The sequence below is a fragment of the Paenibacillus sp. Lou8.1 genome, from assembly GCF_024213565.1.
Classification (GTDB): domain Bacteria; phylum Bacillota; class Bacilli; order Paenibacillales; family Paenibacillaceae; genus Paenibacillus; species Paenibacillus polymyxa_B.
In genome coordinates this window covers 1-115,343 of the sequence record NZ_JANAVN010000005.1, presented here as the reverse complement: position 1 = coordinate 115,343, position 115,343 = coordinate 1, and the positions used below count along the sequence as shown (strand labels likewise).

The window sequence follows — 115,343 nt, the reverse complement described above, 5'->3', positions numbered from 1 at the left end:
TCCTCAGCGAAGAGTAAACTGCAAATTCATGTGGATTTATCCACTGGCAAGGTCGTTAGCTTTAAACGGATCACCTCCAGCACCAATTACACACAGGCTGATATTTCTACGGATGAACAAGCACGTAACAGGCTTGTACGTGTGGCTGAGGACGGCATGACGCTCGAAGCCAAGGAGCAGGCGGCCGCAGTATGGGTCAAGCGCTTTGGCTTTAAGCCGTCGGATTTGAAGCTTGCGACCACTGAACAAGAAGGCGGATTAAAGTATACCGTAGACGATAAAAAAATCGGCGCCTCGGTACTTACACTGGCTTTTACTTTTGAAGACGGTGATGTTCGCTCCTTCACCCAAAGCTTTTCGGCCCCGTCGTCCTATACCGATTATATCGAAAAGCAAACATTTTGGGCGAATTTGATGACCTATGCGGGTTATGCCCTATTTAGCTTTGTACTGGGTGTACTTGCTATTGTGTATGCGTCACTCACCCGACGACATACTTCATTTGTACGCGGCATTGTTCTATCCGTTGTATACTTTATTGCTAGTATAGCTGGGACCATGAACATGCTGCCTTTATTGCAAGCAGAAGCAGGCGGTAAGGGCATGCTTATATTTCTTATGGTTTTCCAGATTGGTGTTACCTTTTTCATGGCTGTAGCGCTCTACTTCTCCTTGGTCGGCGGTGACGGGCTTATGCGTCAGGTTGGACTGAATGCATGGCCGCGTGCAAAAGAGCCGGGCTACGGGTTGTATGTGCTTCGCAGTATGTATGTTGGCTACTTGTGGGCCTTTATTTTACTCGGGGTACAATCCATCTTATTCTTTATACTGGAGCGCACATTTAATACATTCTCCACCACAGATGCCACACAATCCCCTTACAATATGGCTTATCCATGGCTACTGCCGATTATGGCGTGGATGGCAGGTATTGGAGAAGAGACTGTCTACCGTCTGTTTGGTATTCCGATGGTCAAAAAAATAGTGAAAAACACTTTTGTTGCTTGTCTGATCACCACGCTGATTTGGGCACTGGGACATACACTTTATCCGATCTATCCGGTGATTTCCAGACCTATTGAGCTGACTTTTCTTGGTTTGCTGTTCAGTTTTGTGTTCCTGCGTTACGGCTTTATTGCCGCCATGTTCAGCCACGTTATTTTTGATAGCATTCTAATGGGACTTAGTGTGATGAGTCTGGGAGACACTGTGAATGTGAGCGCTGGTCTATTCTGGATCTTACTTCCAGCCATCGTGGGTTACATCATTTATTGGTTTAGTCCTAAAAAGCCAAATCGAATTATGTTTGAACCTATAAAAAAAGAGGAGCCGTATTCTACGACTCCTCCTCCCGAAGGGCAGCTATAATCTGACGCGCAAGCTTATCCCCAATAGAGAGAGGCCGGAAGTCTTCGACACTGGCCTCTCTTATTTTTTTGAGCGATCCAAAATGCTTAAGCAGTAACTTACGCCGTTTCTCGCCGATGCCTGGAATAGAGTCCAGCCGGGAAGTTACCATAGATTTGCCGCGTTGCTCGCGGTGGAACGTGATGGCAAAACGGTGAACCTCGTCCTGAATCCGTTGCAGTAGATAAAATTCTTCGCTATTGCGTGCAAGTGTCACGGCCTCAGAGGACTCTCCCACTAATAGTTGGGAAGTTCTATGTTTGGCATCCTTCACCAGTCCACACACAGGAATGAACAAACCCAGCTCATTTTGCAATACATCGGTCGCCGCCTTAATTTGTCCACGTCCACCATCGACAACGATCAAGTCGGGACGTTCCAAATTTTCCTTAAGCACACGTTCATATCTACGTCGGATAACCTCACGCATTGTTTCATAATCATCGGGTCCCTGCACAGAACGGATTTTATATTTTCGATACTCCTTCTTGGCAGGCTTGCCATCAATAAACACGATCATGGCTGAGACTGGATCGGAACCCTGGATGTTGGAGTTATCAAACGCCTCCACCCGGTGCAAGCTATCCAGTCCAATGGCACGTCCGAGATTGCTTGCAGCTTTGGATGTCCGTTCCTCATCCCGCTCGATCAGCTTAAACTTCTCATCCAAAGCAACACGTGCATTTTCCGTCGCCATGCCTGTCATTTGCTTTTTCAGTCCACGCTGCGGTACAAGTACCTTTACATCCAACCATTCAGCCAGAGCGAGAGCCGCCGTACTCGGGTCCTCCAGTCCACCGGATAGTTGGGTTTCTGTTTCCTTTACTCCGGTATCTTGGTCACCAACTTGGTCTTGATTTGTTGCTGCTGCATAAGTTGCCCGTTCTTCAGCCACCAGCAATGAATCAGCAGAAGGCTCTGTCTCCGTTTGTATCGCTTTCTCATCTGTCTGTCCGGTAGCATCGGTTGTAGCTGCACTGTGGAGTACAGTTTCTGCCGCAACCGGTTGATCGACATTGACCTGTTCGGCCTGCATCAGCTTAGGAGAATCTGGCAGCAATATTTCTTGCGGCACTGCCGGGTTGTCACTATAATATTGCGTCACATAGGACATAAAATCACTGTAAGCTTCACCGTAGAAAGGAAAAGTCGACATATGGCGCTCGATCATTTTACCTTTGCGGACATATAGGATCTGTACACACATCCAGCCCTTATCTACTGAAAAACCGAATACATCTCGATCCTTCGCATCCGATGTGGTGATTTTCTGCTTTTCCATCATCGCGTCGATGCTGATAATCTGATCTCGCAGCTCCTTGGCCCGCTCAAAGTACAATTCCTCTGCGGCCTCCTGCATTTTACGCTGAAGATCCTTTTTAATTTCCTCATGTCCCCCGCTCAAAAAGGAACCAATCTCCTGACCAATCTGGTCATACGTTTCCTTCTCGACCTCTTTCACACAAGGCCCCAAACATTGATGCATGTGATAATACAGACACACTTCTTTTGGCATCACACCACACTTGCGTAACGGATACATACGATCCAGCAGCTTCTTCGTCTGATGTGCCGCGTAGGAATTGGGGTACGGTCCAAAATATTTTGCTTTATCTTTCAGAACGCGACGGGTCACCTCCAGCTTGGGGTGTGCCTCGTTCGTAATTTTCAAATACGGAAAAGTTTTATCATCCTTCAATAGCACGTTATAACGCGGCTGGTACTTTTTAATGAGGTTGCACTCCAAAATGAGCGCCTCCATATTACTGCCTGTAACGATATATTCAAAATCACGGATATCGGAAACCAGTCGTTGCGTCTTGCCGTTATGGCTACCTGTAAAATAGGAACGGACCCGGTTTTTCAACACTTTGGCCTTGCCGACATAAATAATGGTGCCTTCGCTATTCTTCATCAGGTAACAGCCTGATGCATCCGGCAGTAACGCTAATTTGTGCCGTATGTTCTCCAGCGCCTTCTCCTGATTCTGCAAGTCCTCCGCATAAGGTTTCATTCGCCCGGTTCCTCCTTCCATTCTTAATGATTACTCAACTAACTACTTAGAATATATAGGAATAATACACAAAAACGCCCCCGGTATTTACAACCGGAGGCATTGACCTTTCATGGCCGCTCCACCAAGCCCCCGCGGGAGCATGGGTCACATGCGATGATTATTGGTGTTTAGTAAGCATGCTTTTCAGCGCTTCTTTAGAGTTCAGACCTACCACTTTATCAACAGGCTGTCCGTCTTTGAAGACGATCAGGGTAGGAATACTCATCACGCCAAAACGGGAAGCAGACTCTGGATTTTCATCCACGTTCACCTTCGCGATTTTGACGCTGTCGCCAACTTCTGTGGACAGATCCTCCAGAATAGGAGCGATCATTTTGCAAGGACCGCACCATGGCGCCCAAAAATCAACCAAAACGGTTCCTGTGCCTTCGACTTCTGCGTTGAAGGATTGATCGGACACGTTAACAATTGCCATTGTATGTTCCTCCTTTATAGAAAAGTCAAGATTATTATAACCTGTAATGTCTGTTTCGACACCTTTTAATTATATCACAATAGTCTTTTAATTGTAAGATATCAAAATAGCAGACGGAAAAACGCTTAGCCCCGCTGATTTTTTCCCTTTACGGTAATGACATCTACAAAAGGACGAATCCGGTCCATCAAGCGTTGTCCTTTGTACATTTCCTCTCCGTCCTTGCTCGTAAAGCTGAGATGCTTCTCCAGCCCTTGCAATGAGTAATTGGAAGTATAAAAGGTCGGTTTGCGATTCATTCGGTAATTCAGTATGGAGCCCATCACATGGTCCCGTACCCACGGGCTTAAATTTTCGGCACCAATATCGTCAAATACGAGCAGATCACAATTTTTGAGCATTTCGGTCGTTTCCTTCAGCTTCTGCCCGTCCTGAATCATGGACTTTAAGTCCTCCACAAAATCAGGCATATACACGATCACACCGTTCAGACCCGACAGGGCCAGCTCGTGCAATAGATAGCCCATCAAAAAAGTTTTACCCGTACCAAATGTACCTTCCAGATACAGTCCTTTTTTGGATAGACCCTGACTTTTCGTCTCTTCAATGTAACGGAATAGCTGTGTGACGGCAGGCATACGTTGTGAATCTTTGCGCGCAATTTCAAGAGCGTTATATCCCTCCAGAAGGGCGCGTTCATCCACATAAAAGCTTTTAATTCGCTGACGCACCCGTTGTTCATGTTGGGAAGCAACCAACTTCGCACATGGGGTCCGAATGTCCACGATTTCGGCTGTTCCATTCGGATATTCCACGCCCAGCTTGCAAAAGTGGCCCTGAAAATCGTTAGGACATCGTTCCAGCCCCGGACAATTGTCGCAATTTCGACGATCCCGGGTATACTGAAAGAGCATGCTCATGTTGAGTCGCAATTGTGTTTCGTCCACATCAGGATGAGCAGCACAAAACTCCTGCACGAGCGGATCATTTAGAACTTGATCGGCTACATTGCGAGTGCGCTGGCGAAACGAAGGGTTCTGCATCTGCTGTAGCAAATCGCCCAGTGATTCCAAGAACGCTCCTCCTTTCTTAAAATGTGCAGAGTTATAGACACCTTAAAATCTATCTACACCTTTTTCTGTTTTCCGGATTGCATTCGTTCGGCCAGACGCAGCAGTTCATCCAATTCTTCCTCAGATACAGACTCCTCGGAAGGGTGATCCTGAACGATTGGAATGGATGGTTTGGCAGGTCCGTTATTTTTGGCATATGCGCGGGATCGGCCGCCGGAAGGAGAAGCAGAGGACTGTTTTCCTTTTACCTTGGCTTGATCCCTTATATATTGAACGGCTTTTTCGTAAGTGTTTACCTGCTTAAGCAGCATATTGGAAGCAACGGCCTCGACAAAGTTGCGGTTAATCCGCTGATCGCTCCCAGATACGAGCAGTGACATTAAATAATGGATCAGCACGTTGATGACTTCACCGGGCAGCTTATAGCTGATATCAATTTTCTCGAATATATCCAGCAGGTTACCGGGAACCGTGCCGGGGAAAAAGGTTTGCAGCAAGCGACGATAAGGCTCGTTGCGCAACATCATATTATATTGGTGAATGTCACATTTGGCTGTGAATTGTGGTGGAACCTCCACATAAAATTCCATTTCCACAGCCTGTTCTGCAGGCGGCTCTTCAGATGTGGAAGTTTCCCTCTGGCGCAAGGCGACCACTTTGGCGGCCTGTACCTGCTGTTCCTCCTGACGCTTCCGATCCTGTCTGGAGTGCTGACTAGCCCGAAGCTGAAGCTCGTCGAGCAACAAATCGCCTGCTTCGGTAAAAATACCATCCTCATCCAGCAAGCGACTAATATCCTGTACAGAAAGATCAAATTTGCGAACAACGTAATTGACCATGCCTAACTGCTCGTGCTCAAACCGAAGACGTTCCACGTGCTTACGATTGGCAGATTCACGCGGAAAACGGAGAATAATATCTGCATAATTCAATGCTTCCTCCGATTCTGACGCTAGTGCTCCAGTCTGACGGCTAGTGGACACCTCGGACAGCGCCTGCTCCAGTTCATAATCTATAACATGGGTATTCAGTTCAAATAACTCGTAGAAAGGAATCGAAATATTCTCTTTATTATAGGAAGATTGCGACCATTCGCTAGATTCCCTGCTCCACAACGATTCTCTCAGAGAAAGCACTGCAAACTTACCGATTTTGTCTCTCAACAAAAGGGTGAGGTGCTGTGTTCTGAAAAATTCAGCAGGTGCAAGCGGCGGCTGCATCTCATATTCGTACATATAGTCGTCCGTTTCGGGTGCATACAGCCTGGACGTCTGTAACAGACCGACGGCCTCCAGCTTGGAGGTCTGTTCAATCAAATACTTGCGTCCCTTCTCACTCGGCTCCAGTCCCAGTGTCAGAAAAAGGCGACGCTGCTGTTCCAACGGCGAATAACCGATTTGTCCAACTGGCACATGCTGGAACAACAGTCGATACAGACTGACCGCAAATGCGCCTACCATCGGCTGATAGACGCTTCCCAGCATCAATTCATCCAGTGCGCTCAAGCCAAATTCCCGATAAACGCAATAGCGGTGGTTCTCAGTATAGTGCAGCAGGTTTTTCATCCGCATTCCAACATTCTTCCTTTCCTGACATAACGGTCTCCAAGATGTTTTTCTATTCTATCATACTTGCCTTCTCGTGGGACCAACAAAATAAGGGCAATTGTTCTCCTTTTTGGCAGCCATATTCGTCTGAGTTCTACTTTTTTCGAGAATACTAACTATTTTATGACTTTGTGACCTGCATCATGGTAAAAATAAAATTCTTCACACTTCTTTCATTGGTGAAAAGCTTTACTTTGAGCTACAATATAATGGTTAAGCATCACGTATTGGATACAGGAAAGATATAAGGAAGTACACATATTTCGGCTAAGCCGATTATCATTTACAGATCGTAAAGGAGTGTAGATCGTGAGTCAACATCAACCACAACAAACCCCAGCAACACCCAACGAAGTAGCCTCCACACTGGAAGGCTGGTATGCGCTTCACGATTTCCGGTCCATCAACTGGACAGCATGGAAGACCGCAGATGATGAAGAGCGCGCCGGAGCACTGGACGAGCTTCAAGAGTTTATGAAGGAATGGAACGTTACCGAGGAAGCGGGTCTGGGCAGCTCAGCTGTCTATACTATAGTCGGACAAAAGGCTGATTTTGTCATGATGCACCTGCGCGAAACGCTGGAAGACCTCAATAAACTGGAAAATGACTTTAACAAAACAACCTTCGCCAAATATACAACCAAAACCTATTCTTATGTGAGTGTGGTGGAACTAAGTAATTATTTGAGCAAAGATGAAGATCCAATGCAAAATCCACAAATCGTCGCACGCTTGAAGCCCGTATTAAACAAGGCCCGTTATATTTGTTTCTATCCAATGAACAAAAAACGTGACTTGGACGACAACTGGTACATGCTTTCGATGGACGAGCGCCGCACCTTGATGCGCAGCCACGGTTTAATTGGACGCAGCTATGCTGGCAAAGTAAAGCAAATCATTTCCGGTTCCGTGGGCTTTGACGATTGGGAATGGGGTGTAACCCTGTTCTCCGATGACGCACTTCAGTTCAAGAAGCTAATCTACGAAATGCGTTTTGATGAAGTCAGTGCCCGTTACGGTGAATTCGGCTCCTTCTATGTCGGCAGCGTGTTGAATGAAGAGACATTTGAAGACATGTTGAAGCTGTAAGACGCAGACATCAACTCTTACTGAATAAAACCGAGGATTTCGTGAACTCCCACTTTCGGGACGACGGAATCCTTTTTTTATACCTCATCACTATAATAAAGAGAAAAGGCCCCCTCACGGGCGCCTGATAAAATGTTTTTTTTGATTACCCAGGTAATAACAAAGGAATGATATCTCCGATTATTGCAGCACAGGCTCGACCACTACGGATGTATCCTCACTTTTCGCCAGCTTTCTTTTCTCCAGAGCAATCAAAATAAAGATAATAAGCAGCAAACCACTTAGTAAGACCAAAAACCCTCCCAACTCGGGAATAAAATATTTTAAGCTCCCACCTTTGAAGCCCATACCTCTCAAAAACTTGAAATGCCAGGTCAATGGGAGAATGTTACTTACATATTGCAGCGATGGAGGCAGCATAGCCACTGGCAATTGAGCGCCGCTCAGTAAAAACGAAGGAAGTATAATTAGCATGAGGCGTGGAGAAGCTTTTCCAGGATTGGCCGCATTCCATCCTAAAGCCATCGCAAACAAACCCAACGTAATCGTGTACAGGAGAAATGGAATACTGAGCTGCCATACATTCGCTTCAAAGCGTAGTCCCCCAATTTGCTTAAGTAAACCAATGGACAGATAAAAGGACACACATCCTACTAACGCATACGGTAACACCCTAAGAATCAAGCTATACGAATGCTGAAGCTCCTCTTTTAATCTTCCTTGCTCCCGCAATCGCGGGACGATTGTCAGTACAGTAGCACCAATCAGTGAAATCATGACCGTATTAATGAATCCCATAACCGAGGTCATCAAAGTAGCATTGGTAGGATTATATAACAGCCGCTGCTGAAGCAGCATATTAGAAGTAAGCCCTGTAACCTGGCTGTCACTCATTCCCATGCCCTTTAATCCACCACCAGCCAGCATCGCATTTTCCGTCGCCATAATCTCTGTGACTGCCGAGCGTAGATTTCCAGTAGCCTGACCTACCGTATTATCCACATAAAAACCGATGTTGCTCTGAACTCCTTTGATCCTATTTTCCTCCAACCCAGCTGGAAGGTAAATCACCGCAAAAAACTTTTCATTATATAAAAGTAAATTCGGATCGGCTTCATTCTCTTGCACATGGCGTACATCAATATACTGCGATGCATCTAATTTATTAATAAGCTGTCGGCTATAACTGCTATGATCTAAATCGACTACAGCTACAGAGGCATCATTAAGCTGATTATTTTTAAAAACAAATCCAAAGGCTACAGCTACTACGATAGGAACGAGCAGCATAACAAAAACCATCTTACCGCTGATCAACAGCTTCCATTCTTCTATAAAAGCCTTCATTTCGTCACAACCTCTACCGTCATTCCAGGTAATAATTCAGATGTGCGTTGAACATCCACCCGTACTTGGAAGGAGCTTATATCCGACAGTCCTTTGTCCCGACTCATTCTCATGTTGGTATACTGAGGAGCAGAAGTGATGTACCTCACCTTGCCTTGGACATCTTTATCTAAAGCTACAACGTGCGAAGTCACATTTCCCCCAGCTTTAAACTGTGACATGGAATCCTCACCCACATAAATATCGTAGTATAGCTGATTGGTTTCGATAACGGCGCCCGTTGCCCCCGTAGAAACGATCTCTCCCATTTTAGGTACAATACGCGACACCTTACCATCTGTGGATGCCTTCAGCACCATACGTCCGCGCTGCAATTCCAAAGTTTTGAGTTGAACACTTAATGCCTGCTTTTGTTGAGCCAGAAGATCCACATTGTATTCGCTATTCTTAACATCTTTTCGTGTTTGCGAGGTTTGAGTCAAGGCTTCCTTCGCTTTTTCTGTTTTGATACGAGCCTGCTGGCGTTCCTCAGCAGTTGCGCCAGCCTCCATTTTATCCAAAGCGGTTTGCTGCTGAGCGATCCCATTTCTAGCAATGTCCGATTGTTTGCTAGCCGCTGTAATCTGGTTATTAGAAATTTCAACCTGATCCTTAGCTGTATCTAACGCGATTTGGGCATTATCCAGTTGGTTTTTGGCGTTATCCAGTTCTGCTTTGGTTCCAGCTCCGGCATCATATAACGCTTTGACACGGTTGTAATTCACTTTAGCCAAGTCCAGAGCCTTTTGTCTGGATGATACTGTTTTTTGCGCGATTTCCGCATTCCTTTTGGCTGTCTCTACTCCTGTCAGAGCTGCGTCCAACGATTGCTGTGCTGCTTCAATAGCCAGCTTTTGTCTTAGAATATCCTCCGCACGTGTTCCTTGATTTAATAAGGACTCTCCTGCTTGCGCGGCTTGAATGTCCAATTGTCCTTGTTTTTCTGAAGTTGAAATTTTCTCCGACTGATTTTGCAGCCCGTCTTTAGCCTGTTTTATTTTCACATCAGCCTGTGCGATATCCGTTTTTAATTTCTCAATTTGTAAATCAAGGTCTACAGGATCAAGGGTCATGATTACGTCCCCTTTTTTCACCTGTTGTTCTTCCTTCACCTCAATCGTGTTTACTCTTCCCCCTACACCCTGAAAAGCAACATTCACGGTATCTGCCGTAAGCAGTGTGTTTTTTTGTTGGGCTGCCATACTCACAGCATCCTTGCCGCTCATTGCCATCAGCGTACCTCCAGTACCTAATGCGACAACAAGTAGCACGTACACAATAATCTTTTTATTCATTGCAACAAACTCTCCTTCATGATGATGATTTAGCCAATGATAGTTAAAAAATAATAGTCAAAAACAAATAAGGGACCTGATAGTACGACGTCTAACTATTTAACGGGAAAATTTGATTATTCCCGTTTTATCCGTTCAAGTCCTAAGGAAAGCTTATTTAATAACGTAGCAAATAGAATATGATCCTCCTGCGTAAATTCATTCATTAAATCCGAAAAAAGCTGGATGAACATCGGAATTTTTTCCGTCATTAACTGTTTTCCTTCATCAGTCAAGGAGATTGCGGTCATACGTCGATCCGTCAGCGTACTTCTTCGGATGATGCCGTCCCGTTCCAGCTTATCAATTACGCTGGTTACTGTTGAACGAGTAACCCCTGAATATTCAGCCAACTCTGATGGAGTCAATGCACGTTCATGTAAAAACAACGGCATTAAAATTTTCAGGTTGCCTACAGATAGTCCATATTCCGAGAGTCTGGAAGACACTCCATTGTACACTTCATGTGCTGCCTGCACGAAAAGTACCCACGTATTCAACGATTGGGAGTCCACATTTGGAAACTTTTCTGCCAATAAATTTATTTTCTTGGAATCAGCATTGATTTTAAAATCAGAATTCAATCCGAAGGCCCCCCTCTATAATTAGTAATCATACTATACGTCGTCAAATAGTTATGAGTCAATACCCTTTTTTGTTCATCTAAATAAAAAAGGCCTCCAAGCTCCTGTATAAGAGTCTTGGAAACCTTTTTCTGCTCGTATTGTTTTTGCATGTTGACTACTCGTCTGAGGTTAGAAAAACCGTCCCTTTTTCAGTACCAGTGGAATTCCGCCAATGATGAACAGATAGCGGAGATCCACAATTTTTTTCAATTGTGCGGCCACCCAGCCTTTTATTTTACGTTTGCCCACCACGGCGACGGCTTCGCCTTTTCCAAGCGAAGCAACCGTCCCTTTGTTAGAAAATACGAACTTGTGCAGCTCCTTTTTGCGAAGAGTAGCGGCCAGATTCTTGGCACAAAGGACCCCTTGCTGCATCGCAATTTGGGCAGTCGGTGGATAAGGACGTCCTTCGGGATTAAACATCAGGGAGCTGTCCCCGATAATAAAAATATCATCGTGGCCGGGTGCACGCAGAAAATCGTCGATTTTCACCCTTCCGCGCATCACTTCGAATCCGGCTTTCTCAATTAATCCGTTCCCACGAATCCCTCCCGTCCACACCACCGTGCAGGCTTCGATTTTCTCACCCTCACCAACGATTACACCATCCTGCAAGCATTCCTTAATCGGAATTCCAATGCGGAAGGTGACCCCTTTACGCTTAAGGACATCCATCGCATACTCCACCAGTTCAGGATCGAACCCTGGCAGTGCCGTAGGAGCTGCCTCGACGTTAATGATTTGAATCCGGTTAAAATCGATATCATACGCTCTAGCGAGCTGTGGCAAACGATCCGCCAACTCCGCTACAAACTCAATCCCGCTGAAACCAGCGCCCCCAACGACAAAATTGAGGCGACCTGGCTTACCGTCATTTTTATACAGGGCCAGTTGGTATTCAATATGCTCACGAATCAGGCGAACCGAGTTAATACTGCGAATCGTCAGCGCGAACTTATCCATCCCCGGAATACCGAATGTTTCTGGCTCCCCGCCTAGTCCGATGACCAAATAATCGTAGGACAGCGAGCCATCCTCCAGCACGATTTTTTTCTCCTTTGGTATGATTTCCTTAACCGTTCCTTTGACTAAATCCACCTTGAACTCATCGATTAGCTGAGCAATCGGAATCCTTGAATGTTCAATCGTATCTGTACCTGCCGCAGGCATATGAAGATGTGTCGTAATATAGTGGTAATCATGACGGTTAATCAGCGTGACATCCGCCTCATTGTGCTTGAGCTCCTTTTGCAATTGCTGAGCCGTCAATATACCGCCATATCCGGCGCCCACAATGACAATTTTGGGAATACTGCTCATGCTTCTACCCCTTCCGATATACATAATCATAATCATTAATTGTTCACAGCTGTTCTCTCAAAACGGTTAATTGATACTCACAGAAAAGTCTTCATCAAATATTAATCGCTTTAACTTTGCAAGCGGAACCCAGCAGTTTATAATGATAAACAGTGAATCATACGTTCGGCGGCTATCTGAACCTCTATGCGGCTGATTCAATATCTACAAATCCCATACTATCCCTTTCGGAGGTGTTTTTAGAGTGACAGCTCAATCCACAGGTGCGGAGATCCGCGATCTGATTATTATCGGAGGCGGTCCAGCCGGTATTTTCGCCGCTTTTTACGGAGGAATGCGTCAGGCATCCGTCACCTTAATTGAAAGTATGCCCCAACTGGGCGGCCAGCTTGCAGCCCTTTATCCTGAAAAATATATTTATGACGTTGCTGGCTTTCCTAAAGTGACTGCACAAGAACTGGTTAACAATTTGGTTCAACAAATGAACCACTTTAATCCAGAGGTGCAGCTAGAAGAGAAAGTCGTATCGTTAGAGAAAAAGGAAGAACGCCACTTCATTGTAAAAACAGACAAAGGTGGCGAGTATCATGGTAAAGCGGTTATTATTACCGCTGGTGTTGGTGCTTTCGAGCCGCGCAGACTGGAGCTTCCAGGTGCCGAGCGTTTTGAAAAAACGAACCTGCATTACTTTGTCAGCGACCTGAGCAAATTTGCAGGCCGAAAAGTGCTTATCAGTGGTGGTGGTGACTCTGCTGTAGACTGGGCACTTATGCTGGAACCGATTGCAGAACAGGTTACATTGATTCACCGCCGTGACAAATTCCGTGCGCATGAACACAGTGTCGAAAACCTCCTCGCTTCCAAAGTAAACGTTATTACACCAACGGAAATTACAGAATTGCATGGAGAAGACACGATTACTAAAGTCACTCTTGCTCATGTAAAAACCAAAGAAACACAGGAAATTGAAGTGGACGATGTGATCGTTAACTTTGGATTTGTATCCACACTTGGCCCGATTGCTGAATGGGGAATTGAAATCGAAAGTAACTCTATCGTGGTCGACTCTCGCCAGGAAACAAATATTCCCGGCATTTTCGCCGCAGGGGACATTACGACCTATCCAGGCAAGCTCAAGCTGATTGCGGTCGGCTTTGGTGAAGCTCCTACGGCAGTCAACAACGCCAAGGTCTATGTAGATCCAGATGCCAAGTTGTCTCCCGGGCACAGCAGTAACATGAAATTGTAGTCTAGTTTAGACTATGACAAAAAAGGGTATTTTACTCCAAATTTGATTCTTTGGAGTGAAATACCCTTTTTTACGGTGTGCCTATTCGTTGCAGTGATTGTCCGTAAAGTCATCCGAACCCTGAATGACTTTACAGTCGCAGTACGAGAGCTTGTCCGGTCTAATGAAGGACTACGGCTGTATTCATCTCTAGATTTCTTTTGTGAATCTCAGCCAGCAACAGTGCAATGAAGTCACATTCAAGTTTAAGCTCGATTGCCATCTGATAGGAATCCAAAAGCATTTCATCCGTCAGCATAGCCATCCTCGACACAACCTTTCCTTTTATTTCAAAATCTATTCTATCAAAATACCAAAATCGGAACAAGCGTTCTGTTATCCACAGTCAATTGTGGAAATCCTGTGTATAAATTGTTGGTAAGTGTCGTTAACCCATATATGTGACAGGGGATAATGTGGACAATATTTATACACAGAATTTTGACGCTCGAACACAAAAAAAATATTTTTATTATTTATACAAATATATTATATTTAGCGTCTTGTTAATAGATTATATTGGAATTTTTTTAAAGAAATCAGAAATTTATTGCGGTCTTGTATTAACCTCTAAAATCCATACCCGTCCACTCTGATCAAGCCCGTAATCAAATCCCAGTTGTCCGATCCCAGGAAATCTTCTTTCCAGTACAGGAATACAGCGTCGTGTAAGTTCAATGATCTCTCGCCGCTTTTGAGTAGCAAGCCGCCGGGGATATATCATCCGAAGCGCCTCTGTTCCCTTCAGCAAAGTTCCCCCTTTGCACAGATTCGTAATGACCAGCCCAGGCCGAGCATGACGTGCAACCACCGCACGGAAAACCCATCTCTGCCCTTCCTTCACAACTTTGACTCGATAGTCGACAGGTCTACCTTGAATACTTGCCAGTTGGATGCCTTGTTGAATGAGATATGGACGTTGGATTCTGAGCTTATTAATTCCGATTACAAGCGCTTTAAAATGACTGAACCGGTGCGTGTGCTCCATACGCGTACAGGTGTATCCCCTACGCTCCTTTGCCACACGCATGACTCCGACTCCTCCGCCTCCTTTCACAGGTTTTATAAATACAAAAGCATGCCGCCGCAGCATCATGCGCAATTGTTCTTCACTATATAGACAGGTTTCCGGTATATAAACGGCGGTATGTGGATGGTGGAGCAGCGCCTTCGTCTTTAGCCATTTGCTTGCAAGTTGTCTCATCTAACCCTCTCCTTTCGCCGTCAGGTATACTTATACATACTCAACAGGAATGTTCTATTCTTGGATGATTGTCCGCGGCATGTGCCTATTTCGACAAGATCATGGCGAACGGTAGCATGCACCGAACATCACTGGTACAATGACAATAATCTACTACCATTTGCACGGAGCAACGGAAATTACCGGCAAATCGTTTTTTCAACAAGGAGGTCAACTCATGAATAGCAAAATTGGCATCATGGACATTGGCTCAAACTCCATACGTCTGGTGATCTATGAAATGACAGAGACAGGAGCCTATCGAATTGTGCAGGAATGCAAAGAAGCTGCCCGACTGAGCGAAAAGGTTGGGGCCAACGGCCGTATGGAACGGGAGGCGATTCGAAGCATCGCTCCATTGTTACGCCAATTTATGGCGGTATGCCATATGCACGGGGTGGTCCGTATGCGTGCAGCAGCAACGGCAGCCATCCGCAATGCCACGAATTCGGACGAAATCGTCCAATGGATCGCGGAGGAGACAAATTTAACACTGGAAATACTGAGCGGGGAGCAAGAAGGCTATGCCGGTTTTCTGGGCGTAGTGAACACTATGAATGTAAGTGACGGAATCATTATTGACATCGGGGGTGGCAGTACCGAAATTACGCTGTTCCGCGATCGAAAGCGACTGCATACGGTGTCATTTCCCTTTGGCGCTGTCAATATGAATTGGCGCTTTGGACGTGAGGTTAAGAATGGCGAATGGTCTCCTCAGCAGATTGAGGAAATGGAGAGCTTTGTCCGTTCTTCACTGCAAAATCATGATTGGATCTTCTCCAATCCGGGTCTGCCATTCATCGGGCTGGGCGGAACCCTGCGTACTTTGGCTAAAATCAATCAGAAGCGGCAGGATTACTCACTTCCTGTGACACACCATTACGAAATGACGATAGAAGATGTCGATTACTTCTATGGCAGTCTGCCCCATCTTCCCTATGAAAAACGCAAAAAAACAGCCGGCCTGTCCAAGGACAGAGCCGACATCATTGTACCGGGTCTTATTATATTGAAAACGATATTTGAAGCTGCTCAAGGCTCCGCGTATTTGGTCAGTGGAGCGGGTCTGCGAGACGGCCTATTTCATGAGCTGGTCAACGCTGAACAGCCCGTGGTAGCTAATCCGCTTATCACATCCATTCGCAATATCCTTTCGTTTGCTGTCCCGGTTAGCGAAGCGCATGTCAAGCGGGTTAACGAGTACGCCGTCCGTCTTTATGACACATTGGCTAACGGAACCTCAGCTGCTATGGACAAGCGCTTGTTACTGACCGCAGCAACTCTTTACAAAACGGGGGCTGCCTTGAATTACTATCATTTCCGCCAGAATTCCGTATTCTGGATTTTACATGCAGGCATTGGCGGTCTGTCCCATAGGGAAACGGTACTAGCCGCGTTGATCGCGGATTACCATCCCAAGAACCGGACTCCCCGTTTGCTACGCACACATGCCGATATTTTGGAGCCTTCCGACGAGGAACGTGTACATCGGCTCGGCTCGCTGCTCCAGCTCGCGATTGGCATGGATCGGAGTGAGTCGGGAATGATTACCAGCATCAATCCCACTACTGGGGATGACGCACTGCATCTTCGTCTGGAAAGCAAGAGTGAACCCATATTAGAACAACGGGAGCTAGAATCGGTTGCCAAGGATTTTCAAAAGGCGTGGAACCTTACATTGTCGTGGTCCATTCTACCTTCTTCCAATTTCTAACCTTCATCGCTTCAGATTGGCTCCTAATGGGAGCCTCTTTGTCGTTTCTGGACACAAATTGATAGCTGCCGTTAGGTAAAAGCTGGCGTGCCTTCACATTATCCCTTAACGATAAATGCAGAATATCTGCCAGCATTTCTTTGATCCCGTCATCATAAATCGGGCACATCAGTTCAATTCGGCGGGTCAAATTGCGCGTCATCCAATCCGCACTGGACAAAAATAACTCGGAGTTCCCTCCATTTTCAAAATAAAACAATCTGGAATGCTCCAGGAAGCGGTCTACAATACTGATGACACGTATGTTCTCGCTGAATCCTTCCACACCGGGACGCAAACAGCAGACCCCTCTAATGATAAGATCAATCTTCACACCTGCCTGGGAAGCCGCATATAGTTCATCGATCATCTCTTGATTGGATAAGGAGTTGATCTTGGCAATAATCCGGGCGGGCTTACCTGCCAATGCTTGCTCTGCTTCCCTACGGATGAGCTCAAACAGCTTGTTCTTCATTCCCGTTGGAGCCACCGTAAAAGCTTGCAAAGTCTTGAGCGCAGAGAATCCCGTAATTTCATTAAACAGTTCGGAGGCATCCTCTCCCAGTACCGGATCCGACGTAAACAATCCGATATCCGTATACACGCGCGCCGTGCTTTCATTATAATTGCCTGTACCTACATGCACATATCGTTTGAGTGCGTTACGCTCATGGCGTATGACAAGAATGATTTTGGCGTGCGTCTTCAAGCCAACCAATCCATACACTACGTGACAGCCTGCTTTTTCAAGCGTACGCGCCCAGGCAATATTACGCTCCTCGTCAAAACGGGCTTTCAGCTCTACCACCACCGTTACCTGCTTGCCCGATTCGGCCGCACGTGCCAATGCCGGAATCAGCTTCGATTCCCCGTTGACACGGTACAGGGTCATTTTGATTGCCATCACATCCGGGTCTTCTGATGCCTCAATGATAAAATCAGTTACCGCATCGAATGATTCATATGGATGGTACACGAGCACGTCCCGTTTGCGAAGTACGTTGAAAATATCCTCTTGTGGGGGCAGTTCTTCCGGATACAGTGGTTTGATTGCCGGAAATTTCAAATGCGAATACCCCTCCAAATGATCGGCAAAAGACGACAAAAACGTCAGATCCAACGGCCCGTCCATCTCAAACACATGATCGAACAGCTTGAATTCGCGTTGAAGCTCCATCAGGGCATAAGGATGAATCCCTTTTTCTACTTCCAGTCTAACCGGCGCCCCCCGGCGTCTTCGACGCAGCTCTTTTTCAATCTCTTCGAGCAAATCTTCGATTTCTTCTTCATTAATGGATAAATCGGAGTTACGCGTAACACGAAAGGCATGAACCGCCTCCGGAACATATCCAGTGAACAGCGTTTGGATGTGATGCTTGATTAGTTCCTCAATTAAAATAAATGATTTCTTCTTGCTGTTCGACCGCAAAGGCACCGTAACAACACGTGGAATATTCGAAGGCACCTGCACAATGGCAAAAAGCGGTTTATCCTCCTCCGTATCCCCGGGACGTCTCAAGACGACCGCTAAATATACGTATTTATTATGAACCAGTGGAAAAGGACGGCTCTGATCGACCGCCATCGGCGTGAGTACCGGAAATATAATTTCATGAAAATATGCATCCAGCGACTTGCGCTGTGTTGTATTTAAGTCTTCATATTCGAGCAATAAAAGACCTTTTTTCGTCAAGAGGCGAGAAATATCACGATAGGTCCGGTATTGTTCTGATACCATCGAGACGGTACGCTTGATCAGCCGTTTGTACAAACCGGAGGGGGTATATCCCGTAAAATCCTTTTGCATAAAACCCGCCTTGATCTTCTCGCGCGTCTCTGCAACACGAACAGCCATAAACTCATCCAAATTGCTAGATACAATCGCCAAAAATTTGGCTCTCTCCAGCAACGGTGTATCTGCATCCTGAGCTTCCTGAAGCACACGGCGATTAAATTCAATCCAGCTTAAATCTCGGTTAAAGTAACGTTCTGACCCGGCTTTATCCTTATTCTGACTCTCTATCAACATATGGCCTCCATCAATTCATGCAGTATAGTATCCCTTTATTGTACTATTAGATGAAACGCACTAGCATCACAGCAGTGTAAACGCAATGTAAAATGTGTGTAAACACAAACTGGATGTTTGAAAAGGTCAATCGGACGCTTTACAAAAATAGCATTAAGCGGTACAGTGTTTACGTCTGTTTCATAGAGTAGATTGACAAACCGTTCCTTTTTCAGTTGTTTATGTTCATTATGATGTGTAGTAACCACTTAGTAGCTACGTTCATTGCTGATTTTCAAATGGCATGATATAGGGAGGATTTACGTTATGGAACCCAAGAAAACGCCACGCGTACTGCAAAAAAACATCGAATTTTTCACCGCAGCGCTGTCACAACACCTCGTTTCGGTCTGGCAAGAGGACCCTACAGGTGTATACTGTGAGATTGGCTGTGGATATATCGAGTTATTCAGTAGCGAGATGATTCGGGTGCGCAATCAAGATGGAACCCCAAGCCATTATGACCGCAATATCACCATGTTTCAGTTAATCACGAAGGATCAGCCGATATAATTATTATATGCTATGCCTGCGCTGTTCTTCCAGATTAGAATTGTTTAATGTTTACAACTACCGATTTTCATATCTGCTGAATCTTGCAGTTTTTCCAAAAAGCGCCTCGGAGCGCTTTTTTTGTCGACTTTTTTTGAACATCGTTTCGAAAAGCAGTATGATAAGGGAGCATATTACCTAAATTTAAAGGGGAATCAACCGATGGAGCATACAACATCAGATGGGCGCATCCTGGTTATGACCGCGGTTGAAGCCGAACGGGAAGCTGTACTGCGGGGCCTGAAAGGCGATACCCGTTTTGTGGTCGAGCTGGCTGGCGTGGGCGCACCGTCCGCAGCGGCTTCAACCACGCTAGCACTGGCGGCGGCCGGTGACTACCGTCTGGTCATCAGCGCCGGAATTGGTGGCGGCTTCGTCGAGGTCGCTGCACTGGAAAGCGTCGTTGTTGCTGACGCGATCATTGCCGCCGACCTGGGAGCAGAAACGGCAGAGGGCTTCAGCAGCGTGGACGAGCTGGGTTTCGGCTCAAGCCGAATTGCCGTGAACGTTGCCACCGCGCAGCGATTCGTTCAGGCGTTGCGTGCCGCTGGACAGACGGCTGTCGCGGGGCCGATCCTGACCGTCTCCACGGCCACTGGTACGGCGGCAACAGCGGAACGGCTGGCCAAGCGCGTTCCCGGAGCTGCTGCCGAAGCGATGGAAGGCTACGGCGTAGCCGTGGCGGCAAATAGACTGGAACTGCCGACGATGGAAATCCGCACGATTTCCAATGCTGTCGGTCCACGTGACCGTGAAGCCTGGCGGATCAAAGAGGCTTTGCAAGCGTTGGAAGCCGCATTTTCTACATTAACGGAGGTTATATAGATGCAAATTGCTTTTTCACCTTGTCCCAACGACACTTTTGTCTTCCATGCCCTGGCGCATGGATTGATTCCGGGCGCACCCGCGCTGGACATTACATTTGCCGATATCGACATCACCAACAATCTGGCGATCACACCAGACGGACTGGATATCATGAAAATTTCGTATGCTGCACTCCCTTGGGTGCTGGATGAATACGCCCTGCTGCCTTGCGGAGGCGCACTGGGCCGGGGGTGTGGTCCGCTCGTGCTGACCAAGGAAGGTTCCACCGTCGAAGGCCCGGAAGCCCTGTCCGGCAAGCGTGTAGCCGTTCCGAGTGAACGTTCCACTGCCTATCTGCTGTTCCGCCTGTGGGCAGCCAAGCATGTGCCTGGGGGTGTCGGCGAGATCGTCGTGATGCCGTTCGACCAAATCATGCCTGCTGTCCGTGACGGGGAGATAGATGCCGGGCTGGTCATTCATGAAGCACGGTTCACGTATCCGTCCTACGGACTTAGTAAGCAAGTCGATCTAGGGAACTGGTGGGAAGAAGATACAGGGCTCCCAATCCCGCTCGGAGCCATTATTGCCCGACGTACGCTGGATTTGGATGCGATCACAAACTGGATACGTGCCTCTGTCGAATACGCTTGGAAGCATCCAGAAGCTTCGCGTGAATATGTATTGTCTCATGCGCAGGAGCTTTCACCCGATGTCGCCCAATCGCATATCGACCTGTATGTTAACGATTTTACCGCCAATCTGGGCGACAGCGGATATGCCGCCATCGAAGCTTTGCTTGGTCGCGCTGCGCAGGAAGGGCTGGTACCTTCGTTTGATTTAGCCCAACTGCGCCCTACTTCCACAACAACACGTTAAAAGGGGCAGACATGCCATGCATGTTTTTCTGCTGAATAGAGTAGTTTAAACATATAAAACCTCCCGAACGAGCACATGGCCTAGCCGTGCGCCCCATTCGGGAGGTTTTATCATTTCATATGGCGAATCCTCATTCGGACTCGCTTGATCCTTATTCTTAGTTCTGTTCCTGCTCCACAACCTCGGTCTTAAATACGTTATCCAGTTTGGTACCCAATCTTTTGACCAGCGGCACCTTGATATCCCGGCTCAGCTCCTTGAAAAAAGCGTCCATGTCACAATTAATCTTATCCAACACGACCTTCACGGTGCCCTCTGCCAAGATCTGCTCATTCAGATCCTCCGGTACGGTAACCGAGATATCATACTTCTTGCTTAACGTTTTAATGTAGCGGGTAAAGATTTCGATAAGCTCCTCATTGTTGAACTTCTCAACTGCAACTTGCCCTTTGTTAGTAAATTTCAAATTCACTCTCACGTTAGCATTTCCCCTTTTCCTTTTGACCATTTATTTTGGATAAACGTTGAACCTTTCAGAGGCTCTTCAAAGAAAGGGCCTTACCGGTCGTTTTAGACTCTTGTCCTTTGATATACTAAGTATAACACATTAAGGCCGTTTTCATTTCCCAACTTGTCGTTTTATGATAAAAAATGATACAATTTGCGCATTTTCAGCATAAATTCTTTCTTTTCATGCCAATCATTAGAAATAGTTTATACACAAATACACAAAAAAACGCCTATCTCGCAAAAGAAAGACGTTTCCGTATAGATGCTTAAGTGGTATGCATTTACAGAGGTTTCGTACATTCCCAACCGTGTGAACGATACTCACGCACAGCGTCTCGTATATCCTCAATATCATCAGAATGCAGCAAAATGGCAGGTAGAATTGCCCAATACTCATTCTCCGCTAGATCAATAAATACGTCCTCGACATCATAATATTGCATATCGCCAAATGCCGTATCCCTGATTTTCTGTCCAACCAAGGGTGTAAACTGGGAATCAAATGTTTTCATCACCTTCGTATATTCCTTCACGCCCGTTGCCGAGATCTGCTGTGAAATAATGACGCTCAATGCTGTTACCTCCCTGACCTAATAATGCTCATTATACCCTTCTCTCAGACCTTCTACAAAACCTTGCGCAAAAAAAATCATAAAAATCAATAGTCCAATGCCAATAGCTACGGAGCTGATTACGATAATGAAGATACCCTGCGTGTTTCTTTGTTCCATTCGTTTCGTTAAAATTCCGAAAACCAAACCTAAGACACCCAACAACCCTCCAAAGACAAAAAAACTAAATATGAACCCCAAACCTGCAAAAATCCAGCCAAAGAAAGCGAGCAACCATCCCTGCTGCTGTGGCTCACTCTGCTTCATCTGCCAGCGTTCCCTCGCTGTAGGTGTATATCTGTCCATTTGTTAGCTCCCCCGCTCATCTTACAATCCTTAAGAAAAATTGCCGATTGAAAAGTTTAAAAGTGCCGCTTACCAAGCGGATAATTCTGAACCATCATTTCCACTAACTCAACAGACTTATAGTCATATTTTACTATGACCTCCTTTGATATTCTAGTATATTTATACTAATCCTTGCTCCTATGTATTTGTACAGGCTTTTGCTTGATTCCAGACAAACTAAACGACCTTCCCCATTAGAATTTCGAGAAAAGGCCGTTACTACAACAATATGAATCTTTTACTGTTTACCGCTACTATAAACCGTGCTTAACTTGGATGTTGCTCTGATGCCATTCGGACCTTCAATAATAGCACGTCCTTGTTCAGTATAACTCGATCCTCCCCAGTCGTTTGACATATCCAAATATTCTAGACCCGATCCATTTCCTTTCCAAGACCACCCGAGATAACCTACACCTTTTTGTTGGGCGTAACTCATAATGGTGGCCTCGTCAACATCACCATTTGTATGCTTGATTCCGAATTCTCCAATGATGACAGCTAGATTTTTGTTTAATACATTGTCAATATTGCTTTTTACTGTTTCGGCATTTCCTCCAGCGTATTCGTACATATGAATGGAGAACATCGTATTTTTAAGCGGATCGGCATCAAACACTTGCGTTCCGTAGTCAAAAATCGACTTCGGATATTGACCCCAACCAGCGGCGTCAACCATAATGGTATTTTTGATGCCAGCATTTCTTAGCTTTGGAATAACTGATTTATACCCCTGTGCCCAGCCGTTTCCATCCCAAGTACCAAACCATTCATTCGCAATGTTGAGAATGACTGTATTTTCTTTTCCAATCAGTGCGCTCTTCATTTCAATCCAGTAATCTGCGATTTTATTCAACACAGCAGCATTATCACTTCCCGTACCATCGTGTACTTCAAGGATAACAACCAATTTGTTTTGTTCTGATAAAGTGATCAGGTTTTGCAACGCTGACAAATCATCTTTCGTCCATTGCTGACCGTCTGACAGCACGATTCTAATCGTGTTCGCTCCTGTTTTGGCAATTGCAGGTATCGCAACCGACTCTTGACCTTTGTACCAAGTGTACGCGTGATTAATTCCTCTCATGACAAAGGGATTTCCCTTGCCATCATAAAGCGTCGTACCTTTAACATAAAATCCTGTATTTTGAGAGGAGTCGGAACTTGTTGTTACTTTTAAGACATTACTTGGTTCCGAAACATTGCCTGCTGCATCTTTCGCTTTTACAGTGAAATTGTAGGATGTGTTCGCAGTGAGCCCCGTCACTGTATAACTTGTTGTGGTGCTCGTGTCTACCAGATCTGTTCCGTTATAAATAACGTAGCCAGTTACACCTACATTGTCTTTTGAGGTCGTCCATGTAAGAGTGACAGATGTGCTCGTCTTGGATGAGCTTTGGAGGTTTGTTGGGGCGGTTGGTGGTGTCGTATCTGCTGTCGTATCCATCTGCGTGAATCTCCACCTTTGCTGAGCGCTACCGTTGTCGGCCCATTGTTGAACGTTTGCACCGTCATGGGTATAACCACCGACAACATCCAATGCTTTACCACTAGATTGCGAGATCAGCTTATAATATCCACCACCAGCGTCAATGATTTTCCACTTCTGCTGAGCGTTCCCGTTGTCGGTCCATTGTTGAACGTTTGCTCCGTCATGGGTATTACCACCGGCTACATCTAATGTTTTACCACTAGATTGCGAGATCAGCTTATAATATCCATCACCAACGTCGACCACTCTCCACTTCTGTTGCTCCTTTCCGTTATCGGTCCATTGTTGAACATTCGCTCCGTCATCCTTTGATCCCCCTTCAACTTCCAAGTTTTTTCCGCTATGCTGTGCCGTAATTTTGTAAACAGCATCTGAAATAATATCCGATTGGGCAGACGATGTTGGATCAAGCGCTAGATTAGTAACTCCATCATTGTTAGCGCTTACAATGATGGTCGGCAATATATACACAAGCATACTCAACGAGAACAAACACGACAATAACTTCTTCATTTTGTAACCTCCAGGTAACCAGCATTACCATTCACCGTTTGCTCGAAGTTTCCAACATTTCTATTTAACCGCATCTCAACATACACCTCTCCCTTAGCTTATATATTCAAATTCCCATCCCTTAGGCACGTACTATGATCTCTCCCTCCCGGCCATAATTCGGAAAAGAAAAAAGAACCAAAAAGAGCTCTATCCTAATATTAGGTAAACGCTTTCAATAGTTCCAAACTAATTATGTGATTGGGAAATGAATTCTTACACATTCTAGTTTACGTTATACGAAATGTCAATTGTTAGCATAACAAAAGTCTGTAAAATACAATGATTATTAAAAAAACAAACATCCTATTTAAATAATAAATTAGTGATATTGAATAACACGATTCTTTTATTATCTCTATTTTTGCTATAAAACAATTATATTCATTCATTTTTTACATAAGGACGAAAAACATAAAAAACACAAAAATCTTTAAAAATATTTTGTTATTCTAATGTTTTTTTATAACATCATATCTTGTTAGCTAATTTTGTACGACAACCTCTACCATAAATTTAAGTTTTTTCAATAATCTTGAATAGCATAGCAAATGAGTTGTTTGAAAATCATAGTCAAAAAAGCACGCTATATTGGTGCTTCCAATATGCGTGTGTGAAAGAAGTTATTGAAGTTCTTCTTGATCCATCACTCCCGTTAATCCTCAAATGTCTCACCGTTCTGATACTTAGTGGGATAACTCTATTCTTTCCTTAATATTTACCAGATACACACTGCCTGCAATCAGCACTAGCCCCCCAACAAACGTCAAAGTAAGTGATTCCTTGAGCATTATCATACTAAAGACCGTGGACAACACCGGAATCATAAACGTATAGGAGCCGACGGTTCCCGCATCTCCGTTGTCGATTAGTTTAAAATAAATCATCCAGCCCATCGCAATCACGAATATCGAAATAAACAATAAAATTGCGATAAAGGAGGTCGTCCAGTGAATGTCACTCCATTTCTCGGTCGTAAATCCAATGCCATTGAGTATAATCCCTCCCAAAACGAGCTGCATCGTCACCGCCCAAATGGAATCCAACTGTTGGCTTTTTTTCTTCATATAAATCGTTCCGAGCGCCCAGCACAGTCCTGAAGCTAGCCCCAACACAATGCCCAGTACCGATAAATGCCCTGCCATTCCACCAGAGCTAATCACAATCACCCCGCCAAAGCCCAGCACCAGTCCAATGACCTTCAGGGGAAACATACGCTCCCCCAACCACATCCAGGAGAATAATCCCAACAGGATCGGCTGAAGGAATACTAAAGTGGAAAACAACCCAGCAGGCAAATAACGCAACCCTACCGTCTGCAAGCCATAGTAGCCTGCAATATTAAATATGGCCAGCACCAGATAAGTCCACCCATTCTGTCTAAAGCGTAAGGTTTCCCGGTGACGCATAGCGAACAACAGCAGAATCACACCACCCAGTAGGGTACGGAGTCCTGAAAAAAATATCGGCGGCGTATCTGGCAAAGCCAGCTTGGTCAACGGCCAGTTGATCCCCCATACCATCACTAATATCAAGACAAGCCACAGCGTAGCTTTAGGTGTTAATTTTTTCATAGATGTCTTCTCTCCCTTAGATTTATCGCATTGCTTTACGTCTACAATCTGAATAGCCGTTTGCAAAGTTTTGCTTTACTAGCGTATACTGTGGTCACTAATAAATAAAATGAATATTTTCAATAAGGGAGATAACTTTTCACTTATGACCATTACTCAAATTATGATCTTCGTTCGCGTAGCTGAAACGCTAAACTTCACCCAAACTGCCCATGAGCTGCATATGACGCAGCCCGCGGTCAGCCATGCCATCGCCAGCATCGAAAACGAACTGGATGTCCAGCTATTGCTACGCGACCGAAAAAAAGGAGTGCTGCTGACCGATATCGGGCACAAAGTACTGCTGGAATTCCGTATGATGCTGCAAAGCATGGAAAAGGTACAGCAGCAGGTGGCTGCTGAAAAAGGTCTAGACGTGGGCACAATCACGATCGGTGCCTTTCCTTCTGCTTCAGCCTATTTTCTGCCCCCGATTATTCATCATATTCGTCAGCATTATCCGAACCTTGTTTTCGATCTACATGAAGGCTCCACGAATGAAGTCAAGGAGTGGGTGCATACCAGAGAAATCGAGGCGGGTATCATCCTGTTGCCAGACCCTCAGGTAGATGTAATCCCATTATGTCAGGATGACATGGTTATTCTCCTGCCAGACGGTCACCCTTTGCAATCGCACAATAAAATCGCCATTCGAGACTTGAATCAGCAGGATATGATCTTTTGTAAAGGTGGACATGAGGTCGCCATTATGGAAGGTTTTGAACGCGAGAAAAGTCAGTTGCAGGCACAGTTCATTACTCATAATATCAGCACCTTGGTCAGCATGGTTCGACAGGGACTAGGGATGGGTATTGTTTCTTCACTTGCCTTATCCACGTTCCCTCATAATCTGACCGTCAAGGAAACCTCGCCTCTGATCACACGTCAAATCGGTATAGCTGTACCGTCCCTGCACAATGCTTCACTTGCTGTACAGTTATTTGTGCGGACCGCGCAGGAGCTGTTTACAGATGTGAAGCAGTAGAAGCACTGATAACGAGATTTTGGCAGGTGTATAATGTTTACTAAATATTACTTGAATCATATTATAAGAGGTGTCTTTTCATATGCAGGAAAATCAATTCATTGGACCGGATAGCTAAGTTCCTAACCTATTCCCGGTGATTTTTCTTGTTTTAATATGGTGTACTTAAAAAATAAAAAGGAGTTTTCCATAAACGGAAAACTCCTTCGCACATTAAGCTATTTACTGCTACAGCTTGTTCAATGTCGGACCACCAATTCTCCGGCTACATCATCCCAGCGCCAAGAAACCTCATGTCCATGGAGATGCAGCCCCCCAAACCACTCATCGATCCCTTGAACTGCAATGCGGTCCGCTGATCCATTCAGTACCTCTTTACCCAACTCTGTCAGAATTACCTTTCGGTTCAAAAAATCCGGAATTTGTCTGAAATTCAAGCCAGCCTCATCCCCGTCAATCATCAGCAAAGGATGTTCGCCTTGCGCCAAAGCACGAATAAATTTCCAGTATTCGAGATCACCCATGCCGAGCACATGCAGGATGTCAGTTACCTGACGAAATAATTCCAATGGCGTATCCACTCCATTATGAACGGTCTGAAGCGTGGTCTGTTCCACAATGCCAAGACCATTCCGCTCCGAGGGCAACCGCTTGAGATGTACTGTGAAGGCTTCATAGGCAAAAGGTAGGCCAGATGCTGCCAATTCTGCCTTCTTGTCTTCCAGCAGATTAGCCATTTGAGTAGGATCAGGAGAAGCATACGCCTGCCAAAGATCGCTTCCGAGCCCCATTTCTTGCCGTTCAATAGTTCGCCAGGTCCCGGATAATGTCTGAAGCTGTGCCGGAGTGAGCTGTCCCAGACCATGAAACCGTTCGATTCCCGGAAACTCCCCAATACAGAGTAGGCTCAGCTTCGTGCGGCCCAGTTTCTGTCTCTTGAACCAGTGGAGCAGATAGGCGAGCATGCTCTGATCAAACAGATCATGCTCAAACCACAATACGACTTCATCATACTTGATAAATTCACGAAGTTTCTGCTCTTGTTCCTCACATGCCGTAATATATTCGCTGGCCGGAATACCCATCGTTTCCTCCAGAACCCGGGCCCGCAGTGCCCGTTCTTCAGCTCCCGCTGGATTTGCAAATATCGGTCCTGCCGGATATACCTCTCTCCATACAAGCACGTCACCTTGTACAACACCCTGCTTCAACATGTCACCTACAACATCACCGTTAACAATATGTAGCATGTTTTGCCCTCCCTCATACAAATGATTGAACACGGAGACGAGGTCGGCCACCGGGAGTGTACCTTTCAATTTTCGGCGGGCATCGTGCAGCCGCTTCTTAAGCGTCGGGACCGGAGTGCCCAAATAATCGGAAATTTCCTGAAGAGAGTAACCGTAAAAATAAAACAGCCGCAGAGGGACGCGCAGCTTGGCAGACAGTGCCTTCACCGATTGTTGCAGAACTTGGCTCTCCTCTCTACGCTCCGCAATTTCTGCCAAACCCGGTACTCCTCCCGATACCTGCACAGCCTCATCCAGAGGAAGCATCGAATGATGCTTGCGCCGCAGCGTCCGCTGGCACTGTCTTACGACAATGGTCTTGAACCAGCCTGGAAAAGCGGACGGGTTCTGTAGCTTCTCCAGATTCTGATAAGCCTCTATGAACGCATCCTGCACGGCATCTTCCGCGAGATGGACATCCTTCAGCATGTCATAGGACACGGCATATGCCATTCCGCGAAAATGCAGCATCAGCTGCCCAAACGCTTCCGCATCCCCTAGCCGCGCCTTTTCAACCCACTCCCTCATACGTCCCTAGCCTCTTTTCTTTCGTGTTCTTAATCTTAAGTGCCGGCTCAGTGGGGGAAGGTTACAAATCATGTTGATGGAAAAATGAAATGATTGATAAAGAGCTTCACTGAACACAGCAACCATATTAACAGATTCCTTCTCAATAGAAGCATAATGTAGTTACAGGCTGTTGGTTTTCAACAGAAATATATCATCTTTTATTTTTCACGAGGTTAAGCTCAATTCCATTATCCCTATCCTTCTGCATTTAAAAGCGCATACTAAAATTATAGAGAAGATAAATTATCACTATAAGAAGTTATGCAATAACAACTGCTGATTAAATGTACAGCCATAAAAAAACACTAAAAGGTGCCCGCCTTTAATTGGCCAAACACTCATTTAGTGAGTCAATTTAAAAACTAATTAATTTACCACGTAAGAGATTGGGCTGTCTTTATGTTGTGTCATTGTCGACTCTTCTGCCAATCCATACATATGATAGAAGCAACCCTGAAGCTCTATTAATTCACAAAATGTCCCTTTCTCTATAATTGCTCCATCAGCGAATACAAATATCATATCATAGCGCTCTAATACTGGTTTTGATAACCGATGAGTAACCATCACGCATGTAGTATTCTCTAAATTCAGAACTGTTTCTTCAACAGCATTTGCTGTTTCCTGATCAAGTGACGAAGTCGGCTCATCCATTAACAATAGGGGAGTGCGGCGTATTAACGTCCTTGCTATGGCTATTCTTTGCTTTTCACCTCCAGACAAAAAACTTCCTTTCTCTCCAACCTGTGTCTCCATTCCATTGGGTAGCTTATTAATTAGCATACTCAGACCAGATTTTTGAATAGCATCTTCAATTTCCTTATCAGAATATATCTGATGTAATACAATATTTTCCTTAATGCTACTATCAAATAAAAAAACATCCTGATGCAGGACAGACTCCAGTCTGCACCAATCCTCCATATTGATTTCCTTTAAATCTACTTCATCAATACTGATCCTGCCTTTGTAGTTCTCATATTGCTTCATTAAAAGCCGTAATACCGTTGATTTTCCTGACCCGCTCGGCCCGACTAAGGCATACTTCTTTCCTAACTCCAAATCCATATTTAATCCATGTACATTATAGCAGTCATCTTTATAACCAAAAGACACTTCTTTTAACGATACTTTATCCTGAATAGTCGGTTTGCGAATGTAAATCTTGTCCTGTCGCTCTGTATGTAAAAGTTGTGTAATCTTTGCCGATATATCACGTAACGACTTGATTTGAGTTATATATTGAATACTCATTTGTATCGGATTAACGATGCTATTAGTTAGTTGAACACAAGCAATCATAGTTCCCAACGTGATAAGCTGCCGTAAAGTAAGGAAACTCCCAATAATAAATACTGAAATAAACATAAATCCACCAAATACTTCACTAATAGAGGCAACCCAAGCACTCAATTTCTGAAATCTATATTTTTGATTTTCCGTCTCCTGATTAATACCATCAAATTGCCCATGTACATGCCCCTCAATACCAAAGCTTTTAATAACTGCAAATCCTGAATACATATCATTCGTATGAATCATAAATTTTTCTAAAGCTTCAACTACTTTTCTCTTACAATTTACAAGTTTCTTTTCAAACATTCGAGGGATAAACATAGATGACAGTGTTAATAAGACAAGGGCTATGACAATTGTAGGACTGAGTAAAAACATCGCTAACAAAGATGCTGAAAAAGATATAAATGTCCCAATTAACGAGAATATATTTTTAAAATAATCATCTTCAATCATCTTTATATCATTACTAAAAATAGAAATATACTTGGCGCTATGATTTGAAGAAAATTGTGTTAGACTTTTATTTAAAATATGCCCAAATACAATTTCTTTTAGATTAAGCATGGTCTTCCTCATATAAGAAGCATGAGATAAATTCGTTAGTAATCGAAGTATTGCACCCAGAATGATTAAAAATACAGCCAAAAAAGCTGATTTAACAAATTCTTGTTCACTTCCGGTTGTAACAGTGTCTACCAATTTCTTAAAGATAAAAGCCATATACATATTCATGAGGCTTGATAAAGTGATGCAAATGATAAGTAATATTAACTGAAATCTATACTTAAACAAAAAAAGCTTCATCACTAACCCCCATTAGAATATATTTTTGTCTAAAATTTAAATTTTCACACATTAATCATCCCTCTATTTTTGGCAGCAACTACAGCTTCTAATCTCGAATGCACCTCAAATTTATTGAAAATATTAGTTAAATAATATTCCACAGTCCTTTGACTAACACAGAAAATGACAGCGAGCTCCTTATTACTTTTCCCCTCTGCGACGCATTCCAAAATAGATCGTTCCTTGTTGTTAAGCACTACATAGTCCATTACTCCTTCACGGTGATGAAGCTGTTTCAGTAAGGTTACGGGTAAAACGGAAATACCGTTTAACACGTTTCTTATAGTCCAAATTAGTTGATCGTGCGAAGGATCATTTTCAATAAATGCTATAACGCCCAGGTTTAAGAGTTTATCCATCATTGTATATGTATGAACCTGTCCAATAAATAGTATGGGTATATCCTGAATTAGATGGATACATTCCAAATCTACAGGAAGCATTTTATTCAAATGATAGATACATAGATTAAAATTATATTTAGTTAAGTTCTCTTTTGCTTCCAAAATAGTTCTGATAAGTGTGACATGTATATATTGATCTTGTTCAATCCACGACTTGGTAACCTCTCCTGATTCAGGATGATCATCAATAAGTAAAATGCTGTACATTTGACTAACCTCCTGCGTATTTTATACTTACTAATATAATTCTCGACAAAGTAGCTAAATAACCGCCTGTCTACTAAAGATAAACAGGCGGTTTCATAATAAAGAAGATTACCAGGAGAAAATAATACAACCATGATAATACCAACAAGTACTGGCAGGTTCAACAGAACTTTGGGCTGCTTTCGGCTCTACAATCCAACGCATATTTCTCACCTCCTTTCAAAACTACAAAAGAGCGAAATAATAGAAAGTTAAAACTTATACTTCAAGTCGGTGATAATTAAATTTAAGCATTTCACCTAAATTGTACTTGTACTCACAACAAACAGGCTGTTTGTCGATACTTTCAAACGCTTGCTGGGCACAACCTCCGCCACATAAGGGCAGCACTGAGCAACTTCGGCATTTTTCAATTTTATACGGGGAATAATTAAGCCACTTCTCCGTACGTTCATTAGAATATATACCATTACTAATATGACCTATCGCATAATTTGAGTTTCCTACCGTATTCCAGCATTTTTGAATCCAGCCATCTGGCTGCACTACAATTGAATTATCTGCAATAGCAGCACAAACAACAGGTACATATTGAGGGTAATAAGAAATATTAAGCCCTTTTTCCAATGCTTTTTCATACAAGCTCAGAATAACTCCAGAGAATTCTTGATTGGCAAAGCAGCTATTACTACTTGAACAACCTCCTGCCACATAATCAGTAGTGGCAGAAAAATAAATATTCACTTTTTCCCTAAAGTCTTGCTGCCCTAAATAATCCATATAATCTTCCATTGAAGCTACGTTGTTCAAATCTACATTTGAGCGTATATTAATGTGAACAAAATCACATGAATCTCTAATATTTTTTATTATTTGATCAAATGTCCCTTGTTGGTTCGCCAAAACCCTTCTTTTATCATGATTCACCTTATTACCATCGATCGTAATTTGAATACTTTTCAAACCCAAATCCCTTAAAATAACGGCACGACTTTTAGTTAGTAAATATCCGTTGCTAACCATGTAGTGCGCTATTTCAATATGTTTTGCGGCTGCCATAGTATTCATTTGATCCATGAGCCGAGTAACCTTTTTAAATTCAAGTAATGGTTCTCCGCCTGTCCAATTGACAGTAATATGTTTCAAATCTGTAGCTTCCATTGCACTTTTTATATAACTCAAAATATCTTGCTGAACTTGATCAGTGAAAGAATGATTACCTGTTTTCTCAGTCAAATTCTCATAGCAATAAGAGCATCTGAAATTACAATTAAACGTAGGTAAAATTGTAAGGTGTAATGTGCTTTTTTGATATCTAGTTGTAGTGAATGACTTCTCCATTATCTCTAATTCATTAACGGGATTCAGATATAAAAATCGTCCTTGTATTAAGTGTTCTAACTCTTCACAATTCGTTAGATAGGAAAAATCTTCATTAACGAGGGCCTCGTATAAGTCCTTCTTTATTTCTCCTAAACCGTTAGTCAGGCTATTATATATTAAGTATTTACCATATCCTTCCTCATCCAGTTTCAAGTACTCGTTGTAAGAAGAAATTTTCATGTGTACCCCTTCTATCATTTAGTATTAAGTACCAGATTGACCTACTTCCACAATGTACCGAACTAAATAACTATTTATTACATCATTTTACATCAGACTAATCAATAACCATTCATTCATCTATTTAATTATATTTTACCATTACCTTTCTTAAAAATCACCGCAAATTAACCGCAAATTATAAATAAAGCAAAGATAAAATCATAGAGTGTAAGACAGACTATTTAACAAAAGTGGCCCCCTAGTTCCTCTATTTCTACCCACTGACAGAAACGAAAACACAAAAACCTCCAAAACGATATAGTATGCGACTATACCGCTGGAGGTCTTAACTTACAACCCTAAAACAAATATTTCCATTTCGTTAATTGTTAGCGTTCATCATTCAGATTTATTTTCATACCACCACTCGAAAAACCTGAATCAACAAGGCTCTTCGTTCGGCTTACCTGCATCTGTAGCCGTACGGAAGCTTGAACCACAGCCGCATGTAGCTACAGCATTCGGATTATGAATCGTGAAGCCGCCTGACATTCCAGACTCTTCAAAGTCGATTTCCAGACCGTCCAGGTAGCGGATGCTTTCCTTCTCCACTACAATCTTCATATCCTGTACGTTCATATATATATCTTGATCCGTCTCGTTGTCGTCAAAGCCCATTGCATACGAAAATCCGGTGCAACCGCCCGGCGTAACACCCAGACGTAAAAACATATTCGGCGTTTCCTGCTGCTCCAGCATATCTTTCAAACGCTCAGCAGCGGAATCGGTGATGTTAATCATAGCTCCATCCTCCTCTTTTACTTCATGTTCTCCTTCAGTATACTCCACTATTTGCACGTGCTCAAGTCATGGAATGTCCTTCCCTTACAGGCTTAAAGACCTGTTTTTCTATTCGTTTGTATTGAACACCGGTGGTGTGAGGTTTATAATAGGTGAAGAGTGTGTAAAAGAAACTGTCGGAAATTTGTCATTTCAAAGGCGATATTTTGAGATATTCATCATTGTAGCCTGGCATTGTAACATTTTTCACATATCGTATATCCGCGCTGCCGGATTCTTACCGACGGAACGGGACATCCTGTGCGCACTTAGCGCTTGTGCCGCTGATTTGGCGGACAGCCTCGCACAGAGCAACTTGAAGGAGGAATAGGCATGTCCACATTAGTTACACCTTTTACAGACCGCAGAATGGCGGAAATTGTAGAAAAGGTACAGAACGGTATTCGTTTGAACCTTGAAGACGGTATATATTTGTATGAAACTGACGATATCCTCACACTGGGTCAATTGGCTAACGAAGCTAATTTACGCAAGAACGGAAAAAAGGTTTATTTTATCGAAAACATGAGCCTGTACTTCACCAATGTATGCGAAGCGCGCTGCGCGTTCTGCAATTTCCGCAAGGATCAGGGGGAGGACGGCTCTTATACGTTGTCCGGGCAGGAAATGATTGATTATGTAGAGCAACACATCCATCCGGGAGTAAGAGAATTCCATATCGTCGGTGGTCATAATAATCATGTGCCTTTCCAATACTATGTAGACTCATTGAAGGCTCTGAATGAAAAATATCCCCACGTTACACTGAAAGCTTACACAGCAGCGGAAATTGACTTTTTCACACGCATAAGCGGCTTGAGTATTAAAGAAGTGCTTCAGGAGCTGCAAAAGGCTGGACTTCAATCCCTGACTGGTGGTGGCGCAGAAATCTTGTCCGACGAATATCGGAAGAAGATGCGTGTTACGAAAGCCAACGTGGATCGCTATCTCGAAGTACATCGCACGGCCCACAATCTCGGCATGAAAACTCATACAACCATGCTGTACGGTTCGGTCGAATCGTATCAGGATCGTATTGAACATATGCTGCAAATTCGTGAATTGCAGGACGAAACGAACGGATTTATGGTATTTATTCCACTGTCCATGCAGCCGAAAAGCAAAAACGCCAACATCATGCGCCGGAACTCCGCTTACGAGGATCTCAAAACCATTGCGATCAGCCGCCTGATGCTGGATAATATCGACCATGTCAAAGCTTACTTCATTAATATTGGCCCGCAATTGACGCAGGTCGCTCTCACCTTTGGCGCATCAGACGTGCATGGCACGATTGTGCGTGAGCAGATCAGCCATGCCGCAGGTGCGTTGACCCCTGCCGGATTGACCCGTAAAGAGCTGATCTGGCTGGTCAAAGGTGCCGGACGCATACCTGTTGAACGGGACACCTTCTATAACGAAATCGAAGTTTTCGAATAAATGTAATATCGGATTCAGATTTCCCGCGAGCATTTCATCCCCATTACTCACACCATGCAGCATCATGCTGCCTCGGAATACGCTGGTCTGCCAGCCAAAGGCAGGCCCGATTCTCGGGTTTTATAACAACAAAAACTTGTGTTAGATCGACGAGACACCAGACCATTTGCCGGGGACACGGTAGCGAAAGGACGGCGGATTTTGATGAAAAATTTCGTTATTCTTGGGGGCGGCTATGGCGGCCTTACCATTGCCAAAGAATTGCTGGATAAACACATTCCCGACGATGTTCAAGTTATTTTAGTGGATCGAATGCCCTTTCAGGGATTGAAAACGGAGTATTATGCCCTAGCGGCAGGTACGGTTTCTGATTTTGATTTGCGGGTGCATTTTCCAGATGAACAACGTCTTATTCGCAAATATGGAGAGGTCACCTCGATGGATCTGGAGAATAAAATAGTCCATTTTCAAGAAGGTGAACCCTTGCCCTATGACCAGCTTGTCATTGCGTTGGGTTGTACCGACCGCTTTCACAATACACCGGGGGCTGAAGAACACAGCTGTACGATCCAGTCGTTTAACCATACCCGCCAAACCTATCTGCGCTTGAACGAAATCAAGCCATATGGACATGTCCATATTGTAGGCGGCGGTCTGAGCGGTGTTGAGATTGCTGCGGAGTTACGTGAAAGCCGTACGGATTTGAATATTACCATTATGGATCGGGGCGAGCGGGTGCTGTCGGCATTCCCGCAACGTTTGTCTGCCTATGTACATGCTTGGTTCAAGGAGCATCAGGTTAATGCCCTGAATCATGTTGCGGTTTCCCGTATTGAGCCGGGGGCTATTTATAACCGTGACGAGCAAATTGTAACGGATGCAGTGGTATGGACAGCGGGGATTCAGCCGGTAAAAATCGTGCAGGATTTAGCCGTCCCTAAAGACCCTCAGGGCCGCATCGTGCTCAACGAATATTATCAAATACCGGACCATCCTGAGGTGTATGTGGTCGGAGACTGTGCGAGCCTTCCCTACTCTCCAAGCGCTCAAGCGGCAGAAGTGCAAGGGGAGCAGATCGCACACATTGTACGCGACCTGTGGAAGGGTCAAACGCCTCATCCGCATCCTTTAAAGCTGCGCGGTACATTAGGCGCACTTGGCAAGAAGGCCGGGTTCGGCTATGGCTTTATGGGTAGTACCTCATTGCGCGGACGAGTACCACGCCTGCTTAAAAGCGGTGTGCTCTGGAAGTCCAAACGCCATTTTGGATAAACGTATGCTAAACAAACAAAGAAGACCCGCTCTCAGAGCAGGTCTCCTTTGTTTAGTGTTTGCATGATGTATATGCTCTACAAAAAGGAGCTAGCTAACAGAGCATTATATTTCAATCCAAATCTAGGTTATCCCATGCTTCAGCTTCCTTAATTTTGTTCATAATCACTTCGTACAGAAGCTCTGCTGAATCCGCGGATACAATCTCACCGTTGACCATCGCATAGGGTTCGGCGTTGCACTGACCGCAATTGCTTAGGCAGCCGTATTCAATCACATCATAATCCGGATTCTGTTCCAGCTTGGACATGATTTCATCGGTACCCCAATGCATATTACTGGTGCAAAACTCAATAATAGGTCTTAACATTTTTTCACCTGCTTTGGATGACGGGCATTTTAATTTGGCCCGCTTTGTAATATAATAATAAAGGTATAGGAAAGGAGTTGAATTCTAATGAGCGAAACACAAAGCGTTCAAATGTATGATGAAGTAGCTGATGTACTGGATAAGCTCCGTCCGTTCCTGCAACGCGATGGTGGCGACGTTGAGCTGGTTGACGTTGAAGACGGCATCGTTAAGCTGAAGCTGGTAGGCGCTTGCGGCAGTTGCCCAAGTTCCACAATCACGCTGAAAGCCGGGATTGAACGTGCTCTTCTCGAAGAAGTCGACGGCGTCCAAGAAGTGGTACAAGTATTCTAATGCTTGATGCATAATGATCATGAGAGTCTTGACTTCGGTAACGAAGCTCAAGACTCTTTTTTGTGTTACAGCGTCTGAGGGAGCACTCAAGCTTATATGGTTGGCCGAATAGGGTCTAATCCTCCCGATACATCCATAATATTACCTGTTATAAAATCCGAATGCTCCTCACACAAATAGGCGATCACTCGCGCAATGTCCTCTCCGCTCCCCGGACGTCCACGCGGTGTCTCTTTATCCTGCATGCCGATGACATCGGCAATTGACATTTCCTTATTTGCTCCTCGAATATCCCCTGGACAGATCATATTGACCGTAATACCATAAGGAGCTTCCTCCACAGCCAGTGATTTCGTAAAAGACACCAGTCCCACCTTGGCGGCTGCGTAGACGGCGCGATGCGGCCAAGCCCTTGCTTCTCCAGCATGACCAAAGCCAAAATGAATAATACGTCCCCATTGCTGGCTACGCATGTGGGGTAATACCAAATGATCCAGCAACATGGTACCGACCAGATTCCCTTGTATCATGGTATGAATCTCAGCCACACTGTAATCCGCAAACAGACGGCGTTCCCGGATGAACGGTCCGGCATTGTTCACCATAATATCGACTCCGCCTAGCCGATCCTGTACTTCACCAATCAGCCTCGTGATATCTTCCTGAACAGAGATATCCCCTTGTAAGGACAGGCAGCGTACTCCCTTAGACTCAATCACCCGCTTAAGCGCTTCGGCTTCTGCTTGGCTATGCACATAATTCAGCGCAATATTACAGCCTTCATCCGCCAGACGCAGAGCGGTCGTTTTACCTAAACCTTTGGCACTGCCCGTTATGAATGCGACTTTATCTCTCAACAATTTTCCTCCTGTTCACAGAGAACGGTCACCCCCAAGTATAAAATATTTAAGCTTCCCCTACAACTCCATTCAAAAAGAAACCCCCAGTCCTCTTGTTCAAGAGAATCTGGGGGTTGCGTGCAATGCGTTCTCGTTCCCTACTTAAAATGCCGGGATAATTGCGCCTTGGTATTTATCTTCGATGAATTTTTTAGTTTCTGGAGATTGCAAAGCTTTAAGCAACTTCTGAATCGCTTCGGAATCTTTATTATCAGGACGTGCTACCAGAACGTTAGCATATGGAGAATCCTTGTCTTCCAGTGCCAGTGCATCCTTCGTAGGGTTCAGCTTCGCTTCCAAAGCGTAATTCGTGTTGATCAACGCAATATCCACTTCAGGCAACTGACGTGGCAGCATAGCCGCCTCCAGCTCCTTGAATTCCAGGTTTTTCTTATTTTCAGTAATATCTTTTACCGTAGCTTCAATGTTGCTTGCGTCTTTCAGCTTGATCAGACCTTGTTTTTCCAACAACAGCAAAGCACGGCCTCCGTTTGTCGCATCGTTCGGAATAGCTACAGTTGCGCCATCTGGGAGTTCATCAAGCTTTTTATATTTTTGGGAGTAGATGCCGAAAGGCTCCAGGTGAACCGCGCCCACAGAAACCAAATCCATTTTGCGCTCTTTGTTCATCACATCCAAGTAAGGTACATGTTGAAAGAAGTTAGCATCCAGCTGCTTGTCAAACAATTGGACGTTCGGCTGTACATAGTCGTTAAACTGAACGACTTGGAGACGAACCCCTTCTTTTTCCAACTGAGGCTTGATCGCTTCCAAAATTTCCGCATGCGGCACAGGAGAAGCTCCAACTTTCAGCTCCACTTCACGTGGTGATCCGCCTGTATTCTCGTTCGCATTGTTTGTATCCGATGTTGTGCTCTTTGTGCCGCAAGCAGCCAGCACCGCAATTAATGTCAAGCTTAATACAGCCAATACCCATTTCTTCATGTTATTACCCCTCCAATAATTTGTAATATTCAGGAGCAGACGTCCTGATCAATAAGGATATCTATATGTTTTCCCTATTTTCGAGTATAATGCCGCACGAGCCGATCTCCCGCCATTTGCAGCAATTGTACCAATACAACCATCAGCACGACCGCAACGATCATGACAGCCGTTTCATAACGATAATAGCCGTAGTTGATAGCCAGTGTACCCAGTCCACCGCCCCCGATCATCCCGGACATTGCCGTGTAGGATACGAGTGTAACGACGGTAATGGTTAATGCGGCGAGCAGACCCGGAAGTGCCTCACGTAACAGCACACGCCGGATAATTTGTCCTGTCGAGGCACCCATCGCTTGTGCGGCTTCAATGACGCCCTTGTCCACTTCACGCAGAGACGTTTCTACAAGACGTGCGAAGAATGGGGCAGCCCCGATAACCAATGGCGGAATGGTTCCCAGCACCCCGGTCGAGGTACCAACCAGCGATCGTGTAAAAGGAATAAGTGCAACGATCAAAATGATAAAAGGTACGGAACGTAAAATGTTAACGATAAATGATAATACAATGTATATCACCTTCATCAGAGTTAACGAGGAGCGACTCGCCAGAAACAATAATATGCCGAGCGGCAAACCAATAACGAGGGTGAACAATGCCGATGCCCCAAGCATCTGAAGGGTTTCCAGCGTAGAATTCCCTAGCTCTTCCCAACTCACTTGTGAAAAATCAAGTTCGCTCATTGTCCAATCACCTCCACATCAAGCCCTTGCCCAGACACTTCGCGCAACGTATGCTCTATATCCTCATGATTTCCTTCAAAACGAACGATTAGCTGTCCATAGGGTACATTTTTAATCGTAGATATAGTTCCCTGCAAGATCGCAAAATCAACACCAGTACTTCGAGCCGTACGCGACAGAATCGCATCATATGTTTTGCTGCCCAAGAAGGAGATACGCACCACCTGCGCTGACTCGCCGCCACCTGCTGCCGCAATCGCTGCTTGTAACTCTTCGGGATGTTCTGACTCCCGTTGGATAAAGTCCTTGGTTACCTGGTGCTGCGGCTTCAAAAATACTTCCGCCACCGGACCTTGCTCAACGATGTCGCCCTGATGAATGACGCCAACTTTATCACAGATGCTTTGAATGACATGCATTTCATGTGTAATCAGTACGATGGTTAAATTAAAGCGCTGATTAATATCCAGCAGCAATTTCAGGATAGACCCCGTCGTCTGCGGATCAAGCGCTGAAGTCGCTTCGTCACACAGCAATACATGAGGATCACTAGCCAGCGCCCGTGCAATTCCTACCCGTTGCTTCTGTCCACCTGAGAGCTGTGACGGATATTTTCCACTGTGTTCTTCGAGACCCACCAATTCCAGCAGTTCACGAACCTTCTTGTCCAGCTTCTGCTTGGGCGTGTTTACCAGCCGCAATGGAAATGCAATATTGTCATACACCGTCGCCGAGGACAACAAATTAAAATGCTGAAAAATCATTCCGATTTTTCGGCGCTGCATTTGTAATTGGGATTGACTCACAGTGGTGAGGTTTACCCCGTCTACCCATACTTCACCTGAAGTAGGGCGTTCCAATAAATTAATACAGCGGATCAATGTACTTTTCCCCGCCCCGGAGTGACCAATCACCCCGAATATTTCTCCACGCTTTATAGAAAGATTCAACCCAGACAGCGCATTAACGCGTCGGTTACCTTTGCCATAATGCTTGGTTAACTGCTTAAGCTCTATCAACGTGCTGCGACCCCCTTCACTTCTTCCTTACCCTTTTAACCAGTTGTCATCTCTCAGGATTGTATAAAATCGCTATTTATTTATACAAAAAAGAGCCCCTTTCACAGAATGAAAAGGGCCCCACCTTGCGAACCTTTTCTCATCTGCCAAAATCGCTATAACTCTAGCGGTTTTGTAGGAATTAGCACCATCATGTTCCCTCCCAGTGTATTACACCGGGAAAGAACGGGTTGCCGGGCTTCATCGGGCCAGTCCCTCCACCTCTCTGGATAAGAAAAATATGTTAAACTCCAGCTTTAGCTGTCCGTTAAGTTTATATAAAAAAATATAATTCAAGCATTTTTCTGAAACTAGGTTTCAGTATAGATAGTTTACATAGCTTTGTCAAAGGATATTTTCTATCATATTTTTGGGCGTACTGCCCGGTTCTCCCATTGTTTCGCAGTATAAGTAAAGGCGTTTGACAGCGACCGACACACCATTTCCAAGCCCTGCTGCAAATCTTCCAAATGGTGATCGAGGTCCTCCAGTTGGATTTTTCCATACAAAGCTCGGTGTCGTTGCCAGAGATCATCCTGCATTTCCGTATTCATATAGTGTATCTCCGTATTCCGACGCTTACGCAGCCGATTGATGGCATCGTTGTATGTGTCCTTGATATCAATTAAATTATCGGTCAATACAGGATGCATTTTGAGATACTTGAGCTGCCGCAACACGGTAAAATACGAATAATGAGCCTTATACTGCCCTGTTTTTAAATCACACAGATCATTCAGCCAGTTACCCAGCTTATCTAAAATGGAGAATACCCTCACAAACCCATCTTTATAAAAGAAAACATATAATGCATAGTCGGATTTTTCATCCTCGCTCATATCTTCAGCATATCCGGCTTTCACTTTCATACGGAAAAAGGCGGCAGCATGATGGCTCTGCTCCAGTTCATCCAGAGATGACATTAGACCGCGTGTCAAAATATCCGCCTTCCGAAAATCATGGGTCGGATCTCCACCAGCCTGAATTTGCCACTCCAGCAGGTTCAACATATCTGACATGCTGTTCATGGCATCTAACAGGATGCCCTTGTTTACACGTGGCGGCTCACCCAGTAGCTTGCGTATCATGCTTACGCCTCCTTATAAATGTAAAATCCGGCTGTAGGTTTCATTAGGGCGTCAAGCGAAATAACTCGTCCATCGTTGATCTACAAGCTTAACAATATCCTCACGCGGTAATACCTCATCCGGATACCCCGGCTTCATACGCGCATCCACTACAATCGGCAGCTTATAGTTCAGATGATGCAAACGAACTTCGCTGTCCGCGTACATATCCGTAGCCGGGTTAAAGCGTGTGAATACCGTCCACAGGAACGAGGCTTGAGAGCGAACAACTTCTTTGGCATCGTCCACAATAAAGACGAGCGGCCACTCTTGCTCACCTGCAGCTAATCGCTCCAAAACACGTGCCGCCAGCTCAGGCTCCTGCTCAAAGGACGCACCCGATACGACGAGGCAACCTCCGCAATAGGGCTTAATTTCACGAATTCCCGGCAGATCGCCTCCCTCATAAGCACGAGGCAATTCACGTACAGGCTCACCTATCCCCATCAGGATCGCCTTACTACCATGATTCAGCTTGCGGCCTGTGTAATCGAGTGTATCGTGTGACGTGTGATTGAAAATAAATAAATCCGTTGCTGGATTAAATCGCTCCAGAATGGTTTCCAGCAGCAGGTTAAAGTCAGATAAATCAATTACTCGATCCGTCAGCATCAGGAACTTGGTCAACGATAATTGACCTTGACCCAAAATAGTAAAACCGGATACAAGCGCTTCACGGGAGTAGCTTTCACGTACGACTGCCGCTGCCAGCGCATGTACGCCCGTTTCCGCATACGCCCACAGGGACTTGACGGAAGGCATCACAAGCGGATATGCAGGCGACAGCAGACGTTGCAAAAACTCACCGAGATAGTAGTCTTCTTGCCGAGGCTTACCTACAATGGTTGCCGGATAAATGGCATCCTTGCGGTGATGCATATGTTTGACATGAAATACAGGGAAATCATGCTGTAATGAATAATATCCAAAATGATCACCAAACGGGCCTTCCGGACGGCGTTCATGAGGCGGCACATAACCGCTGATTGCAAATTCTGCTTCTGCTGGAATCCGGTGACCCCCAAGCGGATCTTCTGTCATGGGCAGCTTGCCTCCCATAATAAGCGAAGCCAGCAGCAGCTCAGGCAAGTTTTCCGGTGCTGGAGCAATGGCAGACGCAATCAGGGCAGGCGGGCCACCAATGATAATCGTCGTAGGCAATGGCTCATTACGCAGCTCCGCTTCATGATAATGGAAACCGCCGCCTTTATGAATTTGCCAGTGAATGCCTGTCGTCTGATCATCATAAATCTGAATGCGGTACATCCCCAGATTATGATCCTTGGACTGACCTGGCTTCTCGGTATACACGAGTGGAAGCGTAATAAACGGCCCTCCATCCTCATGCCAACTGGTCACTTTAGGCAGTGGCGCTAACGGAGCCTCTGTACGGCGAACTCCCAATACAGGGGCCTCGCTGTGAGATACTGTTTTTAGCCCTACTTTTAGCATGTCCTTAATCAGGCCACGTTCATTCCACAATGCTTTGGGTGTAGGTGGAAACAATGTTTTGGTGGCTCCGACAATCGCATCCATCAGTTGCTCAGGTCGCGGGCCAAAAGCCATATCTACACGGCGATTCGTGCCAAACAGATTACTGGCTACAGGAAACGGGGTTCCTTTTACATTCGTGAACAGCAGTGCCGGCCCTTCTTCCTCAATGACTCTTCGATGAATCTCAGCCAGCTCCAAGTAAGGATCGACAGGTGCCTCTATAATTTTAAGATGATTTTCTTTACGCAGCGCTTCAATAAATTGGCGCAAATTCTGGTAGATCAACTGGACGACTCCTCCTAAGCAAATCAAGCCCTCGAGAAACTCGTGGGCCTGGTTTGTTTCTTATATGCTATTATACGTGTTTAAACGCCTCTTGGGCAAAAATCCGCTTCACTATGATCTATGAAATGCTTAGGTACGTTGTGCTTGGGTCGGAACAAGCTTGCGGTCCGGTGACAATTGCCATACACGATAGCTCAGATAAGCCAAAACGGAGAACAACGATGCAATCACCAGCATATGTCCCAGCACGATAAACATGTAGATTTCAGGTCTGTTGACGTACAACAAGATAATTCCAATCACCACTTGAAGCAAAATTAACAAGACCGACACGACACCCAATATACGGATATCTCGGTGATTCGGGTGATAACGGTATGAGTAGTGACCCACAGCCAAGATAATGACGAACAGCAGACCGGCTGAAATCTGATGAAGCAGCAGTGGAGATATGAAGCCCCCAATATTTACAACCTTCTGGATGACCGAGTGACTAAGCAACGCCCCTGAATAGACAGCAATATAGGTATAGATCGTCGATAGCCATATAAAGTTGCGATAGCCCCGACTGACACGCCCAGGAATCAGACGCGGAGTGTGGCGTGAGTCCGCGTGCTCCTGCCAGGCCCCCAGCGTCATCATAGTTGCACTGGCAAAGGCGATAAGCGCAAAGCCAAAATGCAGTCCCATGACTGCAGCCGATTGGGAGAAAATGACAGCCAATGCCCCCATTGCACCTTGTATGATGACAAACAAGAGCGTGAGCAGCGAGAATAGCTGTAAATCCTTCCGATGCTTCATAAACAGCAAAAAGCCAACAAATGAGGCGATAGAAAGAATCCCGGCCATGGCACTGACGGAACGATGAGAGAACTCAATAAGGGATGCGATCGTATGTGCCGGAACCAGCTTACCATTGCAAAGCGGGAATTCTCGGCCACAGCCAAGACCTGAATCCGTCCGTGTCACTACACCTCCACCGAAGGTAGCCAAAAACATGACAATACATGTTACGAGTGCCAGCCATTTTAATATTCTAATTTTGTTATTCAAATTCACCCGTATCCTTCCAAATATAATATTTATTCACTTTATATGTTGTGAAATGATCACTTAAAGTAATTATAACTGATATATCGTTCCTTGACATACGAGCTTTGTTGACAAAATGTGAACGTGTCCGTGAGAAAGCCGCCCCCTTAGAAGGAAGCGGCTTTCTGAATGTCTTGATGTCTAAAATTCACTTTGGAACCTTCATGCATGCACAGCATTCATTATTTTGCCAAGCTCGCATGGACTTCAACAGCCCGATCCAAAAATTGCTCAATCTCCTCGCGGGATTTGCGCAGTCTGTTCACCAGACGTACCAGTTCTCTACCTTCACTGTAAGCGATAAAGCTTGGAATCCCCAATACATTCTGCTCTTGACTGACGCTTTCGGCCTGTTCTACATCAATCTCAATTAATGTAAGCTTATCTGCATATTGTTGTTCCACATCAGGCATGAACGGATCAATGAAATGACAATCCCCACACCAGTCCGCCTTAAATACAGCCACCGTTACGCCGGGAGTAGATATTGCCTTATTAAAGTCTTCATGAGAGACGATTTTTTGCATGGATGATTCCTCCTTAAATTCTTTTATGCTAAAGAGATTGCACTTTCTATTGTAACGCCAAGTGAAGCTTTTGCACACTCCCCCATTCTGCTCACATGCCGATTGGAAGCCCTCTCATTGAGGCATACTAAAGATATACTTAAGAATCCACATAAGCGACGACATCCTAACAGCATACCCAACATACTTGGCAGGATACGGGGATGCTTGCAATTGGAAAGGAGGTTATTTAGTCATGTCTCTTACCGAATGGCTCCATACAGCATCTCGACAGCTTCAAGGAGGGCTAAAGCTACTGGGTTCCGTTCCTCGTGTTGCAGAGGAAGCTTGGGAGGGCAAACGGGCGGCTTGGACCGAATCCCGCAAATTACGCTACCCCTTGCGTGAACTAGCGTGGGATTATCATACAGCACAGGCCGCTATGAATGAAGCTGAAGCGTTAATGCTGGTGAACGGACCCGCTACGCGTCCCTCTTCTCTGAATATGCCCTTATGCGAAACAGACTGTGAGCTACTGGAGCGGATCAAAAATGATACAGCACAGGAGAATCGCAGCAACGTCACCCGCACTGCCGCTTACCTTGAATGCTATCGTGGCTACCCGGAGTTACACTGGGCATTACTGGCCCACCTGGTTTCTCGTAATGGCGGCTATAATATGACCGATCTGAAAGGGGGACTGATTGGCAACCTGTTTGGCGAACAGGAAAAGGAATGGCTGTATCGGCTACTGGAGCGCTGTAATGCCCTTATTTTTCAAGACGCTTATCCGCAGTTGCAACTTTACATGCACAGCCGTCATTTGGGTCGGAGTTGCTTTCATTTGTTGCCTTATTTTCACATTTCGCCATTCATGAAGCCCTTTTGGGAACGCTTCTGGGCTTGGCGGGATAGCTCTCTGTTGACTGTGGCGCTCATCATTAATGAACAAAACTATATTGAAGGACGTGTGGTAAAAGATCCGTATTTTCAAAAATTTGTGACACACAAGCCGGGCTTTTATTTGCATGACTGGCTCCAGCTTAATCAGGTTATATTTCCACTTGGGCTGAACGGTGGACTTGCTGGACTAGTGATGGAGCGTTTCGGCCATTTGGACGAGCGGATCGGCTTTGGCAAAAGTCTCTATGCTATGCTCTTCGGCTATCAGCAGGTGCTGGACCAGGTATCAGCATTCGCTAACAGTGTGCCGCATACGGGTTCACGCAGCGACTATTGGCCCGGATTGTTCACCCCGAATGAACAAAAAGCGCTGCACTCTCCAGATGAAAGTGCAACGCTTTTAGCACATGAATGGCTACCGCCAGGACAACGTCTGTACAGCCCGAAGCTGAACGCCGTCTGGTCCGATACAGCTTATGATCCAATCCCCCGTTACGACTGGTTTCAGGACGGCTCCACACTTGGGCATCTCAGCGAACCAAGGCGACCGCTGTTATTTGCCATGCGCCATGAGCATCGCCACGGCATCCAAAAAACAGCAATGGCCCACGTTGCCCATAACAGCTTGCAACCTTTCCACTGACAGACTGGAGGACTCTTTTAGCCTCGTTGTCCTGTGGACTCACGCTGTAGGCGCATTAACGGACGCAGTACCTTTTGCAACATACGTGGGTAGTTGCCCAGCTCGTCCCTGCGCAATACGCGCAGTACAACCAGCAACACCAAATAGCATACCAGTACAGTCGCACCGGCAATGCAGCACGCGATGAAGAAGGCTACACGCGCAGGCATCAGATGCACCAGCAGGATACTGGCTTCATTTACACCGTATCCGATAGCTCCCGAGACGATGACTGCGGTTAAGAAACCTGCCCAGCGACGGCCCATGATGGAAAAGGAGACGATCCCTTTAAGCACACGCAAATTCAGCAACGTGATCACGAGGAAACATAATCCGGTTGCGGCAATGATCCCGTAAATTCCAAGCCAACCAGCCAGCAGCCAGCTCGCTGCAAACTTAACGACGATACCAACCATGACATTAACCATTGAAATACGCGGCTTGCCCATACCGATCAGTATTGAATTAGAAGTCATCATCGTAATCTGGAATATCGTTCCGAGTGTCAGAACAGCGATGATACCACTGCCTCCAAGCGAGCTAAACAGTAAACCATTAATAGAATAGGCGGTTACACATAAAGCCAGCACAATTGGCATTCCAGTCAAAATAGAGATACGCAGGGCCAGCGTCATCTGATTTTGTAAATGCTGCTCATCCTTACGGGCAAATGCTGCTGAAATGATCGGAATAAGCGATTGGCTGAGCGCAATGGCCAAAATCGGCGGAATTCCCGCCACACTCTGTGCCCGAGAGCCTAGATAACCCAACTGAGTAGTTGCCTGATCCAATCCCACTTGACCAGACAGCAGTCTCACCACAATCGACGTATCAATAAAGTTGACCGCCGGAACCGTCAGAGACGACAATACAATGGGAATGGAAAGCTTGAAAATATCTTTGTAAATGCGCATCATCGGTAGCGCGGAGCTTTCCTCTTGGAATTGATCTTGACGATCCTGGCGATCCTGGCGACGCAATTTCACCGTGTAGTACAACATGACCGCTAGAGCGCCAAGACTTCCCATGACACCCCCAAAGGAGGCCCCGGCCGCAACCTCGCGATCTCCATAACCCAGCTTCAAAATAATAAAAGCGAGTATAATAGCGGTCGCTACCCGTGCAACCTGCTCCACAATTTGTGAAATACCGCCTGCGGTCATATTACCGCGCCCTTGGAAGTATCCACGCATCATAGCAATGGCAGGGAACAGTAGTAATGCTGGTGCCAAAGCCTGAATGGCCAAAGCGGATTGCGGAACCCCTGCTACATGCTCGGCAAAGTAAGGCGCTCCAAAATACAGCAGCGCTGTAATGATAATGCCTGCCGCGGCTGCGAATATCAAAGCCGCACGGTACACACGTCGCGCTTCCGAAGGCCGATCCAGTGCATAACGTTCTGAAACCATTTTGCTCAATGTGCTTGGAATACCGGCCGTAGCCACTGTGAGCAGCATCAAATAAGCGTTGTTCGCAATGGTAAACGAGGCGTTCCCTACGGAACCGAGCAGATGCTCCAATGGAACACGCTGTACCAGACCAAGCACTCTGGCCACCAAGGCGGCAGCGGCTAAAATAAGCGTACCTTTAAGGAATGTTTCTTTATTGGACAAAATGCGTTCCCTTCTTTCTTGCTGTTCACACGCATGCAAAAGCCCCGCACAAACAATCATGGCCTGAGCCATCACCGGTGCGGAGCCGCATGTCGATTCTGTCTCTGCAAATCATAATAAACGAAAACGAATCTCGGGTCATAACACCCAAATCAAGAATACAATAATCATGGCAAGCTGCAAAATCACTTTCATCACGGTGCTGGTAAAAAGGCCTAATACAGAGCCAAAGCCCACTTTAATAGCTCGGTCCAGCGGGGCTTTGCCAATTAGCTCACCCAGCACAGCGCCGATAAATGGTCCCAAAATCAGACCAAATGCCGGAATAACGAAGGGACCAATAATAATCCCGACAGTGCTGAGGATCGCCGACAGACGCGAGCCGCCAAATCGCTTGACTCCCCAGGCATTCACAGCATAATCTGCAACAAAAAGGGCAACAACGATTAATGTTTGTATAATCCAAAACAATGCATTGTATGGAGCAAACGAGAAAAACCAGCCGTATACAAAAAATGCAAAATAGATGGCGAGCGCCCCCGGCAATACGGGATATACCGCCCCAGCCATGCCCACAATGAACAGCACAATGACAACAATCCAGCCTACAACGTCCATGGGCCTCCTCCTTCTCGTTCATTCATCCTGCTTGCTGCATCATTCGTTTCATTACACAAGCACATAATCACGGATCACTTCTACAATGCCGTCGTCATTGTTCGAAGCCACGACCACATCAGCGGCTTCTTTAACCGTATCCTGAGCATTCCCCATTGCTACGCCCAGTCCAACCGCTTGAATCACAGCCAGGTCATTCAGACTGTCGCCAACGGCAACCACCTGCTCCAAGGTAATGCCAAGCAGGTCGCACACTTCAGCGATTCCACTGGCTTTGGATATACCAGCCGGGTTAATTTCCAAATTTGTCATCGAAGAATTGGAAATTTCAAGTCCACCCATGTCCTGAAGCTTAAGCAAAATTTGGTGGCGAATTTCGTCATTTTCCGTATTATAACCGAATTTAAGCCACTCCTGTGTGTCCAATGTATCCGGCCAACGATCCCTGTTATATAATTCCTCTGTTGAGTACGCCCAGAACCAGGAGCCTGTTTCTACAGCAATCTGGTGCATCTTGCGAACGAGCTCCTTATCAAGTAAATAACGGCGCCACAACTCGTGGGGTGATTTCCACACCTCACTGCCGTTTACGGTTACCATTGGCGTCTCCAGGCCGAGTTGCTGACCGTACGGCAGAGCATGCATCGCTGCACGTCCGGTGGACAAGCATACATGAATCCCTTCCTGAATCGCCTTGTTAATCCAGTTAATCGTTTCCAAGGAAATTTCATGATTGTCGTTCAATAAAGTTCCGTCCATGTCGAGCGCAAGCAGTTTGTATTTATATTGGTTTTCTCCCATAGTCTCTCTTCCTCCTGTATGTCCCTTATGTCCAACGACATTTTACCATGAAAAAGAGATGCCCACAAAAGAATTCAAGTCCTTATTTCGCTGCCAGAGGCTTTTTAGGAGTACCATCTAGCCCGTATACTTCGTCATACGCATCAAATATTTTACGTGCAACTGGCCCCGCGCTCGTCGCACCAAAGCCCCCTTCAGGAATGATGACCGCTACCGCCAGCTTCGGATTTTGACGCGGAGCAAAAGCGATGAACACCCCATTATCTTTAACCGTACGCCCCACCACCTGCTGAGAAGTTCCCGTTTTGCGGGCATAATCATAAGGAAATCCGTTAAAGGCTTTAACATCCGTAGCCATACCCCGAATCACTGTATTCCAGTACGTATCTGAAAAGGCGACCTCATTCAGCACCTGCGGCTTAAACTCACGTACGAGATTCCCCTGATCATCTACAATTTTGCTGACCAAATGAGGCTGCATACGCTTGCCCTTTGTTGCCAGCACAGTTGTATACTGGGCTAACTGCATGGCTGTATATTTTCCCTGCTGACCAAAGGATGCCTGCACCAATCGTGTCAGCGCACTTTCATGCTTGCTCGTATACTCAAGTCTCCCCGCCCATTCACCCGGCAGATCTACTTCTGTCGGTACGCCTAATCCAAATTCCTTCATATACTTGTCCCATACGTCAATTCCCTGATGCACCCCTGCATTACTTCCGTATTTGTCATACATTGGCTTGCCGATCATATCTACCATAAACGTATTCGACGAGACCTCAATTGCCCTGCTAGGTGTCAAAGAACCATACACATGTCCGCTAGAATTCCCAACCCGGCTGGAGCGATTTTTGCCGTAGTACGCACTTCCCGTATCCAGATAAGTTTGTCCGGGAGAAAACAGGTTTTCCTTCAACCCGATCAGCACGGTTAGCGGTTTAATGGTTGAACCCAGAAGCACCGAAGATTCTGGATGTGGACCCGCTTTTCCGCTAGGCACGGATTTAATTGTTCCATTTCCCATTTTATGCTGAATTTCATCATATACCGAAGGCGAGGTACTTCCACTTTTCCATACATTAGAGTCATAATCCGGCATACTGGCCATTGCCACGATATTTCCGGTCTCTACCTCCATCGCTACAGCGAAGCCAGTGGTAGCGTCTTGATGAAGCTTCCCCGATACGGCATGAGTATGAAGCCAGCGAAGCTGATCCATAATGGCCTGTTCGGTTTTCTGCTGAATTTCCTTGTTGAGGGTGGAATATAAATGATGTCCTTTTTCAGGAGGAGTAATGGATTCAATGCCCTCCGGCATGCTGCGAGGATTGACCTCTACCGTTTTATATCCGTTTTTTCCTCTCAACTCGTCCTGGTATTGCAGCTCCAGGCCATCATATCCAACCGTTTCACTTTCCAGGTAAACCTGTTCTGGTCTTAGAACCTCCGAATTAGCTTGGTACAGCTCTTTATATTTGGTTCGGTTCGCACGGGCTCCTTTGAACTTGTACATATATCCAATCGTTTGTACCGCCACCCGATCCGGGTCATAATGGCGTACACTTTCTTCTACAACCTCTACACCAGGAAACTCTGTCCGATGCTCCAGAAAATAAGCGATTTCCTCCCGACTCAGGTCGGATTTGACCAAACGTGGGGTAAATCCCCTATATTGATTATAGTCCGGGTCCAGTCTCTTTTTTATTTCCTCTGCATTAAGCTGCTCTCCTTCGGTACGACCCAGTTCGTTTAATTTGGCAGCAAGCTTGGCAGCAAATGCATTGAGCTCAGGGAGCAGCTTTTCCCCCGGCTTGCGATCTTTCTCCGTACGTTTGCTATAATCCTTAGATAAAGTTACATACAAGGACTGTACTGAAGTCGAATACGCCAGCTTAACCGTACCTGTGGAGTCATAAATCGTGCCGCGACTCGGGGCTAACGGGACATTTTTCGTATTTACAGATTGCTGCTGGCCCTTCAGCTCCTCCGATTGTACAAACTGCAATACAGCTAGTCTGGTAATGATCAGGGCAAACAGCACAAAAGCACTAAAAAACAGTAGGTTGGTTCGTAAAACCGTCTGTTTTTTTCGTGACTCTTTATCCTCTTCATGATTTTTCTTTTTGAATGAAAACTTTTTATCCAAACTTCTTCTGTCCATATTAGCTGGTCATTACTCCTTCCAAAGGGTTTCATATTCCTGATCCTACCATATCGAAAGCAATAAACGATGAATTCCCAGATGACAATTTTGTAAGAAAACGTAGAAAAAACATAAAAAAGCTTCCCTCAGCCCAAAGGCTAAGGGAAGCTTTCATGAAATGTCATCGTATAAAAGGATTATGGCTGTTTGATTGCGTTAGAATCAGTTGCTGTTTCAACCTTTTTCTTAGGTACCCCGTCCAGACCGTACACTTCATCGTAAGCATCAAAGATTTTGCGTGCCACAGGCCCAGCACTCCAAGCTCCGAAGCCTCCTTCAGGAATGACAACGGCTACAGCCAGCTTGGGATTCTGGCGTGGTGCAAAGGCGATAAATACCCCGTTATCTTTTAGTTCTCTGCCCACACTTTGCTGCGATGTCCCCGTTTTGCGAGCAAAGTCATAAGGGAAGCCTTTAAATGCGCTGACATCTGTTGCCATCCCGCGTATGACCTCATTCCAGTATGCATCCGGGAATTTCACTTCATTTAGCACCTTCGGCTTAAACGTTTGAACTACATTACCGTTGGTATCTTTAATTTGGCTGACCAAATGTGGCTCCATCCGTTTGCCCTTGGTAGCAATCATCGTTGTGTACTGGGCAAGTTGCATAGGTGTATATTTACCTTGTTGACCAAAGGAAGCATATGCCAGTTTGGAGAGGGCTGATTCGTCTTTTTTCGTATATTCTAAAAGCCCCTTGAACTCACCGGGCAAGTCTACTCCAGTAGAAACACCTAATCCAAACTCCTTCATATAACGATCCCATACGTTAACGCCCTGGTCTTCTGTAGCATTATTTCTGTATTTATTATATAAGCGCTTGCCAACCATATCGACCATGAAAGCATTAGAGGAATGACGTATAGCGGTAGCCGGGTCCATTGAACCGTACACATGACCAGATGAGTTCCGCACCCGTGCAGAGTTGTTACGTCCGAAATAGGCTGCTCCTGTGTCTTGATAATACGTATTTGTTGTAAACAGTCCTTCTTCCAATCCAATAAGAACAGACAGCGGTTTAATAGTTGATCCGAGAAGCACAGTAGAATCTGGGTGCTGTCCAGATTGGCCTGAGCCAACATTCTTAATTGTAGCGTTTTGATACACATGTTTTATTTCTTCATATTTGTCTTTTGAAATCGTACCCGTTTGCCAATAATTCGCATCATAATCCGGCATACTAGCCATCGCCACCACATTTCCTGTATCCACTTCCATAGCCACAGCAAAGCCTGTTTTAGCATAAGGATGAGTCCTGCCAGATACAGCGTGTGTATGAAGCCATCTCAATTGATCCATAATAGCATTTTCAGTCTTCACCTGAATTTCTTTGTTAATCGTGGAATAGACATTATCCCCTTTTTGCGGAGGTGTAACAGAATCTACGCCTTCCGGCATATTCCGTGGATCAATTGGAACTGTTTTATATCCGTTTTTCCCTCGTAACTGTTCCTGATATTGAAATTCCAGTCCATCAAAGCCAACAGATTCGTTATCCATATAAATGAGACCCGGATCATTTTCAGCTGACATGGATTTTTGGATATTCTTATATTTAGTCAACGTTTCACGCGCACTTTTATAGCTTTTAATGTAGCCAACCGTTTGAACAGCTACTGTATCAGGATCGTAATGACGTACCGTTTCTTCAACGACATCTACGCCTGGAAACTCACTTTTATGCTGCATAAAATAGGCAACTTCATCTTTGTTAAGATTCGTTTTAATCAAACGCGGCGTAAAACCGCTAAATCGCTGATAGTTTCGGTCCATAGCATCCATAATTTGTTCTGCCGTCATTTTCGGCTCATCTTTATTACCATATTGAGCAAACCGATTTGCCAGCTTTTGTGTCATCTTTTCCAACTCAGGCAACAGCTTTTTATCTGGATTACGCTTTTCTTCCAGGCTGTCACTATAATTCTTGGAGAGCGTAATATACAGCGATTGTACAGGTGTAGAATACGCCAGTCTGTTCTGCCCGGTGGAATCGTAAATCGTTCCGCGAATCGGCGTAAGCGGTACATTTTTGGTAACATTACTGGCCTCCTGCTGCTTAAGCTGAGGTCCATCTACAAATTGAAGTATCGCCAGTCTTACAATAATGACCGTAAATATAATGAACGAGCTGAAAAAGAACAGATTGATCCGAAAGCTAAATCTTTTCCGATCAGACGTCTCGTTGTCTTTTCCCTGCTCGTTGTCTATCTTTCTCATGTGCCCTTTTCCACTCCTTATTAAATCACTTTATCCTTGATATGTGTTTGGGCAAAACCAGGCGGATTAAACCAGTCCCCACTTTGCGCCCAGGTCGGGTCTAGCGGTACCCACTGATTCTGTCCGCTCAAATATACCTCATTCCAGGCATGGGACCCGTATCCTCCCTGTCCGTTGTATCCAAGGCCTGTTACAACCTTGACCTGTAGCCCCTGCGAACGAGCCATCATCGCATACAGGCGGGCATAATCAATGCACACTCCTTTACGTGTATCAAACGTATCTCTAGGAGTCTGTTCATGCCAGTCACCACGTTGCTCATAGGCTTCCACCTTACTGTAATCATAGCTAATACGGGTGCCTACCCATTCATACAACGCTCTGGCTTTTTGCTCATCACCGCTCATCCCTTGCGTAATCTTGGCTGACGCCTGACCGATATCGTTCGGAATTTCCCGGTCAATCATTTCGTATTTACGCTGCAGGATACCGTTTAATTCCTTGGTAACGGCCTGCGTAAATACGGGCAATTTATCCTTAATCAGTGTACCGGACAACGGCTCAATGACAGATTGCGCTCCCTGCTTATAAATCGGTGAAGCTTGGACGTAGCTGCTAAACCCGCTGTCTGGATACAGACTTACGCCGATGAATAGCAGGGCTATAACCATGATAGCGCGTGCTCCACCAATAAGAGTACCTATTCCAGCCCCTGCCACCCTGCTGAAAAAGCCTGATTTTTTTTCATGCTCATGGAAAGAAGAATCTGACTTGCCACCTACCATCAACACATAAATTGCACGTAGTACAAATTGGGCGATCGCATAACTGAGCATGAACAATACGGCGAACCGCAGCAGCGGAAACCCCTCTAACCCTGCCACCAACGTATAATAAAATTGCTCAATCCCACTTAGTTCTCGCTGAGGCAAATGTTCCATGTAAGCCGCCAGCCATTGTTGTACCTTCGGTGAAAGCCACATGGCAAATCCGAGCGAGCACAAAATACCCGCCACAGTCAGTATGCCATCTACAATAAGACTGAACAGCGCCCCTACAGATCTGGAAGCTCCTCGTCTCCAGCCCTGAATCAACGACAGCAGTACAATGACAATCAAAAACACCGTCACGCCATTCCAATGAAGAATAGGCTCCAGCCAGGATGGTTTCATTGTGTTCCTCCTGTCTCTACGGCGACTGTGGCGACTGTGTTACAGCCGAGCCTTTCGCACCTTCGATATATTTCTTGACGGTATCGCCCATACTCCACTCGCCCAGCGACATCCCCTGAAACCATACCTTGACCTTGTCACCATCAAATGGACCTTTCACTTCCAAGTTGGAGCTGGTTACCGAAAACGTACCATCCGCGTTGGATGTGTATTGGGCATCCCGTCCCTCTTTGATCATCATGTTCAAAGCCTCGCTCTGAACCTTGTTAATCGCATCATCCTTTGCCTGAGTAACGACCTTGCCGACCTGTTCAAAGGAAATGCCACTGTAGATAAGCAAGCCTGCAATGACGACAATGACAATCAGCCATTTTACGAGAGTTCTTACAATCTTCAATATGACTAACAGTAGGACAAGCCCAATTAATATATACATCCAGTTATCCTGAACGATCTGCCAATTATGTTCCAAAAACTCTGTCCAGACGCCCTTATCCATTTCGCTACACTCCCGTTTTCAACTACATCATTTAAATCACAAAATTGTCTCTGTAATTATACATGATTACGTGATGCCCTGTCAGCTTAGCTCTTGTACATACCTTGTTATTCAATTCTTGTCCATACAAAGTGGTCTATGTTCGTCCACTCCAGCGTACAACTTAGGAAGGGCCAATACGTCGTGCCACATGAAAGTTTACATTAGGGAAGGGGGTCATCCCATGAAAACAGCCCTCTGGCTGTATCTCTTTTTATTCATTGCTTTTTTCGATCTGCATGCACAATATCCTATTTTGACACCATTCGCTATCTCCCTGGGTGCGGCACCTACTTTTATTGGCTGGATGATGGGGATTTACTCTCTAACTCATCTGCCTGGTAATTTGATGGCCGGCCCCAAGGTCGACAAACACGGTAGCCGCCGATATATTATGTTCAGCCTAACAGCCGCAGGCATCATTCTTGTCATTCAATCATACATCCACACACCGTGGGAATTACTTTTTCTTCGGGCAATTAGCGGTTTTGTGTTGGCCTTTTTATCTCCGGCCTGTCTAGCCATGTTGGCACAGCTATCCGATCATCCAGTTACGCAGGGCAAATATATGTCGGGACATGGTGTCGTTCATACGTTGGCCTCTGTCCTGTCTCCAGCCGCCGGCGCTTTTATCGTAGCCAGTTTCGGCTTTAGTGAGACGTTTAGTTCCCTTGGCATCATTCTCGTAGTCACGGGGCTTATGGCTTATTTCACCTTGCCCAAAACAGCACCCGCTCCACAGGCCCAATTATCTGATGGTCATGCGACACCTGCTCCGCTATCCGGGGCACAGAAGACGCGCTTACCATTCAATTGGCGTTACCTGCTCCTGCCTTTTGTTTTGGCGTGTGCACAAGGCATTTTATTTTACGAAATTCCATTACGGAATAACGGTTCTGCTTCCATGATGTCCACCGGATTGCTCTTTTCCATCATCAGTTTGGGAGCACTTTGTACGCTCAGCCTGCTGTTTCTGAACAAATATTCACCAATGGTGCGACTACTTTGTGGCATTATTTTGATGTCTCTAAGTTTTTACGCACTCGCCACCACGCCCGAAGCGGCGATTGGTATCATACTTTTTATTTTGGGAACAGCCAAAGGCATCATTTTCCCAGCGCTGGCCTCCCTTTTCATACGAATTGGAGGTGCGCGACTGGGCAAAACCTTTGCACTACAGTCTATTGCAACATCTATCGGCTCCTTTGCCGGACCTGTACTGGCAGGTCAGCTACCCGATCACATTTCTCCTTTTTTTATCGCATTTCTGATTCTGATGGCTGGTCTGCTATTCGTTCCTATTAAGCGATTATCTCCGACGCCGCCACTGTCCGCTTCAGGACCTTATCATTCCTAGCTAGTCTGAGGGCAGTGGTATGCTAATATGCTACCTTTAAAGCCCAAAATGTCGTTTCAGAGGGCAAATGCACAGTACACTATCCCCCTATCCACATAGACTATTTTGACTGAACATTCACTAACAAAGGGAGGTGCAGCCTGTGAGCCACTGTCATCCTGTAAGCCCTTGCCCTGTTTTTGGAACTTCAACTGGCACCATTCTTGTTCTTTATATTTTGCTCGTCATCATTCTCCGTACTTGCTGGATTTAATGTCTGAATTGCCCTAACATGTTGTCCCTTGTACCCATGCCTGCCACTTCTGGCAGGCTGTTTTGTTATTTTTTGCATGAGAACCCTATTTGGAGCTACACTATACACATATTCTTCATTTCCCGGGGAATTTCGAGCATATGTATCATACAAGGGGTGAGCTTAAATGGCGATAACCGTGATTGTTGAAGGGAAAAATGACCGCAGCAAACTTCGCCGATTACTTGACCCGGAGGTCCACATTTTATGCACCTTCGGTACACTCAACTCTATAAAACTGGAATCCCTCCACAAGCGGGCCAAGCACGACGAAATATTTTTATTTATGGACAATGACAGCTCAGGGAAGAAAATAAGAGGTGTGCTTGCAGACTCTTTTCCGGATGCCTGCCATATGTATACCCGCAAAGGATACGCTGGCGTAGAAGGCACTCCAGACGAATATGTGATCGCTCAATTGGAAAAAGCAGGGTTGGAAGAATACATTATATACCCGCCACCTGTTCTTTAGTCTAGAAAATAACAAAAAAGCTGTCCTCAGGCTGCTTTCATGCCTGTTGGACAGCTATATGGTGCACTATAAAATGCCTCTAAAATGACATTAGAACTTATGAACCGTATCGACGATCATCAGCAAGAAGCTGAGTGTCAGATGGTTAATGGAAAAGAAAAATACTTTTTTTGCCCAGGAATCCGTTTCTTCTTCCTTAATCGTAAAACCTTTAAAGGCGTAGAATGCCCACAGCACGGACAGTAACACGGACACGATCATAAAAATCATACCGGCATATCCATAAGCATACATAAGGATGGGTACCGGAATCAGCAATACAATATAAGGAATCATCTGGATCTTGGTCCGATGGATACCTTTTACGACTGGCAACAACGGAAATCCTGCTGCGCGATATTCCTCAACTCTGCGAATAGCAAGTGCCCAAAAGTGAGGCGGCTGCCATAAGAACAGGAGAGCGAATAAGAGCCAAGCGCCCATATCAATACGACCTGAAGCGGCCACATAACCAATCACAGGAGGCATTGCACCAGAAATACCGCCGATGGATGTGCTCCATGTAGACGAACGTTTTAACCAAAGTGTATAAATACCGACATAGACGAACATACCAAGTAATCCCAGTAATCCTGCCTTTACACCAGAGAAGAAGAATAGAACAGCTAACCCGACAACACCCAAAATAATAGCGTATGACAACACCGTTGTAGGGGTCAGACGCCCTGTTGGCAGTGAGCGATTACGTGTACGTTCCATTTTCAAATCCAGCTCACGGTCAAAATAGTTGTTAAAAACACAAGAAGACGCCATAACCAGCATTGTACCTAAAAGTGTAAGAATTAGCTTTATATAATCAACGTCCCATTGCGATGCTAACCAAAAACCACCAAAGGCTGCAACCAGATTGGTACGAAGGATGCCTGGCTTGGTAACTGTAATAAAATCTTTCCAAGTGCCCGCTTTGCCGGGTGGTTTAGATTTTACAGAATAGGTAGCCGCATCCGAAGAAGTCTTATAACTTATATTATCCATTGTGAGTAACTCCCCCTTAGAGATGTATGAATTCGGGAGTAAGTTGAACTCCGATATAAATTTTATCATATACCTACCCCAAAAAGTTTGACAGAAAACGCACAAAACGTTCACAATTCCGATGGCAAATCGCCCCTGCTGATCGTTTACAGTAAATTTGGGTAGTAATAAGTACAGGAAACAATACAAAAGGAGCGACAGATATGGATACAGCCACACACTTTGTCATGGGAATCGGATTGGCCGGGCTGGCCTACACTGATCCTGTCGTCGCCGGAGATCCAAAGTTGGCCGCAGTCGTACTGCTCGCTACAGTCGTAGGGTCACAAGCTCCGGATTTTGACACTTTGCTTCGGTTGAAAAATAATGCAGCCTACATTCGCAATCACCGTGGACTGTCGCATTCAATTCCCTTCTGGTTGATATGGATCTTGTCCATAACAGGACTGATTTGCCTGATCTTCAGAGATGTGCCCCCAGGTCATGTAGCATTATGGGTAACGATTGCTGTCTGCCTGCATGTATTCACTGATTTATTTAATACGTACGGAACACAGGCATTCCGGCCGTTTACAAACAAGTGGATATCTTGGAATATCATCCATATTTTCGATCCCTTTATTTTTGGCACCCATGTTGCTGCGATTATGCTGTGGGTCACCGGATTGATTCCACCCGCTCCCTTGTTTATTACGCTGTACGTTATTATTGGCCTATATTACATTTGGCGAACCTGGAGTCATTTTATAACCAGAAAAGCGGTACGTGATATGGACAATGAGCGTCAGAAGGGTGACATCTATTATATCATTCCCACCGTATCATGGAACCGGTGGCATGTGGTAAAAGCTCATCAGAATGGAAGTTATGACATTGGCGGTTTAAATGGCAAACACTTATTTTGGACGAAACATGCAATTCCATCCACACATCCTGCCGTAGAAGCATCCAAATCCTATCGCGATGTGCAAGCATTTCGCTATTTTTCCTCTTTTGCCGTTGCCGAGGTGGAAGAACTGGAATGGGGCTACATTGTGCGATGGGGAGACGTCAGGTATCGACACCGGAGACAATATCCATTCGTGGCTGTGGTCGCGATGGATAAGCAGTTCGGACTGATCAACAGCTATATTGGATGGCTCAGTGACGAAAAGATGCAAAAACGCCTTTCCCTGCATACGAATTAAAACCTGCCTACAAGCTAACAACAAGCCGTATGAACAACAGACAGCAAGTCTCCCTTCATCTGGAGCTTGCTGTTTTTTTGGCCATACGCGTAATAAATCACATCTCATGAAAGCGCCCTCTTGACGAAGCGGACTTGCGTGATTCACAATGGTGATAAGCCATGCGTAAAAAAATCCGGAGCATGATCGCTCCGGATTTTCTTCATCACAGTTGCTCATAATACAGCTTCCAAGATGGAGTGTTTATGTGTATTACTGCAAACGGCTGCTGCCCGACAAGGATTGTTCTGCTTGTTGGACCAGCTTTTTCGTGATATATCCCCCAAGAGAACCTGTTTCGCGGGAAACAACATTACCGAAGTAACCGTCCTGAGGGATCGTGATGCCAAGTTCTTGAGCTGCCTCATATTTTAATTGTTGTAAAGCGGCGTTGGCCTGCGGTACTTGCAGGTTGTTTGAACGACGTCTGCTCATATTTGAATCTCCTTTCAGTTCTTTGTGAGTGAGGTTCATTGCAAGCTTGCAAGATTATTATGGCTCGCTTACAACTACTTATTCCTGAAATTCAACATTCGAACACTGGAGGTTTTTACCAATGAGCAAAGGTTTATCCCTATGGTTTGCCGTTTCATCCATTGTCCTACTGACCGCGGCCGCAATATCCATCAGTTATTCCGCATGGCTTGCCATTCTACTGGGGCTATTATCTGTCGGCAATATCGGCTGGGGTTTCGTGGTCAAAGCCCGACAACGCCGCTCCTAATCCAATCCTTTAAAAGGCCTAATCCGTTTCGTCTCAATATGCTTTAGCGTACACGTGGCAGAAAGCCCATGCGCTCTTTGACCGCAGACAGCGTGACTTCAGCCGCTTCTTGTGCGCGCTCTGCGGATTGGGCTAAAATACGTCCAATCTCACCGGATTCCCGGATGTCGCGATAGCGTTGCTGAATCGGTTCAAGCATAGCTACAACGGTCTCTGCCAGTTCTTTTTTAAATGTTCCGTACATTTGACCTTCATAGCGATCCTGCACTTCTTGGAGTGACAAACCGGAACACTGGCTGTAGATGCCCATCAGATTACTAATTTCCGGTTTATTGGCCGGATCATATCTAACCTCACTACCGGAATCGGTAGTAGCGCGGCTGATTTTCTTGCGTATGACTTTCGGTTCGTCTAGTAGCGCAATAAAGCTGCCTGCATTCGGATTGCTCTTGCTCATTTTTTTGGATACATCATCCAGGGACATAATTCTCGCCCCTACTTCAGGGATATACGGTTCAGGAACAGTAAAATAATCTCCATAACGGTGATTAAAGCGACCCGCCAAATCGCGTGTCAGCTCCAGATGTTGTTTCTGATCGTCGCCTACCGGGACGAGATCCGCGTTGTAGAGCAAAATGTCAGCTGCCATCAACGATGGATATACGAACAGCCCTGCTCCTACAGAGTCCTTGCCTGCCGCTTTGTCCTTAAACTGAGTCATACGTTCCAACTCGCCCATATTCGTCAGTGTTGTCATCAACCATCCCAACTCAGCGTGCTGAGGAACATGGGATTGTAAAAAGACATTGGATTTCTCCGGGTTAATACCTGCTGCGATAAATAATGCTGCTACCGCCTCCGACTGCTCACGTAATTGAGCCGGTTCCTGCGGTACGGTAATTGCATGAAGGTCTACGACCATAAAGTAACATTGATGATCCTCTTGCAATTTGACAAAGTTTTTCATGGCACCAATGTAATTGCCCAAAGTAAGTTGTCCGCTAGGCTGAATACCTGAAAGTACAGTTTTCATATTCTTCCTCCTCAGTATTTCAAAATTAGAACGCAAAAAGGCCCCGCATCCTCAAGGGACGCGAGACCGTGGTACCACCCTTATTCATTGCCGTCAGCCTATTACTTGTCGGAGCTATGCTCCGTGGCTGCCTGCAATCTTAAAGCTCCGTTAACGGGGAGCAATCGGCCGTCATACTGAGGACAGTAAATTCCTGTTCTGTGCGGCACTCCAAGGTCCATTCAGCAGTGCAGGCTCACCGGTTCCCATCCACCACCGGCTTTCTGAAGAGCTTATGCGAAAGCTTACTTGTCCTCATCATCGCGTTATCCATGTCATTACTTTCTAAACTACATTAATGATAATTCCGCATAATGTTATTGTCAAATGACGATTGTGCCCTACGACCAAAAATCTGTTATCATAATGACACGAAGCTTCAACCGATTATAGTGGACAAAGGAGCATGGATATGAAACAAGTGACCAAAGAACACTGGAACGGTTACGACACGTATGTTTTACATAGTAGTGAACTGGAAGTTACGATGATCCCTCGCCTCGGGAATAATATTATTTCAGTGCGTGATCTGAAGCTCGACCGGGATATCGTACGTCGGCCCGGTGAGGAAGAATTGGCTTTCTATTTACAAAAGCCTTATCATTTTGGCTTGCCCATTTTGATTCCTCCAGGCCGAATTCGCAAGGGACAATTTGAGTTTGACGGTGTTCCTTATCAGTTCGACCGAAATACAGCCAATGACAATCATATACACGGTCTGCATCGTAATCAGTCCTGGCGCTGCAGTGATATTGAAGAGGATGAAGAAGGTTGCAGTGTTACTACCGAGCTTTTAACAGAAAGTGATCCGCACTGGATGGAACAATTCCCCATTCCCTTACGTCTGGAGATGACGTATCGCTTGCAGGGTGCTGTATTAAGTCAAACGCTGCGCGTAACGAATTTGGGCGAAAAAGCAGCCCCATTTGGCTTAGGATATCACACTTGGTTTATGGTGGACGGAGAACCTGAGCGCTGGCGTCTAAAGCTACCTGTGAACGGCGTATATGAGCAGGATGCTGAACAACTACCTACAGGTATCATTACTTCGTTAGATGACTTGGAACAGCTCTCTTCGGGACTTTCTCTGAAAGGAACAAATCTAGACACTCTGCTGCGGGCAACGGAAGGCCCTGCTGAAGCTCTTTTGACTCGTGACGACGGTTATCAAATCCGCTACACAGCAGATGAGCAATATTATAAGTATTGGGTTTTATATACCAAAGGTGAATGCGAACAGTATCTTTGCATTGAGCCTTATACATGTCTGCCTGATGCGCCCAATTCACCTGATCCTGTCGGGGAAGCCGGACTGATCCGTTTGGAGCCTCAGCAATCCATCGATCTCAAAACTCAGATTCATATCATATATCCGTAATTTTCCTCTAGTCACTTTTCTTCCTTCGGCGCATATTTTCATAACTCTGTCGCATACTAACCTCATCACAGCCGAAGGAGGTGACTACACATGAATGAAGCTAATCAAGGCAGAAGCCGTCGCAGTAACAACCTAGTTGTTCCTCAAGCCAACAACGCATTGCAACAATTGAAATATGAAGCTGCACAAGAGCTGGGCATCACCATTCCGGCAGATGGTTACTACGGTGACATGCCATCCCGTGAAGCTGGTTCTCTGGGAGGCTATATCACTAAACGCTTGGTACAGCTGGCCGAACAGCAATTATCAGGTCGTTCAGGTCAATAAGCGTCATTATTCCACATGAGCATTCCGTTCATCGTAATTTACCAAAATGTGTTATAACGGGTATATAACAAAGGCGGTCTTCCCTAGGAAGGCCGCCTTTTCTTTACTTTTTTTAATTGAATTATTCGGAATTAGCCGCTCGGTATGTAGGCTTGTTATAGCGGATCATGAGATTCGCCATGTTGTAGTTGGACTCCAGTGTTGCATCTACCAAAATCGTTCCTTGTCTAATGGCAAAATCGAAAGCAATCTCACTATGAGTCCAGCTACGCTTATGATTTAGCGTTTCTAGAGCCATACGCCGAAAATCCTCCCGATGCTTTGCTGATAACCCCGGTTCTACTGCTGCAAATGTGCCCCCTTTACCTGCAAGTGGGTTATGACGAATCCCAAATTTCCCAACTACATTGTTACGTATTTGTACAAATACGATACCTGACGACAAACCCGCCAGTTCATTATCCAGTTCTTTTAAAACGATATCCATCTGCCTTGCTAACGACAATTGACCTACTTCGTCCATCACAAAAACCCTCCTATATACCTTATCAAGAAATATTTAATAGGTCTTACGGCTCAATTATATGCGAAGATTTTTAACCTTACAATCAAAACCAACATAATTGGGTATTTATAACTATTTTCTAAGTATATCCATCATTTTAAATTTCGCCAACAGGTAATGTTAATTACACTTCGACATTTTGCGACTTTGTTCATCATCTTCTGCAAAAATCACAAAAAAGGCCTCCCTTATGGGAGACCTTTCAAAAGTGTAAATCTGTTATTTTGTCATTTGTAAAAATTGCTCAATATCCTGAACAGTAACTTGCGCAGCATTACGCCAGAAGTCAGCCTGTGTTAAATCGGTACCTAAGTGCTTGGAAGCCAATTCTTCGACTGTCATGCGACCCGTATCACGCAGCAAGGCATCATATTGGTCGGCGAAGCCGTCAGGATTTTCCTTCGCAAAAGCGTAAATTCCTGCACTGAACATATACCCGAATGTGTACGGGAAGTTGTAGAAAGGAGTGTTCGTAATATAGAAATGTAGCTTGGATGCCCAAAAATGAGGATGAGCCTCATCCAGGACACCACTAAACGCTTCACGCTGCGCTTGTTCCATCAGCTCGCTTAATTGTTGTGCTCCCACAACTCCTTTTTTCCGCAGCTCGTAAAAACGGGTTTCAAACAGGAAACGAGCATGAATGTTCATAAAGAAGGCTACACCACGCTGAATTTTATCCTCCAGCAAAGCTACCTTCTCCTGACCTTCGGCAGCTTCCAGCAAAGCATCTGATACAATTAGTTCTGCCAGCGTTGATGCCGTCTCAGCTACGTTCATGGCATAATTTTGATTCAATGGGTGCAATTCATTCATCACATGTTGATGATAACCGTGTCCGAGCTCATGGGCCAGTGTCGAAACGTTGGATGGTGATCCGGCATAGGTCATAAAAATACGGGTCTCTTTGCTCAGACGCAGAGATGTACAGAAACCACCCGGACGTTTGCCTGGACGATCCTCTGCTTCGATCCAGCTTTTCTCAAAAGCCATTTGGGCAAAGTCAGCCATTCTCGAGCTAAATTTACCGAATTGCTCAACAATCGTTACAGCAGCATCGTCGTAAGGGATTTTAGTAGTTGACGTCCCCAGCGGAGCTTCAATGTCATGCCAGGATAGCTTCTCTAAGCCCAGCAGCTTTGCTTTCCGCTCCAAGTATTTGACTACAATAGGCTTTGTTTCATTAATAACCTGCCACATCGTATCTAGCGTTTGTGCAGACATACGGCTGATTTCCAACGGTTCCTTAAGCACATCTGTCCAGCCTCGTTTTTCATATAGCTTCAGACGAAAGCCTGCCAAATGATTCAATGTATCCGCGCAATAGTCCTCTACCTGAGTCCATGCCTCTTCCCAACGTGCAAACACGTCTTTACGTACGCTGCGATCTGCTTCATCCAGCTTATTAGCAGCCTGACCTACAGACAAGTTTACGATCTCGCCATTTTCCGGCACGGGGATCGTCATATTTTTGACAATAGTATCATAAAAGTCGCCCCAGCCATGGTAGCCATCCACTGCGAGATCCAATGCAAGGCTTTCCAGCTCAGGAGCCATTTTTTCACGTGCTTCGTTCCGATATTCAGTCAGGACAAAAGAAATCGGCTGGATAGCTTCGCGCTCCATCCATTTCTGCCAAATGTCTTCACTGGTTTGTGCCAGCAAGTTCTGGAAAGAGACTAAAGCACTTTTCCCTTGGGCATACAGCGTGTTGACACGCGCCCCCAATTGAACAGCCAGCTTGTCGTGCTGGTTTTGAGCAGTTAGACAAGAGACAAAGGAACCCGCCTGCGACGCACCATTAAACAGCTCCTGTATGCTATTCAGTACACTATCCAGACGCTCGGTATCCAATACCGTTTGTGGTACTTTGGCTGCTTTAAGCTGGGATTGCAGCTGTTGAACCTTGCTCTCCATTTCTTCCAAAAATGCATGAAATGAGGCAGAGGAAGATCCTCCGCTAAAAATAGATTCCAGATCCCATGTTTGCTTTAACGGCGTTTTCATAATAGTTCCACCTTTCTTTTTTGGCGAATTCATGTGGTTTCATATACAATAAAGCTACATCGTGATAGTAAATCACTACAATTGGGAGGAAAACAGGATGAGACCCTTACAAATTTCGCCGGAAACGGCTGTGAAATTATCCGAAAAGCTCGGCATTCCGCTGGAACACCTTATGCATACACCCCAGCACATTTTGATGCAAAAGCTGGCCGAACTGGCTAAAGAAGAAACCGCTGACCCGAACGGCGGAGAATCGAACAAATCATGATCCCTTTTCATAAAACCTGGCCTTATGACATCGTCATGGGAGACGTTTATGTACAGTCTTGTCCGTTTTGCGACCATGATAATGTTTTGCTGCCCCTGAAGCCAAAAGAACTTAAGCTCATACACGAAGGTATGAAAAAGTTGCTTGTGTTTCCATGCTGCCATAACAAGGTTACTTTGGTGGATTGTGATGACGATTATTTGCTGTCAGATACCACATTGCGTCATCATTAATTCATGAGGCAGTTGTAAGATAACCCGTTTTACAAACAAGGTGTGAACCATGAGCCTAAATCGGCCATAGTGCACACCTTTATTTCTTCAAGAGGAGCTAGCGTCCTGCATTTCCTCCGGCAGTTGGAAATTTTTAGCCAACATTTGTTCTCGCAGTACAGACCACTGTTCACGGGAAGCCCGGATCATGGCTGCATCCATAATCTTTTTGTCATTAATGACACGCGAAAACCAACGTACCGCTTCGTGAAAGTTGCCTGTACGTCGATGCAGTTCACCAATCAGATAAAGCAGTTTGGCATTATTCGCCCCGACACCCTCCAGCTCATAGACCCGAACATACGAATCCAGACTAAATTTGAGAAAGCGAAGCTCCTGCTCCTCATTTCCCTGGTATCTGTACATCCATGCGATATGCTGTAATAGACTGGCTACTACGCGTTCCTTTTCTCCGATGACCTGGGCACAGAGTAAACCCAGTTTATACGTTTCTAATGCCTCTTCCCAGCTACGATGCCCGCCATATTCGCGAGACTGCCAGCGGTTACCGATTTTATCCTTAAATATCTTGGTTTGCTGATCGCTTAACTGAACGGTAGAGTGCTCTGTCGAGGTAAATCCACAATGAGGACAGACCCTTACGACATAAAAATCCGGATTTTCATTCTTATAATAAGCACAAAAATCTGAATCCGTACGAATGGCCTTCTTTAGGCTTGGTCTGACACGGGATGTCTGAAATTCTTCTTCGCAATGTGGGCAAGCGATTTTGATCTGATATAACGGTTCAAGTTCCAATGTTTTTACAACCCTCTCCAAAATTCGGCAATCCCCGAAAGCTTACGGGGTATTTACAAAATGATGCGCAGGACCAGACAAACGGTTAAGTATGATTGAACGAAGCGGCTCCTCAATGCCCGTATCCGTTAACGCACCTGCCATACAAGACAACCATGCCTCTGCTCGCTCCTCCGTTACGGGAAACTTCATATGTCTGGCACGTAACATCGGATGACCATATGCATCAGAAAAAAGGGACGGTCCTCCAAAAAACTGGCTCAGGAACATAAACTGCTTTTCCTTTACCGGTTCCATGTCTTTAGGAAACAGGGGACTTAACAACGGATCTTTATAAACTCTCGGGTAGAAGGCCTCAATAATAGCACGAACACCTTCCGCACCCCCAAGGTTGTCATAAATGCTCAGGCTAGGATTCACTTTTCCTCCAACTTTCTGTGCTATGGTAATAAATATACACCCGTATTATATCAAAAAACAAAAAATGACGCTAAAAATAAGCGTCATTTTATCAATTTAACATATGAAGAGGGTGTGCTTCATTGCACACAGCTTCGTCATTCTATAAACACAACTAATAACTCCGCCAATCCTCTTCACCGGGATGGACGAGAGAGGCACGAATAACATACACAAAAGCACATACGAACAGACCGGCAACGATACTCATCCTGATCACTCCATCCTTAAGGTTATGGATCGTTGTTCTCCTATTTTAACATACTATTCACAAAAATACAGCAATAAATGTAACCGTTTTCTTTGATTTTTTTGTACTCTTTGTCCATCCCCGACATAGGTATATTAGTACAACTCCAAAGGAGGGGCCTCCATGTCGCTGTACCGCCGTTACTCGCTTCCTCTGCTCATTCTTACACTGCTTTTCCTATTTATGCTTATGGCTGTATACCCGCAATCTTCTCTGAATGCCGGGCTTCGGGGGCTTGCCATCTGGTGGGACGTGCTGTTTCCGTCTTTATTCCCGTTTTTCGTTATTTCCGAGCTTCTCCTCGGTTTCGGAATTGTTCATTTCATAGGTGCGCTGTTGGATCCGCTGATGCAGCCTCTATTCCGTGTACCTGGCTGTGGGGGTTTTGTCGCTGCGGTCAGCTGTGCATCTGGTTACCCGATTGGAGCTAAACTAACAGCCAAGCTGTGGGAGCAAAAATGGATCACACGCATTGAAGGAGAGCGTTTGGTCGCGTTTACCACTTCCTCTGATCCGATATTTTTGATCGGTGCGGTTTCCGTTGGCTTCTTCCATCAACCAGAAATTGCACTCGTACTGGGCGCGGCCCATTATGGTGGCGTGCTCATCATCGGGCTGCTTATGCGCTTCCACGGTTCCCGCTCAGGGGAAACAGATACTCGCAGCGACCGTCCTCAACCTACTCAAAAAGCCTGGTCGAAGTCCACGAATACAAAAGCAGCAGGTCGCAATGGACAGCCTGGCCCCCTACGCCAAGCATTATATGCCATGCATACAGCTCGTTTGGAAGATGGTCGCCCATTGGGTGAGTTACTTCGTCAGGCGATTACTTCCTCCCTGCGCCTTATTATTGTCGTAGGAGGGCTTGTTGTATTCTTCTGCGTCATTTTAGAAGCTTTGACGAACTCCGGTTTAATGAGCGGGCTTCATCTACTTACGGCAAGCCTATTGACTGCATGTGGTCTTCCTCCTACGTTAACGGAGTCCATTGTGGGTGGTATTTTCGAAGTCACTTTAGGAGCGCAAGCCGCAGGGGAAGCCACGGCAGCGGCGTTACCATTCAAGGTAGCCGCAGCCGCCTTTGTTCTCTCCTGGGGCGGGCTGTCGGTTCATGCGCAGGTTGCAAGTATTTTAAATATGACGGATCTTCGTTATTTGCCATTTTTGTTGGCCCGGGCTGCGCATGGCTTCATCTCGGCATTGCTCGCTCTCGTGTTATGGCGGCCTCTGATGGGCCAGGGAAGCTCTCCCGTCTTTTCTCCAATATACGACATCGTATGGTCTCCTGGCTTCTCGTCCGCCATGCTGTTGCAAAGTCTGCTAGTTCTTGCCTTTATACTGGCTGGAATGCTTAGTCTCTCATGGTTGAGTGTGGGTACAAGTCGCTTATACGTACGTTTGAGAAGAACACACAGGCAATGAACGATTGTGTTCTTGCTCATAATTGATTATGATCGATATATACCCATGACAAAGGAGCTTTTCATCTTGAGATATTATGTTCTGGATCGCGGGGATCAGCACTCCATGGACTTGAGTCAGCAATTTCACCGTCTTGCCCAAGAAAAGAATTTCAAGCTGGATGCCGAATCGCCGGAAATCGTCGTGTCTATTGGAGGCGATGGTACGATGCTTCATGCGTTTCATACCTTCATCGACCGCATTCCGGATATTGCCTTTGTTGGTGTACATACCGGTCATCTGGGCTTTTATGCTGATTGGCGTGCGGACGAGCTGGAGGAGCTAATCCACCTGATGAGCCAAAGCGGATCTGAGGGACCGCTTAACCCGAGAATCGTTAAGTATCCACTGATTGAGTTGGAAATTCACAAGAAGTCAGGCAATGCTTCTTTTATTGCCTTGAATGAGTTTACGTTAAAAGGGGTAGATGGCACTGTCGTTGCCCAAGTAGATATTAACGATATCACCTTTGAGATGTTTCGCGGTGACGGTATATGTGTTTCTACCCCCTCAGGAACGACCGCCTATAATAAAGCACTTGGCGGAGCTATGGTTCACCCCACCATTGAAGCATTGCAATTGACTGAGATCGCTTCCATTAATAACCGCGTCTATCGGACACTGGGATCGCCATTGCTACTGCCCAAACACCATCATTGTGATATTTTTTCACGGAAAGATCAGCGTCTTTTATTGACAGTAGATCACCTGAACTTTCCTGTCGATGACTTAATCTCTGTTCGATGTCAGGTCGCAAGTCAGAAGATCAGCTTCGCTCGTTACCGTCCTTTCCCATTTTGGGATCGAGTACGCAACGCTTTTCTTAATTAGAACCTATAAAAGAGCCGACTCTGGCTCTTTTTTTACAAACAAAACGGTTCCTGAAAATTCAGGAACCGTTTTGTTGTGGAGCTGTAAATGTTTTATTCTTTTTACTACCCTCAGCTCTTTCGGCTTTAGCAGCTGGCTGGGTCTGACGCTGGCCCTCAGGCTCACGAGAGACACGAACTTGCCGTCCCTCCCGATTTTCCTTTGATTGGCGCTCATAGCGTGGTCCACGCGATTCCTTTTTATCGAAACTTCCCTGCTGATTGCGCTGTCTACGTGGTTCACGGGTTTGCTGCCCTTCACCCGGATTCCGTCCATCTTTTGCTTCACGTCTTTCTCTGGATGGACGACTTTCGCGAGCTTCACGTGGCTGTCGTTCACGTACTTCCTGGGCATCCTTCGGTTCCCGACGTTGCAACTCACGTGGTTCTCGGGATTCTCGAGGCTGCTCCACTCGCGATTCCTCTGTAGCTGAGGAGTCCTGCTGTGGTTGCGGCCACTCCTGTTCTCCAGCTGTATGTTGCAATACTTCTTGCTGCTCTTCGGGTTCTAACGTTCCCGCTTGTTCCCTTTGAGCATCTACCAACTGCTGAATATCTGGAGCAATGATTTCATCATTGACGCCGTTTTTATTAACCACTTCACGGCTTTTTTGCAACACAAAATAGGCACAGCCAAAATTGCAGTATTCATTAATGTAATCGTCCAGTACCACTATAGATGTATCCTTATTTGCTTTGGGATGACCGTCTCGATAAAAGCCCTTCAGACGTAGCTGATTGTAACCCCAATCACCAATAATGTAATCATAGCGATCCAGCACTTCACTATACCGATCACGAAACGCTTCGGGATTCCACCCGTTCTTGTGATCCTGCAACAATTCATAGTTTTTACCACCGATTTGAAACAAGCTATTCTGACCGCCTTTCCCGGATCAAGCCTGCGAAAGGGCGCCTTCTTCCTTATGCTGAGCGGCTGACTTCACCTGCTCATGCGCTTGGTAGGAGCTGCGGACCAACGGTCCAGATTCAACGTGGCTGAATCCCCGCTGTAATCCCTCTTCCTTTAACTTCGCAAAATCTTCCGGTGGATAATATTTTTGCACATATAAATGTTTCTCGGACGGCTGCAAATATTGACCAATTGTCAGAATGTCACAATCGACTTTACGCAGATCATCCATGGCTTGTAAGATCTCGTCCCACTCTTCTCCGACACCTAGCATGATGCTTGATTTCGTTGGAATAGCCGGATTTAATTGCTTCGCATGTTGAAGCAGCTCCAGAGAGCGACGGTATTTCGCTTTAGCCCGAACCTTGTCGGACATACGCTCCACCGTTTCAATATTATGATTCAGAATATCTGGTTTGGCATCCATGACGATTCGCAGCGATTCAATATCGCCCATAAAATCGGGAATCAATACTTCTACACTGCAAAGAGGTAATCGGCGGCGAATCGCACGAACCGTTTCTGCAAATATAGTAGCGCCCCCATCTTTCAAATCGTCGCGAGCCACACTGGTAACGACACAGTGCTTCAAATTCATGTTTTCAGCCGCTTCCGCGACGCGTTCAGGCTCCTGCAAGTCCAGTTCCGTAGGCATTCCCGTATTTACTGCGCAAAAACGACACGCACGCGTACAAATATCACCCAAAATCATAAATGTAGCTGTCCTATTGGCCCAGCATTCATATATATTAGGGCATCGTGCCTCCTCACATACGGTATGTAATGTCTTGGAACGCATCATGCTCTTGATTTCCTGATAGTTATCGCCTGTTGTAAGTTTAATACGAATCCAGTCGGGCTTAGCTTCCTTTACTTTTCTAGACAATGGCATAGACCTTCTTTCTGATAAGCTTAAGCTGTCATTGCCATACATTATAACATGAAAGCCATGGAAAAACCTCCATTCATTGTTCCCTTTTTGATATGACATTGATGCCGGAAAAAGTAAACTCTTTACATGGATAAAAGCGGCGGATATGGCTCAATCTAAACAAAAGCGCCCTATTCACGCTATTGTATACGGGCCTAGAATTTATTGGGCGATCAAGCCCTTCTATAGGAGGTCGGTTCACGTGCCTTACCCTACGCGGACAGCCCGAGCTGTTCGTTTGTTATCGCTGCTGTTATGTGCTACTACACTGACAACGGCCTGTCCGCTTCCTGCCCATGCCTTTGCCAATCACTTACAGTCCTCGTCCGCCAGAAGCAGCCTGACCGCAAATGTAGATGCTTCACATGCTCAGTCTTCGTCGTATACGTCCAGACTGGCTTTATATCATTCCATCGAAGCCCTGACTGGAGTTCCTTGGTACAGACTGGCCGCCATCGACCAGTATGAACGCACACTTACGGTGGCCCATCCCAAGGATCGGAAGCATGCGGAACGAATCATAGGTATTTTCATCACGGGACCAGTCTGGTCCGGCATGATGAACCCTGATTCGGAGGATCAAAATCCGCGTTCCATTGAACTATTTTCCGGGCTGGGACAAGACGGTTCGGGTGATGGAATCGCTGACCGTAATAATGACAAGGATCTGCTGTTCAGCATCGCATCTTATCTCGGAAAGTATGGAAACAACGAGGATGAATTTGGTATTGCCGTTTGGGAATATTACCATAACAGCCGCGCAGTTCAAAGAGTTCAGCAGTTTGCTAAGCTGTATCGAACGTATGGCAAGCTGGATCTGGTCAGTCAAGCTTTCCCCCTTCCTTTAGGCAGCATTTATAGCTACCGCAGCACATGGGGAAGCCGTCGCAGCTGGGGCGGCTACCGGATACATGAAGGAACTGATCTGTTTGCTGGCTATGGAGTTCCAGTTCGCAGTACCTGCTACGGTGTAGTTGAAATGAAGGGCTGGAATCCCTTCGGCGGATGGCGAATCGGAATCCGAGATCTCAACAACCGCTATCACTACTATGCGCATCTTTCCGGCTTTGACAAAACCGTTCACAACGGAGACATCGTTACACCCGGCCAGACGGTTGGCTGGGTCGGAAGCTCGGGCTATGGAAAACCCGGTACCCAAGGCAAGTTTCCACCGCATCTGCACTATGGTATATATCGGGACAATGGTTGGGCAGATTGGTCCTTTGACCCGTATCCGTTATTAAGACAGTGGGAGCAGTCCGAACGCAAAGCGCTCAAAACAGGAAAAACAAAAGGGACCTCCTCATAGGGGCCCTTTTGTTTTTCCTAGGCAGCTCACGTCAGTCCCCTCCGCTCTATGGCGTTGGGGACTGGCTAGAGGTGTTTTGGTTTTCCTGTGCCTCTGGAACACTTTCTATGCTGGGATCTATAGCGCCGCTACTCTCTATGGAATGGGGAGGCAACGCCAACTGCGGAGCGGCTGCACCATTTTTACCCACTGGTTTACCCTGATTGTCATAGTAGTACATCGGAACGTTGCCTACCACCAGCAAATAAGAAACCGGAATTTCCGTCTCCACAATCTGAGGTTGCATCTCAAACGGTATAACCACGGACACTTCCGTCGTAATCCGAATGTACACTTCCACCAAGATCATGTTTATGCCCGCATCCTGTTGACGGGTATTTAAATCCACTTTGATTGCTCCATGCGGCTCCACCTTTAGGGGGACCGTTGGTCCATAAGCTGCCAACAGTGGACTGCCCAATGCCTGACCAATCGGAACACTCTCATCAAAATGGCTCATGCTGTCCATCGTTGCTTTGACTGCTTTGAGCGTGTCTGACGTAATTCTCATATGCTCCGCATAATTCAGGACAAAACCGGAGGTTCTTCCTTGTGCATCCGTTCTCCATTCGATCAGATTATCAGCCGTCTTCCCCTGCTCTACCTGTGCTGTAATTGCTGAATTAATAGCCTCCGTCGCCATTTGTTTAACCCGCACTTTTGCCAGGTGCATCATGGGCGGCTTCAAATGCTGCTCCACATAAGCAGCCATCTGTATGATCCCTACCAGCAGCGCCAGTGCCACAATAAAAAAAAACCTACGTCTGCCGCGTCGCCTTCTGTTGGGTGCGCTGTGCCATTGCGGTCTTCTCATCATCCGATCCCCCCGCAGCGTTGAACTTACCCTACAAGGATATGCGAGTTGTACACGAAAAAGAAGCCGCCCGTCCGGCAGCTTCTCTAGATGGAACAAATATATAATTGCAAATATAAGGTGCACTCATTATTTGAAAATATGGTCAATCTTTTCGATATCAGCCTGACTCAATTGGACATTTAGCGTTTTCAGATTCGCCAGTACCTGCTCCGGCCCCTTCGCCCCTGGAATGAGGGCATCAATCGAATCACGGGTCAAATACCATGCGAGCACAACATGAGCAACCTCTGCATTCAACGCATTGGCAATCTCCCGTACCTGCTCCACTTTGTCCAAATTACGAGCAAATGCATCACCCTGAAACAATGGATTTTTCGCTCTGATGTCCGAGAAGGTCATGTCTTTCGTATACTTACCCCCCAGCAATCCCGAAGCTAGCGGGAAATAAGGCACAAACGAAATACCATTTCCCTTGGTATAAGGCAGCAGATCCTTCTCAGCTTCCCGTTGAAACAAATTATATTGGGATTGAAGCACATCTACATAACCGTCACTATTCGCATCCTTAAGTTGTTCAATGGAAAAGTTAGATACACCAATGGCCTTGATTTTGCCTTCGTCCTTGAGCTTCTTCAGTTCTCCGACTGCTTCTGCCTTCGGTGTAGCTTCGTCCGGGAAATGGATATAAAACAGATCGATATAATCGGTCTGCAATCTTTTCAGACTGGATTCGACGGATTCACGCAAAAAAGCAGGCGAGTTGTCAAAAACGACCTCTCCGTTTACGAATTTGTGTGCACCCTTCGTGGCAATAACAGCTTTATCACGCTGACCACGCTCTTTCAATACCTCACCAATCAACCGTTCCGAGTGCTCAGGTCCATAAATAAAAGCCGTATCCAGAAAATTGATGCCGTTATCCAAAGCTGTGCGAACGACTTCTTTGCCCGTTTCATCATTCAAATCGGAAAAGAGATTATGTCCTCCCACTTTATTTGCACCCAAACCGATTGGTTTTACATATAAATCTGTTTTACCAAGACGCACTTGCTCTGCCAATTCACGTCATCTCCTTTTCGAAAGTTACTTCCATTTTATTATTAGATTCCAAAAAAAGCAAAGTGCATACCTGGCAGTTGTCCTCATCCTTTAATCCCCGTCAAGGCAATCCCTTCCATAAAATACTTCTGTCCTATGGCAAACAGAATAATAGCAGGCAAGACTACAATTAAAGATGCGGCCATCAAAACGCCCCATTGAGCCGAATATATTCCCTGAAACTGCTGTAGCCCAATCGCCAACGTAAATTTGCTCTCATCATTAAGGTAAACCAGCGGTCCCATAAAATCATTCCATGTGTTCAAAAATGTAAACAATCCAATGACCAAAATCGCTGACCTCGACAAAGGCAAAATAATACGGGTAAAAATCGTAAAATGATTGCCTCCATCCACAAATACAGCTTCATCCAGTTCTCGCGGTAGAGTCATGTAAAATTGTCTTAGCAAAAAAATATTAAAAACGCCGCCACCAAAAAACGAAGGTAATACCAATGGAACGTACGAATTAACCATGCCTAATGCCTGCCAACCAATAAATGACGGAATCAGTGTGACTGCAAACGGCAGCATCATGCTGCTTAATAATAGAGCAAATACCTTATCTCTTCCCTTCCATCTCATTCGCGCAAAGCTATAGGCAGAAATGGTACTCGACAGAAGTACACCCGCCAAAGTACCCGCAACGACGATAAATGTATTCACAAAATAGCGTCCAAACGATAACTCTTCAAACGGCTGTAAAAAATTCTCGAGTACAAAAGGCTCTGGAATCCATTTCGGCGGGATCAAAAAAATCTGACTTAAATCCATCATGGAGCTTCGCACCAGCCAATAAAAAGGAAACATACAAAACAGGGAGCCCACTATGAGAACTGTGTAGAGTAACACCCTGCTCCCACTCCAACCGTGTTTTTTCATCTTCATGCCCCCCCGCCTTCGTAATACACCCATTTTCGGGCTGTCTTGAACAGAAAGGCAGTGAATACCAAAACGACAATAAAGAGCACCCAAGCAATAGCACAGGCATGACCCATATTCGAAAAGGTAAATGCCTCGCGGAACAAATAAAAGGTATAAAACAAGCTGGAGTTATTGGGTCCGCCCTGAGTCATGACGTAAGGCTGAACAAACACTTGAAACCCACCGATGAAGCCCATAATCGTATTAAAAAAAATAGTGGGCGATGTCAATGGAATTGTAATATACATAAGCTTATGAAGAACATTTCCACCGTCAATTTCAATGGCTTCATAATAATGTCTAGGTATATCTTGCAGGCCTGCCAGAAAAATAATCATGGTTCCTCCAACGGTCCACAAACTCATTAAAACCAGAGTAGGAACTACCGACCCTTCGCTATAGATCCACTGACTTTCGGGCAAATGCAGCGCACGCAGCACCACATTTAGCAAGCCAAGATCCGGATCAAACAGCCACATCCAGATCATAGACGATGCTATGAGTGGCACAATGGTAGGGAGATAAAAAACAGTCCTGAAAAAAGCCAGACCTTTTACCTTTTGATTAAGTAATATCGCTAAAAAGAAAGCTACAATAATTTGCAGGGGCACACTTAGAAACACATAATAAAACGTAACCCCGAGTGATTTATAAAAAAATTGATCCGTACCGTCAAATAAGTGGACGTAATTATCCAGACCGATAAAATGGGCTTGTGAAGCAACCTTGTAATCGGTAAGACTGAACCAGAGACTAGCGATCATCGGTCCCAGAACAAAAATGACAAAGCCGAGAATAGCAGGGGCGGCAAAAAGCCACCCCAACCCATTTTCCTTCTTACGAATAGAAGATAATGATTGCATTCTATCCCTCTCTTTCTGTCAAAACACTCACCCTATTCTTTTGGATACGTCCCCTTAAATTCCGCGTTGGCCTTTGCGGAAACCTCCCTAAATGCTTGCTCCACCGTTTTCTTGCCTAGCCATACCTGATCCAGCGCCGGGTTAATGATGGCATTGATTTTTTCCGAGTTTTTCAGATAATAGTCGTAAGAATTAACACCGTTATGCAGCGTTTGGTTCATGACAGCATCACGGTAACCATCGGCATGACCTGGTTTGACATCGGCCCATTTGCTAATCAAGTCTGGTTCGGTGTACCACTTTTTCATGACAGGCATCCACAATCCGCTGGAATGCATGTCAAGTCCGCTTTCAGCATCCAGCAAGAATTTATAAAACATCCATGCTTCTTTAGGATGTTTGGTTTTGGCAGAAATCACTTCCGGTTCGCCAAACAGGATCGTTTTGCTGCTCTTCAGTTTAGGTAACACGCCTACACCAAAATTCACCTTCGATTCTCCAAGATCCAATTGAACCCACTGTCCATCCAGATCCATCGCTACACGTTTACTTTGCAGTGCTACGGCCGGGGAAGGTATATTTTTGGACTGCGTCGGCGACGGTGCCACATGATAAACATTGATCAGATCAGCCATTTTCTGAACAGCTTCAATCACATCAGGGCTCTCAAGATTAAGCGAGTCCCCTTTGTCTGAAATGACACTTGCGTTATTGGAAGGCACAAGCAAATGCCACATCCATGTATCAAACCGAACTCCATACTGTTTAATGTTACTTGCATCGAAATTGGGGCTGAGCGCATTATTTCCCGCTTTATCAATGGTGAGCTTTTGTGCTGTCTCTAAAAACTGCTCCCATGTCCAAGCCTCTTCAGCCTTTACTGGTGGCAAAGCAACACCAGCCTCATCAAACAAATCTTTATTGTAATAGAGGGCGAAAGCTTCCTCAGTTACCTTGACCCCTGCCACTTTGTCCTTATCCCAATAGATGACTGAATTAGGAATAAGACTTTCCTTCGTTAGCTCCTTATCCTCCTTCAAAAATTCATTTAAATTATATAGTTTGCCTTGTTCAGCCCATTGCAGAGCCTGTGCTTTATAAATGGGAAATACATCAGGTGCCTGATTGGCAGCAAACATCGTCGTTAATTTGGTAACGTAATCTCCGGGGATATGCATATAGTTGATTTTGATCCACGGATATTTCTCTGTAAATTTTTTAGCGATTTCCTGCTGAACCTTCTTTTCATTGGTGCTACCCCAACTGGCATAGGTCAGTGTCACTTGCTCGTGACCCTGCAAATCAACTGGTTTGCTGCTGCTCTCATTTGAACTACAGGCTGACATAAGCCCAACGATCAAGCACATGCAGACGATCCATAATTTTCGTTTTAACATGAGTAACGCCCCCAAACCGGATTATTTTTTTATCTTTTCGTTTGTTGCTTCGTCACTAAATTCATTTTAGCAAACGCTTACATTTTTAAAAGTCGTACTCTCATTGGATTGGTGTCATTTGATTAGATCTATGAATTTCCCTGATGCGAATCAGGACGAATGCCCCCTTACCTGCTGGCGAGTGGAGCGTAACGCCATATTCCATTCCATATAATAGCCGTACTCTTCTGTCTACATTTTTAATGCCCGTTGATCTGATTTCTCCAGCTTGAATTCGGCGTATATGATCTTCTTGAATTCCTAATCCGTTATCCTCCACTTTAAAACACACCAATTGCTTCTCAATCCAGGCTGTGATTCTAATCAGACCTCCTGATTCCATTTCCGCGAAGCCGTGAATAATTGAATTCTCCACAAAAGGCTGCAAGAAAAGTTTGGGAACTTCCATCTGAAGCAAAATGGGATCAATATCATATTCCACCTTGAACTTGTCCTCAAAGCGATTCTGCATAATATAAATGTATTTTTCCAGCCAATTCCGATCGGTTTCCAAGCTCCATGTATCGTTTTTGTTTCGAGTAGTAATTTGCAGCATTTCCGCCAGACTAATGATCAATTGGCCCAGCTCCTGCTGTTGATGTTCTAACGCGATCCAATACATGGTCGTTAAGGTGTTATACAAAAAATGGGGGTTAAGCTGTAAATTAAGTGCCATTAACTCCGACTCTTTGGCTCGTAGACGTGACTTGTAATTTTCCTCAATTAAATCTTTAATTTTTTCATTCATTTGATTAAATCGAATCACCAGATCTCCCAATTCATCATAGCCACGTACAGGAATTCGAATATCAAAATGTCCCTTCTCCATTACTTTCATCGCCTGTTTCATATCCGTGATGGGCTTACTGATATAAACAGACAGTAAATAAGCAAGAATAACAGCAACGAGCATCATAAAACCTAAAAAAAACACCGTGTAGGTGCGAATCGTTGACAGATGTCCCAATACATCTTCCATAGGTATGGCTATATAAGATACCCAGCCCGTCGTCTTCATGGCTTCGTAAACCAGTAATATGCTTTGACCTTTAACGTTTACCATTTTCATCCCTTGTTCCGAAGTAATGGCATCCTTAAGCCAATCCGCCACGGGTTCCCCTACTTGTTGCTGTCTATCTGAACTCATGACCATCCCGTTTTTATCATGAATCATGCCATAGGATAGATGTGCAAATCCGCTACGGGCTGCGTAATCTTCAAAACCCCCTTTTAACAAGTCAGGACGAAAATTCAATATAAGTATAGGTTTTTCCTTTCCCTCCGGAAGCGTATGGAAGGTTCCTGCATCATCTAATGCAGTCAAATGGAGCTGCTTTACTACAGCAAATAAAGAACTAAACTCATAAGAGCCTCGTTTTAAATCCTGCTGATGGAATGTATCGGCATACGAATAAGCGGGAATCCATTGGGTAGCCCCCTCTGCTTCCACCGCCGTTGTTGCCAACGGAGAAGAATAGAACGGCTGAACAGGAATATACATCCGATCAGTGCTTCCATATGCATAATTTTGTGTAATAATTTGGGAAGCGTATACTTCCTCCATATTGCCAAAATATCTGTACAAAATTTTTGTAATGCTGCGATCAGCTCGTAACAGTGATGAAGAATCCGAAGTATCCACGTTCGTAATAGTTTGAAGAAGGTCATGATCGATTGGAATCATATCTACGGTTTTTTGAATAGCTGTCAGCTTGTTATCCAGCAACTGGTTATTACTACGCAGAACGCTTGTAACGCTATCTGTTACATTTGTAGTGATATTCCGTGCGCTCGTTTCAAAGTAAACGAAACCTAGGAGCAAAACGATAAAACCAGACAACAAAAAATAGGACAGCATCAATTTCGTACGAAAGCTACTGTCCAAAAATTTTTGATACATATATTTAACTTGGCGCATCGTATCTTCCTTTCACCTAACAATCAGTTGAATTTCCTACGGAATTCTTCCGGTGTGTGCAATACGTTTTTTTTGAACACTTTAAAAAAGTATTTGATATCTTTATAACCAACTTGTCTGCTAATTTCTGCGACCTTGGCGTCTGTATGCAGCAGTAAGTGCTGAGCCTTTTGCATTCTGAGCTTCACCATATATTCCGTGAACGAGAGCCCAAAATAATTTTTGAACAGAATGCTAAAATAGGACGCATTATAGTGGAAGCGCCGGGCCACGATCTCCAGACTAAGGTCTTCATGTAGATGTGCATCTAGAAATTCCTTGCACTTTCTCATAATGGGATCGCCTTTGGAGCCGTTATGAAGCTCAAGAATCAGCTCTTTTAACCATGTTGCAACACCATCCTCAAGATTCCGAAGACAGGTAGCCTCTTCGACAGCTTTGTTCAAACGTTCCGAGAAACGTGAGTAGACTTCCTCACTCCACCCTATATTAATCCGTTGTAAACTAACCAACAGAAGGTGTACCAATTTTGCTTTAAGCGCTTCAGGTGCAGGATACCCTTGCGTCATTTGTCCAATGAAATTCTGCACCCGATCCAATAGCTGATCTGACTCTCCATTAGAGATAGCGCTTTCAATAAATTTAAAAAAGGCCATTTGTTCGTATGCGCTCATTTCTTGTACTGGCTGCTCATCTTCTGAAATGACAAGGTTCAGACATCTGATGTGAGGTGTATAAAAGCGCATGGAGATTAGGCTGACGGCCTTTTCGTGAGATTGGCTTATTTGCATTTCATCAAAATTAAAAGGCTGACCCCAAGCAAACCAGATTGAAATCGCTTGCTGTTGCTCCAAATTTTTCAGCCCAGCTTGAAGTGTTCTTTTGGCCTCCTTGCCTTCAGCCCTATCCTTCCAATTCACCACTGCAACCACATGGTCTTTATGGGTTTCAAGTGGAAACACGATAGAAGACGCCCAAGGCCGCAATATTTCAACAACCGTATTACGGAGCTGAGAATCCCACATATGTATATCCTCCGGGTGGGCTATGGATGCTCCCAACGCGAGAACTTCTCCTACCCCCTGCCATCCAAAGTGACTCTTTAATAGGCTTTTCTCGTTAGGCTGTAATTTATCTGTCACACATCTGCTAAACAAATGCTCCACAAATGCAGGCATACTCTGCTCAATCTGATTCAACGCTGTTTGGTTCCCACTCAGTGTTTCCTGTTCCTCTACAATGATCTTCTCCATATGTTGAATCACTTCAATGAGTTGCTGTGATTGCACCGGTTTCACCAAATAATCATTCGCCCCATACCTTACCGCCTGCTGTGCATAGCTAAATTCCTGGTAGACTGTCACTAAAATAACTTTAGTCTCATGCTGACCGAATGTTCTCAATTGTTGAAGATATTCAAGTCCATTCATGATCGGCATTTGAATATCTGTAAAAACGATTTGGATCGGTTTGGATAACGAAATGGTCAGAGCATCTTTCCCGTTCTTGGCTTCCCATACCTCGTATTCGGGACGTAGATCCCTGACCATGGCAGCCAGACCTCGACGCTGTCTAGTTTCATCATCCACAACAAGTACTCCCAGCGGGATCGAATTCACTGACTCCCCTCCTGTCGTTTTCATACACGCATTTTTTTTCAGTATAACACTTACAGGTGGGAGCCGATCCTATTTTCTTTTTCGCTTCATACTGCGGATGGTCGTTTTTGTGGCCTGATCCACCCGATATGATTCCGTGATTTTTTGCAGTGCTTTGTTGAAGGTAAAATCATCTAATGTATTATGATTTAAATACGCCATGGTTACCTCAGGTAGCTTGATATAACAGATCGATATCGCCCATGCTACCGCCATTTGTACATAATAATCCTCGCGATGGGTCTGATCCAGTAAAGTAAACACCCGCTTCATATACTGTTCCTCAATATAAAAATTAAGAAGCATAACCACACCAAACCGAATTTCATATTCTTTCTTGGAGAATAGATAGGGCTGAATAAACTCCCACACCCGTTCTTTATGATGTTTCGTGATTTTCAATCCGGCACAGAAACTATCACATACGGACCAATTATCAATTTTAGGAACAAACTTGGCGGTATAACTCAAAACTTCCTCTATATCCGTTTTTACAGAACCAATCACCATACCTTGCAGCATTACTTCTTCGAAGTGTTCACTTTCAGCGGTCTCCAGGTAGAGGCGCCAATCCCCTTTGGCAATATCTTGAGCAAGCTTACGCAGCACTGGCAGACGTACACCCAGCACATTATTAATCGTCGGAAGCAATGCAGCCGTAAATTTCTGAAAATCTGCATCCACATATGACAGTATCTGTTCTCTAATTGTTTTCTCCATCATTTCCACTCCCTGATTCTTAACGAAATGAAATACTCCACAAATAAATGGAGGCCACCGAACCATAAGGCGAATAGACTCGGCGGTACTCCTCAAATTGCTGCTTGGTCAAGGTATCTAAATGGTACAGCTTCATCATTCCCCGTCGAATAGCCATATCGCCCCAACTGACGACATCTGGACGCTCCATGCAATTAATCAGCATCATTTCAGCCGTCCAAGGTCCTATTCCTTGCAGCGAGGACAATTTCTGAATCACCTGTGCATCGGAAAGCTCATATAATTCCTGTAAATCCAACAGGCCCTGCTCGATCGTTTGGGCTATATTAAGAATACATGTGGCCTTTTTCATGGTGATGCCACAGCTTTGAATATCTAAAGCCGACTGAACAGCTATATTTTGTGGAGTGATCACGCCTAACTTCTCCTGCATCCTTGCCCATATGGTCTGAACCGCCTTGGCCGATATAAGCTGTCCCACAATCGCATGAACGAGCGCCGCAAACAGATCGGGAATGATCACACGTTCTACCTTGCCCATTTGCGTCATCGCTGCACCAAGTACGGTGTCTACGTTTTTTAGATAATTGATTTCCTTTTCCCCATAGTCAAAGTTTTTGGTCATTACGGTTTGCATTCGTTCTCCCGCTGCCCCCTTATATGGTTCACTCTTGATTCAATGGCATGGACTGCTTTTACATCAAGGTTCGAAACCTTCTTTGCTCACGTAGAGCTGTTCCTTCGGAAAAACATGAAGAAAACGCTCATAAACCGCCTTATAGGCAGCAGGATGATACCATTCTTCCAGCCCCAATGACTCGTACAGCACACCCATTTTCAAGCTACGCGTTCGTCTCCCCCCACTGCCATCTCCCATAAAATAATCATCAATACAGACACGGTTGACCAGAGGCAAAAGCTTGTCTGCAAAATGTTCACTGCTTGGAAGCATCGGAGCAATCGTAGCTTGCGTAGGTACACCTGCCTCCTTTAAGAGATGTAGCGTTTGGAGACGAGCCTGGATGGGAGGAGCCTCCGGGGTAAAATGTTTGCGTATATCTTCTCGGTCTGTTTCTACAGTCATACTCACACGAACACGATCCCCCAATCGGAGCAGTAAATCAGTATCCCGCCGTACCAGTGGACTGCGCGTCTGTAAAAAGAGAAAATCCGGGGGATCCTCCACCATCACCTCCAGCAGAGAACGGGTCACCTCTTCCTTATACTCGGCAGGCTGATAAGGATCTGTGCTTGACGACATGAAAATCGTGACTTTACCTTTGGATTTGGCTCTACGAAGCTCCTTGCGAAGAATATCTGCCGCCTGATTTTTAATATCAACCCATGTCCCCCACGCTTCCTTCCGAAATGTGGAGACTGGCAATTGGCGTACATAGCAATACGAGCAACCAAAGGTACAACCTGTATACGGGTTCAACGAATGTGTATATCCTGACAAGAAGCCGGTCCCTTTATTCAAAAGAGTCTTGGGGGATTTGTAATACTCATTTTTCATACTGAACCGATGCCACACTTTCCTTTTCGAGCTGCAAAAGCTTCACCTTCATGTCCAAACCACCACGATATCCGGTCATAGCTCCATTTTTACCGATGACCCGATGACAAGGGACTGTGACCAAAATCGGATTAGCACCGATGGCAGTCCCCACCGCACGAACAGAGGCTGGCTTTTGAATAGCGTTGGCAATGTCTGAATAGGATAGTGTTTCCCCATACGGAATATCACACAATGCATTCCAAACCGCCATCTGGAACGCAGTCCCATGAAAATCAAAGGGCAATGTAAATTGGGTGCGCTTCCCTTGGAGATATTCAATCAGCTCCTTGGCATAGGGCTGTAAAGCAGCATCCTCTTCAACTAAAGGACTGCCGGGAAATCGTCTTCCCGCCCATGAAAACAATTCCTCTACAGGTTGATTGGGCGAACCTACATAACATAGTCCTTCCGATGTAGCTGCAATATATAAATTCCAATCCTCATGTGTCAACAATGACCAATAGATCGTTTTATTTATTTGCTGTGCCATGCTGTGTACCTCCATTTTGTGTTGCTTTCAATTTGAGTTGGCGATATTGCAATGGGGTGTAGCCTGTATTCTTTTTAAATAACGTAATAAAGTAAGGTGCATTGCACAGACCTACGTTCTCCCCCACTTCCGCAACAGATATATCTGAGCAAATGAGCAGCTTCTTCGCTTGTTCCAACCTGGTCTGCTGTATATATTCCATTGGAGTTATATGCATGATCCGCTTGAAGGTACGATGTAAATGATACGGACTTCCATGGCTTATTTCAGCCAAGATGTGCAATGTTAAGCCCTTCATATAGTTAGAATTCACGTATTCTGTAACCAGTGCGATCCATTCATGATCAGGCAATCGTTGTCCTGTCGGTTTACATCTTTTGCATGGACGGAAATGCTCGACCAATGCCTGCTCTACTGTTTTAAATATACGGATGTTCTCTCTTTTGGGAGGTCGGGATTTGCAGGAGGGGCGACAAAATATTCCCGTTGTCTTCACAGCGTACAAAAATACCCCATCATATGACTTGTCGTTTTCTACAATAGCGCTCCACTCGTCGTCAGTTATGGATAAATCGGATGTACTCATTCAAATCACCTCTCTAATGCAAATGTGGCCTCCCCACATATCCATGGCAGAATTATTCAAAATCCTTCTATCTAAATTATAGACTAAATAGTGAACATATGTACCCTTCTTGGGATGTAAAGGCAAGATAACGAAAAAAAGATGACTCCCCGCGGAGCCACCTTTGATCTTACTTATCTATCTTATTTAGGCTTGAAGCTTGCTCGGTTTGGCGGTGATTGTCAACTCATCTGAAGGAGGCTGATATTCCTTTGACCAGTACTCGGTATTTGAAATACCTGCTTTCTCCGGGTCGAACACCGGATCTAGCCCTTGCTTTCGCTGCCGTTCGTAATCCTTGAGCACGCGGAAAGCAGGTTTGGCCAGCAGAATCATGGCGATTAGATTCACCCAAAGCATAATGCCGACACCCATATCCCCCAGTGTCCACGCCAGATCTGATTCCTTGACGACCGTTCCATAAAACGTCGAACCCAGAATAACCAGCTTTAGGACGAACATAGGCCATTTGGCTTTACGGTCGGCAACCAGGTAGGCCATATTTGTTTCTGCGATGTAATAATAAGAGATAATGGTTGTAAACGCGAAAAAGAACAAGATAATTGCCAGCAGACTGGAGCCGAAGCCCGGAAATACCGACTCAATAGCAGCCTGTGTATACTGGGTCCCCTCTTCAACACCGGGAAGATTGTGCACAATAAAATCGCCACCGGGTCCCTTCACGTTATACATACCTGTGAACAGAACCATAAAAGCCGTGGACGTACAGACCAAAAAGGTATCTACATACACGGAAAATGCCTGGACCAGCCCTTGCTTCGCCGGATGAGATACTTCCGCAGCGGCTGCCGGGTGCGCACCAGAGCCTTGTCCGGCTTCGTTGGAATAAATCCCCCGCTTTACACCCCAAGCAATCGCCGTCCCTGCTATACCGCCGAACACAGAATCCACGCCAAAGGCACTACGAAAGATCAGCGAAAATACATCGGGAAGTGCAGTAATGTTCGTCATCATAATGTAGAAAGAGACGAGGATGTAACCGAGTGCCATGAACGGAATGACAACCTGAGCCACATTGGCAATCCTTTTTACACCACCAAAAATGATAAGCGCCAGCAACACGACTACTAAAATCCCCGAAACCTTCATATCTATGCCAAACGAACTGTGAAAAGCTACAGCAATGGAGTTCGATTGAGTTCCCGGCATTAGTAAACACATCGCGACCAACGCAGTAACTGCAAAAATGACGGCAAACCATTTTAAGCCTGTCCCTTTTTCAATATAAAAGGCTGGACCGCCTCGGTACTGACCATCGCGCTTTACCTTATACACCTGAGCCAGTGTGGATTCTACAAAAGCTGTAGCCGACCCGATAAAGGCCATGACCCACATCCAAAATATCGCCCCAGGTCCACCCATACCAACCGCCAAAGCAATCCCAGCAATATTCCCCGTCCCTACACGCCCCGATAGTGCCATCGTAAAGGCCTGAAAGGAGGATACACCTGCCTCGGAACTTTTCCCTTTAAATACTAGGCGGATCATCTCTTTGAAATGCCTGATTTGCAGGAATCGAGTCATGATCGAAAATAATAGTCCCACACCCAAACAGACATATACCACAGGATTGCTCCAAATGACGCCGTTTACTGCCTCTGCCGACTGCTCTAACATTCCTTGTATTTCCCCCTGATCAATCCATTGATTTTCTAGTCTATGTTTTCAGAAAATTTGCATAATTACAAAAAATTATAGATTAGTTTTTACCCCCATACAAGTTAATTTAATTGACATATTGTCAATTACAAGTGGGCTTACCAGCTACATAAAATAACGACAAAAAAGCTCTGATGATCCGAGAATATGGATCATCAGAGCCTTGTCCTTAAGACATTAGACAATGCTTTCTTTCTCATTCAAAGCACTAGACAGTTTCAACAGTGGGGCCTGCTCCGTTACCTCTCCTTGAGCGATTGGAAGGACTTCAGTATATTCGGAAGAATTCGTAATGATAACTGGCGTAATCGTAGGATAACCCTCTGCCCTGATTTGCTCAACATCAAACTCAAGCAGTAGGTCCCCAGCTTTCACCTGATCGCCTTCTTTGATATGGGACGTAAAATGTTTACCGTCCAGCTTGACCGTATCTACTCCGACGTGAATTAGAACTTCTGCGCCATGATGCGAAACAACTGCAAGCGCATGTTTTTTCTTGAACGCCACGGTGATGGTTCCATCGAACGGGGCCACGACTCTGCCCGTTGTCGGTTGGATGGCGATCCCTTTGCCCATAGCTTCCGAAGCAAATGCAGGATCGGGAACCTCCGACAAAGCGACCACAGTTCCTTCAATTGGGCTGAGTATCTCTTCATTAGAAACAACAACTGTAGAGGTCGATTCTTTAGCCGAATTATTAGTAGTTTCCTCTTCTTCAACTGGATCTTCAAAACCTAAAATATAAGTCAAGATGGCCGACACCAGGAATGAAACGGTAATCCCTAAAATCAATCCCGGGAATCCTTGTCCACCAGGGCCGTAAAAGATCGGCAAGGTCAACAATCCAGGTGCGCCGGAGGCAAATGCTTGCGTTCCCGCTTGACCGATAATGGCACCACCAACGGCGCCGCCGATAATACCTGCAATAAACGGACGTTTCAACGGCAGCGTAACCCCATAGACGGCTGGCTCCGTGATGCCGAATAAAGCGGTAAGTGTAGCGGAACCCGCCAGCGTTTTCAGCTTCTTATTTTTGGTTTTCAGCATAACACCGAACGCAGCACCGGTTTGAGCAAAGATGGAGGCCGCAGCGGAAGGCTTGATTCCGTCTCTGCCATTAACAGCAATATTATTAATGAATACAGGTACAAGACCCCAGTGAACACCGAAAATAACGAGCAACTGCCAGCAAGCACCAAGGATTGCTCCAGCTAGCAATGGACTAAAGCTAAATGCAGCAACGAGTGCAGTAGCGATCGCGTTGCCGACATACACCCCGACTGGACCAAACACGATCAGGGTTAGAGGAAGCATAATTACAAGTAGAATCAAAGGTGTAATAAAGTTTTTGACGCTCTCGTGGATCACTCGATTGCACCATTTTTCCAGCTTACTCATGACGATGACGGCTAAAATGATCGGAATAACGGTAGATGAATAACTCATCATAACAATAGGAATACCGAAAAAGTCCGTAGGTGTAGCTTCCGTTTTTAGCGTGACAATGGTCGGGTAAAGCAACCCTCCGGCAATGGTCAGGGCAACGAAGATATTACCTCCAAATTTCCTTGCCGTTGTAACCGCTAACAAGAGAGGGAGGAAATAAAACAAGCTGTCGGCCGCAGCATACAAAATCATATAGGTAGTGTCTTTCGGTAGCAACCAGCCAAGGTTACTCGCAATCAGCAGCAGACCTTTCAAAATACCGGACCCCGCCATAACTCCGAGCAAAGGTGCAAAAATGCTGGAAATCACGTCGATTACGGCACCAAATCCTTTGTTGCCTTTAGCTGAATGATCTTCTTTTCCAGTTTCATTCAAGATATTGGATACATTGCCGATTGCATTATATACCTCTGGTACTTTGTTGCCGACTACAACCTGGAACTGACCACCGCTCTGCTTCACAGTGATAATTCCGTCGGTTTTTTCCAACTTTCCCTTGTCTGCTTTTGCCTCATCTTTTAGCACAAAACGCAGGCGTGTGGCGCAGTGAACGAGCGATACTACATTTTTTTCGCCACCTACCAGGTGTACAATTTCCTTAGCCAGTTTTTCATAACTCATGATGGACACCTCCATGTTCTAAGGGGCTTTTTACATATTTAGGCACACAAAAAACCTAAGCCTTGAAAAATGGTGGGCACTTTAGTCCCGCGATTTTTCATGACTTAGGTTTTGCCTGCATAACCAGTAACAATCCCAGTTAAAACTTATTAAATTCCTGTTACTCTCATAATATAATCATTCTACCATATTTGTCAACAAAAACTTTTAATCGTCTATTCTTGGTCCTTTTTCGTTGAAAACGTTCGACTTATCTGTTCACCACCCGTTCAATATGCACGGTCAGATACAATTTTTCTTCGTTCGTCAATTCGTGGTTGTATTCTTTTTGCACAAAAGTTCCGATTTTCTCTGTACAAGCAGCCGCTTCCTTATGCTTTTCCTTAATCATGTCATACAAATGATCATAGTTATTTTCGTAGTGATTTCCCTTAAATACGCGCTGGGCGAAAAATTTCAGATGCGTAATAAAACGGAAATAGCTCAGAGAGTCCTCGTCGAACTCCACCTTAAAATGATATTTTGCGATATTGATAATTTGCTGGATAAACTTCGTGATACTCATGGTCGTAATGACTTCCTCGTTCATTTCAGCATTCACGATGTGAATCGCAATATAAGCCGCTTCGTCCACAGGCAGTTCAATACCGAGCCTTTGTTTAATTTGTTCCAACGTTTTCAGACCCATCGCGAATTCTTCTTTGTACAGTTGCTTGACTTCCCACAATAACGCGTTTTTGATTTCCAATCCTTCCCGGTATCTTTCAACAGCGAAATTGATATGATCAGTCAGCGAAACATAAATATTTTCGTTCAGCTTTCTATTCAGATTATGCTTGGCGTCATTAATGACTTCCTCCACAATCACAATCAAATCAAGCGGTACCTCACGCAACAGCATTTTAAAGTTATCGGACGTCTGCTTGTTTTTCAGAGCAAATACCTTCTGAATTCTGGTTTCGTCTACTTTGTCTCCAGGCTTTTTCTTAAAAGCAATCCCCCGACCCATCACCACGAGTTCGGTGCCGTCCGTCTGGTAGACGCTGATTACATTGTTGTTAATGACCTTTGCTATGTTCATCTCGATCCCCCGTTCCATATGCCAGCAAGAGCCACACATGCTCCATCCTCTTTATTGTAAACAGAAAAAAAACCGAAGCACGCCAAATAAACAAGACTGTAACATCCGCTTATTCGTGGCTTAGGTTTTGCCTGCTACGCAGTAACAATCCTAAAAATGATGGAATTGCGTCAAGTATAGCCCGAAGATGAACGATTGTCAACGCTTTCAATGAAGAAACGGTGATCGGAAATCCCCGTGGGCCCGGGACGTCCGATCCTATTTACTTGTGGTACGATTATTCGCCCAGATTTTCGCCGTCGGAATGAATTACATTTTTGTACCAGTGGAAGCTTTTCTTTTTAATACGTTTCAACGAACCGTTGCCTTCGTTGTCACGGTCCACATAAATATAACCATAGCGCTTTTTCATCTCTCCTGAGGAAGCGCTGACAATGTCAATAGGTCCCCAACTTGTGTAACCGATAATTTCGACTCCGTCTTGAAGAGCCTCACCCATTTCGGCAATATGCCACTTGAGATAGTCGATCCGGTAATCGTCGTTAACTTCTCCTTCAGGCGAAACCACATCATTGGCACCAAAACCGTTTTCCACTACGAACAGTGGCTTTTGGTAACGGTCATGCAATTGGTTGGCTGTGATGCGGAAACCTTTGGGATCGATCGTCCAGCCCCATTCGGACTTGTCCAGATATGGATTGGCTACGGAACCAAATACATTACCACTGGTCATGTTCTTGACGATTTCCGGGTCTGTGCTGGTCGTCCGGCTCGAATAATAGCTGAATCCGATATAGTCAACGGTATGATCTTTCAGAATGGCTGCGTCGCCTGATTCCATCTCAATGTTTAATCCATGGTCCTTGAAGAAGCGCTTCGCATAACCAGGATATTCGCCGCGTGACTGTACATCAATAAAGAAGTAGGACTCGCGGTCTTTTTCCATGCCCTGATATACATCTTCGGGATTACATGTATACGGATAGAAGCTGCCGGCAGCAAGCATACAGCCAATCTGGGCATCCGGGATAATCTCGTGACACGCTTTAACAGCCAGCGCACTTGCGACAAGCTGATGATGTGCAGCCTGGTACTGAATTTGTTTAACGTTTTCACCTTCTTGAAAAACAAGACCGGCACCGAGAAACGGCAAATGGAGAAGCATGTTAATCTCGTTGAATGTCATCCAGTATTTCACTTTATCCTTATAGCGGGTGAATACTGTTTTGGCATAGGTTTCAAACAGGCCTACCAGCTTCCGGCTCCGCCAGCTTCCATATTTCTCGACCAGATCTACCGGCACGTCAAAATGAGCGAGGGTAACGACTGGCTGAATGCCATGTTTATGCAACTCGTCGAACAAATCATCGTAGAATTGCAAACCTGCTTCATTGGGAGTAGCGTCTTCTCCCGTTGGAAAAATACGAGCCCAGGCAATGGAAACACGCAGCGCCTTGAAGCCCATTTCTGCAAATAGCGCAATATCCTCGCGATAGTGATGATAGAAATCAATGGCTTCGTGGGAAGGATAGAATTCGCTTTCAAGTGGAGTCAGCGAGGGAACATTTCCTTTCATTATGCTTCTTCTCTTCTCTCCGGTAGGCAGCAGATCCACTAGACTCAATCCTTTACCGTCTTCCAAATAAGCACCCTCGGCCTGATTGGCAGCAAGAGCACCTCCCCATAAAAAGTCTTTAGGAAAAATATAACTGGACATAAACATTCTCCTTCCAAATGTGTGATAAAAGGGGTAGCGAAGGGTGATAGACAATAAAAAAACCCAAACCAGCCTGTATACACTTACAGTGTAAACAAGCCAATTCAGGTTATGCCCTATCGGTAACATCCCATGAAAAGGTTATACGTATTTGATTGAAACTCTAACAAAGATTTGGGAACCTGTCAAATTCATTTGATAAATAACACGCAATTAACCAACCAACAGCATTACTTCAATCGCCTATTGGGTAATGAAAAGAACCATGAAAGAGACCTCAGATAAACGACTTTGCAAAAGATACCTGGCTGTTCGCCTTCGTCTGGAAGGGCACATGTTTTCGGAGATCGGTGATCTACTCAGTCGCTAATTAAAATATTTTGTTGCAAGAAATTTAGAAAATCCCTTTGCATAGAGCCAAGAGGTATAATTTTTTTGATTATCTTGAACCTCCAATGCTGTCCTTTACTGTTAAATGACCATATTGCAGAAGACAGATATATGGAATGATATTTTTGTTCTTGTATATCAGCTACTTCAAATTCAACTTTTTGTACTACTTTAGTGGAAAATAGATTCAGGAAAAGGATAATAATTTTATCATTATTTAGGAGTAATATAGCCCGACTTGTCCAAGCCGAAAGGCTTTGAGGAGTTGAATAGCAGATAAGCATGTTAGGTTCTCTATGCGATTCAGTTAGCTTATTAATAGTTTTTTTGTTAATGAATATCATAATCAAATACCTTTCTATTTGGAATTCAAATGAAATAGCTTTTTAGAATATTTATTCAAAATTCCAATTGTTTATGATAAGAGCAAATATATTATATAAGCGTAGATGTTCCTAATCTCATTTGACAATATAATTAGTCTCAATTGATGTTATAAACCGCACACCTGCACCCGTGTTCTTCTCTTAGTTTCGTTGTCTCATCGCCTCAAATAATAGCACTGTAGAAGCCATCGCTGCGTTTAGCGATTCCGCTTGCCCCTGCATCGGAATGAATACCGACTCATCCACCATGCGAGCGGTAGCAGCAGAAATCCCTTGGCCTTCGTTTCCGATTACAAGCCAAGTGGAAGCGCGCAAATCTATGGTATAGCATGACAAGCTCGCATCCAGCGAGGTGCTGAGCAAGCGGGCACCTTTACTTTTGGCCTGCGGTAAAAGCTCCTCCAGGCTGCCTTCAATCACCGGCAGGTGAAACAACGATCCCATTGTGGAGCGGATCGTTTTGGGATTGTACAGGTCGGCGCAGCCATGACCCAATATTACGCCTGCGGCTCCAGCAGCGTCCGCGCTGCGGATGATGGTGCCTACATTGCCGGGGTCCTGCACCCCGTCCAGCACCATCACCAGTGCATCCGGCTGCTCCAGCAATGCCGGGAATGCACTGCGCTCCTCCTTACGCACGATGGCAAAGACCGACTGCGGCGTCTTCGTATCGGTGCATTTTGCAATGACCGCCGCTGACACGGGAACCCATTCCACCGGCTGGTCGGCTTGATCTAGGCCATTCAGCTCGTCGGGAATGCCCTTGTCCAAATCATAGGCGACGGTTTCGACAGCCACGTCCGAACGCAGCGCTTCCTGCACCAGATGAATACCTTCGACAATATATTTATGCTTCCGCGTGCGATGCTTTTTCTCCAGCAGTTGCGCCCACTCTTTTACACGCGCATTATTCGGTGAAATGATTTCCATTCGTTTAACCTACCGTTTCTTTGGTCCTTTTCTTTAAACATAAATGATGTATCACTTTTGCTTTAACACCAAGCCTCATTAGGCTGCAAAAGCCAGCTCCAGCTTGGTCAGATCATCCTTGTGGCCTACAATGACCAGCACATCACCCGACTCCAGACGATCTTCGGCATAAGGTGAAATGTTCATTTCCTGATTTCTGCGAATCGCCATCACATTACAGCCGAAGCGTGCGCGTATGTCGAGCTCTTTGAGATTTTTTCCAATCATGGAATCGGCGGCTCTCATCTCCAAAATACTGTAGTCCTTGGACAGCTCGATATAATCCAAAATGTTGGGAGATGTCAAATGATGGGCTACCCGCAACCCCATATCCCGTTCAGGATAAACGACTTTATCCGCACCTATTTTTTGCAGCACTTTCCCATGCAGTTCATTTTGTGCCTTGACCACAAGAGCGGGTACGCCCATGTCCTTGAGAATCAATGTCGTCAGAATACTGGCCTGTATATCTTCACCAATCGCAACTACGATTACGTCAAAATTACGGATACCCAGCGCTCGCAGCGCTTCCTCATCCGTCGAGTCGGCAGACACCGCATGCGTCACAATATTCGACATTTCCTGTGTACGCTGCTCGTCCGAGTCAATAGCCAGCACATCAAAACCCATCTCACTCAGCGCACTGGCAACACTGGAACCAAAACGGCCCATACCAATGACCGCATACTGTTTTTTTGCCATTCCTTCTTTACCTCCCGATCACCATACTGTCCGTCATAGTATAGCATATCATGCTACAAACATAAATTTTGACATACTTATTCCAAATGCTTCTTCATGTATACTGGGCAACAGCCCAAGCCATAATACACTCGACCACTACTACAACATACGGGAGGTACACATGCCCATTACAATGGATTTACGACAAGCGATTGTCCACAAAGTTCACGGCAAATCAGAATCTGATCTTACGGATATGATTATTGGGTCAGTGAATGGACCAGAGGCTGCTTTGCCTGGATTAGGTGTCATTCTTGAAATCGCTTGGAAGCATATGAGCCCAAGCCAGCAGCAGGAGTTCGTCCATTTGGCACATGAACAAATCGATAAAATCAAACCCGTACCTTTAACCTAGCTCTAGCTATTTAACATTTGGTTCCGATTTAATTGTGCTCATTATTTTACCCGTATTCGAAAATGAGAATAGTCCACTCGCATTAACATCGAGTGGACTATTCGTTGTATACATTAAATGACCGAGATCAAACTGTTCTGCTTATTCAATCTTATGGAGCCATTTCTAAGAACTTAGCTGTCGGATTTTTCTCCATAGCCGTACGCATGGCATACTCGTTTTCGAACAAGGCGACATAATTGCCCTTCTTATCCTTTACCAGTGTAGAGTTAATACGGAACTTGCTCGGATCAATCTGATCATCCACAATCCAACGTGCAAATTGGAATGGCATACGCTGAAGCTGTACATCAACGCCATATTCACCCTTCATGCGGTACTCAAATACTTCAAATTGCAGTTGGCCGACAACACCCAATAACGTATCGTCAAAGCTTACCGTACGGAACACCTGAATCATACCTTCCTCGGTCAACTGATCAATACCCTTCAGATACTGTTTGTGCTTTAAGGCATTTTTCACCGTTACCTTGGCAAAAATCTCAGGCGAGAAGGTCGGCAATTCATCAAACACAACCTCGCTACCTTGGCTGAGTGAATCACCAATACGGAAAATACCCGGGTCAAATAATCCTATAATATCGCCAGGAAAAGCCTCCTCGACAATATCACGGTCCTGTGCCAGGAACTGCTGTGGCTGAGATAGCTTAATCTCCTTGCCCATCCGTACATGCTTAACACTCATCCCGCGTTGAAACTTACCGGAGACAATACGCAAAAATGCAATACGGTCACGGTGAGCCGGGTTCATGTTCGCTTGGATTTTAAATACATAGCCAGTAAACTTTTCATTTGTTGGCTCAATTTCCCCGGCTGTACTACGGCGCGGCTCCGGTTTAGGAGCAAGCTGAAGGAAGTTTTCCAAAAATGTTTGTACACCAAAATTATTAATCGCACTGCCAAAGAATACAGGTGTTAATTCTCCGCGCTGTACTTTCTCCATGTCAAAAGGGTCACCCGCGACGTCAAGCAACTCCAAGTCTTGGCATAATTGGTCATGCAAATATTCGCCCGCCATCTCACGAATGATCGGATCATTGTAATCTTCCACTTTCTGTACTTTGATCGTGGAATGATCATCTCCCTGAAACAGCTCGACCTGATTTTTGACACGGTCATAGACACCGCACAGCTCGCGTCCTGTACCAATCGGCCAATTCATAGGCACCGAACGGATGCCAAGCACCTGCTCCAGCTCTTCCATCAAATCAAAAGGACTGCGTCCCTCACGATCCAGTTTGTTAATGAAGGTGAAAATCGGAATTCCACGCTTCGCACAAACTTGAAACAGCTTAATCGTTTGCGCTTCCACACCTTTCGCTACGTCAATCAGCATGACTGCACTATCTGCTGCTGTTAATGTACGATACGTGTCTTCACTGAAATCCTGGTGACCTGGGGTGTCCAGAATGTTGATGCGGTGACCATTATAATCAAATTGCATTACTGAGGATGTTACAGAGATCCCCCGCTGTTTTTCAATCTCCATCCAGTCACTCGTAGCGTGTTTGCTTGCTTTACGCGCTTTAACTGAACCCGCAAGACGAATCGCGCCCCCGAACAGCAGCAGCTTTTCCGTCAGTGTCGTTTTACCCGCATCCGGGTGAGAAATAATCGCAAACGTACGCCGTTTGTCGACTTCCTGTTGAAGTATATCTGTTGTTTTACTCATTTCACATATCCCTTCATGATCAAATCCATTGCATTACTGCTCAAACTATTCATAAAAAGGCCATGATGCACGCCTGTTTTCATAAGTTCATCGGCTCTATCGGCTATATTGCCGTTAGCTCCAGTATTCGGCGTACTCCGTTACCATATTCATTATAAATACGATCTATTTACATGTTTTAGCCTGCCTTTAACTTATAATCAGTTGCAAACTGAAAACCTGAGACTAAGCTATTATAGCACACTCCGAACGCAAAGCATCCCCTTACGTCCTGAACAGGACATAGGGGGATGCAGGACAAATCGGGATTACTGAACGCCGCCTACTCGCCAGATGACATTATCTTCATCCTGACCGCTAACCGGCCACCACTTGAAGCCATCCTGCTCCAATAGCTTGTGAGCACCTTCCGGTCCCCATGAACCCGCAGCATAGGTTTCCAGCGTATCCGGGGTCTGCTGCCATGCTTTGGCGATTCGATCGACGAATCCCCATGCCGTGGCAACCTCATCCCAACGTGTGAAGTACGTCGAATCACCCTCAATTGCATCCATCAGCAACCGTTCATAAGCCTCCGGTGAGTTGATACCCACCATACAGCTTTGGCAAAAATCCATAGCCAGTGGCTCAATATCTGATTCCGAACCGGGTTTCTTGGCATTGATTTTAATGTAAATGCCCTCCATTGGATTGACCCGAATCACGAGCAAATTCGGTTCCAGCTTATGCTTTTGACCGAGGTACACGTTCGTTGGCATGCTCTTAAATTCCACAACAATCTCCGTTGTTTTTACAGGGAGACGTTTGCCCGTACGGATATAGAACGGTACGCCAGACCAACGGAAATTATCAACAAACACGCGTGAAGCAAAATAAGTCTCTGTGTTCGACTGTGGATCAACCTTGTCTTCTTGGCGATACCCCGGCAACTGCTGACCGCGATAACTGCCTTCGGTGTATTGACCACGCACCACATTGGTTTTCACATCCTCAGACGTTTCAAAAGGGCGCAGCGAACGCAGCACTTTTACCTTTTCATCACGGATATCCTCAGGCAACAAGCGACTAGGTGGCTCCATCGCAATCATCGTTAGCATTTGCAACATATGGTTCTGTCCCATATCCCGCAAGGCGCCGGAATGATCGTAGTAACCTCCGCGTTCCTCCACCCCTACCGTTTCACTAAGCGTAATTTGCACATTGGCAATATGCTTATTATTCCACAGTGGTTCAAAGAAGGCATTCGCGAAGCGGATCACCTCAATATTTTGTACCATTTCCTTGCCAAGATAGTGATCAATCCGATAAATTTCTTCTTCGGCAAATACTTCTCGTATTTCAACGTTCAATTCTTGTGCAGATACGAGGTTATAACCGAATGGCTTCTCAATCACCAGGCGATTCCAGCCCTTTCCATCCATCATGCCGCCATCTTTCAAACTCTTCGACACGCTTCCGAATAACTCAGGAGCCAAGGCCAAATAAAACAACCGATTTCCCGGTATGTTAAACTTGCTTTCTATAGACTCCGTCTGCTGTCTCAGCTCATGGAACCCTTCGACATTGTTGATATCCAGCGATTTATATTCAAAATGCTCGGCAAATGCCTGCCATTCTTGATCATTTTCTGCTTTGTAGCGACTAAACTCCTGTATGGAAGCATACAGGTCATTACGGAATTCTTCTTCTGTGCGAGGACGCCTTGCTACACCAATAACGGCAAAATCGTCAGCAAGCTTGCCTTCGCGGTACAAGCTGTAAATAGCAGGAAAAAGCTTGCGACGAGCCAAATCGCCCGTAGCGCCAAAAATAAACAGAACTGCGCCTTGCGTCACAACAGATTCTTTAACAGGTATGTCAGCCATGAAGTACCTCATTCTTCCCATGTCAAGATTCCGCAATCCACAATCCCCGAAATCTGCATGTAGTATTGTGTATATTTATACAAGATCATACTTGATTTTCGAAAAACATGGAACTAAAGATTTGTTGATATTTTATCATATCCTACATGGATAAGCTATCCGATGAATCATAAATTTACCTTATAAGTCAGTATTCAATCGTGATAAGCGGGAAACCGAGTGTTATACGTGTATCCTGCTGCTCCCTATCTTCATGTACAGCCATCTGCATCTGGACCTGATGCTCACCGCTTTGAACCATTAACGGCAGCTCTGGAGCTTCATAGGATATAGCCACAGTAGTAGCATCCGTATATCTTTCTTTGGCCTGCATGGAGATGTTCCCTGCTAAGCTCGCCTCTGTCAGTTTCAACAGTTGATCTTTGGATTCCTTTGTATGCAGCAAACGCTGAAGGGCCGTGTTCCACTGTGCTTGAATTCCCATAGACTTTAATTGCTCAGCACAAAGCTTATGAAGCTGAATTAACCGCTCACGTCCTGCATCATTGCTCTCCAGTTGAACAACTACATACCATTGTCCAGTTTGACGTTCCATCACATTTAAGCGGATTCTTAGATCCTCACTATCACGAACAGAACGATAAACCGTGTGTCCATTTTCTACGAGTTTGTTTACTGTGGGTATATTCAGCTGATCAGCTATCTGTGCCGCCACATCTGCTGGCTCTTCATGGTTAGAAATCCAATCGCCTTGCCACTTCACAACCAGCTTATCCAACGTACCCGGGGTCTGATCCGAGATGATTAACAATGAGCGTAAAGCCGTTTCTGCCTCGCGGGAGTCATTTCGGTTTGTCTGAAGGGTTCCGTAACGCCAGCCAGCTAGTACCAGCACCGTTCCTAATACCAAAATTGCAATAATCCCCTTTTTAATCAGCTCTGCTTTTAACATTATCGTTCCCCCCGCTCCACAACCATCCGTTTCCCACACCTACGCTCTGAATACTTTCTTTTTCGGCTGGATTGAAATCTATGAATCTATCAATAGCATTCCCATTGTCAGAGGTTTTATACACACAGCACTACGGCCAAGCCCTTCTAAAATATTCATCTGCCTACTGGGTGTTCGACCATACATCGTAGGCACCGTAAGAATAGACTATGATCACAATGCATCTTACACCAAAAGAGGTGAAATCATGTTTCCGATTTATCCTGTAAATGAAGCCAATGTGGCACCTCATGGTGGACGTCTGGTCTGTGCCGTTATGCGTGATGGTACACGACACATCGGCATCTTAAGTGGGTGTAGCAAAGGCAAGCTGATGTTGAACGGATATCCACCTTCTTTTCCTGGGAGTCTTTATGCCGGGAGCTACAGTAACAAAGGAAAACAAACCCCGAAAAAGATTTCCTCTAAAAAGAAAAAAAAGAATCCTAAAAACAAAGCTCGTACCTCGGCCAAACTAAATGCCTTAATTAAGTCGCCCAACGCACCTCTGAGCCCATCCTTTCCTTATGACGCAGGCGGATTTGCTGGAAATGGCAGAACAGGCTATCGCGGTGGGTACGGCGGATATGGATACGGGGCAGGGCTTGCATTAGATCTGGCTTTAATCGCCTTTTTATTCCTCCTGATCTAAACAACTTGTTATGGAACACAAAAAAACCGGAGGACTATTGTCGTCTCCGGTTCTTTGTATTCGTTTATTCTACTTCTACTCTGCTAATCCGTTCTTATAGGCATAGATCGCCGCCTGTGTACGGTCTTCCACTCCTAATTTAGCGAGAAGGTTCGTGACATGGAATTTTACCGTCTTAATCCCGATAATCAGCTCATCTGCGATATCCTGGTTAGACTTCCCTTGTGCCAACAGGCGAAGCACCTCCATCTCACGATCAGTCAGCTCCGTATGCGCGGGTGCCTCAGCCTGTGGCTGGCGGAATCGATTCATCATCTTGGAGGCCACCTGTGACTCTAGTACGGACTGTCCGCGTGCAGCTGCACGGATCGCATCCGCTATCTCGGAAGCACGAGACGTTTTGAGCAAGTAGCTGAATGCCCCTGCCTCAATGACCGGATACATTTTCTCATCGTCCAAATAACTCGTCAGCACAATCACCTTGGTCTCTGGAAGCAGGCGAGTTACTTGGCGTGTCGTTTCGATGCCATCCATGCCATCCATGACCAGATCCATCAAAATCACATTTGGCTTGTATTCAGAAGCCAACCGTATGCCTTCTTCTCCGCTTCCGGCCTCGCCGACCACTTCAATACCTTCTTCCGTCCCCAGCACCGCCGCAAGACCAATCCGTACCATTTCATGGTCGTCTACCAGCAGTACGCTAATCGGTAATTCCGTTTCCATGATCATCGTTCCTTCCGCTTTCATCATTAATAACTGGCACGGACACCTCGATCCGTGTTCCTTTTCCCGGAGCCGTTATATACTGAATAGCTCCCCCAATCTCACTGACCCGCTCCTGCATTGTGGATAATCCATATGAAGTCTGCTTTTTCTCATCCAGTTCAAAACCAATACCGTTATCCCGAATCGTCAGCCTGATAGAATCCGGGCGTTGCACGATACGAATTTCCATGCGGGTTGCTTTGGCATGGCGCAATGTATTAGACATCGCTTCCTGAACAATGCGAAACAAGTGGTTCTCAATGCCTTTAACCAACTGTACTCCGCTTTCAATTTCAAAATCAATCTCCATCGGTACCTTTGCCTGCAACTCTTGTACCAAATCACGCAAACCCTGCTCAAGCCGTTTCCCTTCCAGATAGACAGGCCGCAGATGAAGTAGTAACGCCCGCATTTCGGATTGTGCCACGGAAGACATTTCTTCAATTAGCGCAACTTGCCGCTGCGCTTTATCAAAATCCTTATCCAGCGTCCTCCCCACAGCCGTCGCCGTCATTGAAATAGCAAATAATTGCTGTGATACGGCGTCATGCAACTCTCTGGCCAGCCGCTGCCGCTCCTCCACAATCGCAGTCATCCGTGCCTGTTCTGCCAGCTGAGCATTATCCGTAGATAAGCGTTGTAAAGACGTAACTTGTTCCTGCCATTTACGCCCAATCCGTTCCAGCTGCTCTCCCAACCTGCCAAGCTCATCATGCCCTAGGGGCGGCAACTCACGTGCTGGCGTTCCCTTTTCCCACATCAGCAACGTCTCTCTCAACATTTCCAGTCTGCTTTTAAAGCGGTAGCTTTCATAAAATCCGTACATTGCCCCTGTACCAATCAACACCAATATAACGGCTCCTGCAACTTTCAATATCATTCCCCAGGTTGGGAACGACTTCACATATCCATATGTATACAACATATAAAAGACAACTACGCCCACAACAACACACAGGAGGATACCTTCACCCATACTGCGGGTTACCATGTTGGACGTTTTTTTATGATTCATCCCGGCTCCTCCTGATTCAATAAAATCGGACGCGGACATCGCCCGCCAAGTACGAAACGACAAACTTCACTTTATACTCACTCTGCTCAAAATGGGGAGACTTCCAAACCAGTCGATTGAGCATCCCCGCCTCATGATCCCGGTCAAACTGAATCTGTCCGAACAATATGAACATCTCCACCTCTACACCGTAATTATCCGGTAGGGTGATGTCAATGTCACCGAAGATCCCCTGCAAAAATATGACGGGCTCACGTTCCTCTGGGAGAGCCAACGTCAGGTCGGCATCCACGTCCCCAACCACATGCCATATGCTTGTGCTGCGCAGGCTCCAAGGCACTTCATCCCATTTATGATTGGATATAAAATTGTGCTTGAATATGGAGCTTTGACCTTTATGCAGCTTCCTTGAACGTGAATAGAATACAGCTAATGATGCTAGTGTAACTACCACAAACAGGAACAAATGATCCAGTACTAACAGTCCAGCACCAATCGCAAGCATCGTGTAGCCCTTTTTGATTTTGGAATTGCGGATCTTATATATTCCGGCCAACATTAGGATCAGTGCAACCACGGAGAGGAACCCAATCCACTGACCGAATAAAATGATAATCCCGATGCCAATCCCTGCCAGTGCCAAGGCTGATTTTCTTCTCTCCATGCTGCACCCCCTTTTTGTTTATACAGGACGGAAAAGCCATAGTGGCGCAACATTCCGCCATATGGCTTTCCTGAACCATACAGATTAGGCACGATCATCGACCAATGTCCATTCCATACAGCATATCATAATGTCTTGTTTCCGAGTAGTCAGTCCTTCTTCATATCGACTGGTTTAGCACCTGTCTGAATTTTGGACTTAAGCTGTTGAAGCTGCTCATCCACTTTAAACTGTTTTTCAGCCTCAGCCGGATTAACATATGCTTCTCCTGGAGCTTGACGGTAAGGAGCACGCAGTACGTCAGCTTCAGCTTCCATTTGCATGATTTTTTCTTCCATACGGTGGAAGCCCAGTGAAGCAGACCCACTTTCAATCGTGTGCAAACTATTGATTTGAGACATTTGCTTTTTGGCTTTCGCCATTTGAGCACGTGATACCAACTCATTGCGCTTGTTGCGCATTTTATAGAATTCATCTTTCATGTCGTGAAGCTGCTGTACCAATTCTTTTGCTTGAAGCTCAGCTTGTGTATGCAAGTCGCGGTATTCGTCCTGCTTCTGCACAAAATAAATCTTCTCTCCCAACAACTTGCGTGCTACTTCTTCCTGACCATTTCGCAATGCGGATTCAGCTTGTTTCTCACGCTCATTGGATACACGTACCGCTTCCTCCAAACGCTGTTTCATACGTCGTTCATTCGCCATTTGCTTGGCAACCGTTACCTCAGCCTCGTGAATTTCCGCCTCCATATCGCGCAGATATTGATTCAACATAATAATCGGATCTTCCACTTTATCCAACACTTCATTCACCGATGCTCTTGTCATATCCTTCATTCTTTTAAAGATCCCCATTATTTACGATCTCCCTTCTCAAATTGCTCTACTTTTTTGCGTAACTCTGCCAATTCTTTTTTCATTGCCTTTTTCTCGATATCTTCCATCATGGAATCCAGGTCACTGTTCTGACCTGTGTTAAATTTAGATGAGTTGCGGGCATCTTGACCAAAAAACGGGTTCGAATTGCCATATGCACCGCCCTGGTTGTAACCAGTTCCCTGCCCATACTGCGATCTTGTATTGTTACTGCCATAATAGCGTGGATCCTGTTGATTGTAGGGACCGCTGTCAGGGCCAAATCCTCCATCGAAAGGAGATCTCGGCTCCTTGGAGATAACTAGGGCCGCAATTACATAAATCATAAATGTGGTTCCTGCTGTAATAAAGAAACTGATCACAACCAGAATACGAATCCATGTTGAGTCCATTCCTGTTGCGTCAGAAAGACCGCCACATACACCTGTTATTACTCTATCCCGGCTTGATCTGTAAATTCGGGTCATTATCAAATTACTCCTTCCCGCTGTTGTTCAGCTTGCTTTTCAGTCTCGCCCACTCTTGTTCGAGCAGCGATCCACCGCCTTGGGCATCCTGTGCATGGTCGCCCTCACCCCGACGTAAATCACGCAGACTCATCGTTTCTGCTTCCATATCGGCTACCCGGTCTTCCAAGCGGTTGAACATTCGGGGAACATTCCGTCCACCGTATGTACCAGCCCGTTCGTTCATTTGCTGCTGGAGTCTCAACGTCTGTACACGTGCCGCATAATACTGACGCTTGCTGTGTACCGTTTGATATTCTGTCTTTAATGTATCTAGCTGTTGTTCTAGCTCACGTAGTGATTCACGGCTCTGCTCCCACAGTTCTCTATACTGCTCTTCTTTTTCTGCATATAGCATTTTCTCCTGAAGGGCCAGCTTCGCGATATGTTCTTCATCAGCCTTCAAAGCAAGTAGCGCCTGTTCCTCCCGTTTGGTCTGCATGGACAATGCATGATCCAACTGCTGCTTCATCTGTCTTGTATGCATCGCATACTGTTGATGGAGTTTTTCCGCTTCGGCAATTTCCTGGCGGGTATTATACAAGAACTGGTCAATCAGTTGCACTGGGTCTTGACTTTGTTCCAAATGCTCATTAAAGGTCGCTACCGTGATATCGCGCATTCTTCGAAAAACACTCATTTGCGTCTGCTCCTTTCACAATTCGTATCCCATAATTCAACAATTCAACACTTCGTTACTGCAATCTTTCTTCATTCGCCAAACTGCTAAAATCAGTAACGTCTTCTGCGGTCACTCAGCAGGGAAACACCAAATATGATTAACCCGATTGCCAGTAGCGGTCCCAGAAGCCAGGACAGTTTGCCAAGCAAAATCAGTACCCCAAGTACAAGTACGATCCAGCCGAAGATCGCATTTCCTTTTTTCACACCGTAGTAGCCTAGCATGACCATAGCTATCGGAATTAAGTAACCAATCAGATGTCCTAAAAAGTGACCGAAAAACGGAGTAAACTTACCGAGCAGCATAATCGAACCCAACACGATCAGTACAATGGCTAACCCATTCCCTTTGTTAACTCTCATCATCTCTCACCGCCTTTCACTGTGTCTTGCTTATGTCCTTATTGTACGCTGAACAAGCGTTTGACAAAACGGACCCCAGACGGTTTTTGAACCTAGACCTAAGTCGGGGATGAGTATAGACCTGCGGCTATCCTCCTCTATGCTGTTCTGCTGCACGGGCTATCGAGTGTTGCTCACCTGCTTGCTTGGAACGTAGTGAAAGGACGAGACAAGCCAGTAACGCTATAGCTGCAACCATATAAGGCAGATTAATATGAACATCGAACAGCAATCCCGCAACAAGCGGTCCAATCACATTACCCAAGCTGGTATAGGACGAGTTCATGCCTGCCACAAAGCCTTGCTCATCTCCAGCCTGCCGCGATAGAGAAGTGCTTACTGCCGGACGAAGGATATCCATAGCCAGAAAAATGATGAAGGTCGTCAGCATAATCATCACGTACTGTTCAGCAAATAGGGTTAGAAAAATGAACAGGCCCCCAATAGCCAAACAGAGGTGAATTACTTTTTTCTCTCCAAAACGATTAATGATCCATCCAAATATAGTCGCTTGGACAACTGCTCCCAAAATGGAGCCTGTCGTTATGATGATGGCAATATCCATCGGTGTAAAACCATATTTATGGTCAACAAACAGTCCAAATACTGTTTCAAAGTTCGCTAACCCAAAAGCAACGACAAATACAATGAGTAAACCCATGAAATATGGAGATTGATATGACTTGGCAAATTGCTGCAAAAGATTTTCTTTTTGACGTGGAAGCTCTCTATTATATTGTTGCTTTTCCTTGCTTAAAGACTCAGGCAGTACTAACAGAGACAAGATAGCTGCTATTCCCGCAGCTCCTGCTGCCGCAAAAAAGGGAATGCGTATTCCATATGTGGCAAGCAATCCGCCAATCCCTGGCCCGATTATGAAGCCTGTGTTGATCGCTGCATTGATCATGCCCATTCCCTTGCCTCTTTCCTCAAACGAGGTCACGTCAGCAACATAGGCCATAATAGAAGGAGTAAGTAACGCAGCCCCTGCTCCACCCATGATTCGTGCTATGAACAGGGTAGGAATGGAATTTGCCAGTCCAAAAACAAGCTCTGATAACATGAAGATGAACATCCCAGAAACAATTAACTTTTTACGTCCATAACGATCAGACAACTTTCCTGACAATGGTGATAACAAAAGCTGTGTCAACGCAAAAGCTGCAACCATCAGTCCCATCGAGGAACCAGTCATCCCTAGCTCACTTATAAACTTAGGTAACACAGGGACAACCAATCCAATCCCCATGAATGCCAAAAAAATGTTAAGCATCAATAACAGCATTGCTCCTCGATTTCTTGTGAGTATAGACATATTTCCACCCTTCCTTTTCCGTATCTCTTTATTCAACATTAGGTAAACTTCATTATTCTTTTTCAAAAACAATTGAAACTAAAATTGTTTTCTTAGTTTTCATATAAAAAAATGGCCTCTTCAAATATGCAGCATATTGATGAGGCTATTTTTTATTTTTCGACCAATCCGAACAACAAAATATCTACAATAGAATAAGTTGCTTCCTCTACCGTCACACTGTTATCCAGAAAGAAACGCTGATCAAGCGTTAAATTTACAGATTCAATAATAAGCTTCATGATCAGAGCCTCATTTTTGTTCACAATAATTCCTTCTCGGATGCCTTCCTGAATTAATGTTCTAATCGGAGACCAGTCATTTAAATCGGCATGTACCCTTTTCCATTGCTCAGGATAATACTTTTTCATCTGGTCCAATATTCTTAAATCGTAAAACTTATAATACAGAGGCATGACCCTAATCGACTGCTTAATCTTGTCTAACAAAGATAACTCATTATTTTCGATAATTTGCTCAGTTTTTCGAATCATATCATCATTTGTACGCTCAATAAGTGTTTCTAAAATAAGCGTCTTAGACGAAAAATTTTCATACAATGTACGCTTACTAATAGCGAGTCTTTTCGCAAGATCATCCATAGTAAATTTCAATCCATTTTCATGAACTTCATCTACAAAAGCCTCCAAAATTCTTTCCTGCATATTCGTCCTCATTTCTCTCGTACTTAATAAACTGAAAATGTTTTTTCAGTACCACCATCTTACTATAAGATCAAAGACCGGGTCAAATTTAAATCTATTGAGAAAACCTAAGCAAAGTTCTTCCCTCAACTAATCTAAATCCAAGTTAGTTTTGTTCCTTAAATCATGAATATGAATAATAAAAAGGATGATAAAATGCTTTTAAGCATTTTATCATCCTTTGTGTATACCGGCGAGAGGACTCGAACCTCCATGGTTTCCCACTCGATACCGAATATAATCTTGATAATACCTTGTTTGATGAAGTGGAAATTTTAGAATACTTGTACAACTTCTTTAATATCATCAATTTCCTCAAGAATTGCGCGCTCAATAGCAACCTTTAACGTAATCGTAGCACTTGGGCAACCATTGCAAGCTCCCAAAAATCTTAATTTTGCTATACCGTTCTCAACCTCGACCAGTTCAGCATCTCCACCGTCCCGCAGTAAGAAAGGGCGTAGTTTGAGAAGAACTTCCGATACTTCATCGAATAAAACTCCATTTTCATCCATTATGTCAACTCCTCCCATTGTTTTACCAACCGTCAATTCAGACCTTTTTTCACCCTAGATCGTCTGAGTGATTCTTTGCTTTTTGCCTAAGAGTGGCCTCTTGATCCGAAAGTTCCCTTATAAGCGTATAAATAGAGTCTAAAGGTATCATCACACCACAACTTGCGCTCAATCCTGACAGCATATAGAAGCAGAACTGAAGTTTTCGTATCTCTCGGGTAATTTGAGCTAGTTCTGAATCGTCCGAATTATTTTTCTTCATTACTAGCACCTCGCACTTCTTTAAAGAATGATAAAGGTTTGATCTATTAAATTAATGAATCAACCGATGCTTCCTTCCATCTCAAATTGAATCAACCGATTCATTTCAACGGCATATTCCATTGGCAATTCTTTGGTAAACGGTTCAATAAAGCCCATTACAATCATTTGTGTAGCATCTTGTTCTGTAAGCCCGCGGCTCATTAAGTAAAACAATTGTTCCTCGGACACTTTGGATACTGTTGCCTCGTGCTCCAAAGTAATCTGATCGTTTTTAATTTCATTGTACGGAATCGTATCTGATGTTGACATGTTGTCCAATATCAACGTATCGCACTTAATATTGGACTTGGACCCTGCGGAATCGCGGCTGAAGCTGGACAACCCTCGGTAGTTTACTTTTCCGCCCTGCTTGCTGATGGATTTGGATATAATCGTAGATGTTGTCTCGGGAGCAAGGTGAATTACCTTCGCGCCAGCATCTTGATGCTGATCTTTACCGGCTACGGCAATAGACAGGATGGACCCCTTGGCTCCCCGTCCTTTCAATAATACTGCCGGATACTTCATTGTTACCTTGGAGCCGATGTTGCCGTCCACCCATTCCATTGTGGCATTTTCTTCTGCCACAGCCCTTTGGGTTACCAAGTTGTAGATATTAGGAGCCCAATTCTGAATGGTCGTGTAACGGACACGGGAATCTTTCCGGCAAATAATTTCAATAACTCCACTATGCAGAGAACTGGTACTATAAATAGGTGCTGTACATCCTTCAACATAATGGACAAAGCTGCCCTCTTCGGCAATAATTAATGTCCGCTCGAATTGACCCATATTTTCAGAATTAATACGGAAATAACCTTGTATAGGAACCTCGCACTGAACACCCTTCGGAATGTATACAAAGCTACCGCCTGACCAAACCGCACTATTAAGCGCCGCAAATTTATTGTCGGCGGGAGGGATGATCGTCCCAAAATGTTGCTTAAACACTTCGGGGTATTGCTTTAATGCACTATCCGTATCAAGGAAAATAACGCCCTGATCCTCCAGTTCTTTCCGCATGCTGTGATAAACTACTTCCGACTCATATTGAGCGGATACGCCCGCCAGGAACTTTTGCTCCGCTTCAGGGATTCCCAGCTTGTCAAAGGTTGCTTTGATCTCGGAAGGAACCTCCTCCCAGGTCTTTCCCTGTTTTTCAGAAGGGCGAACGTAATACTGGATGTCATCAAGATTTAGCCCGGTCAAATCCGCTCCCCATTCAGGCATCGGCATTTTGTAGAATTGATTCAAAGCTTTCAACCGAAAATTGAGCATCCACTCCGGCTCTTCCTTGATCCGGGAAATTTCCCGGACAATCTCTTCCGTCAGACCTTTTCCAGATTGAAAAATAGACTGGTGCTTGTCGCGAAACCCATATTTATATTCGCCCATATCTGGTGCTTTTTTAGCCATTAGTATCACTCCTTTTTAACCTTTCAAGATTCATTTTGATTTGCTATGATCTGCCTAGCTTGCTTTCCACTAAATCTTTTAGGCGACTGCGAACACCTTCCAGCGGGATCTCCGAAATGACAGGAGCGAGAAATCCGAAAATAACAAGATGTTCGGCTTCACTCCGTGATATCCCGCGCGACATCAGATAATAGATTTGCTCTGCATTTACTTGCCCCACGGATGCAGCATGACCCGCGGTTACATCATCCTCATCTATCAGCAGGATCGGATTGGCATCGCCGCGAGCTTTAGGACTTAGCATAAGCACGCGTTCTGTTTGCTGACCATCACAATGGGTTGCGCCTTTTTCAATCTTTGTAATGCCGTTGATAATGGCCGTAGCTTCTTCAAGCATGACTGCACGCGTAATCATCTGGCTTACCGAGCTTCTGCCAAAATGCTGAGCTTGAGTTGTATAGCTCGATTTTTGATTGCCTGTGCCAATAGCAATCACCTTATTGTCGGAGACCGCCCCGTTGCCTTGTAGCAAAGTCTTGGTATCGCTGGCGGTATAACCATTGTTCATCTCACCGATAATCCATTCCACACCCCCATCAGCAAGAACGACCGCCCGTCGCTGGGTGAAATCTGTTGTAGTTGCAGCAAGCTGATGAACCGAAGCTACTTGCACCTTTGAGCCCGCCCCCGCGAAGACCTCCGTCACACCGTTATGCAATACCTTGACATCATCACCACTCGATACACAATTATCCACATAAGTGATCTTGCTGTTGCTCCCTGCCACAATTAAGACGTGAGGAGCAAAACACACACCGCTTGTATCGTTAAGAAAGATCGCTTGAATAGGTGCTTCAACCTCTACACCGTCTGGGACATATAGAAAAACGCCACCACTCCATAAGGCACTGTGTGCAGCAGATAAACGATGTTCTTCTAGCTTTACTGCCTGAAAGAGATAACGTTGAACCAGCTCCTCATGTTCTTTTGCCGCAGTATGCAGATCCGTTAAAATGACTCCCTGGGCGGCTAAGCTCTCGGACAATTTCGTATACACTACATCCGAGTTGAACTGAACGATTAGCCCGCCTTTCACCGGAGAAGCAACCAAACCTCGAACAACCTCCGGCGCTTCCTCCAAACTAGACCACGCATTCTCAGCTTTGTAATCTCCACTTTCGTAGATATCCCATTTTTCAAGATTGATTTTCTCCACTTTAGGCAACTCCAGCGTCCCTGCCAGTTCGAGTGCGTGAACGCGGCGTTCAATCAGCCAACGAGGTTCATCCTTAGCGCTTGACCATGCGCGTAAATCGTCCACATTCATTGAAACTCTAGCTTGTATATCCACGTGCTGTTCCTCCTCTCCGGCTTTTAAGCTTCCCTTACCGTCTCATCCGTAATCCCAAGTTCCTCCTTCACCCAATCGTACCCTTCAGCCTCCAAACGGTGTGCAAGCTCCGGACCGCCAGATTTAACTATCCGGCCTTGCATCATGACATGCACAAAATCCGGGGTAATATAATTCAACAGTCGTTGATAATGGGTGATGATTAAAAAGCCTCTATCCGGGCTGCGCATCTCATTTACGCCATTGGCCACAATACGCAGTGCATCAATATCAAGCCCTGAGTCCACTTCATCCAGGATCACAAACTTGGGTTCAAGTAGCATCATTTGCAAAATCTCATTCCGCTTTTTTTCACCGCCAGAGAATCCCTCATTCAAATAACGATGCACAAATTCCGGGTTCATCTCCAGCCCCTTCATTTTGCTCTCCATTTCACGGATAAAACGGATTAAGGATATCTCATCGCCTTCTTCACGCCGTGCATTGATGGCACTTCTGAGAAAGTCCGAGTTGGTCACGCCAGCAATTTCACTTGGGTATTGCATAGCGAGGAACAAGCCTGCCTGGGCACGCTCATCCACCTCCATCTCCAAAAGGTCTTCATTGTCCAATGTCACCTTACCGCCAGTAACCTCATATTTGGGATGGCCCATTAAAGCTGAAGCCAATGTACTTTTTCCCGTCCCATTAGGCCCCATAATCGCATGAATCTCTCCGCCATGAATCTCCAGTGTGAGCCCTTTTAAAATTTCTTTCCCTTCAATCTTGGATCTTAATTCCTCAATCTTTAATGTCGTCATTTATCGTAAACTTCCCTTCGGAGTATTCTTCGGCACGCGCCACCAAATCACTCATAAATTTTCCAATAGTCTGCAGCTCAACCTCTGAATAGGATTCAATGAATTGGTAAAACCTTTCTTCTTTTTCTTTGTGCAGTTCTTTATGCAAATGATAAACGTGTCTTCCCTTATCCGTTAAACTAAAGTAAATCTCCTTACGATTGCTGTTCAGTTGACTTCTCATAATGAAGCCCATTTCCAGCAGCTTTGCACTAATTTTAGTAATGCTAGCTTTGGACAACCCCATCTTCTCCACAATCCCGGTATGATTTATCGGTTCATAATCACCAATACAATCAATAACGTGTACACTAGTAATATTGTTGGAGAGCATGTCAATCTGGTACTTTCTGGCCTGTTGTCGAAACGAGTTAAATTCTTGTTCAGTATACAGCTCATTCAGATGTAGCATTTTAATATATTGCTCGTAAAGATGACCTTTAAAATGATTTTGAAACTCCAATTTCCCAATCTCCCCTCTCTTGTAGTAGTTGCAGACCAAGTTCAGTGTCACCATTAGATTATTTTTTGTTCACTAGTGAACAAAATCATATTAACACAATTGATATTGATAATCAATATCAATTGTGTTAAATGTGACGCAATTTTGGAGGCGCTTTTCATGGGTTTGTTGTCATTGTCATCGGCCTCATGCTGTGTTTTGACTAGGGCACGTCCCGGAAATGGTTTTGCCTACCTCTGATCAATTCGGCAGCACCCGGATGGATATGGTAACCGAAGCCAAGTCCAATACCGTTGCCTATGAACGTCATGGTACACCTGCCACAGACCGGGGTCGCTACCGTAAAAAGAGGACAAAGGTGGTGCTTGGCTGAGCTGTTTTAAAGCCGTACCGTCGCGTTTGAGTACGCTATCGTGAGCATGTATGGCAATGAATAATCCGTCAGTTACCTGTGTCTGGATATGTTATGGGGCCAAAGAGTATACCAAAAACTGTAGTTTTTGCTGGTGAATCCGAACAGGCGATGCTCCATTCTAGCCAGCACCGATCTGACACTGGAGGCGACCTAGATCATCGAACTTTATACCGCCCGATTCAAAATCAAATGCACCTTCTGGGCGCTAAAGCAATCCATCGGCGGATTCAGCTACCACTTTTGTAGCAAATCCATTCCGAAGCCCAACCGGTATTTGAAAAAGGATCGGGTTCACCCTCTGGAGTTGTTGGAAGAGGAGAAAGCGCAACGGGACATCCGCCTAACTGTAAAGATGAGAATGGTAAACGATAACCAAAATGGATCCCTACGGGGCTTAAGATAAAAGGAACCAAGAAAAGAGCCGAAATCTTGCTTCAGGAAGCCAGGAAGAATTATCATATGGAAGGACAAGCACTCGCGGTTGAAAACGAAGATATGCTGTAAGAGTAAAAGCGGCTACTCCATCCGTTAATAGCAAAAAGCTGTTCGCAGACTTTATGCTTCAATGGTTAGAGATGATGAAAAACAGTATCGGGCTTATCTCCTATATCTCCTATTCCGACACTGTAAAAGGCCGCGTAGATCCTTTTTCCGAGAGAAAGGGATGTATTGCTTGATGATTTAACTACAGAGGATTTTCAGACCTTGTATACCCATGAAATGAATGTGCAAGGTGTCAGCGCCAATACCGTTATTCATTACCACGCGAACATTTGCAGAGCCCTTCAGTATGCCGTGAAAATAAAGCCGATTGTGGCGAATCTCGCTGACTTAGTTGAAAGCCCAAAAAAGAACAATTACGACGTGAACTTCTACAATGCCGAGGAGCTGAATCAACTCCTCGCAGTAATCCGAGGCGAAAGAATTGAGCTTTCCGTTATCCTGGCTGCCTTTTATGGGCTAAGCCGAAGCGAGGTCGTAGGATTAAACTGGTCGGCTATTGATTTATTGAATTGGACTATTAATATTAAACATACCCCCACATCGGGCAATTTGAATGGTAGATATATTGAAATTGAAAAGGACCGAACCAAGAATAAAGCCAGTCGCCGTATACTGCCACTGGTGGACACGTTCTATGAGCTTCTGATTCGTATGAAGGAATAACAGGAATCCTATCGCTTGTCTTCTGACAATTCTTATTGTCTTGAATACCTGGAGTATATTTATGTAGATGTATTAGGGGTAAGCATGAAAAAAGTTCAGGAATGGCTGGGTCACAGTGATTACGCAATAATAGCCAATGTTTATTCGCATTTGGAGTACAACTCGAAAGTATCTTCAGCTCAAACAATGAGTGAGGTACTAAAACTCGAATAAAAAAAGCTCACTAGAGAATGTCTCTAATGAACTCTTTTAGTTAATACCGGCGAGAGGACTCGAACCTCCACGGTTTCCCACTCGATTTTGAGTCGAGCGCGTCTGCCATTCCGCCACGCCGGCGTATTCAATTATGGAGGCGCCACCCAGATTTGAACTGGGGAATAAAGCTTTTGCAGAGCTTTGCCTTACCACTTGGCTATGGCGCCAGAGTGTAACAAAGCGGACGACGGGAATCGAACCCGCGACCCTCGCCTTGGCAAGGCGATGCTCTACCGCTGAGCCACGTCCGCATAAATATGGCTGGGGATATAGGATTTGAACCTATGCATGACGGAGTCAAAGTCCGTTGCCTTACCGCTTGGCTAATCCCCAATAAGTAAAGGGCGGCCGATGGGGCTTGAACCCACGAATGCCGGAGTCACAGTCCGGTGCGTTAACCACTTCGCCACGACCGCCGCAAGTAATGAATGATTGGCAGGGGCAGCAGGAATTGAACCCACACCAACGGTTTTGGAGACCGTTGTTCTACCTTTAAACTATGCCCCTATAAAACTGGTGGAGGATGATGGATTCGAACCACCGAACCCGTAAGGGAGCAGATTTACAGTCTGATGCGTTTGGCCA

The 115,343-nt window shown here is 45.2% G+C and carries 108 protein-coding genes, 6 tRNA genes, 1 pseudogene and 1 riboswitch (1 of these 116 running past the window's edge); of the genes and pseudogenes, 27 read left to right on the top strand and 88 right to left on the bottom strand.

The window, feature by feature from the left end; translation table 11 throughout:
• A protein-coding gene (locus NLX78_RS08695) for a CPBP family intramembrane glutamic endopeptidase (protein WP_061830112.1) crosses the window boundary here: on the top strand, nucleotides 1–1,368 show its 3' portion. 363 nt of this gene lie to the left of the window's left edge; 1,368 of the gene's 1,731 nt are visible here — the last part of the coding sequence; the start codon falls outside the window, past its left edge; it ends in the stop codon at nucleotides 1,366–1,368.
• Here the strand turns inward: NLX78_RS08695 and uvrC are convergent.
• The 4 genes from uvrC to NLX78_RS08675 all read right to left on the bottom strand — a co-directional run bounded on the left by uvrC (nucleotide 1,337) and on the right by NLX78_RS08675 (nucleotide 6,543).
• Entirely contained in the window at nucleotides 1,337–3,421 is a 2,085-nt protein-coding gene (uvrC, locus tag NLX78_RS08690) for an excinuclease ABC subunit UvrC (RefSeq protein WP_254326721.1), read from the bottom strand. The genes NLX78_RS08695 and uvrC overlap by 32 nt on opposite strands.
• A 160-nt stretch (nucleotides 3,422–3,581) precedes the next feature.
• Entirely contained in the window at nucleotides 3,582–3,899 is a 318-nt protein-coding gene (gene trxA / locus NLX78_RS08685) for a thioredoxin (protein ID WP_010347861.1), read from the bottom strand.
• A gap of 125 nt (nucleotides 3,900–4,024) precedes the next feature.
• On the bottom strand, nucleotides 4,025–4,972 hold the full coding sequence (dnaI, locus tag NLX78_RS08680) for a primosomal protein DnaI (protein WP_061830114.1): 948 nt from the start codon (nucleotides 4,970–4,972) through the stop codon (nucleotides 4,025–4,027).
• 53 nt (nucleotides 4,973–5,025) lie between these two features.
• Nucleotides 5,026–6,543: a replication initiation and membrane attachment family protein gene (locus NLX78_RS08675; protein WP_061830115.1), complete on the bottom strand. Its 1,518-nt coding sequence runs from the start codon at nucleotides 6,541–6,543 to the stop codon at nucleotides 5,026–5,028.
• Nucleotides 6,544–6,888: 345 nt separating this feature from the next.
• On the opposite strand from NLX78_RS08675, the gene hemQ reads away from it, so the two are divergent.
• On the top strand, nucleotides 6,889–7,668 hold the full coding sequence (hemQ, locus tag NLX78_RS08670; protein WP_061830116.1) for a hydrogen peroxide-dependent heme synthase: 780 nt from the start codon (nucleotides 6,889–6,891) through the stop codon (nucleotides 7,666–7,668).
• 180 nt (nucleotides 7,669–7,848) lie between these two features.
• Here hemQ and NLX78_RS08665 read toward each other — a convergent pair whose 3' ends face one another.
• From NLX78_RS08665 to NLX78_RS08650, 4 genes are all read right to left on the bottom strand, one after another.
• Entirely contained in the window at nucleotides 7,849–9,015 is a 1,167-nt protein-coding gene (locus NLX78_RS08665; RefSeq protein ID WP_254350163.1) for an ABC transporter permease, read from the bottom strand.
• Nucleotides 9,012–10,349, bottom strand: coding sequence for an HlyD family secretion protein (locus NLX78_RS08660; RefSeq protein ID WP_254350162.1), 1,338 nt, complete (start codon nucleotides 10,347–10,349; stop codon nucleotides 9,012–9,014). Before NLX78_RS08660 ends, NLX78_RS08665 begins: the two co-directional genes overlap by 4 nt.
• A 116-nt stretch (nucleotides 10,350–10,465) precedes the next feature.
• Nucleotides 10,466–10,972, bottom strand: a complete 507-nt coding sequence (locus NLX78_RS08655) for a MarR family winged helix-turn-helix transcriptional regulator (protein ID WP_254350161.1) — start codon at nucleotides 10,970–10,972, stop codon at nucleotides 10,466–10,468.
• Nucleotides 10,973–11,143: 171 nt separating this feature from the next.
• Nucleotides 11,144–12,334 carry an NAD(P)/FAD-dependent oxidoreductase gene (locus NLX78_RS08650; RefSeq protein ID WP_025724040.1) on the bottom strand — a complete coding sequence of 397 codons (1,191 nt, stop codon included), beginning with the start codon at nucleotides 12,332–12,334 and terminating at the stop codon, nucleotides 11,144–11,146.
• A 244-nt stretch (nucleotides 12,335–12,578) separates the two neighbouring features.
• Here NLX78_RS08650 and NLX78_RS08645 point away from each other — a divergent pair, with 244 nt between their 5' ends.
• A complete protein-coding gene (locus tag NLX78_RS08645; RefSeq protein ID WP_023990157.1) occupies nucleotides 12,579–13,583 on the top strand; it encodes an NAD(P)/FAD-dependent oxidoreductase in 1,005 nt (334 codons plus the stop codon).
• A gap of 160 nt (nucleotides 13,584–13,743) precedes the next feature.
• On the opposite strand, the gene sda is transcribed toward NLX78_RS08645, so the two are convergent.
• Both sda and NLX78_RS08635 read right to left on the bottom strand, forming a co-directional pair.
• Complete coding sequence (gene sda, locus NLX78_RS08640; protein ID WP_007431918.1) at nucleotides 13,744–13,887, bottom strand: sporulation histidine kinase inhibitor Sda; 144 nt, start codon at nucleotides 13,885–13,887, stop codon at nucleotides 13,744–13,746.
• Nucleotides 13,888–14,169: 282 nt separating this feature from the next.
• Entirely contained in the window at nucleotides 14,170–14,826 is a 657-nt protein-coding gene (locus NLX78_RS08635) for a YheC/YheD family protein (protein WP_250260487.1), read from the bottom strand.
• Between the two features lie 217 nt (nucleotides 14,827–15,043).
• Between NLX78_RS08635 and NLX78_RS08630 the strand changes: the two genes are divergently transcribed.
• On the top strand, nucleotides 15,044–16,579 hold the full coding sequence (locus NLX78_RS08630) for a Ppx/GppA phosphatase family protein (protein WP_069290324.1): 1,536 nt from the start codon (nucleotides 15,044–15,046) through the stop codon (nucleotides 16,577–16,579).
• Here the strand turns inward: NLX78_RS08630 and ppk1 are convergent.
• Nucleotides 16,539–18,647: a polyphosphate kinase 1 gene (gene ppk1 / locus NLX78_RS08625; RefSeq protein ID WP_025724043.1), complete on the bottom strand. Its 2,109-nt coding sequence runs from the start codon at nucleotides 18,645–18,647 to the stop codon at nucleotides 16,539–16,541. The two genes, NLX78_RS08630 and ppk1, sit on opposite strands and share 41 nt — an antisense overlap.
• A 306-nt stretch (nucleotides 18,648–18,953) precedes the next feature.
• On the opposite strand from ppk1, the gene NLX78_RS08620 reads away from it, so the two are divergent.
• From NLX78_RS08620 to NLX78_RS08610, 3 genes are all read left to right on the top strand, one after another.
• Nucleotides 18,954–19,199, top strand: a complete 246-nt coding sequence (locus tag NLX78_RS08620; protein ID WP_007431922.1) for a hypothetical protein — start codon at nucleotides 18,954–18,956, stop codon at nucleotides 19,197–19,199.
• 201 nt (nucleotides 19,200–19,400) lie between these two features.
• Nucleotides 19,401–20,063, top strand: a complete 663-nt coding sequence (locus tag NLX78_RS08615) for a futalosine hydrolase (RefSeq protein WP_254350160.1) — start codon at nucleotides 19,401–19,403, stop codon at nucleotides 20,061–20,063.
• Nucleotides 20,064–20,921 carry a 1,4-dihydroxy-6-naphtoate synthase gene (locus NLX78_RS08610; RefSeq protein ID WP_254329232.1) on the top strand — a complete coding sequence of 286 codons (858 nt, stop codon included), beginning with the start codon at nucleotides 20,064–20,066 and terminating at the stop codon, nucleotides 20,919–20,921.
• 157 nt (nucleotides 20,922–21,078) lie between these two features.
• Here the strand turns inward: NLX78_RS08610 and NLX78_RS08605 are convergent, their stop codons facing one another.
• From NLX78_RS08605 to NLX78_RS08585, 5 genes are all read right to left on the bottom strand, one after another.
• Nucleotides 21,079–21,399 (bottom strand): hypothetical protein, encoded by a 321-nt coding sequence (locus NLX78_RS08605; RefSeq protein ID WP_014277849.1) that lies wholly within the window; start codon nucleotides 21,397–21,399, stop codon nucleotides 21,079–21,081.
• Nucleotides 21,400–21,712: 313 nt separating this feature from the next.
• Nucleotides 21,713–22,003, bottom strand: coding sequence for a hypothetical protein (locus tag NLX78_RS08600; protein ID WP_254350159.1), 291 nt, complete (start codon nucleotides 22,001–22,003; stop codon nucleotides 21,713–21,715).
• An 18-nt stretch (nucleotides 22,004–22,021) separates the two neighbouring features.
• Nucleotides 22,022–22,348 (bottom strand): hypothetical protein, encoded by a 327-nt coding sequence (locus NLX78_RS08595; protein ID WP_250266612.1) that lies wholly within the window; start codon nucleotides 22,346–22,348, stop codon nucleotides 22,022–22,024.
• 280 nt (nucleotides 22,349–22,628) lie between these two features.
• A complete protein-coding gene (locus tag NLX78_RS08590; RefSeq protein ID WP_254350158.1) occupies nucleotides 22,629–24,395 on the bottom strand; it encodes a cellulase family glycosylhydrolase in 1,767 nt (588 codons plus the stop codon).
• A gap of 725 nt (nucleotides 24,396–25,120) precedes the next feature.
• Nucleotides 25,121–26,008 (bottom strand): DMT family transporter, encoded by an 888-nt coding sequence (locus tag NLX78_RS08585; RefSeq protein ID WP_254350157.1) that lies wholly within the window; start codon nucleotides 26,006–26,008, stop codon nucleotides 25,121–25,123.
• 145 nt (nucleotides 26,009–26,153) lie between these two features.
• Here NLX78_RS08585 and NLX78_RS08580 point away from each other — a divergent pair, with 145 nt between their 5' ends.
• Entirely contained in the window at nucleotides 26,154–27,032 is an 879-nt protein-coding gene (locus NLX78_RS08580; RefSeq protein WP_254350156.1) for a LysR family transcriptional regulator, read from the top strand.
• 239 nt (nucleotides 27,033–27,271) lie between these two features.
• Here the strand turns inward: NLX78_RS08580 and NLX78_RS08575 are convergent, their stop codons facing one another.
• The 5 genes from NLX78_RS08575 to NLX78_RS08555 form a co-directional block, all read right to left on the bottom strand.
• Entirely contained in the window at nucleotides 27,272–28,849 is a 1,578-nt protein-coding gene (locus NLX78_RS08575) for a sigma-70 family RNA polymerase sigma factor (protein WP_254350155.1), read from the bottom strand.
• A gap of 408 nt (nucleotides 28,850–29,257) precedes the next feature.
• The gene (locus tag NLX78_RS08570; RefSeq protein ID WP_254350154.1) at nucleotides 29,258–30,994 is read right to left on the bottom strand and encodes an ABC transporter ATP-binding protein; all 1,737 of its coding nucleotides are present in this window, start codon (nucleotides 30,992–30,994) and stop codon (nucleotides 29,258–29,260) included.
• Nucleotides 30,995–31,038: 44 nt separating this feature from the next.
• Complete coding sequence (locus NLX78_RS08565) at nucleotides 31,039–31,647, bottom strand: response regulator transcription factor (protein ID WP_104497972.1); 609 nt, start codon at nucleotides 31,645–31,647, stop codon at nucleotides 31,039–31,041.
• Between the two features lie 258 nt (nucleotides 31,648–31,905).
• Nucleotides 31,906–33,228, bottom strand: coding sequence for a radical SAM/SPASM domain-containing protein (locus tag NLX78_RS08560; RefSeq protein ID WP_254350153.1), 1,323 nt, complete (start codon nucleotides 33,226–33,228; stop codon nucleotides 31,906–31,908).
• 405 nt (nucleotides 33,229–33,633) lie between these two features.
• Nucleotides 33,634–33,993, bottom strand: coding sequence for a HesB/IscA family protein (locus tag NLX78_RS08555; RefSeq protein ID WP_013311832.1), 360 nt, complete (start codon nucleotides 33,991–33,993; stop codon nucleotides 33,634–33,636).
• A gap of 372 nt (nucleotides 33,994–34,365) precedes the next feature.
• On the opposite strand from NLX78_RS08555, the gene mqnE reads away from it, so the two are divergent.
• The gene (gene mqnE, locus NLX78_RS08550; RefSeq protein WP_023990177.1) at nucleotides 34,366–35,472 is read left to right on the top strand and encodes an aminofutalosine synthase MqnE; all 1,107 of its coding nucleotides are present in this window, start codon (nucleotides 34,366–34,368) and stop codon (nucleotides 35,470–35,472) included.
• A 204-nt stretch (nucleotides 35,473–35,676) separates the two neighbouring features.
• Entirely contained in the window at nucleotides 35,677–36,744 is a 1,068-nt protein-coding gene (locus NLX78_RS08545) for an NAD(P)/FAD-dependent oxidoreductase (protein ID WP_254350152.1), read from the top strand.
• A gap of 112 nt (nucleotides 36,745–36,856) precedes the next feature.
• On the opposite strand, the gene NLX78_RS08540 is transcribed toward NLX78_RS08545, so the two are convergent.
• Nucleotides 36,857–37,114, bottom strand: a complete 258-nt coding sequence (locus tag NLX78_RS08540; RefSeq protein WP_023990179.1) for a YuzB family protein — start codon at nucleotides 37,112–37,114, stop codon at nucleotides 36,857–36,859.
• Nucleotides 37,115–37,201: 87 nt separating this feature from the next.
• Between NLX78_RS08540 and NLX78_RS08535 the strand changes: the two genes are divergently transcribed.
• Nucleotides 37,202–37,447 (top strand): NifU family protein, encoded by a 246-nt coding sequence (locus NLX78_RS08535; protein WP_013311836.1) that lies wholly within the window; start codon nucleotides 37,202–37,204, stop codon nucleotides 37,445–37,447.
• A gap of 92 nt (nucleotides 37,448–37,539) precedes the next feature.
• Here NLX78_RS08535 and NLX78_RS08530 read toward each other — a convergent pair whose 3' ends face one another.
• The 8 genes from NLX78_RS08530 to NLX78_RS08495 all read right to left on the bottom strand — a co-directional run bounded on the left by NLX78_RS08530 (nucleotide 37,540) and on the right by NLX78_RS08495 (nucleotide 45,617).
• Entirely contained in the window at nucleotides 37,540–38,304 is a 765-nt protein-coding gene (locus NLX78_RS08530) for an SDR family oxidoreductase (RefSeq protein WP_220025985.1), read from the bottom strand.
• Between the two features lie 144 nt (nucleotides 38,305–38,448).
• Nucleotides 38,449–39,291 carry a MetQ/NlpA family ABC transporter substrate-binding protein gene (locus tag NLX78_RS08525; protein ID WP_254350151.1) on the bottom strand — a complete coding sequence of 281 codons (843 nt, stop codon included), beginning with the start codon at nucleotides 39,289–39,291 and terminating at the stop codon, nucleotides 38,449–38,451.
• A gap of 74 nt (nucleotides 39,292–39,365) precedes the next feature.
• Nucleotides 39,366–40,034 (bottom strand): methionine ABC transporter permease, encoded by a 669-nt coding sequence (locus tag NLX78_RS08520; protein ID WP_013311839.1) that lies wholly within the window; start codon nucleotides 40,032–40,034, stop codon nucleotides 39,366–39,368.
• Entirely contained in the window at nucleotides 40,031–41,053 is a 1,023-nt protein-coding gene (locus tag NLX78_RS08515; protein ID WP_165148501.1) for a methionine ABC transporter ATP-binding protein, read from the bottom strand. Before NLX78_RS08515 ends, NLX78_RS08520 begins: the two co-directional genes overlap by 4 nt.
• Nucleotides 41,054–41,189: 136 nt before the next feature.
• Nucleotides 41,190–41,329: riboswitch (SAM riboswitch) on the bottom strand.
• Between the two features lie 125 nt (nucleotides 41,330–41,454).
• Entirely contained in the window at nucleotides 41,455–42,180 is a 726-nt protein-coding gene (locus tag NLX78_RS08510; protein ID WP_254350150.1) for a Cthe_2314 family HEPN domain-containing protein, read from the bottom strand.
• Between the two features lie 51 nt (nucleotides 42,181–42,231).
• Nucleotides 42,232–43,998 (bottom strand): UbiD family decarboxylase, encoded by a 1,767-nt coding sequence (locus tag NLX78_RS08505; RefSeq protein ID WP_061829846.1) that lies wholly within the window; start codon nucleotides 43,996–43,998, stop codon nucleotides 42,232–42,234.
• Nucleotides 43,999–44,127: 129 nt separating this feature from the next.
• A complete protein-coding gene (locus NLX78_RS08500) occupies nucleotides 44,128–45,057 on the bottom strand; it encodes a COX15/CtaA family protein (RefSeq protein WP_069290339.1) in 930 nt (309 codons plus the stop codon).
• 215 nt (nucleotides 45,058–45,272) lie between these two features.
• Entirely contained in the window at nucleotides 45,273–45,617 is a 345-nt protein-coding gene (locus NLX78_RS08495; RefSeq protein ID WP_025723593.1) for a thioredoxin family protein, read from the bottom strand.
• Between the two features lie 235 nt (nucleotides 45,618–45,852).
• Between NLX78_RS08495 and NLX78_RS08490 the strand changes: the two genes are divergently transcribed.
• Nucleotides 45,853–47,142: a DUF2515 family protein gene (locus tag NLX78_RS08490; RefSeq protein ID WP_254350149.1), complete on the top strand. Its 1,290-nt coding sequence runs from the start codon at nucleotides 45,853–45,855 to the stop codon at nucleotides 47,140–47,142.
• Nucleotides 47,143–47,159: 17 nt separating this feature from the next.
• On the opposite strand, the gene NLX78_RS08485 is transcribed toward NLX78_RS08490, so the two are convergent.
• From NLX78_RS08485 to NLX78_RS08455, 7 genes are all read right to left on the bottom strand, one after another.
• Complete coding sequence (locus NLX78_RS08485) at nucleotides 47,160–48,794, bottom strand: putative polysaccharide biosynthesis protein (protein ID WP_254350148.1); 1,635 nt, start codon at nucleotides 48,792–48,794, stop codon at nucleotides 47,160–47,162.
• A gap of 138 nt (nucleotides 48,795–48,932) precedes the next feature.
• Entirely contained in the window at nucleotides 48,933–49,412 is a 480-nt protein-coding gene (locus NLX78_RS08480) for a DUF456 domain-containing protein (protein WP_061829850.1), read from the bottom strand.
• A gap of 51 nt (nucleotides 49,413–49,463) precedes the next feature.
• Complete coding sequence (locus tag NLX78_RS08475; protein ID WP_061829851.1) at nucleotides 49,464–50,213, bottom strand: Cof-type HAD-IIB family hydrolase; 750 nt, start codon at nucleotides 50,211–50,213, stop codon at nucleotides 49,464–49,466.
• Nucleotides 50,214–50,295: 82 nt separating this feature from the next.
• A complete protein-coding gene (locus tag NLX78_RS08470) occupies nucleotides 50,296–52,374 on the bottom strand; it encodes a peptidoglycan D,D-transpeptidase FtsI family protein (RefSeq protein ID WP_254350147.1) in 2,079 nt (692 codons plus the stop codon).
• Between the two features lie 179 nt (nucleotides 52,375–52,553).
• A complete protein-coding gene (locus NLX78_RS08465) occupies nucleotides 52,554–54,635 on the bottom strand; it encodes a peptidoglycan D,D-transpeptidase FtsI family protein (RefSeq protein ID WP_254350146.1) in 2,082 nt (693 codons plus the stop codon).
• 20 nt (nucleotides 54,636–54,655) lie between these two features.
• Nucleotides 54,656–55,807, bottom strand: a complete 1,152-nt coding sequence (locus NLX78_RS08460) for a transglutaminase domain-containing protein (RefSeq protein WP_254350145.1) — start codon at nucleotides 55,805–55,807, stop codon at nucleotides 54,656–54,658.
• Between the two features lie 16 nt (nucleotides 55,808–55,823).
• Nucleotides 55,824–56,306 carry a hypothetical protein gene (locus NLX78_RS08455; protein WP_071558288.1) on the bottom strand — a complete coding sequence of 161 codons (483 nt, stop codon included), beginning with the start codon at nucleotides 56,304–56,306 and terminating at the stop codon, nucleotides 55,824–55,826.
• A gap of 223 nt (nucleotides 56,307–56,529) precedes the next feature.
• Here NLX78_RS08455 and NLX78_RS08450 point away from each other — a divergent pair, with 223 nt between their 5' ends.
• The gene (locus NLX78_RS08450; RefSeq protein WP_250260461.1) at nucleotides 56,530–57,702 is read left to right on the top strand and encodes an MFS transporter; all 1,173 of its coding nucleotides are present in this window, start codon (nucleotides 56,530–56,532) and stop codon (nucleotides 57,700–57,702) included.
• Nucleotides 57,703–57,889: 187 nt separating this feature from the next.
• Here the strand turns inward: NLX78_RS08450 and NLX78_RS26875 are convergent, their stop codons facing one another.
• Nucleotides 57,890–58,033, bottom strand: a complete 144-nt coding sequence (locus NLX78_RS26875) for a hypothetical protein (RefSeq protein WP_483311676.1) — start codon at nucleotides 58,031–58,033, stop codon at nucleotides 57,890–57,892.
• Nucleotides 58,034–58,121: 88 nt separating this feature from the next.
• Here NLX78_RS26875 and NLX78_RS08440 point away from each other — a divergent pair, with 88 nt between their 5' ends.
• Nucleotides 58,122–58,466, top strand: a complete 345-nt coding sequence (locus NLX78_RS08440) for a toprim domain-containing protein (RefSeq protein WP_235308411.1) — start codon at nucleotides 58,122–58,124, stop codon at nucleotides 58,464–58,466.
• Nucleotides 58,467–58,556: 90 nt separating this feature from the next.
• On the opposite strand, the gene cyoE is transcribed toward NLX78_RS08440, so the two are convergent.
• The gene (cyoE, locus tag NLX78_RS08435; protein ID WP_013311855.1) at nucleotides 58,557–59,501 is read right to left on the bottom strand and encodes a heme o synthase; all 945 of its coding nucleotides are present in this window, start codon (nucleotides 59,499–59,501) and stop codon (nucleotides 58,557–58,559) included.
• A 203-nt stretch (nucleotides 59,502–59,704) separates the two neighbouring features.
• On the opposite strand from cyoE, the gene NLX78_RS08430 reads away from it, so the two are divergent.
• A complete protein-coding gene (locus tag NLX78_RS08430) occupies nucleotides 59,705–60,688 on the top strand; it encodes a metal-dependent hydrolase (protein ID WP_254350144.1) in 984 nt (327 codons plus the stop codon).
• 252 nt (nucleotides 60,689–60,940) lie between these two features.
• Here NLX78_RS08430 and NLX78_RS08425 read toward each other — a convergent pair whose 3' ends face one another.
• Nucleotides 60,941–61,162, bottom strand: a complete 222-nt coding sequence (locus NLX78_RS08425; protein WP_013311857.1) for an alpha/beta-type small acid-soluble spore protein — start codon at nucleotides 61,160–61,162, stop codon at nucleotides 60,941–60,943.
• A 121-nt stretch (nucleotides 61,163–61,283) separates the two neighbouring features.
• Here NLX78_RS08425 and NLX78_RS08420 point away from each other — a divergent pair, with 121 nt between their 5' ends.
• Complete coding sequence (locus NLX78_RS08420; RefSeq protein WP_007431986.1) at nucleotides 61,284–61,451, top strand: hypothetical protein; 168 nt, start codon at nucleotides 61,284–61,286, stop codon at nucleotides 61,449–61,451.
• Nucleotides 61,452–61,494: 43 nt separating this feature from the next.
• On the opposite strand, the gene trpS is transcribed toward NLX78_RS08420, so the two are convergent.
• Nucleotides 61,495–62,484 carry a tryptophan--tRNA ligase gene (gene trpS, locus NLX78_RS08415; protein ID WP_061829859.1) on the bottom strand — a complete coding sequence of 330 codons (990 nt, stop codon included), beginning with the start codon at nucleotides 62,482–62,484 and terminating at the stop codon, nucleotides 61,495–61,497.
• Nucleotides 62,485–62,935: 451 nt separating this feature from the next.
• Here trpS and NLX78_RS08410 point away from each other — a divergent pair, with 451 nt between their 5' ends.
• Together NLX78_RS08410 and NLX78_RS08405 are read left to right on the top strand one after the other, a co-directional pair.
• Complete coding sequence (locus tag NLX78_RS08410; protein WP_254350143.1) at nucleotides 62,936–63,901, top strand: aldose 1-epimerase; 966 nt, start codon at nucleotides 62,936–62,938, stop codon at nucleotides 63,899–63,901.
• Between the two features lie 90 nt (nucleotides 63,902–63,991).
• Entirely contained in the window at nucleotides 63,992–64,228 is a 237-nt protein-coding gene (locus NLX78_RS08405) for an alpha/beta-type small acid-soluble spore protein (protein WP_013311861.1), read from the top strand.
• A 121-nt stretch (nucleotides 64,229–64,349) separates the two neighbouring features.
• Here the strand turns inward: NLX78_RS08405 and NLX78_RS08400 are convergent, their stop codons facing one another.
• Both NLX78_RS08400 and NLX78_RS08395 read right to left on the bottom strand, forming a co-directional pair.
• Nucleotides 64,350–64,751 carry an O-methyltransferase gene (locus NLX78_RS08400; RefSeq protein WP_254350265.1) on the bottom strand — a complete coding sequence of 134 codons (402 nt, stop codon included), beginning with the start codon at nucleotides 64,749–64,751 and terminating at the stop codon, nucleotides 64,350–64,352.
• A gap of 261 nt (nucleotides 64,752–65,012) precedes the next feature.
• On the bottom strand, nucleotides 65,013–66,800 hold the full coding sequence (locus tag NLX78_RS08395; protein WP_069290342.1) for a M3 family oligoendopeptidase: 1,788 nt from the start codon (nucleotides 66,798–66,800) through the stop codon (nucleotides 65,013–65,015).
• 97 nt (nucleotides 66,801–66,897) lie between these two features.
• Here NLX78_RS08395 and NLX78_RS08390 point away from each other — a divergent pair, with 97 nt between their 5' ends.
• The gene (locus tag NLX78_RS08390; protein ID WP_013311864.1) at nucleotides 66,898–67,068 is read left to right on the top strand and encodes a YycC family protein; all 171 of its coding nucleotides are present in this window, start codon (nucleotides 66,898–66,900) and stop codon (nucleotides 67,066–67,068) included.
• Nucleotides 67,065–67,301 carry a hypothetical protein gene (locus NLX78_RS08385; protein WP_023990206.1) on the top strand — a complete coding sequence of 79 codons (237 nt, stop codon included), beginning with the start codon at nucleotides 67,065–67,067 and terminating at the stop codon, nucleotides 67,299–67,301. The genes NLX78_RS08390 and NLX78_RS08385 overlap by 4 nt, the downstream gene beginning before the upstream one ends.
• An 87-nt stretch (nucleotides 67,302–67,388) precedes the next feature.
• Here the strand turns inward: NLX78_RS08385 and NLX78_RS08380 are convergent, their stop codons facing one another.
• Nucleotides 67,389–68,120 carry a DUF2225 domain-containing protein gene (locus NLX78_RS08380; protein ID WP_061829862.1) on the bottom strand — a complete coding sequence of 244 codons (732 nt, stop codon included), beginning with the start codon at nucleotides 68,118–68,120 and terminating at the stop codon, nucleotides 67,389–67,391.
• A 21-nt stretch (nucleotides 68,121–68,141) separates the two neighbouring features.
• Nucleotides 68,142–68,519, bottom strand: coding sequence for a globin domain-containing protein (locus NLX78_RS08375; protein WP_254350142.1), 378 nt, complete (start codon nucleotides 68,517–68,519; stop codon nucleotides 68,142–68,144).
• A gap of 412 nt (nucleotides 68,520–68,931) precedes the next feature.
• Between NLX78_RS08375 and ylbJ the strand changes: the two genes are divergently transcribed.
• Nucleotides 68,932–70,230 (top strand): sporulation integral membrane protein YlbJ, encoded by a 1,299-nt coding sequence (gene ylbJ / locus NLX78_RS08370; RefSeq protein ID WP_254350141.1) that lies wholly within the window; start codon nucleotides 68,932–68,934, stop codon nucleotides 70,228–70,230.
• Between the two features lie 66 nt (nucleotides 70,231–70,296).
• On the top strand, nucleotides 70,297–71,100 hold the full coding sequence (locus NLX78_RS08365; protein WP_013372943.1) for an NAD kinase: 804 nt from the start codon (nucleotides 70,297–70,299) through the stop codon (nucleotides 71,098–71,100).
• A gap of 58 nt (nucleotides 71,101–71,158) precedes the next feature.
• Here NLX78_RS08365 and NLX78_RS08360 read toward each other — a convergent pair whose 3' ends face one another.
• Nucleotides 71,159–72,010 carry a YutD family protein gene (locus NLX78_RS08360; RefSeq protein WP_069290344.1) on the bottom strand — a complete coding sequence of 284 codons (852 nt, stop codon included), beginning with the start codon at nucleotides 72,008–72,010 and terminating at the stop codon, nucleotides 71,159–71,161.
• 24 nt (nucleotides 72,011–72,034) lie between these two features.
• Nucleotides 72,035–72,937 (bottom strand): lipoyl synthase, encoded by a 903-nt coding sequence (lipA, locus tag NLX78_RS08355; protein WP_069290345.1) that lies wholly within the window; start codon nucleotides 72,935–72,937, stop codon nucleotides 72,035–72,037.
• Nucleotides 72,938–73,184: 247 nt separating this feature from the next.
• On the opposite strand from lipA, the gene NLX78_RS08350 reads away from it, so the two are divergent.
• The gene (locus NLX78_RS08350; protein ID WP_254350140.1) at nucleotides 73,185–74,291 is read left to right on the top strand and encodes a M23 family metallopeptidase; all 1,107 of its coding nucleotides are present in this window, start codon (nucleotides 73,185–73,187) and stop codon (nucleotides 74,289–74,291) included.
• Between the two features lie 46 nt (nucleotides 74,292–74,337).
• Here NLX78_RS08350 and yunB read toward each other — a convergent pair whose 3' ends face one another.
• The 18 genes and pseudogenes from yunB to NLX78_RS08260 form a co-directional block, all read right to left on the bottom strand.
• Nucleotides 74,338–75,144, bottom strand: coding sequence for a sporulation protein YunB (gene yunB, locus NLX78_RS08345; RefSeq protein WP_416145790.1), 807 nt, complete (start codon nucleotides 75,142–75,144; stop codon nucleotides 74,338–74,340).
• 129 nt (nucleotides 75,145–75,273) lie between these two features.
• Complete coding sequence (locus NLX78_RS08340; protein WP_254350138.1) at nucleotides 75,274–76,206, bottom strand: aldo/keto reductase; 933 nt, start codon at nucleotides 76,204–76,206, stop codon at nucleotides 75,274–75,276.
• An 83-nt stretch (nucleotides 76,207–76,289) separates the two neighbouring features.
• Nucleotides 76,290–77,126 carry a carbohydrate ABC transporter permease gene (locus NLX78_RS08335; RefSeq protein ID WP_254329259.1) on the bottom strand — a complete coding sequence of 279 codons (837 nt, stop codon included), beginning with the start codon at nucleotides 77,124–77,126 and terminating at the stop codon, nucleotides 76,290–76,292.
• Between the two features lie 2 nt (nucleotides 77,127–77,128).
• Nucleotides 77,129–78,031, bottom strand: coding sequence for a carbohydrate ABC transporter permease (locus tag NLX78_RS08330; protein WP_254350137.1), 903 nt, complete (start codon nucleotides 78,029–78,031; stop codon nucleotides 77,129–77,131).
• Nucleotides 78,032–78,063: 32 nt separating this feature from the next.
• Nucleotides 78,064–79,428, bottom strand: coding sequence for an ABC transporter substrate-binding protein (locus tag NLX78_RS08325; RefSeq protein WP_061829872.1), 1,365 nt, complete (start codon nucleotides 79,426–79,428; stop codon nucleotides 78,064–78,066).
• A 100-nt stretch (nucleotides 79,429–79,528) separates the two neighbouring features.
• A complete protein-coding gene (locus NLX78_RS08320) occupies nucleotides 79,529–81,385 on the bottom strand; it encodes a histidine kinase (RefSeq protein WP_483311674.1) in 1,857 nt (618 codons plus the stop codon).
• 23 nt (nucleotides 81,386–81,408) lie between these two features.
• Nucleotides 81,409–83,004: a response regulator transcription factor gene (locus NLX78_RS08315; protein ID WP_254350135.1), complete on the bottom strand. Its 1,596-nt coding sequence runs from the start codon at nucleotides 83,002–83,004 to the stop codon at nucleotides 81,409–81,411.
• Nucleotides 83,005–83,073: 69 nt separating this feature from the next.
• Nucleotides 83,074–83,763: a DNA alkylation repair protein gene (locus NLX78_RS08310; RefSeq protein WP_235308404.1), complete on the bottom strand. Its 690-nt coding sequence runs from the start codon at nucleotides 83,761–83,763 to the stop codon at nucleotides 83,074–83,076.
• A 19-nt stretch (nucleotides 83,764–83,782) separates the two neighbouring features.
• Complete coding sequence (locus NLX78_RS08305) at nucleotides 83,783–84,400, bottom strand: DNA-3-methyladenine glycosylase family protein (protein ID WP_069290353.1); 618 nt, start codon at nucleotides 84,398–84,400, stop codon at nucleotides 83,783–83,785.
• A 63-nt stretch (nucleotides 84,401–84,463) separates the two neighbouring features.
• Entirely contained in the window at nucleotides 84,464–85,279 is an 816-nt protein-coding gene (locus NLX78_RS08300) for an SPL family radical SAM protein (RefSeq protein ID WP_250260453.1), read from the bottom strand.
• Entirely contained in the window at nucleotides 85,269–85,811 is a 543-nt protein-coding gene (locus tag NLX78_RS08295; protein WP_254350134.1) for a methylated-DNA--[protein]-cysteine S-methyltransferase, read from the bottom strand. Before NLX78_RS08295 ends, NLX78_RS08300 begins: the two co-directional genes overlap by 11 nt.
• Nucleotides 85,792–86,397: a bifunctional transcriptional activator/DNA repair enzyme AdaA gene (locus tag NLX78_RS08290; RefSeq protein WP_254350133.1), complete on the bottom strand. Its 606-nt coding sequence runs from the start codon at nucleotides 86,395–86,397 to the stop codon at nucleotides 85,792–85,794. Before NLX78_RS08290 ends, NLX78_RS08295 begins: the two co-directional genes overlap by 20 nt.
• A gap of 186 nt (nucleotides 86,398–86,583) precedes the next feature.
• Nucleotides 86,584–88,074: an alanine/glycine:cation symporter family protein gene (locus tag NLX78_RS08285; protein WP_254350132.1), complete on the bottom strand. Its 1,491-nt coding sequence runs from the start codon at nucleotides 88,072–88,074 to the stop codon at nucleotides 86,584–86,586.
• 219 nt (nucleotides 88,075–88,293) lie between these two features.
• Complete coding sequence (locus NLX78_RS08280; protein ID WP_254350131.1) at nucleotides 88,294–90,183, bottom strand: beta-glucoside-specific PTS transporter subunit IIABC; 1,890 nt, start codon at nucleotides 90,181–90,183, stop codon at nucleotides 88,294–88,296.
• Nucleotides 90,184–90,433: 250 nt separating this feature from the next.
• A complete protein-coding gene (gene licT, locus NLX78_RS08275; RefSeq protein ID WP_235308397.1) occupies nucleotides 90,434–91,264 on the bottom strand; it encodes a BglG family transcription antiterminator LicT in 831 nt (276 codons plus the stop codon).
• Nucleotides 91,265–91,541: 277 nt separating this feature from the next.
• Nucleotides 91,542–92,981 (bottom strand): 6-phospho-beta-glucosidase, encoded by a 1,440-nt coding sequence (locus tag NLX78_RS08270; protein ID WP_254350130.1) that lies wholly within the window; start codon nucleotides 92,979–92,981, stop codon nucleotides 91,542–91,544.
• A gap of 917 nt (nucleotides 92,982–93,898) precedes the next feature.
• On the bottom strand, nucleotides 93,899–94,687 hold the full coding sequence (locus NLX78_RS08265) for a TrmH family RNA methyltransferase (protein WP_254350129.1): 789 nt from the start codon (nucleotides 94,685–94,687) through the stop codon (nucleotides 93,899–93,901).
• A 78-nt stretch (nucleotides 94,688–94,765) separates the two neighbouring features.
• A pseudogene (locus NLX78_RS08260) lies at nucleotides 94,766–95,431 on the bottom strand (potassium channel family protein); the annotation flags it as partial.
• Between the two features lie 160 nt (nucleotides 95,432–95,591).
• Here NLX78_RS08260 and NLX78_RS08255 point away from each other — a divergent pair.
• Nucleotides 95,592–95,825 carry a small acid-soluble spore protein SspI gene (locus NLX78_RS08255; RefSeq protein WP_254350128.1) on the top strand — a complete coding sequence of 78 codons (234 nt, stop codon included), beginning with the start codon at nucleotides 95,592–95,594 and terminating at the stop codon, nucleotides 95,823–95,825.
• A gap of 151 nt (nucleotides 95,826–95,976) precedes the next feature.
• Here NLX78_RS08255 and NLX78_RS08250 read toward each other — a convergent pair whose 3' ends face one another.
• From NLX78_RS08250 to NLX78_RS08240, 3 genes are all read right to left on the bottom strand, one after another.
• Nucleotides 95,977–97,557, bottom strand: a complete 1,581-nt coding sequence (locus NLX78_RS08250) for a peptide chain release factor 3 (RefSeq protein ID WP_013311888.1) — start codon at nucleotides 97,555–97,557, stop codon at nucleotides 95,977–95,979.
• Between the two features lie 308 nt (nucleotides 97,558–97,865).
• Nucleotides 97,866–99,422: a glucose-6-phosphate dehydrogenase gene (zwf, locus tag NLX78_RS08245; RefSeq protein WP_254350127.1), complete on the bottom strand. Its 1,557-nt coding sequence runs from the start codon at nucleotides 99,420–99,422 to the stop codon at nucleotides 97,866–97,868.
• Nucleotides 99,423–99,609: 187 nt separating this feature from the next.
• Nucleotides 99,610–100,374, bottom strand: a complete 765-nt coding sequence (locus NLX78_RS08240; protein WP_250260447.1) for a YwmB family TATA-box binding protein — start codon at nucleotides 100,372–100,374, stop codon at nucleotides 99,610–99,612.
• 247 nt (nucleotides 100,375–100,621) lie between these two features.
• On the opposite strand from NLX78_RS08240, the gene NLX78_RS08235 reads away from it, so the two are divergent.
• Nucleotides 100,622–101,065: a hypothetical protein gene (locus NLX78_RS08235; RefSeq protein ID WP_254350126.1), complete on the top strand. Its 444-nt coding sequence runs from the start codon at nucleotides 100,622–100,624 to the stop codon at nucleotides 101,063–101,065.
• A gap of 75 nt (nucleotides 101,066–101,140) precedes the next feature.
• On the opposite strand, the gene NLX78_RS08230 is transcribed toward NLX78_RS08235, so the two are convergent.
• The 14 genes from NLX78_RS08230 to NLX78_RS08165 all read right to left on the bottom strand — a co-directional run bounded on the left by NLX78_RS08230 (nucleotide 101,141) and on the right by NLX78_RS08165 (nucleotide 112,921).
• A complete protein-coding gene (locus tag NLX78_RS08230) occupies nucleotides 101,141–101,791 on the bottom strand; it encodes a response regulator (protein WP_013372995.1) in 651 nt (216 codons plus the stop codon).
• Nucleotides 101,769–102,848: a sensor histidine kinase gene (locus tag NLX78_RS08225; RefSeq protein WP_023990236.1), complete on the bottom strand. Its 1,080-nt coding sequence runs from the start codon at nucleotides 102,846–102,848 to the stop codon at nucleotides 101,769–101,771. The genes NLX78_RS08230 and NLX78_RS08225 overlap by 23 nt, the downstream gene beginning before the upstream one ends.
• A gap of 16 nt (nucleotides 102,849–102,864) precedes the next feature.
• Entirely contained in the window at nucleotides 102,865–103,512 is a 648-nt protein-coding gene (gene liaF / locus NLX78_RS08220) for a cell wall-active antibiotics response protein LiaF (protein ID WP_061829897.1), read from the bottom strand.
• A 149-nt stretch (nucleotides 103,513–103,661) separates the two neighbouring features.
• Nucleotides 103,662–104,366: a PspA/IM30 family protein gene (locus NLX78_RS08215; RefSeq protein ID WP_061829898.1), complete on the bottom strand. Its 705-nt coding sequence runs from the start codon at nucleotides 104,364–104,366 to the stop codon at nucleotides 103,662–103,664.
• The gene (locus tag NLX78_RS08210) at nucleotides 104,366–104,854 is read right to left on the bottom strand and encodes a PspC domain-containing protein (RefSeq protein ID WP_013311896.1); all 489 of its coding nucleotides are present in this window, start codon (nucleotides 104,852–104,854) and stop codon (nucleotides 104,366–104,368) included. The genes NLX78_RS08215 and NLX78_RS08210 overlap by 1 nt, the downstream gene beginning before the upstream one ends.
• A 7-nt stretch (nucleotides 104,855–104,861) precedes the next feature.
• Nucleotides 104,862–105,533: a PspA/IM30 family protein gene (locus tag NLX78_RS08205; RefSeq protein ID WP_013311897.1), complete on the bottom strand. Its 672-nt coding sequence runs from the start codon at nucleotides 105,531–105,533 to the stop codon at nucleotides 104,862–104,864.
• A gap of 92 nt (nucleotides 105,534–105,625) precedes the next feature.
• Nucleotides 105,626–105,937 carry a LiaF transmembrane domain-containing protein gene (locus tag NLX78_RS08200; RefSeq protein WP_254350264.1) on the bottom strand — a complete coding sequence of 104 codons (312 nt, stop codon included), beginning with the start codon at nucleotides 105,935–105,937 and terminating at the stop codon, nucleotides 105,626–105,628.
• 127 nt (nucleotides 105,938–106,064) lie between these two features.
• Nucleotides 106,065–107,291, bottom strand: a complete 1,227-nt coding sequence (locus NLX78_RS08195; RefSeq protein WP_254350125.1) for an MFS transporter — start codon at nucleotides 107,289–107,291, stop codon at nucleotides 106,065–106,067.
• A 152-nt stretch (nucleotides 107,292–107,443) separates the two neighbouring features.
• Entirely contained in the window at nucleotides 107,444–107,995 is a 552-nt protein-coding gene (locus NLX78_RS08190) for a TetR/AcrR family transcriptional regulator (RefSeq protein ID WP_039272741.1), read from the bottom strand.
• A gap of 314 nt (nucleotides 107,996–108,309) precedes the next feature.
• On the bottom strand, nucleotides 108,310–108,549 hold the full coding sequence (locus tag NLX78_RS08185; RefSeq protein WP_013373004.1) for a NifU family protein: 240 nt from the start codon (nucleotides 108,547–108,549) through the stop codon (nucleotides 108,310–108,312).
• Nucleotides 108,550–108,870: 321 nt separating this feature from the next.
• Nucleotides 108,871–110,268, bottom strand: coding sequence for a Fe-S cluster assembly protein SufB (gene sufB, locus NLX78_RS08180; protein ID WP_023990245.1), 1,398 nt, complete (start codon nucleotides 110,266–110,268; stop codon nucleotides 108,871–108,873).
• Nucleotides 110,269–110,311: 43 nt separating this feature from the next.
• Entirely contained in the window at nucleotides 110,312–111,619 is a 1,308-nt protein-coding gene (gene sufD, locus NLX78_RS08175) for a Fe-S cluster assembly protein SufD (RefSeq protein WP_483311673.1), read from the bottom strand.
• A 23-nt stretch (nucleotides 111,620–111,642) separates the two neighbouring features.
• Entirely contained in the window at nucleotides 111,643–112,419 is a 777-nt protein-coding gene (gene sufC / locus NLX78_RS08170; protein ID WP_023990247.1) for a Fe-S cluster assembly ATPase SufC, read from the bottom strand.
• Nucleotides 112,400–112,921 carry a MarR family transcriptional regulator gene (locus NLX78_RS08165; protein ID WP_023990248.1) on the bottom strand — a complete coding sequence of 174 codons (522 nt, stop codon included), beginning with the start codon at nucleotides 112,919–112,921 and terminating at the stop codon, nucleotides 112,400–112,402. Before NLX78_RS08165 ends, sufC begins: the two co-directional genes overlap by 20 nt.
• 220 nt (nucleotides 112,922–113,141) lie before the next feature.
• Between NLX78_RS08165 and NLX78_RS08160 the strand changes: the two genes are divergently transcribed.
• Both NLX78_RS08160 and NLX78_RS08155 read left to right on the top strand, forming a co-directional pair.
• Complete coding sequence (locus NLX78_RS08160; RefSeq protein WP_254350124.1) at nucleotides 113,142–113,294, top strand: hypothetical protein; 153 nt, start codon at nucleotides 113,142–113,144, stop codon at nucleotides 113,292–113,294.
• Between the two features lie 711 nt (nucleotides 113,295–114,005).
• Nucleotides 114,006–114,503, top strand: coding sequence for a tyrosine-type recombinase/integrase (locus NLX78_RS08155; protein WP_254350123.1), 498 nt, complete (start codon nucleotides 114,006–114,008; stop codon nucleotides 114,501–114,503).
• 257 nt (nucleotides 114,504–114,760) lie between these two features.
• Here NLX78_RS08155 and NLX78_RS08150 read toward each other — a convergent pair.
• From NLX78_RS08150 to NLX78_RS08125, 6 genes are all read right to left on the bottom strand, one after another.
• Nucleotides 114,761–114,839, bottom strand: a tRNA-Leu gene (locus NLX78_RS08150).
• An 11-nt stretch (nucleotides 114,840–114,850) separates the two neighbouring features.
• A tRNA-Cys gene (locus tag NLX78_RS08145) sits at nucleotides 114,851–114,925 on the bottom strand.
• Nucleotides 114,926–114,937: 12 nt separating this feature from the next.
• A tRNA-Gly gene (locus tag NLX78_RS08140) sits at nucleotides 114,938–115,009 on the bottom strand.
• Nucleotides 115,010–115,016: 7 nt separating this feature from the next.
• Nucleotides 115,017–115,091, bottom strand: a tRNA-Gln gene (locus NLX78_RS08135).
• Nucleotides 115,092–115,101: 10 nt separating this feature from the next.
• Nucleotides 115,102–115,174 (bottom strand) — tRNA-His (locus NLX78_RS08130).
• 17 nt (nucleotides 115,175–115,191) lie between these two features.
• A tRNA-Trp gene (locus NLX78_RS08125) sits at nucleotides 115,192–115,265 on the bottom strand.
• Between the last annotated feature and the right edge of the window lie 78 nt (nucleotides 115,266–115,343).

What these genes read in the sequence shown, in the direction of transcription:
- uvrC (WP_254326721.1), bottom strand. Translation starts at nt 3,421, where the DNA reads ATGAAACCTTATGCGGAGGACTTGCAGAATCAGGAGAAGGCGCTGGAG.
- trxA (WP_010347861.1), bottom strand. Translation starts at nt 3,899, where the DNA reads ATGGCAATTGTTAACGTGTCCGATCAATCCTTCAACGCAGAAGTCGAA.
- NLX78_RS08675 (WP_061830115.1), bottom strand. Translation starts at nt 6,543, where the DNA reads ATGCGGATGAAAAACCTGCTGCACTATACTGAGAACCACCGCTATTGC.
- NLX78_RS08665 (WP_254350163.1), bottom strand. Translation starts at nt 9,015, where the DNA reads ATGAAGGCTTTTATAGAAGAATGGAAGCTGTTGATCAGCGGTAAGATG.
- NLX78_RS08660 (WP_254350162.1), bottom strand. Translation starts at nt 10,349, where the DNA reads ATGAATAAAAAGATTATTGTGTACGTGCTACTTGTTGTCGCATTAGGT.
- NLX78_RS08650 (WP_025724040.1), bottom strand. Translation starts at nt 12,334, where the DNA reads ATGAGCAGTATTCCCAAAATTGTCATTGTGGGCGCCGGATATGGCGGT.
- sda (WP_007431918.1), bottom strand. Translation starts at nt 13,887, where the DNA reads ATGGCTATGCTGACGGATGAAATGCTTTTGGATTCCTATCAGATGGCA.
- NLX78_RS08635 (WP_250260487.1), bottom strand. Translation starts at nt 14,826, where the DNA reads ATGAGACAACTTGCAAGCAAATGGCTAAAGACGAAGGCGCTGCTCCAC.
- NLX78_RS08630 (WP_069290324.1), top strand. Translation starts at nt 15,044, where the DNA reads ATGAATAGCAAAATTGGCATCATGGACATTGGCTCAAACTCCATACGT.
- ppk1 (WP_025724043.1), bottom strand. Translation starts at nt 18,647, where the DNA reads ATGTTGATAGAGAGTCAGAATAAGGATAAAGCCGGGTCAGAACGTTAC.
- NLX78_RS08620 (WP_007431922.1), top strand. Translation starts at nt 18,954, where the DNA reads ATGGAACCCAAGAAAACGCCACGCGTACTGCAAAAAAACATCGAATTT.
- NLX78_RS08615 (WP_254350160.1), top strand. Translation starts at nt 19,401, where the DNA reads ATGGAGCATACAACATCAGATGGGCGCATCCTGGTTATGACCGCGGTT.
- NLX78_RS08610 (WP_254329232.1), top strand. Translation starts at nt 20,064, where the DNA reads ATGCAAATTGCTTTTTCACCTTGTCCCAACGACACTTTTGTCTTCCAT.
- NLX78_RS08595 (WP_250266612.1), bottom strand. Translation starts at nt 22,348, where the DNA reads ATGGACAGATATACACCTACAGCGAGGGAACGCTGGCAGATGAAGCAG.
- NLX78_RS08590 (WP_254350158.1), bottom strand. Translation starts at nt 24,395, where the DNA reads ATGAAGAAGTTATTGTCGTGTTTGTTCTCGTTGAGTATGCTTGTGTAT.
- NLX78_RS08585 (WP_254350157.1), bottom strand. Translation starts at nt 26,008, where the DNA reads ATGAAAAAATTAACACCTAAAGCTACGCTGTGGCTTGTCTTGATATTA.
- NLX78_RS08580 (WP_254350156.1), top strand. Translation starts at nt 26,154, where the DNA reads ATGACCATTACTCAAATTATGATCTTCGTTCGCGTAGCTGAAACGCTA.
- NLX78_RS08575 (WP_254350155.1), bottom strand. Translation starts at nt 28,849, where the DNA reads ATGAGGGAGTGGGTTGAAAAGGCGCGGCTAGGGGATGCGGAAGCGTTT.
- NLX78_RS08570 (WP_254350154.1), bottom strand. Translation starts at nt 30,994, where the DNA reads ATGAAGCTTTTTTTGTTTAAGTATAGATTTCAGTTAATATTACTTATC.
- NLX78_RS08565 (WP_104497972.1), bottom strand. Translation starts at nt 31,647, where the DNA reads ATGTACAGCATTTTACTTATTGATGATCATCCTGAATCAGGAGAGGTT.
- NLX78_RS08560 (WP_254350153.1), bottom strand. Translation starts at nt 33,228, where the DNA reads ATGATAGAAGGGGTACACATGAAAATTTCTTCTTACAACGAGTACTTG.
- NLX78_RS08555 (WP_013311832.1), bottom strand. Translation starts at nt 33,993, where the DNA reads ATGATTAACATCACCGATTCCGCTGCTGAGCGTTTGAAAGATATGCTG.
- mqnE (WP_023990177.1), top strand. Translation starts at nt 34,366, where the DNA reads ATGTCCACATTAGTTACACCTTTTACAGACCGCAGAATGGCGGAAATT.
- NLX78_RS08545 (WP_254350152.1), top strand. Translation starts at nt 35,677, where the DNA reads ATGAAAAATTTCGTTATTCTTGGGGGCGGCTATGGCGGCCTTACCATT.
- NLX78_RS08540 (WP_023990179.1), bottom strand. Translation starts at nt 37,114, where the DNA reads ATGTTAAGACCTATTATTGAGTTTTGCACCAGTAATATGCATTGGGGT.
- NLX78_RS08535 (WP_013311836.1), top strand. Translation starts at nt 37,202, where the DNA reads ATGAGCGAAACACAAAGCGTTCAAATGTATGATGAAGTAGCTGATGTA.
- NLX78_RS08525 (WP_254350151.1), bottom strand. Translation starts at nt 39,291, where the DNA reads ATGAAGAAATGGGTATTGGCTGTATTAAGCTTGACATTAATTGCGGTG.
- NLX78_RS08520 (WP_013311839.1), bottom strand. Translation starts at nt 40,034, where the DNA reads ATGAGCGAACTTGATTTTTCACAAGTGAGTTGGGAAGAGCTAGGGAAT.
- NLX78_RS08510 (WP_254350150.1), bottom strand. Translation starts at nt 42,180, where the DNA reads ATGATACGCAAGCTACTGGGTGAGCCGCCACGTGTAAACAAGGGCATC.
- NLX78_RS08495 (WP_025723593.1), bottom strand. Translation starts at nt 45,617, where the DNA reads ATGCAAAAAATCGTCTCTCATGAAGACTTTAATAAGGCAATATCTACT.
- NLX78_RS08490 (WP_254350149.1), top strand. Translation starts at nt 45,853, where the DNA reads ATGTCTCTTACCGAATGGCTCCATACAGCATCTCGACAGCTTCAAGGA.
- NLX78_RS08480 (WP_061829850.1), bottom strand. Translation starts at nt 49,412, where the DNA reads ATGGACGTTGTAGGCTGGATTGTTGTCATTGTGCTGTTCATTGTGGGC.
- NLX78_RS08475 (WP_061829851.1), bottom strand. Translation starts at nt 50,213, where the DNA reads ATGGGAGAAAACCAATATAAATACAAACTGCTTGCGCTCGACATGGAC.
- NLX78_RS08470 (WP_254350147.1), bottom strand. Translation starts at nt 52,374, where the DNA reads ATGGACAGAAGAAGTTTGGATAAAAAGTTTTCATTCAAAAAGAAAAAT.
- NLX78_RS08465 (WP_254350146.1), bottom strand. Translation starts at nt 54,635, where the DNA reads ATGAGAAAGATAGACAACGAGCAGGGAAAAGACAACGAGACGTCTGAT.
- NLX78_RS08460 (WP_254350145.1), bottom strand. Translation starts at nt 55,807, where the DNA reads ATGAAACCATCCTGGCTGGAGCCTATTCTTCATTGGAATGGCGTGACG.
- NLX78_RS08455 (WP_071558288.1), bottom strand. Translation starts at nt 56,306, where the DNA reads ATGGATAAGGGCGTCTGGACAGAGTTTTTGGAACATAATTGGCAGATC.
- NLX78_RS08450 (WP_250260461.1), top strand. Translation starts at nt 56,530, where the DNA reads ATGAAAACAGCCCTCTGGCTGTATCTCTTTTTATTCATTGCTTTTTTC.
- NLX78_RS26875 (WP_483311676.1), bottom strand. Translation starts at nt 58,033, where the DNA reads ATGCAAAAAATAACAAAACAGCCTGCCAGAAGTGGCAGGCATGGGTAC.
- NLX78_RS08440 (WP_235308411.1), top strand. Translation starts at nt 58,122, where the DNA reads ATGGCGATAACCGTGATTGTTGAAGGGAAAAATGACCGCAGCAAACTT.
- cyoE (WP_013311855.1), bottom strand. Translation starts at nt 59,501, where the DNA reads ATGGATAATATAAGTTATAAGACTTCTTCGGATGCGGCTACCTATTCT.
- NLX78_RS08430 (WP_254350144.1), top strand. Translation starts at nt 59,705, where the DNA reads ATGGATACAGCCACACACTTTGTCATGGGAATCGGATTGGCCGGGCTG.
- NLX78_RS08425 (WP_013311857.1), bottom strand. Translation starts at nt 61,162, where the DNA reads ATGAGCAGACGTCGTTCAAACAACCTGCAAGTACCGCAGGCCAACGCC.
- NLX78_RS08420 (WP_007431986.1), top strand. Translation starts at nt 61,284, where the DNA reads ATGAGCAAAGGTTTATCCCTATGGTTTGCCGTTTCATCCATTGTCCTA.
- trpS (WP_061829859.1), bottom strand. Translation starts at nt 62,484, where the DNA reads ATGAAAACTGTACTTTCAGGTATTCAGCCTAGCGGACAACTTACTTTG.
- NLX78_RS08410 (WP_254350143.1), top strand. Translation starts at nt 62,936, where the DNA reads ATGAAACAAGTGACCAAAGAACACTGGAACGGTTACGACACGTATGTT.
- NLX78_RS08405 (WP_013311861.1), top strand. Translation starts at nt 63,992, where the DNA reads ATGAATGAAGCTAATCAAGGCAGAAGCCGTCGCAGTAACAACCTAGTT.
- NLX78_RS08400 (WP_254350265.1), bottom strand. Translation starts at nt 64,751, where the DNA reads ATGGACGAAGTAGGTCAATTGTCGTTAGCAAGGCAGATGGATATCGTT.
- NLX78_RS08395 (WP_069290342.1), bottom strand. Translation starts at nt 66,800, where the DNA reads ATGAAAACGCCGTTAAAGCAAACATGGGATCTGGAATCTATTTTTAGC.
- NLX78_RS08390 (WP_013311864.1), top strand. Translation starts at nt 66,898, where the DNA reads ATGAGACCCTTACAAATTTCGCCGGAAACGGCTGTGAAATTATCCGAA.
- NLX78_RS08385 (WP_023990206.1), top strand. Translation starts at nt 67,065, where the DNA reads ATGATCCCTTTTCATAAAACCTGGCCTTATGACATCGTCATGGGAGAC.
- ylbJ (WP_254350141.1), top strand. Translation starts at nt 68,932, where the DNA reads ATGTCGCTGTACCGCCGTTACTCGCTTCCTCTGCTCATTCTTACACTG.
- yunB (WP_416145790.1), bottom strand. Translation starts at nt 75,144, where the DNA reads ATGAGAAGACCGCAATGGCACAGCGCACCCAACAGAAGGCGACGCGGC.
- NLX78_RS08335 (WP_254329259.1), bottom strand. Translation starts at nt 77,126, where the DNA reads ATGAAAAAACACGGTTGGAGTGGGAGCAGGGTGTTACTCTACACAGTT.
- NLX78_RS08330 (WP_254350137.1), bottom strand. Translation starts at nt 78,031, where the DNA reads ATGCAATCATTATCTTCTATTCGTAAGAAGGAAAATGGGTTGGGGTGG.
- NLX78_RS08325 (WP_061829872.1), bottom strand. Translation starts at nt 79,428, where the DNA reads ATGTTAAAACGAAAATTATGGATCGTCTGCATGTGCTTGATCGTTGGG.
- NLX78_RS08320 (WP_483311674.1), bottom strand. Translation starts at nt 81,385, where the DNA reads ATGCGCCAAGTTAAATATATGTATCAAAAATTTTTGGACAGTAGCTTT.
- NLX78_RS08310 (WP_235308404.1), bottom strand. Translation starts at nt 83,763, where the DNA reads ATGGAGAAAACAATTAGAGAACAGATACTGTCATATGTGGATGCAGAT.
- NLX78_RS08305 (WP_069290353.1), bottom strand. Translation starts at nt 84,400, where the DNA reads ATGCAAACCGTAATGACCAAAAACTTTGACTATGGGGAAAAGGAAATC.
- NLX78_RS08300 (WP_250260453.1), bottom strand. Translation starts at nt 85,279, where the DNA reads ATGAAAAATGAGTATTACAAATCCCCCAAGACTCTTTTGAATAAAGGG.
- NLX78_RS08295 (WP_254350134.1), bottom strand. Translation starts at nt 85,811, where the DNA reads ATGGCACAGCAAATAAATAAAACGATCTATTGGTCATTGTTGACACAT.
- NLX78_RS08290 (WP_254350133.1), bottom strand. Translation starts at nt 86,397, where the DNA reads ATGAGTACATCCGATTTATCCATAACTGACGACGAGTGGAGCGCTATT.
- NLX78_RS08285 (WP_254350132.1), bottom strand. Translation starts at nt 88,074, where the DNA reads ATGTTAGAGCAGTCGGCAGAGGCAGTAAACGGCGTCATTTGGAGCAAT.
- NLX78_RS08280 (WP_254350131.1), bottom strand. Translation starts at nt 90,183, where the DNA reads ATGAGTTATGAAAAACTGGCTAAGGAAATTGTACACCTGGTAGGTGGC.
- licT (WP_235308397.1), bottom strand. Translation starts at nt 91,264, where the DNA reads ATGAACATAGCAAAGGTCATTAACAACAATGTAATCAGCGTCTACCAG.
- NLX78_RS08270 (WP_254350130.1), bottom strand. Translation starts at nt 92,981, where the DNA reads ATGTCCAGTTATATTTTTCCTAAAGACTTTTTATGGGGAGGTGCTCTT.
- NLX78_RS08265 (WP_254350129.1), bottom strand. Translation starts at nt 94,687, where the DNA reads ATGGAAATCATTTCACCGAATAATGCGCGTGTAAAAGAGTGGGCGCAA.
- NLX78_RS08255 (WP_254350128.1), top strand. Translation starts at nt 95,592, where the DNA reads ATGCCCATTACAATGGATTTACGACAAGCGATTGTCCACAAAGTTCAC.
- NLX78_RS08250 (WP_013311888.1), bottom strand. Translation starts at nt 97,557, where the DNA reads ATGAGTAAAACAACAGATATACTTCAACAGGAAGTCGACAAACGGCGT.
- zwf (WP_254350127.1), bottom strand. Translation starts at nt 99,422, where the DNA reads ATGGCTGACATACCTGTTAAAGAATCTGTTGTGACGCAAGGCGCAGTT.
- NLX78_RS08240 (WP_250260447.1), bottom strand. Translation starts at nt 100,374, where the DNA reads ATGTTAAAAGCAGAGCTGATTAAAAAGGGGATTATTGCAATTTTGGTA.
- NLX78_RS08235 (WP_254350126.1), top strand. Translation starts at nt 100,622, where the DNA reads ATGTTTCCGATTTATCCTGTAAATGAAGCCAATGTGGCACCTCATGGT.
- NLX78_RS08230 (WP_013372995.1), bottom strand. Translation starts at nt 101,791, where the DNA reads ATGGAAACGGAATTACCGATTAGCGTACTGCTGGTAGACGACCATGAA.
- NLX78_RS08225 (WP_023990236.1), bottom strand. Translation starts at nt 102,848, where the DNA reads ATGAATCATAAAAAAACGTCCAACATGGTAACCCGCAGTATGGGTGAA.
- liaF (WP_061829897.1), bottom strand. Translation starts at nt 103,512, where the DNA reads ATGGAGAGAAGAAAATCAGCCTTGGCACTGGCAGGGATTGGCATCGGG.
- NLX78_RS08215 (WP_061829898.1), bottom strand. Translation starts at nt 104,366, where the DNA reads ATGGGGATCTTTAAAAGAATGAAGGATATGACAAGAGCATCGGTGAAT.
- NLX78_RS08210 (WP_013311896.1), bottom strand. Translation starts at nt 104,854, where the DNA reads ATGACCCGAATTTACAGATCAAGCCGGGATAGAGTAATAACAGGTGTA.
- NLX78_RS08205 (WP_013311897.1), bottom strand. Translation starts at nt 105,533, where the DNA reads ATGAGTGTTTTTCGAAGAATGCGCGATATCACGGTAGCGACCTTTAAT.
- NLX78_RS08200 (WP_254350264.1), bottom strand. Translation starts at nt 105,937, where the DNA reads ATGAGAGTTAACAAAGGGAATGGGTTAGCCATTGTACTGATCGTGTTG.
- NLX78_RS08195 (WP_254350125.1), bottom strand. Translation starts at nt 107,291, where the DNA reads ATGTCTATACTCACAAGAAATCGAGGAGCAATGCTGTTATTGATGCTT.
- NLX78_RS08190 (WP_039272741.1), bottom strand. Translation starts at nt 107,995, where the DNA reads ATGCAGGAAAGAATTTTGGAGGCTTTTGTAGATGAAGTTCATGAAAAT.
- NLX78_RS08185 (WP_013373004.1), bottom strand. Translation starts at nt 108,549, where the DNA reads ATGGATGAAAATGGAGTTTTATTCGATGAAGTATCGGAAGTTCTTCTC.
- sufB (WP_023990245.1), bottom strand. Translation starts at nt 110,268, where the DNA reads ATGGCTAAAAAAGCACCAGATATGGGCGAATATAAATATGGGTTTCGC.
- sufC (WP_023990247.1), bottom strand. Translation starts at nt 112,419, where the DNA reads ATGACGACATTAAAGATTGAGGAATTAAGATCCAAGATTGAAGGGAAA.
- NLX78_RS08160 (WP_254350124.1), top strand. Translation starts at nt 113,142, where the DNA reads ATGGTTTTGCCTACCTCTGATCAATTCGGCAGCACCCGGATGGATATG.